This is a genomic window from Nitrosomonas ureae, assembly GCF_900108305.1.
Taxonomy (GTDB): domain Bacteria; phylum Pseudomonadota; class Gammaproteobacteria; order Burkholderiales; family Nitrosomonadaceae; genus Nitrosomonas; species Nitrosomonas ureae_B.
Genome location: NZ_FNUX01000001.1, coordinates 57672 through 173014 on the forward strand (window position 1 = coordinate 57672; position 115343 = coordinate 173014).

A 115343-nucleotide genomic window follows, 5' to 3' on the forward strand; every position below is an offset into this window, starting at 1 on the left:
CTCAGACTTCCGGGAGAGGTAATCTTCAATGAACACAACATCGTGCGCGTAGTGCCACGGGTCCCCGGCATGGTGAGTACGGTGCATGGTCATCATGGTCAGCATGTAAAAAAAAATGATGTGCTGGCTGTTATCGAAAGCCCGATGCTGGCAGACTTGCGCAGTCAATATTCTGTAGCCATAAAACGGCTGGCATTGGCAAAAGCGACTTACGAGCGAGAAAAACAATTGTGGGAAGAAAAAATCAGCGCCAAGCAGGAATTTCTTTTGGCGGAAGAGTTATGGAATGAAGCCCAAATTGCCTTGGAATTGGCCGCAACCAAATTACGTGCTTTAGGCGTGCAACCCGAGTCTGGATTCTTGAGAACAGATATTACTCAGTATGAAATACGTGCACCAATTTCCGGAATCATCATTGCCAAGGCTGTTGCTCTTGGTGAAGTGCTCAAGGAAGACAGGGAAATTTATACTGTCGCAGATGTATCGACAGTATGGACGGCTGTTACGGTTTATCCTAAAGATCTTAACGTAATTCGGGTGGATCAGAAAGTTTCCATAAAAGCAACGGCTTATGATGTAGAAAGCGAAGGAACCGTAACTTATATCTCCACTCTGATCGGCGGGCAAACACGCACGGCAACAGCCCGGGTTGAGTTGGACAACAGTGACGGCAAGTGGCGTCCCGGCATGTTTGTAAACGCTGAGCTGGTGGCGGAAGAAATTGCAGTGCCTGTCGCCGTTTCTGCCGATGCCATCCAAACATTCCACGACTGGTCGGTAGTATTCGGCCGCTATGATCCTTATTTCGAGATTCGTCCTTTGAAGCTGGGACGCAGTGATGGTGAAATGGTTGAAGTCCTCGAAGGACTTGTTCACGGTGAGCAATACGCCGGGGGAAACAGCTTTGCCCTTAAAGCAGAATTGGGTAAAGCAGGCGCCACTCACGACCATTAAAGCATAATCTGATCAAAGCGGGAACCACCATCATGTTTGAACGCATTTTACATATATCCATCTATCAACGCGGTATCGTGCTGATGGCGGTGCTGGCAATGGCTGCATTTGGCATCTACAACTACCTGAAACTACCCATTGACGCTGTGCCGGATATCACCAATGTGCAGGTACAAATCAATACTACAGCACCCGGTTATTCACCTCTGGAAGCTGAGCAACGTATCACTTTTCCGATTGAGATGGCGATGGCCGGTTTGCCCAATCTTGAATACACACGATCTCTCTCGCGTTACGGGTTATCGCAAGTTACGGTAATTTTTAAGGACGGCACTGACATTTATCTGGTACGGCAATTGGTCAGTCAACGGATTCAGGAAACCAGAAGCCGGTTACCGACCGGAATCGTACCTACGATGGGACCTATTTCCACAGGTCTGGGTGAAATCTTCATGTGGACTGTCGATGCGGAAAAAAATGCGCGCAAGCCGGATGGCACTCCGTATACAGCGACTGATTTGCGCGAGATTGAAGACTGGATTATCAAGCCGCGAATGCGTATGGTGGAAGGAATCACTGAAGTCAACTCCGTCGGTGGTTATGTCAAGCAATTTCATGTGACACCTTATCCTGAGAAATTGATTTCATTCGGGCTCACATTGCAAGACTTGGTACTTGCGCTGGAACGTAATAATCTCAATGTAGGTGCCGGCTATATCGAGAAAAGCGGCGAACAGTATCTGGTCAGAGTGCCCGGGCAGGTGGTGAATCTGGCCGAAATCGGCGAGATCATTCTGAGCAGTAATCAAGGCGTGCCGATACGAATCAAAAACGTAGCTGATGTACTGATCGGCAAGGAGTTACGCACTGGCGCCGCAACCCAGAACGGCACGGAAGTAGTGCTGGGCACGGCACATATGCTGATCGGGGAAAATAGCCGCATCGTTTCACAGGCAGCAGCGGAAAAACTGGCCGAAATCAACCGTAGCCTGCCTGCCGGTGTGGTTGCGACACCTGTTTATAACCGCACCACATTGGTCGACAAAACCATCAGCACAGTTTCAAATAATCTGCTGGAAGGTGCCGCATTGGTCATTGTCGTATTGTTCATAGCACTTGGTAACTTGCGTGCCGCCCTGATTACCGCCCTGATTATTCCTCTGTCAATGCTGTTCACTATCAGCGGCATGGTGGCCAACAATGTCAGCGCCAATCTGCTGAGCTTAGGCGCGCTTGATTTTGGCATTATCGTCGATGGTGCTGTCATTATTGTCGAGAACTGTATTCGCCGCCTTTCCCTTGAACAAGGGCGGCTGGGGCGAGAATTGACACCTGCTGAGCGCTTCGAAATTGTTTTTGATGCTTCCAAGGAAGTAAGGCGGGCGCTGCTGTTCGGACAAATTATTATCATGGTGGTTTATTTACCGGTATTCGCACTGTCCGGAGTGGAAGGAAAAATGTTCCATCCCATGGCCTTCACGGTTCTACTGGCATTGTTAGGAGCGGTATTTCTATCGGTGACATTTGTACCGGCGGCAGTGGCTATGTTCCTCTCTGGAAAAATGATGGAAAAAGAAGGATCCGCCGTGCTATGGGCTAAGAAAATCTATGCCCCTACACTGGATGCCGCCATGGATAACAAGGGATTGACGGTTACCATCGCCGCCGTCATTGTGGTGTTGTCGCTGTTGCTGACTACACGCATGGGCAGCGAATTCATTCCCAGTCTCGATGAAGAGGATATCGCACTGCATGCAATCCGGATACCCGGCACAAGTCTGAGTACAGCCATTGAAATGCAGAATGAGTTGGAAGAAACGATCAAAAAATTCTCCGAAGTCAGTCGGGTATTTTCTAAAATCGGTACTGCAGAGATTGCCACCGACCCGATGCCACCCAGCGTCGCGGATATTTTTATCATTCTAAAACCGCAATCCGAATGGTCCGGGAAGTATCGCAACAAAGAAGAATTAATCACTGCGATGGAACAAGCGGTACTGAAAGTGCCAGGCAATAACTATGAATTCACGCAACCGATACAGATGCGATTTAACGAACTATTATCCGGGGTGCGTGCGGATGTCGCGGTAAAAGTATTTGGCGATGATCTCGACGTCATGCTCAATGTCGCCGAACAGATTGAGAAAATCGTCAAAGCCGTTCCCGGCGCGGCAGATGTACGGATCGAACAAATCACGGGGCTGCCGGTATTGTCAATTCAGATGGACCGGACAAAAATGGCGCGTTATGGTCTCAATGGCAGCGATGTACAGGATGCCATCAATATTGCGATTGGTGGCAGAACTACCGGTTTGATTTTCGAGGGCGATCGCCGTTTCGAGCTGCAGGTGCGTTTACCGGAACAGATTCGCGGTGATATCGAAACACTTAAGCGCTTGCCAATCAAACTTCCGGTACTGAATATGTCCGGAGGCCAGAATGCGCCAGCTGCCGCTTTGCCCATCTACGTCGCGTTAGGCGAAGTAGCCGATCTGCAAATTGTCACAGGCCCCAATCAAATCAGCCGCGAGAACGGCAAGCGCCGGGTGGTAATCACTACGAATGTACGTGGACGCGACATCGGTTCTTTCGTCAATGAAGCAGAAAAACTCATCGAGAAGCAAATCAAAATTCCATCGGGCTACTGGCTTGCCTGGGGCGGGCAATTCGAGCAGCTGATCCAGGCGGCGGAACGCTTGCAGATTGTCATTCCATTGGCGCTTTGCCTAGTATTTTTTCTGCTTTACACCATGCTTGGCAGCTTTCGCGATAGCTTACTGGTCTTTAGTGCAGTTCCGCTGGCAATCACCGGTGGAATCGCGGCTTTATGGCTACGCGATATTCCCTTGTCGATTTCCGCCGGTGTAGGGTTCATCGCCATGTCCGGCGTAGCGGTATTGGATGGCTTGGTGTTGTTGTCGTTTATCCGCGATCTGCGACAGCAGGGGCTCACACTCGACGACGCCATTCGAACGGGTTCTCTCATGCGATTACGTCCGGTTCTGATCACGACTTGGGTGGAATCATTGGGGTTTCTGCCCATGGCGCTCAGCACCAGTACCGGCGCCGAAGTACAACGTACACTCGCAACGGTGATGATTGGCAGTACATTATCTCAATCCCTGTTATCTTTGCTGGTATTGCCGGTGTTGTATCGAATCGTGCATGGGAGGAATATAAGTAAGGAATAATCCAGACAAGCCTTGGACAAATCGCTTGATATGTGTTCCAAGGAAAACAATGAGCTTAAAAAGAGCAGGCTTTTCCGCAGAAGATCACTCTAAAAGATTATTGAACCGCATCACCATTCCAGCAAAGTATCCTGCACAGATTAAGTATGTTTGTAATTCTGATCAAACTTGCTAAAACAGCTTCTGTGCAATCAAGGAAGAAATTTTTAAAACTCGGCTTAATGTTCCATCGTTCTCAAGAAAATATACTTAAAATATTTTTTGCGTGAAATCGAATTCAGTCTATCGATCAAATAACTACAGTTTCTTCTTCAAATAGCAGTATTGCTTTGCCATCACTATCCATATCAATCGTCACTTTACCACCATTGACCAAGCGCCCGAACAATAATTCATCGGCAAGCACACTACGAATTGTATCTTGGATTAAGCGTTCCATAGGTCGCGCACCCATTAACGGATCAAACCCATGTTTCGCAAGATATTTACGCAAATTCTCCGTGAACGTTGCCTCGACCTTCTTCTCTTGCAACTGACTTTCAAGCTGAATCAGAAATTTATCAGAGACTCGCAAAATAATTTCTTGATCTAAGGGAGCAAAAGAAACAATCGCATCAAGCCTATTACGAAATTCGGGAGTAAATAATTTTTTAATATCAATTAATTCATCGCCAGCAGAATTTGATTTTGTGAATCCCATTGAAGATTTTGTAAGCGCTTCAGCCCCTGCATTTGTAGTCATGATAATGATGACATTACGCAAATCCGCTTTACGTCCATTATTATCAGTCAATGTTCCATAATCCATAACTTGCAGAAGGATATTAAAAATATCTGTATGCGCTTTCTCGATCTCATCCAATAATAAAACCGAATAGGGATGTTTAATCACCGCCTCAGTTAACAATCCACCCTGGTCATACCCTACATAACCAGGTGGCGCACCTATCAATCTTGATACTGCGTGACGTTCCATGTACTCGGACATATCGAAACGATGCAAATGAATACCCAAAGCATAAGCTAACTGCCTCGCCACTTCAGTTTTCCCAACACCTGTTGGACCTGTAAAAAGAAAAGAGCCAACTGGCTTTCTTGAATTACCCAGTCCGCTTCTTGCCATCTTAATAGCCGCTGTCAATGTATTAATTGCATTATCTTGACCAAAAACAACCGCTTTCATATCGCGCCCCAACGTTTTCAACTTACTACGATCATTTGTAGAGATATTCTGCGACGGGATTCTTGCGATCTTAGCGACCACACTTTCAATTTCTTCTTTACCAATAACCTTGCGTTTCTTCGATTTCGGCAATAGTCGCTGCGCAGCACCAGCTTCATCAAGCACATCTATGGCTTTGTCTGGCAAATGTCTATCATTAATGTATCGTTCTGATAATTCTGCAGCAGAAACCAATGCACTGCTGGTATATTTAACCTTATGGTGCTGCTCATAGCGTGACTTCAGACCTCGCAAAATGGCAACTGTCTCATCCACGCTCGGCTCGTTGACTTCTATCTGCTGAAAACGCCTTGATAGTGCGTGGTCTTTCTCAAAAATTCCACGATACTCACTAAAAGTTGTCGCACCGATACAACGCAATTGCCCAGTATTTAGAATCGGTTTCAATAAATTTGAAGCATCCATAACTCCACCAGAGGCAGCACCAGCACCAATAAGCGTATGAATTTCATCAATAAATAGAATGGCAGCGGGATTATCAGTTAATTGCTTCAGTAAAGTTTTTAAACGTTGCTCAAAATCTCCCCGGTATTTCGTACCCGCTAATAAAGCCCCCATATCGAGCGAGTAAATTTGATGCTTTAAAAGTAATTCAGGTACATTTTCCTCGACAATTCGTTTTGCCAAGCCTTCCGCAATAGCGGTTTTCCCAACACCAGCCTCTCCAACCAGCAATGGGTTATTTTTACGGCGCCTACATAGGATTTGTATCACGCGTTCGATTTCTCTTTCACGTCCCACCAAAGGATCAATTTTATTTATTAACGCCAAGTGATTTAGATTTACCGTATAATTCTCAAGCAGTCCGGCAGAATTTGACTCATGTTCGGTATCGCTCTCATTCGCAGTTTTAGTATCATTTTCATGCGATATTTTCTTAATACTGTGTGAAATGTAATTCACCACGTCCAAACGTGTCACGCCTCTTTGATGCAAGAAATAAACTGCATGCGAATCTTTTTCTCCAAATATCGATACCAATACGTTAGCACCAGTTACCTCCTTTTTCCCAGATGACTGAACATGCAATATGGCCCGTTGAATAACCCGCTGAAAACCCAGTGTAGGCTGCGTATCAACCTCTTCATTCCCTTTAATTACCGGGGTATGATGTGTTATGTGATCTAATAATGCTGCTCGCAAATCTTCTATATCTACCAAACAGGCATTTAATACTTCAGCAGCACTTGCATTGTCTATCATCGCCAACAACAAGTGTTCTACCGTAATGAATTCATAGCGCTTCTGCCTCGACTCTACGAATGCCATATGCAAGCTAACTTCTAAATCTGGTGCAATCATTTTAGTTTTCCTCCATTACACACCTAAGTGGATGCTGATTTCTTCTACTAAATTCAATAACCTGTTTGACTTTAGTACTTGCAATATCACCAGGGTATATACCACACACACCCACTCCTTCTGTATGTACCTTTAACATTATCAATGTCGCCTGTTCTTGATTCATGGAGAAAAACGACTTTAGTACCTCAACCACAAATTCCATTGGAGTGAAGTCATCATTTAATAGTAAAATTTTATAAAGAGGGGGGGGCTTATGCTTAACCTTCTCTTGTGAAAGCTTAACGGTTTCAGACTTACTCTCCGTCATGAATGTTTCCTATTCAAACTAATAAATTTCCAATCATAAAATATAGTACAAAAGACGTTACTACACTAAAGACATAACATATTTAACGATTACGACAAAATTTTCAAGTATCTTGAGACAATTACTTTTCCCTTAACCACAAAAACGGCATCACTGCGATATTTTCCAATACAGAGCAATACAAGAAATGAATTTCAGAGAAGATTAAAAAATTGGATATCAAACTTAATTCTATTTTGGCCCAGATTAAAGAATGTTCCGCTTGTATTTTACCATTGCATTATCAAACAATCTGCTTGGGTGCAGCAACAATGGATTAGAATAATTCCCATCATACTGACGATTGCATCATTATCTCTGATTTTTTAGGATGTTTGCATTCAGCTGTTCAAACGTTATTCCCGGCCTGAAATGCAAAGCTATATACGGTAATGATTTCAACTTTTCTAAGGTGTCATCGTGTGCTATAATAATATTTCTCGTACTTCATCTTATTGCCAATAATAACTCCTGAAAAAAGCAGGAACGATAGAAGTTGAGCGTGCAGGCAAAGAAAACCAGTACAGAATACAGTAATCTTCTTTTCAATAAACCGTTAAATGGACACAGTTGGGATATTTTTTATAGACAACAGAACCATTTTTCAATCTCATCAAGGCATTATCATTGGAATGCTTTGATCGTGAATTGGTAAACTCGGTGATACATAGCTTTTCCGCAAGCACATCAGCGGGGCTGAGTGTTCGGTGGTTTATACTGTCTTTATCTTGATATACCTGTCAACCCATAAAAAATTGCATACCTTAAGCATAAATATCATGCATCCTCTTGCAGAAATGCCTCGACCTGCACCAGGTCTATTGTTTGTAGCTTATATACCTTATTCAGATCGATTGTCATGTCTCGCATAGTGGACAACGCAGAATCTAATCGCTCAAACTCATTTGTTGGAAATGCGACAACCTCCTCAGATTCATTTCTACTGGAGGAGACTACCGCTTGACTTTAATCCAGGATTTGCGTAAAACAGCAAATGGCGTTTGGCTTCAAGTTCTTTATGGATCGATTTTGCTCATAAATAGTTTTGAATTTCAAATAGTATTAGGGTTTCCGGCCCAGTTTTTATATAGGAAGTAGAAATGGCAACAGGTACAGTAAAATGGTTCAATGATTCTAAAGGTTTTGGTTTTATTACTCCTGATGACGGTAGCGAGGATTTGTTTGCACACTTCTCGGCAATCAATATGTCTGGTTTTAAAACCCTTAAAGAAGGTCAGAAAGTGAGTTTTGATGTCACTCAGGGACCAAAGGGGAAACAAGCCTCAAATATCCAGGCCACCTAACTTTCATAACTACTGGCCTAGAAACTTAGTCTTATTAACTGGCCAAAGCAATAAAAAATTTTCTCTATATAAGAGCACCCCTTTGCTTTGTTGTATTACACGTAGCAAGGGGTATTACTCCACCTCGATAGTCAACTGAAATATTCCATGAGTATTTAGTTCATGGAATTGATCATTGCATTACCAAAATCCGAACAGGAAACTTTCTTAGCATTAGTCATCTGCCGGGCGAAATCATAAGTAACAATTCCGTTCTGAATAGTCTTTTCCATAGATTTAATAATCTTGTCAGCTGCTTCAATCCATCCAATATGTCGCAGCATCATTTCCGCTGACAGTATTATTGAACCAGGGTTTACTTGATTCTTTCCAGCATATTTAGGTGCTGTGCCATGTGTTGCTTCGAAAACTGCCACTACATCGCCGAGATTAGCACCAGGCGCTATCCCAATCCCACCCACCTGTGCAGCCAAAGCATCAGATATATAATCCCCATTCAAATTCAGTGTTGCAACAACATCATACTCTTCTGGGCGAAGCAAGATTTGTTGAAGAAAAGCATCGGCAATTACATCTTTGATAATAATTCCACCCATTGCCGAGGGTAATTTCATCCACGGTCCGCCATCCAGCAACTCCGCTCCGAATTCACTGGCAGCCAATGCATACCCCCACTTTTTGAATGCACCTTCAGTAAACTTCATAATATTACCTTTATGCACTAATGTAACCGACTCGCGCTTGTTGTCAATGGCGTACTGAATCGCTCTCCGAACAAAACGCTCTGTTCCCTCTTTTGAGACTGGCTTAATGCCGATACTAGAAGATCGAGGAAAACGTATACTGGTCACCCCCATATCTTTAATCAAAAAATCAATAACCTTTATTACAGACTCTGACCCCGCCTCCCACTCTATGCCCGCATAGATATCTTCAGAATTTTCACGAAAAATAACCATATCCGTTTTTTCTGGATTTTTTAATGGACTCGGAACACCATAAAAATAGCGCACAGGTCTCAAACAAATATATAAATCCAGTTTTTGTCGTAAAGCTACATTAATTGAACGAATTCCACCACCAACCGGTGTTGTTAACGGACCTTTGATTGAGACCACAAATTCTTTAGCAGCTTGCAATGTCTCTTCCGGCAACCATACATCTGGTCCATAAACATGAGTCGATTTCTCACCCGCATAAATTTCCATCCATGATATCTTTCGTTGCCCACCGTAAGCTTTCTCAATGGCTGAATCAACAACGCTACGCATCACTGGGGTAATATCAACACCAATTCCATCGCCTTCAATAAAAGGAATTATTGGATTGTCAGGCACTTCTAATGAATAATCATCATTAACTTTAATCCGCTCTCCCTTACTAGGCACCTTTATATGCTGATACATAACCTCTCCAAGTATTCAAAAATGCAATTTGCAAGAAAAATTTTACCAATTTACAATAAGCTTAATTCTCTATGCATTATACGTGTAAACACAATGCCTTTCCATGCTGACACGGCCTCATTCATGCATATAGCATTACCTCGAATTTGTATCAGCAGCAACCCGGTCACTGGCTCTACAAAACATTTCTGGAGTGTCTCGTTTCTTCATAATGAATATTAACCTTTTAATTCCAAATCTATTTTGGTCCGATACTTCACAGCCAGAAATCTATGATGGCTTATTAATTGATTCTTTAGAAACACTGCTATCCAAAGGCATTTCCAAGACAAATTCATCTCTCGAAATGGAAACCTGGTTGTGTAAACAATTTAACTTGGAACAACAACATGGAAACTGGCCTATTGCACCATTGATGTTACACATTGATGCTCCCGCGCTGGCAAAAACAAGTAAAGATTTCTGGATGTGTGCCGATCCTGTTCATCTCCGAATTGAACAAAACCATATCATGCTAGCAGATAGCCAATCTTTCAAAATTTCCCCAGAAGAAGCAGAGCAGTTCATGCAGGACTTGAATCGTTATCTCGGTAACTCGAATTTTATTTTTTCAGCCTTCCATCCGCATCGCTGGTACATTCGAATACCCAACGCGCCTGAAATGCAGACGCATACACTCAGTCAGGTCACGTGCAAGAACATTAATAATTTCTTGCCAACAGGCAAAGACAGCATCATCTGGCATAAAATCTTTAACGAAGTACAAATGCTGCTGCATGAGCACCCCATTAACCAATCTCGAGAATCTCGCGGCGAATTGGTCATTAATAGTATTTGGTTTGGAGGGGGGGGAAACATACTTCGGTCAATACACTCTCCTTACACACACATATGGAGCAATGATGACTTTTCTCGGTCACTAGCACTAGCTAGCAGTATTAATCACTTAAATCTACCTACTGATGTTAACAATTGGCTCCAAACTAAGACATCAGGGAATCATCTCGTAGTACTGGATTCGCTACGTAGTCCAGCAAAATACAGGAATGCATATGAATGGCGTGAAACCCTCAAAAATATGGAACATAATTGGTTTCTACCCTTATATAGAGCAATTAAGAATGGAAAAGTCAGCCGATTGACCATAACAACATCGAACGAGATTGCTTCAAATGACTTCGCCATAACACGCTCTGATCTATGGAAATTCTGGTTATTTAGTAAACCACTTTCCACTCACGGTTGAAAAACCAAATAAATAATACTTCATTTGTTATACATAGTAGCAACGCATCTTAACCTATGCCACCAGGAATAAGGAATTACCGTGCAAAAGAACTCATTATTAAATAACGTCAAGCCCTACTTGCCTATTTGCATTTCCCTGATTATATTGCTTATTATTACAGGCACATATATTACCAATGAACTCCCTTCCCATTGGTTACCTGCATTATGGTTTTCCTTACTCTTCGCAATATTAATAGTAGTCATTCAGTTAGCGCACGCTGAGAAAAATACCAGGAGCCTTGATAATCAGCTCAATATCGCTAAGGAAAGACTCGGAAATGAGATTAAGCATCGACTTTGGGCCGAAAAAACAGCCTCAGAAAACAAGATAAAATCACAATTTATTGATGAGAATTTTCCTGTTATGTTAGCCTATTTTAATACCGAACTCCGCTGTCGGTATCATAATCGAATTTTCCGCCGATGGTTTGGATTAAATTCTGATCAGATTGATGGCCGCTGTTTAAAAGAATTTTCAAATGAAGAATTCTTCTCTGACATTCAGAATAATATTGAAAAAATCTTAACTGGAAAAACAATACACAACGAACGAGTTCTTAAGTCTACCAAAGGCTTTCCCTATATTTTCACAGAACAATATCTTCCTCACATTGACAATAAAGGAAGAACTATTGGCTTCTATACGTTGCACACCCCGCGCGCGCAAGAAAAAAGCCGCGTCCTCTCAAAAAATAATAAAGATGAGGATAAAATAAAACTCGAGTTAAAAAAATCTATTGAGGCAACAGCTAACAATGATATAAAGCTTCAACAAAACAATCAACCACTCTCATCAAAATCAGGCATTACTGCGGCACGTATTGCTCAAGCAATTGATGGGGAAGAGTTTAATCTTTATTGCCAAAAAATAATTCCCATCAAACCTCCTAATTCATCTTCCTTACATTATGAGATTCTGATTCGGATGCATGAGGAAGAAAATAACCTGATGCCTCCAGGTTCATTCTTACCTCTCGTCGATCAATTCCAAATGATGCCTAAGCTGGATCGGTGGATCATTAATCATATCGTTCAATGGCTGTCGATTCACCCCGAAGCCAATTCGGTATTTCACCTGAATTTGGCCAGAGATACTTTAAAAGATTTAGCCTTTCCCAATTTTATTCAAGATCAATTACGAAAAACCAAAGTCGCTGGCTCCAGTCTTTGCTTCGAAATCGAAGTCTCAGATGCAAAAGATAATATGACAGATACACATATCTTCACACAAAAAATTCATGAATTAGGTTGCTTGGTTTCACTTTGTAGCTTTAGCGATAACCCTGATTCATTAAATATACAGAGCAAAATTAAAGTGGATTACTTGAAAATTGATGGTAGCATTGTTTGCAATATACTTCGTGACGAAGAAGATTTAGCCAAGATAAAAACCATTCATCAACTTGCTCAAGAAGCCAATATCAAAACGATTGCCGAATTAGTTGAAACTGACGATATCATTGCAAAATTACAAGAGATTGGCATTAATTATGCTCAAGGGTTCGGTATTGCAAAACCCCATCCTTTTAATGATCTTGAAACTTAAGCTCAAATCATAAGCCGCTATTCAATATATTAGAAAAAGAAGAACAACTCTTCATGTGGTTGTTCTCCTGATTCCAGGTCTCTACCATTAGTCAATACTTCTCATCATTCATCACAAAGCCTTGACCATATGCTCAACGACTTTTTTAGCATCCCCGAATATCATCATGGTTTTATCCATATAGAATAGGTCATTATCAAGACCAGCATAACCTACAGCCATGCTGCGTTTGACCACCATAACGGTACGCGCTTTATGCGCATCCAGTATCGGCATACCATAAATCGGGCTACCGGGAACGTTCGCTGCCGGATTCACCACATCATTCGCACCCAATACCAGCACAACATCTGTGTTTGAAAAATCGCTATTGATTTCATCCATTTCCAGAACTTGTTCATAAGGGATCTCGGCCTCTGCCAACAATACATTCATGTGCCCCGGCATACGCCCCGCTACCGGATGAATCGCAAAGCGTACGTTAACGCCTTTTTCGTGCAATATTTCAGCCAATTCCTTCACAGCATGTTGCGCTCTCGCAACGGCCAAGCCATATCCAGGAACAATAATGATGCTGTCGGCATTACCCATTAAGAAAGCGGCATCTTCCGCACTGCCACTGCGGTATGTCTTCTGTACACCATCATCCGCCGCCGCTACGCTTCCGCCATCACTGCCAAAACCACCCAATATAACTGATAGAAATGGCCGATTCATGGCTTTACACATGATATACGAGAGAATCGCACCCGAACTGCCTACCAGCGATCCTGCAATGATCAACATTGGATTGCCCAAAGAAAAACCAATACCTGCAGCAGCCCAACCCGAATAGGAGTTAAGCATGGATATCACTACCGGCATATCAGCACCGCCAATAGGAATAATAATCAGGAATCCCAAGATGAAAGCAATTGCGGTCATTGCAATAAATGCGGTCCAGTTGGTCGTTTCGCTAAAGAAAAACCACAGACCAAATCCGATCATGATGATTGCCAGCAACAAATTAAGCATATGCTGACCGCTGAAAACAATCGGAGTACCACTCATGCGTCCTGACAGCTTCAGGAACGCGATGACTGAACCGGACCATGTCATGGCGCCAATAAAGGTACCCAAAAACAATTCCAGCTTACTGCCCCCGGGAAGAATCTCTGGCAAACCGAATGAAACCGGATTATTGACCGCCGCAACCGCAATAAATACTGCTGCCAGACCAACCAGTGAATGCATAAAAGCAACCAATTCAGGCATTGCTGTCATCTGTACGCGTTGCGCCACAACCGCGCCAATGATGCCACCCACCGCAATACATCCCAGAATCAAAAGCCAGTTCTGCGTAAGCGTCAAAGTTGTGGCAACAGCAATCGCCATACCCACCATGCCGAACAAATTTCCACGACGCGCAGATTCCGGCGAGCTTAGGCCTTTTAGTGCAAGTATAAAAAATACTGAAGCAACTAAATATGCAAGTGCTACCATATTTGCTGACATTTACACGTTTCCTTTTTTATCTTTTTTCTTGAACATTTCCAGCATCCGTTGACTCACCAGAAACCCACCAAAAACATTGATTGCTGCCAGTGTAACTGCAGCAGCACCTAGCCAAACACCCCAGTCAGTCTCCGTCGGCCCTGCAGCCAACATTGCACCGACAAGAATAATACCGGAAATAGCGTTAGTCACTGACATCAGAGGGGTATGCAGAGCCGGTGTAACGTTCCACACAACATGATAGCCAACAAAAACTGCCAGTACAAAAACCGTTAGATTGATAATAACCGGATCAATTTCACCAATCATATTTACTCCTTTAAAATTCGTTAACTGTACTTTCTTGATGCAACAACTAAAAAGCGTTTTTAGTTTATCGCGGGTGATTATGACTTTCCGGCGACCTCTCCGCCTGCACATAGCAATGTTCCCGCGATAATTTCATCTGAGCGGTCTATTTTCAGCGCATCATTTTCTTGATCAAGCATCAAGTTAAGGAAATTCATCAGATTTCGTGCATATAAAGTACTAGCGTCGGCTGCCACCAAACCGGGAAGATTCGCAATACCAATCAGATGTACGCCATGTTTAATCACATTCTTATTTAGCTCGGATAATGGGCAGTTACCGCCTGCTTCAACCGCCATATCAACAATAACCGAACCTTGCTTCATCGCCTGAACGGTTTCCTCTTTGATCAAAACAGGTGCTGGACGTCCAGGAATTAATGCGGTGGTAATAATGATATCTGCCAAAATCGCACGCTCATGGACTAATTCTCCTTGCCGCCGCTTGTAATCATCCGACATTTCTGCCGCATATCCACCTGCTGTCTCAGCCTGAGCTTTTTCTTCCTCACTGAGCGGAACCTCTACAAACTTCGCCCCCAAACTCTCTACCTGCTCCTTAACCGCTGGTCGCACATCGAACGCTTCAACCACGGCACCCAATCTTTTTGCGGTTGCAATAGCCTGCAATCCAGCGACACCCGCACCCAAAATCAAAACTCGCGCTGCCTTCACAGTACCCGCTGCCGTCATCAGCATTGGAAAGAATCTTTGATAGACATTTGCCGCCACAATCACCGCCTTATAGCCCGCAATGTTTGCTTGTGATGACAAAACATCCATGTTTTGCGCACGCGAAATACGCGGTAATTTCTCCATTGCAAATGCGGTCAATCCATGCTGTGCAAGTGCATCCACGCCATCTTTCTGGTGCGGCGACAACAATCCCAACAATACCGCATCCTTACGCATCATCGCTAATTCACCGGATTCCGGACCACGCACTTTGAGCACAATTTGTGATTGCGCATACAATTCAGCCACATCAGTGACTATCATTGCGCCCGCCTCTTGATAGGCTGAATCCGGAATACTGGCACCCGCACCGGCACCTAGCTGGACTAAAACCTTATGAACACCCTTGGCAGTATATTTTTTCACGGTCTCCGGTGTAGCGGCTACACGCGTTTCTCCGCTGCGAATCTCTGCCGGTATGCCTATATGCATTGATAATCTCCCTTTTCTTACCTATCTGCTTGCAAATAAGAACTAATATTGAGTTTAAATCTTTTAACGAACTGCGAATTATAAATCAATTTGAGCGTAGTGCATTAAATGGATCAGAAAAACTTGATATCGCATGATATTCCGATAATTCACACAACTTTTCGCAGTAATTAACGCTGGATTAAATAATCCAGTCTGGATGGATAAATATCCAATTATTACGCTTCCATCAAATCTTCAATTAAGAATTCTTTTGGAATCGTCGAAATTAAATGATCAGCAAGATTATCTGTTAAGAATTTTATTCACTTAACTGATTCATCTCATTTCCTGGTTGCTCTAATCTACTTCAACAAGGATCAAATTTTTGTCAGCAATGATTTTTCATCTAACAATTTGTTATTTAATACAAAATCTTCGAACTAGCACAGAATTGTCATGAAACATCTGCCGCATTTTTGCTCTATCAACCGGTAATGACGTATCCGACAATGATTCTTTCTGCTTCAGAAATCATTGAAGTTCATACTCCATTCTTTAAACAACGATCGACCCATCGGTTCGTTAACTTTTCTTGGACAGTATTTTGGCGCAGGCGCGTATTTAATCCCGAAAAATCCACTTGATCCAAAGGTTGATCTTGATTGAAGCAAGAAAACACATATGTAATTTTTCCTGTTTCCGGATCTTGATGCGGCTGCAGGCATTGCGCACAAATCTCCTTCATCATGCACTGCATGGGCGAGTTAATCGAACCAATAGCAAAATGATCTGCTTTCAAGTAAGGTTTCAACTGGTTATGACGAGCTACACCAACGGCAGCCATCATTCTATCTGAACCAATTGCAATAATGTGATCAGCTTCAGCCAGCGCTACCGGTTGCGCACCTAATTCGCCGCTAGCATAAGCCACCATCGCTTGTACGATATTCCCCACATAACTTTTATCCTGAGAACGCGTAGCTGTAAAACCAGGCGACTCATCGCAACACCATACGACGATATCCGCCGCAGCCTCGATTTCAGCCATTTTATATCGATCAACCAATTTCTTGTAGCCAGCAAAATATAGCACTTTCGATCCGGCTGCGCGCGCAGCTGCACCAATAGAAAATAACACGGCATTGCCTAAACCGCCGCCCACCAACACCACAGTCTGATTCTCGGGGATTTCTGTCGGCGTTCCGGTAGGCCCCATCAGCACAACCGGCTCACCCGGTTTCAACATCGCACACAAATTAGAAGATCCGCCCATCTCCAAAACAATGAGCGAAACCAGCCCGAGTTCGATATCCACAGATGCACCCGTCAACGCCAAACCTTCCATTGCAAGCCGGGTATCTCCGGCAATTGTTGCCAGTGTTGCATAATTCTGGAAACGATAAAATTGGCCTGGCTGGAAATGCTCTGCTGCCATTGGCGCATGCACAACGATTTCGATGATATTGGGAGCAAGCCTTTCTACTTTATAAACCGTTGGGCGAAGCTGATTGTTAAGATCCGCAAAAAATTCCCGGGTCGACAGGCTCGACTTTGGTTTAACACGCTCCAGCACCCGGTGTACCGCCGGATAGCCCTGCTTGGCACTCGACATCGCTTTCACCACATTACCGGAATAGGATGGATGCAAATCACCAAAGAAACTTATAAAGCGGCCATCCTGATCATCCCGATAACGGCTGAGCAATACCATCGGTGTCTCGGGTTTGGGATTCGCATACTCCGGCTGCACTGGATTCCCTTCCTCATCGCAAGCAGCAAAATATCGGCCATTGAGTTTGAATAGTTTCTCATCTTCCCGTGCCAGCACTGTATTAGGTTGAGTGCCGGCAGCGACCAGCAATGCACGGGCTGGTAACTCGACGTTGCCTGCATCTTGCCATTGTCCGGTTTCATCCCGTTTTTGCACGCCAAATTGCACCGATTGCGTGTGTCCCCATTGATCCACATTAACGCGCTTTGGAGTCATCCCCTCAGCAAACCAGATGCCTTCTTCCAGCGCCTTTTCCACTTCCTCATGATTTAATGTATAGGAAGGACTATCGATCAGACGTTTACGGTAAGCTATTGTCGCACCGCCCCAGGCTTGCAGCAAATTGATAATATGCGGCCCACGCCCTGCTTTTTTTGCATCCTGACGCTCTGCTCGAATAGCTCGAGCATGATTAAGGAACTCGTCAGCAATTTTTTTCTCCTCATCATCCCACGCCTCACGGATCACATCTTCGCCTTGTACTACTGTCAGTATTTCATAGCGTTGCAGAAACTTCTCCACCTGAACCGGGTAATATGCCAATGCCTCGGTTGCTGTATCGATAGCAGTTAAACCGCCACCGATCACCACCACCGGCAAACGTAACTGCATATTCGCAATCGAATCGCTTTGCGCAGCTCCTGTAAGCTGCAAGGCCATCAAGAAATCTGATGCGGCACGCACCCCGCGCGCCAATCCATTTGGCAAATCCAGAACAGTGGGCCGTCCAGCGCCTGCGGCCAGAGCAACATGGTCAAATCCCATGGCAAAGGCATCATCGGCAGTCAATGTGCCACCAAAACGCACACCTCCAAGCAGCGCAAACTCTTCTCTACGCTCCAGCAGCAACCGAATCAGCTTAAGAAAATTTTTGTTCCAGCGCACGGTGATTCCGTATTCTGCCACCCCGCCAAAACCACCCGGCATACGTTGATCCAGGTTTTCTTCTAACGTGCTAGCCGACCGGATCGCCTGAAATGGCACTCGCTCACCCTGTAAATTTACCCCCGAGATCTCTTCCGGCAGAGATTCAATCTTAAGCCCGTCAATACCCACCACCGCGTGACCTTCATTCATTAAATGATGTGCCAGCGTATATCCGGCCGGTCCCATACCGACCACCAGAACCTTGCGGCCGGATGACTCCTTCGGCACCGGTCGATGCAAATTCAAAGGATTCCAGCGCGTTAATAAACTATAAATTTCAAATCCCCATGGCAATGCCAGCACATCTTTCAGCGTTCTCGTCTCGGCTTGAGGGATATCAACCGGTTCCTGCTTCTGATAAATACAAGATTTCATGCAATCGTTACAAATCCGATGACCGGTTCCGGCACACATCGGATTATCCAGCACGATCATAGCCAGACTTCCTACTGCGACTCCTTGTGTCTTGAGCTTATGAAATTCGGAAATGCGCTCTTCCAACGGACAGCCTGCGAGCAACGCACCCAGCTCACTACGCTTGAAAGCAGGCGGTTCATCCGGTGATTTGGATTTCTGTATCAGACCTTTAGAGCATGAATCTTTACCTTGCTCATGGCACCAGATGCAGTAATTAGCTTCATCGAGCGCGCCCATCAAATCAGTTCCAGTATCGGTCAGCGCAAAACCATTGCGTTCACGCAAGTGACTTAACCGATGCACCGGATATCCTGCCGACTCATCCGTTTCCAACGATAACAGATGCTGAAAATCTAATTTGGCAGGCGACTTAAACAAAATACCTTGCCGCGTATGTTGCTGTCCAGCCGGCGTTCGCAGCGCCCAGGCGGCATAGTGGAGTGCTTTGTTCAACCGGGACTCATTATCCGCTTCTGCATCCATCCACTGCGTCACTTTGGCAGCAAAAACCAATTCGGAGAAAGCCTCCCCAAATTCTGCAGCCAGCTCCTTCTCAAGAGCCAATCCATCAATGCCAGCCAATTCTTCATCGCTGACTTTTCCCTTTGCGCGCCGCTGAACAAACTGTCGTTTGCAAAAATATAACGGAGCCAGCTCATGATGTTGTGCCGCCAGCTGCTGCACTTCATTCTCAATGTTAAACAACCGGGCAACGAAATCTTCCAGCCAAGGTGCAATTTCAATCAACAATGCAGATTCGTCTTTAGGCAACAGACCGTCAGGATGCACACGCGCCTGCTCCAGTTTTTTATGTAGCGCCTCATCCCCGGTACGAAGAAAATCCAGAAATACTTGATCCAATCTAACCAAGCCGTCGCGACGATAGAAATCAGCAATCGTGAAACCAAAGTTAAAATTTGATAAAGTAGTTGTTGTTTCCTGTCGGGTATAAAACGTAGCATCCATCTTTGTCATAATTCCATATATTTTTAATGATTATTATTACTAATGGGAAAATAGGCCATCATGATGATAACTAGTTGCTCCGGGTCAATTGATTTGACTAAAAAATCATTCCATTCATACCGGCACTCCGGCACGAATCTCTATAATTCTGATCCGCATTGGCTGTTAATGCAATGATCGACATCCTCGACCACTCTTGTGCGGATTAGCCCGGATCATTTTTGTAGCCCCTAAGCCATCCAAAATGGGCATTTCAACATCCATCAGTACACAGTCAAAATTCCTTACTTAATTTATCCAATGCTTCTTTCTGGTTACTTGCAATAGATACAACAGCTCTATTATATTCTAGTAGTGCTTGGGCTACCTGTTGATTCAATTCATTATCTTCCACCATCAGAATAGTGCACCCATTTAGTTTCAGATCTGGGTTATTTATTATATTCATATCGTGTCAGCTTGATTTATTACTTCCCTTACAGTTTCTGATGCAACCGTAACTTATTGTATTAGAGATATAGTTTATTTTTATATGCGTAGATCAGGAATAGAGAGAAATTTACCAGTAATTTCCACAATACGAATAAATATCAAATAAAACATAATAAACACCCCCGTGACAAAAGATCACGGGGAATCGTGCAACGCATTACAACTTTGTGTCCCAGAATGCAGCGCCATCCTGCCTTTCTTAATCGAGCCCGCCATGCAGCGTACAATTGCCGCTCGCCCAGTTCTTTGACACGCTGATCCAAAAATGCACTAACCCCAGGAAAATTATGTGCCGTATCACGATAAGAATGGAAACCACCCAGGACGAAATGCTTTCTCAGCTAAGCGCGATTATTTTGACTGAACTACCTTTTCGGTATGTAATCCGCATTCCTTGGTTTCCGGCGTTTCCCACCACCAGCGCCCGGAACGTATATCTTCTCCCGGTGTAATAGCGCGCGTACAGGGAGCGCAGCCGATACTGGGATAAAATTTGTCATGCAGTTTGTTATAAGGCACTTCATAGTGTTTGAGATATTCCCAAACTTCCGCATGAGTCCATTCCAGCAATGGATTAATCTTTTGCATACGATTGCTCATATCATATTCAGAAACTCTCAGGTTTGCCCGAGTTGATGCCTGTTCACGCCTAATTCCGGTGACCCATCCTCGCTTACCCTGCAAGGCACGACGCAATGGCTCCACTTTGCGAATGTAGCAACAACTTTTACGCAAATCAACGCTTTGATAAAAACCATTGACACCGTGCTCAGCAACATATTCTTCAATCTGCTTTACATTGGGGAAATAGATGTGCAATGTCGTTTTGTAGCGCTCTCGCACAGTTTGCATCAGATCATAAGTTTCTTGCGGCAAACGCCCGGTATCCAGACTAAACATTTCGATTTCGATATGATGCCGGTCAATGATGTCTGTCAGCACCATATCTTCAGCACCCAGGCTATTAGCAAACGCTACTGGAGCATAATCACGCACAGCTTCAGTCAGAACCGCCACAACCTGATCAACTCTATGTTGCAAATTAATCATTGAGCGTGCCTGCAGCCGAATTTCCTTTGCGCTGCGTGCGTCGAAACAGGGGCAAAACCGGATCAAAGGAAGTCTGATAAACCTCAGAGAAATCACTGAGACCCTTTAGTGCATCTTCAATCTTGCGATCCGGACGCGGCACAAAAGCATCAAAACCAACCCGTTGCATGTAGAACAATTGATCGCGCAACACATCGCCGATCGCTCGCAATTCACCCTTATAGCCGAGTCGTGCACGCAGGTTATACGCAATGGAATACCCTCGACCATCCGAAAATTTCGGAAAATCAACCGCAATCACAGAGAATTTTTGTATATCACCCTTCAAATCTTCCGCACGCTCATCACTAGCCAACCAAACGCCGATGTCCTGACGCTGCTGTAACGTTTCGCGCTGGGCTCGCCACACTTTTAGCGGAACGATAATTTTTCCGGCTGAAACTATTGTTTCCTCAGCAGTATCTTGCTCCTGTAGCCGCAAGACCGTCCAATCGTCCGCAACGATAGTTTTATTTTTTATAATCATATCAATATCAGAACCTGGGGGAATAATAAGGAATCTCGTACTGCGCAGACTCCACGATGTATTTGCCCGCAACCTTTTCTTCCTGAGCCATAAAGCCAGTAGCGTATACATGCTCTTTGAATGGCGCATGACCAATACGACGCACCGTCTCAATGAAACGCTCGGTTTCCATACGCTCACGCAGATACACATGAATCAAGCGCTCGATAACTTCAGGCACTTGATTGAAAGTAAATGACGGACCAATAATTTTACTAATCGAGCTGTCGTTGCCTTCCGCGCCACCGATCGAAACTTGATACCATTCGTCGTGATCTTTCTTTTCCACGCCAGTGATGCCAATATTGCCAATATGATGTTGCCCGCAAGCATTCACGCAACCCGAGATGTTCAACGTAATTTCACCGATATCATGCTGATAGTCCAGATCTTCAAAGCATTCGGCAATTACCTTTGCCAGCGGTATCGAACGAGCATTAGCCAGCGTGCAAAATTCCGCTCCGGGACAACTAATAATATCGGTCAACATGCCAATATTGGGTGTGGTCAATTCATGCCCGGACGCCTCTTGCCATAAACGAATCAAGTCTTTCTGCCTGACGTCCGCCAATACCAGATTTTGCTTATGCGTGATGCGCAATTCACCAAAGCTGTATCGATCCGCCAAATCCGCGACCGCTTCCATTTGTTCAGCCGTAGCATCACCGGGCGCATCACCAGGTTTTTTCAGCGACAAAACAACGATCGCGTAACCCGGAATACGATGAGGTCTAACGTTGCGCGATAACCAGTTCGAGAATGAACGGCTGTCCGCCTTGAATTCATTTAATTTCGCGTCATGATCGGTTAGTGTTTCATAAGACGGATCAGAAAAAAAAGAGGCAACACGATCGACTTCCTCAATAGTCAATGTACCCGGACCATCTTTCAGATCAGCCCAATCCGCCTCCACCCGGCGCTTGAATTCATCAATACCGAGTGCTTTCACCAGTATTTTGATGCGCGCTTTAAATTTGTTATCGCGGCGGCCATATTCGTTATACACGCGTAAGATAGATTCAACATACGTCAAGATATGCTGCCATGGCACAAACTCACAAATTTCACTGCCAATAATCGGCGTCCGTCCCAATCCACCGCCAACCAATACCCGAAAGCCGATTTCACCTTGCGCATTCTTTGTCACCGCCAATCCGATGTCATGCGCATAGATAGCAGCACGATCTTCTTTTCCCCCGCTGATGGCGATTTTAAATTTTCGCGGCAGATATGCAAATTCCGGATGGAAAGTGCTCCACTGGCGCAAAATCTCCGCATAAGGACGCGGATCAACTACTTCATCCTGTGCCACGCCGGCAAATTCATCCGATGTAATATTACGCACACAATTCCCGGAAGTTTGAATAGCATGCATTTCAACTGATGCCAAATCCGCCAGGATATCCGGGGTATCCTCCAGTTTAAGCCAGTTAAATTGAATATTCTGACGCGTCGTGAAATGACCATAACCACGATCGTATTTTCGTGCAATATGAGCAAACATGCGCATCTGCTTAGAAGATATCAAACCATACGGCACTGCAATGCGCAGCATATAAGCATGGATCTGCATATATAAGCCATTCTGCAGCCGCAATGGAAGAAACTCCTCTTCAGTCAACTCTCCTGACAGGCGTCGGCGCACCTGATCACGGTATTGCATGACGCGCTCATTCACTATCTGTTGATCATATTCATCATAGCGATACATATTTAATTTCCTCGCTCATTTGTTCAAGATGTTTACCAGGCCTTCAGGATTCCTGCGTATAGTGCTTAGACACCGGCAGCAACAATGCCGCATCCAAGGGGAATTTGGCGCCATACTTCATGATATGATCCACATCATCATCTTCATCATGCCTTAACGCCACGCCGATATAAGCGTGCTCGCCGTTTTCACCCACCACTATACCAATCCGCCCGCCGCAACCATTAAACCAACTCACTTGTTTAGGCTTATTCTCTACATTCGTACTCATCAATCAATCCTTGTTTCATTAATGGAAATTGCCGGAATTTGTCAAAAAATAAGCAACTCGCCATTCCAGATGCCTATCCCTGCCATTCAATTAAGAACAATTTCACCCACCACCAATTATTTGAATTTTTTTCAACCCTGACCGAATCGGTCAGTGATCATTCAGCATTCCAGCATCGTTGATACATGCAACCGACACAGACAGAATAGCCAATTCGTTATTCTACCAAAAACTAACGACAATAGCCGCCGCGTGCCAATAACAACCAACTGAGCAGTGTGAAAAAAGTCGATCAGAGAACCACACAGAATAGATTTAATAATTGCCTTTCAATTTACTTTTTTAGCCATTTATTATGATAACAATACATTTTTATAAATCAAAATAATATTATATTAGATGTATATAACCATTTATTATTACCAGGTGCGCCCATGAAACTTCAACAACTCCGCTATTTGTGTGAAACTGCTCGTCAGGATATGAATCTATCCAGGGCAGCCAAGAATCTGCACACTTCTCAACCGGCCATCAGCAAACAGATCCAGATGCTTGAAAACGAGCTAGGCGTCGATATTTTTTTGCGCAATGGTAAACGTATCGTACAAATAACCCCGCCCGGGCAGCTGATCATAAAAACAGCCACCAGAATGCTCCGCGATGCCGATAATCTGAAGAAAATCGCGCAGGAATTTACCAATGAAGCAGGCGGAACACTAACAATCGCAACCACGCACACTCAGGCTCGCTACGCTCTACCGGCCGTAATCAAGCGCTTTACCGCGCGATATCCAAAAGTTAGACTTATCCTGCGTCAAGGCAGTCCGATGCAAATCTCAGCCTTAGTAACTTCCGGCGAAGCGGATGTCGCAATTGCCACAGAAGCCATTGAACACTTTCAGGAGCTGGTCATGCTGCCATGTTATGAATGGAATCGATGTGTCATTGTACCCCCCAAGCATCCACTCCTGAAGATAAAAAAACTTACATTGGAAGCGATCAATCAATATCCCATCATTACTTATGACTTCGCTTTCACTGGCCGCTCAAAAATTAATCAGGCTTTTGCAAACTGTGGGCTGGAGCCTAATGTGGTATTGACGGCAATCGACTCAGACATCATTAAAACTTACGTAGAATTGGGACTGGGCGTTGGCATACTGGCCAATATGGCTTTTGATGCCAAACGTGACAAGAATCTAAGGTCTATTGATGCCAGTCACTTGTTTGAATCCAGCACAACGCGTATCGGCATAAGCCGCCATAGTTATTTGCGTGGTTATATTTTCGATTTTATCGAAATGTTTGCACCTCATTTAAATTATGCAAGCATTCAGGCCAGATTGGAAAACAGTAAAAAAACATAGCGGATTCAGAAAATTCAAATTTTGATTCGCTATCAGGCCTACTGTCATTCTAATGGATCATCATCCCTGGCAATGGAGAACATTCACGATGTTTACGATATGCGCTACGCTCTTTTAGCACGATTAGGAATCTTCATTCGGTGCAGCATACCTTCTATCGTCAGGCGCGAATTGCGCCTGTTATACACAGTACAAATATACTACTGGGAATATGTATTAATGTACTAATAGAAAAGGAGTAATTTCCTATGGATAGGTAATATTAGCTCGCCTAAAATGCACATATCGGTAGTTAAAAAAACAAGTAACTACCGTTTGTCGCAAGCAAGCTTAAATATGTACTAAAGATTCAACGAAGCTTGCCGAAACCAATGAAGTCTATTTCAACAAGTAGGCGATTGTTAACTTTAATCACAAAGGAAAAAATCATGGAAAAATTAGTACAAGGTATTAAAAATTTTTGGTATGACGAAGCAGGCGCTACTGCGGTTGAATATGGTTTGATGGTTGCGCTAATTGCGGTGGCTATTATCGGCACAGTACGGGCTCTTGGCGTAGGCTTAGATGGATTATTTGCACAGGTAACGGCTGCATTATAATCACCGTCCAATTCTATTTAGTTGTTCTTTGTTTTAAGAGACCATCCATCGCTTGCTGGGTGGTCTTTTTTAATCGTATAGATGAAAAATAGGGCTGGCTATGCATCTTCTAACGATAAATGTTTTGTTACTGTTGCTTTCTGTCGCAGCTTGGCAGGATTTTCGTAGTTACCGCATCAGCAACACGCTTGTTTTCTCAGGTGCATTACTGGGTGTCCTATTAAACACTTTCTTGCCTGTAGGGATAGGATTCACTGAATCACTAATGGGATGGGGCATCGGATTGCTACTGTTGCTGCCACTCTATCTGCTGCGCATGATGGGTGCCGGAGATGTCAAGCTCATGGCCATGGTCGGGGCATTTGTCGGGACGAATGACATCATTAGCGTATTCCTGTACACCCTGATTGCTGGCGGCATCATTGCATTGGTTGTCGCATTGCAGCGAGGAGTATTACGTAGATTGATGGATAATTTCATCTTCATGTTCTTGTCGGTATTGTCAGTCAATAAATCCAAGCCTTCAAAAGATAATCTTTCCGTGCTTGAAGAAGCTCCGGACTCTGTCGGAAAACTGCCTTACGGCATAGCAATAGCAGTGGGAACCATAACTTCCTTGGCGATTAATCACTCAACGCTAATGATTGATTAACAGAAAGACTGAAGAAATAGCAACAGAACCATTGATTAGCTTCACAAATAATCTCTTTATAGGATACTACCAATGAGTACACTCCCTATCATTCTGCAATCCAGTCGATTCAATTTATATAGCGGTGCATTACTGGCAGCATTCTTTGGTATTTTCGCTTATGCGCATTTCTTAGTGTTTCTGGATACAGGTAAATTATCACTGCTGCTGATCATTATTTCTGAAGCATTAACAACAGTTTTTTTTATTTTCCGCAGTAACCCAAAAACTGTTTCAGTGATTCCATCCGACTGGGTCGTAGCAATTATCGGTTCATTTGCACCGCTTTTTTTACGGCCAGCCGATTACGGGGTTTTGCCGCAAGCAGAAATATTGATCGCACTGGGTACAATACTGCAAATTGCCGGTCTTATCTCTCTCAATCGAAGTTTCGCCATTGTGGCCGCCAAACGTGAAATCAAAACGGGATGGATGTACCGTATGGTTCGCCATCCCCTCTATGCCAGTTATTTTTTGATATTTGGCGGTTATGTTTTAGTGCATACCACTACCATGAATCTGATTCTTTACTTAGTAACGATGAGTTTTCTTTGTTTGCGTATTTTCAGGGAAGAAAGACACCTGTCTCTTGATCCGGCATATCGCCACTATATGTTGAAGGTGCGGTACCGGATTATTCCGTATATCTTCTAAAATAAGTCTCGCCAATAAAAACCTGCCAAACGGAATTAGCCGTAAATTACCGCTCTCTTCCTGAAATAGTCCCACCGAAATACTCACTACAATCAAACCATCAAATGTAGATGGTTTGATTGAAAGTGGAAATCAAAATATTCCATAAAGTTTAGCCACGCTATTCCGTAGCTTTAAAAAGACTAAAGCTACCAATAATGTACTGAACTAATGACTAAAAGATTTTAGGAATGCAAATATGAAAAATACCCGAGCGCTTTTGATGATTCTGGTTTCACTGTTACTTGGATTGGTGGCTGTAGCGGTTGCAGGTAAATGGATCCATGAGAAGACACGTGTTGATGCATCAACGGTATTTGTCGCGATGCGCGATATTGATGCCGGCACACGACTGGCCCACGATATGCTGAAGAAAACAGATTGGCCAAGTGGCAGCATTCCCATCGGTGCATTTCAAGAAATTGAACTGCTGGAAAACCGTGTACTTAAAACGCATCTGGTGGCCGGAGAACCCGTTCTGGAATCCAAATTGGCCCCAATTGGCACCTCAGGCGGCCTATCGGGGGTGATTGCAGAAGGCAAGCGGGCTATTACAGTGCGAGTGAATGATGTCATTGGCGTAGCCGGTTTCGCATTACCTGGCAACCTGGTGGATATTCTGGTCAGCGCCAAGGATGAAAACCAGAAACCATTCTCGAAGCTGGTGCTGGAACAGATTCTAGTACTTGCCATCGCACAAGATGTCGGTCGTGATGATACCAAGCCTAAGGTAGTCACAGCCGTGACGTTAGAGGTATCTCCTGAGCAAGCCGAAACCCTGGATCTTGCCCGCAGTATCGGCACACTTTCTTTGGCACTGCGCAATCAGGTCGATGGCCATCCTACCGATACACAGGGAAGACGCATTTCTGATCTACTCAAGCAACCCGCGCCAACCACGACAGCACCGGCCGAGCAGAAAACTGTTTATCGTTCCAGAGAACCGCAGTATGAATCTATTGCGATTATCCGTGGATTGAATAAAACCGAAACCAAATTGACAGAAGGAAAAGGCAAATGAAGCGACTGTTCATCAACAACTTTCTGATAGCGACCATCAAGAGTTATTCTCGTATTCTTCTGCCTGTTGGCTTGGCTTCATTAATGATTCTGCAATCACCTGCACATGCTCAGACAACGATACTCGCTAAATCCATTCCGTCTCTCGCGGAACAAAAAATGTTGCCCGAGCATTATCTATCGCAAACGGGTGCTGCCAAAATGAATGTCACATTGGGCAAATCAACATTGCTGAAATTACCCAACGCCATTAAACGGATATCGGTGGGTAGTCCCAGCGTGGCTGATGTCATGTTAATCAATCCGCAGGAAGTTTATATCCTGGGCAAGATTGTCGGCATGACTAATATTACGCTATGGACAAGAGACGGCAAGACAACCGTTATTGACGTCACCGTGCTCATGGATGTAACGGCATTAAAGCATCAATTGCAGGCAATTATGCCCGACGAGAAAGATATTCAAATCACTGCAGCAGGTGATTCACTTATTGTGTCAGGCATGGTATCGAATACATTAAAAGCTGACCGGATTATCGCGCTGGCTGATGCCTTTGTTCGTACTTCGGTACTTAATATGATGATGAATCTTCAAAGTAACCAACCCGATGCTGACGGACAAGCAGGCGGTGGTGGTGGGCAAGGGGGAATGCAGGCGATGCAAATGCTGCGGCAAGGTTCGCAAAATGAAGCAAATTCTCCGGGTGCAGGTTCTGGTCTCGGTAATTTTAAAGTGATTAATTTACTAGGGGTTCGTGATCACCAGCAAGTCATGCTGGAGGTAAAAGTTGCTGAAGTGAACCGAACCGAAGCCGAGAAACTGGGTTTTGATTTTCAAGGTGCGATGAGAAAAACCGGAAGCGCCTGGACTCAGGTGATGGCAGGTTTAATCGGAGGCAGCCCGGCAAGCTTACTGCTAGGGAAGAATCTACCTACTTCAACCCTTTTAGGCGGTGCAAGCGAGGGAGGCTCTTTCTTAATTGATGCTGAGAAAACGGATAACGTCATAAAAGTCCTTGCTGAGCCGAATATTGTTGCGATTAGCGGTCAGGAAGCCAGTTTTCTGGTGGGGGGCGAAATCATGATTCCTGTCACTTCAGGCGTGGGGGGTGCTGTCAGGCTGCAATCCAAGCAGTTTGGCGTCGGATTAATTTTCCTGCCTACAGTTTTGGAAGAAGGCCGGATCAATTTAAGAGTCAACCCGGAAGTCTCTGAGTTGGTATCATTTCAGCAAGTTGCTTCGACGGGCTTGGGTGCCATTGTGGCAGTGCCGACTTTCAAGACGCGCCGTATTTCAACGACTGTTCAACTGCGCGATGGCCAATCACTGGCGATCGGTGGATTATTACAGGACAACTTCAAAGAACAAATCAAACGCTTCCCGATGCTGGGAGAAGTGCCGGTGCTGGGTGCCCTATTCAGCAGCAGTAATTATCTGATGGATAAAACCGAGTTGATGATTATCGTCACGCCACGTCTGGTACAACCATTGCAGCCGGATCATGCCATACCAACCGATGCATTTATACGGCCAGGACGCGGAGAGCTCCTAATTCAAGGAAGACTGGAACGGGAAACTGATCCGTCAGACAACAGGGATGCACCACAGTATATGATTGAGCAACCTAAAGGTCCGTCAGGTGCTGCTGAGCCCAGTGGATTTCAAATGAAATAAGGAGGAGATTATTATGAACAAATTTTCTATCAAAGTAACTTTATGTTTGCCAATCATGATGCTGGTATTAACTGCTTGTGTCGCATCTCCCCCGAAGCGGATGGATGCCAGATTCGGTAATGCTTTTGGCATGGCAAAGGCGCAGCAAACCGTGAATCCTGATGCATCGCTGAACACAGCACCGGTTAGAGGAATTGATGGTCAAGCCGGCGATGCCATATTCGATAATTACCGGGAATCCTATGCTACTCCCAAACCACCGGCTCGTGGTGCGCTGGATGTAGGAACCAGTGGCGGTAGCAGCGGCAGCGGCATGCAGTAATAATTTACAAGTTATCTATCGGCATTGAAATTGGCAGTCACCATCAGAAGGATTGGTTATGCGCAGCATGAATACTCCTAGCTTAGGAAAAAGATATCAAGGTAATCTAAACATCGAAAAAGAGCGCGGTGTCGTCGCTATTATGGTGGCGTTATCTATGGCGGTGTTGATTGGTTTTGTCGGGCTTGCACTGGATCTGGGTAAACTTTTCGTGACCAAATCAGAATTGCAGAACAGTGCGGATGCCTGTGCATTGGCGGCTGCACGGGAATTGACAGGTGCCAGCACGAATCAATTGACGCTTGCCGAAGCAGCGGGCATAACGGCAGGAATCAGCAACAATGTTCAATTTCAGAATGATCCCGTTACTGTCAATGCCGATGATGTCACTTTCAGTGAAACGCTCAACGGCACTTATCTGACCAAAGACGCAGTGGCGAATGTGCTGACAATGAGATTTGCACGCTGCACTGTCCAGCGCACAGGTATTGCCAATTGGTTTGTACAGGTGCTGGGTATTGGTGACCAGCAGGTCAGTGCAACGGCCGTGGCCAGCCTTGTTCCCGGCCAGACAACTTGTGCGGTTCCTGCCGGGGTTTGTCAAGCGGATATAGCAGCAGCGGTACCGGGCACTTGGATACAAGGCGTGCTCGGACCCAGTGGTGATCTGACGGGTGGATTCAAATGGATCGACTACTCTCCACCCGGTGGGGGGGCATCTGAACTAAGCGATTTATTGACAGGAACAGGATCCTGCAATCTTCCAGCAGTTGGAAGTATTGTGGGACAAGGTGGCGTGATTTCTTCCTTGTCAAGAGCCTGGAATAGCCGTTTTGGTATTTACCGGAATCCTGTTGAAGATACGCCAGGGCAGCCGGGATTTGCAGTGCCCGATAAAACAGGTTTTGCTTATACGGAAGTCACATGGCCCAGTCAATTCAATGCATTTAGTGACTTTGCAACACATAGAGGAAATCCTCCGGCTGCCTATCAAGGTGATGGCGCTACTGGTTTAAATGCTCAAGGTGGTGGAGCTGTAACTGTGGATCCAACATTTCTCCAGCAGCATGGAGCGGATCGCAGACTGGCTACTGTGGCTGTAGTAGATTGTGACGTACTGAACGCTGGTGGACCCACTGCGCCCGTATTATCCTGGGCATGTATATTGATGCTGCACCCTATCAATTTTAATTCGGGTGGCAGTGGCACTGGAGCAGACCGAATGTATGTTGAATATCTAGGGCAATCGAATGATCCACTGAGTCCTTGCGCATCATCGGGCGCTGTTGGTGGCCCAGGCAGTGTAGGGCCATTGGTGCCGGCCTTAGTGCAGTGAGTTTACGAACGTTATGGCTATCCTTATGAATAAAAGAAATATTCAATTAAACCCAAGAACCATGCGTGGTTCCGTAGCGGTTGAGCTGGCATTGCTTTTAATTCCATTGATTGTATTAGCTCTGGGTGTTGCGGAATTTGGCCGTGCGATGTATCAATATAATACTGTGGTTAAAACAGTCCGTGATGCTGCCCGCCTACTATCCCAGCATAGCCCAAGCGATACTGCCAACTATCCAGAAACAGAAGCGCGATGCCTGGTTGTGCATGGTTCAGCGGACTGTTCGGGGTCGGCGCTTTTGCCCGGATTAACTATAGGCATGGTGGGAATTGCATCATCCACGACGACCACTGGAGCAGGCGCCAGCATCAATCTGGTGACGGTCACTGTGACAGGCTACACTTTTAACTTTGTCTTCAATCCATTGGTTTTCTTCGGCAGCAGCATGACTACCCTACCGTTTGATCCTATCCAAACTACCATGAGGCAGCTATGAGACGAATCCATTTAGCGGCTAGTCAATTTTCACAGCGGGGTGTTGCGGCTGTAGAGTTTGCCATCATTGCCGTAATACTGTTCACATTGTTATTCGGCATCATGGAATTTGGCCGCGTACTGTTCATGATGAATGCTACGACAGAAGCAACTCGTTTGGGCGCTCGTTTGGCAGTAGTTTGTGATCAGAATGATACCGTCATCACCACGAAAATGGTGAATTTAGCAGGCTTCTTAAATCCGGGTAATATTAATGTTACATACAGCCCGGGTGGGTGTGATCCAATTTCGTGCCGCTATGTAACAGTTAGCGTGACTGGGTTAACTGTGCAGTCACTTGTTCCGTTAATACCTATCAATTTTCAGATGCCTGGTTTCTCAACGACGTTGCCGCGCGAGAGTATGTCGAGTCTTAACAATCCGGTATGCACTTAGAACCTATTGAAAATTAGAGGAAAATAAAAGTGATTATTGCTGCTATCTCACAGAAACAACAAATTCTGGAAAGTATTCGTCAATTTTTGTCTGAATTTGATATATCACATCCATCCTTCCACGGTTCGGATCAGGAAAATACACATAAGATATTAACTATCAATGGTGGGATACAACAAGTAACCGCGGTTGCTGAACAAGAACATCCTGACCTGTTGTTATTGGAAAGTTCAGATGCTATGGAGAGTGAACTACAGGTACTGGGAAATGTAACCGCGCGATTCCCGAGTTTGGGCGTCATCTTGTTATGTCCGATCCAGTCTCCTGAACGATTGTTGGAAGTCATGCGCGTAGGCGTTCGAGAAGCGCTTCCAACGCCACTGACCCGCGAATCACTACTGGGTGCAATTAATCGTTTTCAGCACAGAATCAAACAGGCAGGTATGCCTGTCAGGAGTGGAAAGGTTTTGGCGTTTATTCCCTGTAAAGGAGGAAGCGGGGCTACATTCTTAGCCACTAATCTGGCTTATACGCTGGCAGCACAGAACAACCAACGAGTCGCCTTAATTGACTTTAATCTTCAGTTGGGAGATGCCTCACTTTTTCTGAGCGATAGCAAATCTCCCGCATCGATTGCTGATGTCACTCGACAAATTCACCGGCTGGATGGGTCATTCCTGGCTTCCAGCATGATTCAGATTTTACCTAATTTGGGTATTTTAGCAGCACCGGATGAACCGGAAAAAGCAACGGAAATAAAACCCGAACATGTTAATCCCCTGCTTCAGGTTGCGATCAAGAATTATGATTTTGTCATTCTTGATATCGGTCGACGTATGGATGCCATATCAATCCAGGCACTCGACAAAGCCGAGATGATTTTCCCAGTGTTGCAGCAGACTTTGCCATTTATCCGCGATGCCAAGCGCCTGATCGATGCATTCCATTCATTAGGCTACCACAAGGAAAAGTTGCGGCTTATTGTCAACCGTTATGACAAAAAAAGCGAGATTACGCTGGATGATATTCAGAATACACTTAAGAATCAGGTTTTTAAATCTATTCCCAACAACTTCTCCGTAGTCGATGAATCGGTGAACCACGGCGTGCCAGTCTTCAAACTTGCTCAGCGCAGTCCAATCTCCAGAGCAATTGAAGAGATCAGCAATGAATTGAGTCTGAATACTGAACAACAAGAACGCTGGTTTAAAAGACTATTCTCTTAACAATTATTTTATGGATTATTAATCATGTCTATACGGGATCGCTTACAACGCTGGGGAGAGAATAATACAAATGTGCCTGAACAGGTACTGATTATGGAAGATAGCATTACGCAGCTCGAGAAAAGTTCGTATCATGAGCTTAAATCCAAGATACATCAAAAACTACTCGACCGCGTTGATCTATCCGTGATGGAGAGGTTACCTTCAGATCGTTTGATGAACGAGATCAAGGATCTTGTAGAACAATTACTGAATGAAGAGAAAATACCGATTAATCTGGCAGAAAGAGGCGGTTTGGTCTCCGATATTCAGCATGAAATTCTTGGTTTGGGGCCATTAGAGCCTTTACTGGCTGATCCAACAATTTCCGATATTCTGGTTAATACTTATAATCAGGTTTATGTCGAACGCCGCGGTAGACTGGAACTAACAGATGCCCACTTTGCCGATAACCGTCATTTGATGAGAATTATAGACCGCATCGTATCCAGAATTGGGCGCCGCGTCGATGAATCCAGTCCGATGGTTGATGCCCGCTTATCAGACGGTTCCCGTGTCAATGCCATTATTCCGCCATTGGCTTTGGACGGGCCGTTATTATCTATCCGGCGCTTTCCGGCAGCTCCTCTTAAGATGGACGATCTGGTTCGCTATAAATCACTGACACCGTCAATGGCCGAAGTAATCGCAGGGCTTGTTAAAAGTAAGTGCAATATTCTCATTTCCGGTGGAACTGGTAGTGGCAAAACGACGTTGCTTAATATTATGTCCGGTTTTATTCCAGCATCTGAGAGGGTTGTGACTATCGAAGATGCGGCGGAACTGCAGCTACAACAACCCCATGTTGTGCGGCTTGAAACACGCCCTCCAAATGTTGAAGGTAAGGGTGAAGTAGCACAACGCGCATTAGTCCGCAATAGCCTGCGCATGCGGCCGGATCGAGTCATAATCGGTGAAGTGCGCGGCCCTGAAGCCATGGATATGTTGCAAGCCATGAATACAGGTCACGAAGGCTCTATGGCCACAGTGCACGCGAATACACCCAGAGATGCATTGAGTCGGATTGAAAATATGGTCAGCATGGCTGAAATGAATCTTCCTGCTAAAGCTGTACGACAGCAGATCAGCTCTGCAATCTGGGTCGTTGTTCAAGTTTCCCGTATGACAGATGGAAAACGCAAGCTAATCAGCATTCAGGAAATTACCGGTATGGAAGGCGACATTATTACCATGCAGGAGATTTTTACTTATAGCCAGACAGGTGTAGATGAAAATGGAGTTATCCAGGGACACTTTCATGCGACCGGGATTCGACCCAAATTTGCTGAACGCTTGAAGGTATTCGGCATTCCTCTACGAGACGAATTGTTTGATCCGGGTAAAATCTTTCAATAACGAGGTTGTTTGCAGAAAATGGACTATTCTTATTATTTGTTTATAGCCTTGGTATTTGTGGCGATTGTGCTATTTCTGGAAGGACTGTACTTAACATGGAATGCCTATAAAGGGCCAGAAGCAGTTCGTATCGAGAAACGGCTACAAACTATCTCTGCGGGTTGGCAGGACGCTACCGAGCGAAACCTGATTAAACAGCGGTTATTAAGTGATTCTCCAGCCTTAGAGCGCCTGTTGTTACAAATCCCGCGAATTCATAGTCTAGACCGGCTATTGATTCAGTCAGGCATGGAACTCAGTGTAACAGGCTTTCTGGGCTATACCTGCATAGCCGCACTGGGTGGCATGGCCATTGCGTTACTGTTGAATTTGCATTTCTTAATACTATTGCTGTGTGCCATAGTAGCCGGGTTATTTCCTGTTTTATTGGTACTGAGTGCACGACATAAACGTTTGCTAAAAATTGAAGAACAATTGCCGGATGCCATGGATTTAATGGCGCGTGCATTGAAGGCTGGCCATGCCTTCTCCGGGGCGCTGCAAATGGTTTCCAGTGAAGGCGCGGAACCCATTGCAGGTGAATTCAGTACAACATTTGAAGAAGTCAATTATGGTATTTCGATGCAGGAAGCACTCATGAATCTCAGTACACGTGTACCCAGCACTGACCTGCGCTATCTTGTCATTGCAGTGCTTATTCAACGTGAAAGCGGTGGCAATCTGGCAGAGTTACTTGAAAGTATCAGCAGCCTGATCCGGGCGCGCCTCAAATTATTAGGGACTATTCGTGTTCTGTCAGCAGAAGGACGTTTGTCAGCCTGGATTCTAGGCTGTTTGCCATTTGCAATAGCATTTTTAGTCCATCTGATTAATCCAGGATACTTGAATTTATTGTTTACAGATCCGTTAGGACACTTACTTCTCGGTGGTTCCTTAACGATGATGGTGATCGGAATTTTTGCCATGTGGCGGATTATTAAAATCCGGGTATGAGCCGATAGAAAACCTGATAGTGAATTCAGCCTGCATTAATCGCAGTACCTTGTAATATAATTTGGAGTAAATAAATCATGACCATGATTCAAATAGCTTATCTAGTCATCGTTTTTATTGCCGTAGCTGGCGGGGTATTTGGATTGATGCGATTGCTGACATCTAATCCGACACAATCGCGACTGGATCAAATTGCATCCGAACATGCTGAAACATTTTTAAATGAATCCAGTCAATGGGAGCAGGCTACCAATAAGCTCACAAGCCCATTTGCCACACTTTCCCTGCCAAGTGAAGGCTGGGAAAACTCTGTATTACGCATTCGTTTTATGCATGCAGGTTACCGCACACAGTCAATACCCTTCTTTTATTTTGGAGGAAAAACATTATTGGCCTTAATCCTGCCAGGTATTTTCTTTCTTTATGTGGGTGTCAGCCGTTTGGAGATAAATACTGATGTCTCTTTATTTTTTTTCCTTATATTAGCTGCGGCGGGTTACTACCTGCCTAATTTAGCCTTGGCACATATCATTAAGCTACGTCAGCGCGACTTGTTTGAGAACTTTCCTGATGCTATTGATCTCATGACGGTTTGTGTTGAGGCAGGATTAGGACTAGATGCAGCAATGAAAAAGGTCGGGGAAGAGATGCATGTGAAGTGCAAACCATTGGCGGAAGAGCTTCATTTGGTCAATCTGGAAATGCGCGCAGGCAGAAGCCGCGAACAAGCATTGCGAAATCTGGCACTGCGCACCGGGGTTGAAGAAATAGAAGGGCTGGTTGCCATGTTGATACAAGCGGATCGTTTTGGCACCAGTATTGCATCTTCTCTACGTATTCACTCCGATATGCTGCGTACCAAACGCCGCCTGCGTGCGGAAGAGGCAGCAGCCAAAATAGCGCTCAAGCTTCTTTTTCCACTCATTTTCTTTATTTTCCCGTCATTATTTGTGGTCATAATTGGTCCAGCAGCTATCATTATTCATCGAGTTCTGTTACCGACGATGGCTGGAGGTTAATTAAAGGAGCTATGAAATTATGTACAAACTAAAACAATCACTGCTGATCATTGGCTGCCTGCTGATATTGGGAGGGTGCGCCACTTCGCAGCAAAAGAATAATAATGAAACTGATTCATTATCCAAGTCGGAAGATTCACGTTTGGTGGAAGCCAAGCAGTTATATCAATTGGGTCGCGAATACTATCAGAAAAAGGAATACGCTGAAGCAATCAATGTCTATGAAAAATCTATTGAGCTAATGCCTGAGAATTACGACGCTTACAATAATTTGGGAGTAATCTATTCGATCCTGGGAGAAGATGAGCTTGCGCTCCACTTTATCAAAGAAGCCATTCGACTGGCGCCTACATTATCCTATTTACACAACAATCTTGGTTATTCGTTGTTAAAACAAGGATACAACAGTGAAGCAGCCGGTGCATTCGAACGTGCGTTGCAACTCGATCCTGAAAATTCACATGCACGCAATAACCTGCGATCAGCATATAAGCGAATGGGATGCACCCCAAATGAACCTTGTGGACAATGGCAAGAACCCAAACAACCCTAGTTTTAGATTTAGAACAGTCCAGGTTTGATGAGCATCAGGCAGCTATTCTAGAAACATAATCACAGAAAGTACAGGAGAACATACTATGTTCAAGATAAAACGACTTAGTTGGATAGTAGGCTGTGCACTTGCTTTAAATGGATGTGCTTTTATGCAAAAAGATACATCAATGGCAGATATTGAAATCAAACCTGTGATGAATATAAAGCATGCAAATGGCAGTCCAAAAATCATGTATTTATTAGGACGATACTATCAGGGCAAGATAGATTACCAAAAAGCAATTGCTGCCTATGAAAGAGCGCTGGAAGAAAAGCCTGATTATGTTGAAGTGCATAATGGTTTGGGCGTTATTTATTCCATACAAGGCCGACATGAACTATCACTGCAACACTTCCGCACGGCGATTGAATACGCGCCGGTGGAAACCTATTTGTATAACAACCTTGGTTATGCCTATCTGATTCAGGGCAATACAGCTGAAGCCGTTAAATCACTCGAGAAAGCAGTATTGTTGGACCCTGACAATAAAAGGGCACAACTTAATTTGGCAGTTGCGCAAGAAAGAATCAATCTGGGTGATAAAGCAGCTGCATTGCAGACAGACTCGATTGACCCGTTGCCTCTTGTCATGCAAGAAGTTTCCAACACTAACGTCAATGAGGTAAATGATAAGGCTGAGTCCCTGGCCACATCCGTGCCATATCGCGCAGATGATCAGGTTTCTCATCATAATGACTCTAAATCAGTGGATAGCACATACCTCCGATTAGAAATTTCGAATGGTAATGGCATTACAGGCATGGCAAAGCAGGTATCAGTTTTTTTTCAACAACACGGCGTTGCAAAAGCAAGGTTAACAAATCACCAGACATACAAACATTATCAAACCGAAATTTATTATCGCTCAGGAAATTATGATCAAGCTTATCAGATCAATAAAATGTTACCCATACAAGTCAAGTTGGTTGAAAGTAACGAATTGCGAAGCGATATACAAATAAAAATTCTATTAGGGCAGGATTTCTCCCGTGAAGCTGCTTATTTTAATAAAAAAGAACTAATGCAAGTCAGCCAAAATGCTAAAAAATCCTTAAAAATCCTTAACCAGTCGATAAATTAGTAAATTGACCTTCAATTACTGCATGGGGGTTCGCATGCGCAGGCAAATCCCCATGCAGTGGGGTACCAATTCACAATTCTATAAAATAGTTGGTTGCTGCCATATCGATGGTTACAGCAGTAAATGTCGGCAACTGCTTTAAGTACCTTGAGAAATCAACAATTTGATCGATAATATCGCGCGGATGACTACCCGTCAGCGCTCGTCCAGTTTTTCGATAATATGTATCTATAAGGTAATCTGCCGCATCTTCCTTAAATTCGATACCTTGTATCACACAAACACGTCGCAAAATCTCCTTATACTCACCTTCAGTTGAATGAGGCATCTTTATTTTATGACGGATACGGCGTAAAAAAGCTTCATCAACCAAATCCGCAGGATGCAGATTGGTACAAAAGATGTTAACTTGATCAAAAGGTATCTCAAATTTCATACCAGTATGCAATGATAGAAAATCTGTACCCCGCTCCAGAGGAACAATCCAGCGATTGAGCATCTCACGCGGAGTCACTCTCTGGCGGCCAAAATCATCCAGAATGAACACGCCATTCGCGGCCTTCATCTGTACTGGCGCTTCATAAAACTTGCTATGAATATCCAAATGCAAATCGAGCATTTCGGTAGTAAATTCCGCACCGACCATTACAACGGGACGGCGGCATTTTTTCCAACGCGGATCGTGTTTCAGATTGACGTTTATATCCAGTTGCATTTCTTCTCTGGTTTTTTCTGTAATTTCAAAATGTATTGCAGGATCAAATACGCGAATTATTTGACCGCCCACCTCGATAGCTTGCGGTATAAAAACATGGTCAGGTAATGCGCGCCCTAATGCTTCTGCAATACTTGATTTTCCTGTTCCCGGCGGACCATATAGAAAAATTGCGCGTCCTGAGCTGAAAGCAGGACCTAACTGGTTAAGTAATTTTTCACTAATAACCATATGACTCAGTGACTCTTGTATCCATTTACTATCTATCCGAATCTGCTGAACATGTTGCTGAGCAAGGATGCGCGTATAATCTTTCAGAGGAACCGGAGCAGCGCTGGCATAAAGACTAATATTCAAAGCCGCCTCTGCTCTTTCGCGGCCTCGCTGCGTTAATTCAAAAACTTGAGTTTCTCGCCCATAACCGGCTGCTGAACGAATAGCAATCAAATGATCTGCCTGAAGTAATTCAATGATCTCATTTATAACACTAAATGGAAGGCATAATTTATTATTGATTTGACACAAGGTAAAAGTGCCTGCTTCTTGATATGCGATTTTCAATAATAGATCACTAAGAAAAGCTTCGCTCAGTCCAGTATTACTTATTTTCAATGGTATTGGTGGAATAGGATGCAATATTTTCTTTACTTGCTCAGAAGTAAGAAAACCTAATGAAACGAGACTATCTTCTAGTTTCCCACTACTCTGCTTTTGGTTGATTCTTGCTTGAACCAATTGCGCATCAGAAATAAGACCTTCTTTAATCAATAATCTGCCAATAGAATTCGCCATAACGTACCTTCTTTCTTAAAATTAAAAGTAATTAACCAGATCTACCCTAACTAATTGAGTTCTTTATCTTGTTCCAGAACCTAAGTTCAGGTTAACGACTAATTATTATTTTTCTTCATACAAAGTAAGAGTCCACTTTTGCAAACAACGCTTAGCCCACGTGGCTACGCATACCACCATCCTTGCGCTACCATGCATTTTAGGAAACTTCAGACTCCTTGAAAATCAGCGTACATCAAACAGGCAGTTTATTGATTACCTACCTCTCTGAAAACATAAATTGATTCGCATGGTAATTAAAAGTACTATGAGATAGTTGATAACTAAAGCTGTTTAATATTATTGAAATCGGTACCAGATCATTTAATGAGGTGAAACAATGAAAACAATCCTGAGTCTGTTATTGGTATCATTTGTCATAGGCATCATCGCTCTTGGATCAGGGGCTTACAATATGGCCGCGACAGAAAAACACTGGCAAATCACCGAAAAAATCATTGAATGGGTACGTGACAGCTCCATTAAAGCACGCGCCGAAGACTTGACAGTACCCTCACTGGAAGACACAGAATTACTCGCGCAAGGCGCGGAACACTATCATGCCATGTGCACCATCTGCCATCTGACACCCGGCATGAAACCGACAGAACTCTCGGCAGGTCTATACCCTCAGGCCCCCATATTCCATCAACGCGAAATCATCACTGATGAAACAAAGCGAATGGAGCACGCCAAAGCGTATTTTTGGGTGATAAAGAATGGCCTGAAAATGACTGCTATGCCAGCATGGGGGCTGAGTCATGATGATCAGGCGATTTGGGGAATGGTTGCTTTTATCTTCAAATTAAGCCATATGACACCGGAGCAATATGAAAATCTCATCAGCTCAACCCAAGGTCATGCACATGGCGGCGAAGACAACGGCCATGGACACAGTCATTGACTTGACAAGCCCGCCAAGCAGAAAAGCCCAGCTTATCATTGCCGGGTAACTGTGGTTTTATCGGTTATCACAAGCAACCTCATCGCAAGTTACCGTCGCACTCATTATCGAGTGGGTGCCGGTTGCAATTCAATCTTCTTATGCATTGATCAATATTCGGAATCACTGGCAAAATTTTTAGCGGCATCAAAGCAATCATGCGCGGCAATTGTCAGCGCATACAACCCTTACAGTCAGCTTGCCAGTAATGAAGAAAATCTAGAGGCGCACGAACAACTCAGAAATTTGTTGCAGCATCGCCCCTATCCAATCATTGAAAGCCTGAATATAGATCCAACCGGCCAATGGCCGCCTGAAGAAAGCCTCTTTGTTCCCGGATTGGATCTTAATACCGGCCGGTCGATCGGGCAGCAATTTAATCAAAATGCCATTGCATGGATTGATAATGAAGCAATTCCCCGTCTGATATTGTTACGCTAGAAAGTATGGCTCAGCGCTTTTTGCAACAGAAGAAACGCATTCAAAATCCGTATCGCTAAAAATTCAATGTAGCTGGCAGCATAAACCCGATGCTATACTCGGAGCTTTAAAACACAGTTTGGAAGATCATTATGAAAAAAACACTTACCTTTCTAACTCTGGCTATCTTCAGTTTTGGCTTACTTGCTTTTGATGCAGAAGCAAGACGCATGGGCGGCGGTAAGAATCTAGGCACTCAACGTCAATCGGTCAATCAGCAGCAAGCTGCACCCAAGCCACAGCAAGCACCAGCTGCGGCACCCGCTGCCGCAGCTGGTGGCAGTAAATGGGGTGGCGCATTAGCCGGCCTGGCTGCCGGTGGCTTACTGGCTGCACTTTTTATGGGAGGCGCGTTTGAAAACATCAATATGATGGATATCGTAACCATGCTGTTACTCATAGGCGCTGTATTTTTCATCATCCGCATGCTGCGTAAACCCAAGGTTGAACAATCGCCCTCCATGCAATATTCGGGCATAAATACAAATACACGCGAAAACTTCAATACCCCTGCATTCACGCCGCCCGCTGGAACCGCAATCGCGGACAGTCAAACCGCTTATCGGCAACCCAATATTCCCGCAGACTTTAAAGTGGAGCCCTTTTTACGCCATGCAAAAGCTTCGTTTATGCGCCTGCAGGCCGCTCACGATCATGGCGACATTAATGAAATTCGTGACTACACAACATCGGAGATGCTGGCAGAGATTAGCGCACAAATTAATGCACGGGGTGATGCGCAACAAACAACCGAAATCATGTTCATTGATGCTAATTTACTGGAAGTTGAAACAACCGGTGACCTGGCTATCGCAAGTGTCCGCTTTACCGGTCAATTAAAAGATTTACCTGATGGAGAACCGGAAGCATTTGATGAGATCTGGCATGTGCAGAAAGATCTGAAGGATCCCAATGCAACCTGGTTATTGGCCGGTATTCAACAAGCCTCTTAGTTTTCCACATCATATCCTGGCTGACTGTCTGCAGTTTGAATAGCACCAGCCGGGATTAACAAATCCCCTCAAGTTCTCAAACTGCGCCATTGCTTTAAAATTACCATGTATACGCGATTATCAAAGAGTATGATGGTTCTGGCTTTCGCGTTGTATGCGTCGCTGGTTGCATTCAATAATCTCACCGATTACAACTCAAATTTCTTCATCGCCGCGCATGTCCTCTTGATGGATACGACTTTTCCTGACAACCAGGGCCTCTGGCGGGCAATTGAGTCTCCTTTTTTACATCATGCAGCTTATGCCATGATCATCGTTACTGAAATCCTGATTGCTGGGCTATGTTGGCTGGGTGGCTTGCGTTTATGCCAAAATATCAAGAACCCCTCATCTTTTAATCAAGCCAAAAGCCTGGCCATACTCGGACTCTCTCTCGGTTTCTTCCTATGGTTTGTTGGGTTTATGACGATTGGCGGAGAATGGTTTTTAATGTGGCAATCGGAAGTTGCCAATGGCCAGCAAGCTGCATTTCGTCTGGTTATGATTACCGCCGTTACTCTTATTTACCTGGTTCAGGTGGACGAAGACAAGCATAGTTAAAGACTACTGCAAAGCTGCATGTGCTCTGTGGAAATGATACAACTTTATATCTGTCTCAACACGAGCAAGATCTTTTGCAAATTTCCGGCAAGAAAATCAAGATAACAATGCATCGATACCAGCCTGAGCGATTTGCGCATCCTGGAAAGATCTTACGCCGCTGACTCCGATTGCACCCACGAATTGATTATTAACAATAATGGGCAATCCACCTTCAATCGGCAAGGTACCAGGCAAATTCAGATAGCGTAATTGCCCTTCCGCAATATTGTCTTCCCATACCTTGGTTGGGCGGCGAAAAGCTATCGCAGCACGCGCTTTCTCAATTGCCACACCGATGCTGCCATATTGCGTATGATCCAAACGTTGCAAGTAAAGCAAATGGCCACCATCATCAGCAATTGCAATGACAACTGGCCATTTATTGCGTATTGCTTCGGATTCTGCACCTGCCGCCATTTTCTTGGCGTCGTCCAACGTAAGGATTACTTTGTCAGCAGTCATATGATTCCTAAAGATTCCATCATTGATTAAATCCCGGCGCCCCCCTCAAATACCTCCTGGCGCATTTGCGCCTGCGAGATATTACTACCCGGTGGCACGCTTCGCGTCAGCCATACATTGCCGCCAATCGTCGAACCTCGCCCTATGGTTATTCGTCCCAAAATTGTAGCGCCGGCATAAATCACCACGTCATCTTCCACAATAGGGTGACGCAAATTGCCTTTCACCAGGGTTCCATTCTCATCTACCGGGAAACGCTTGGCACCCAGCGTAACCGCTTGATACAGACGAACATTCTGTCCAATAATGGCAGTCTCCCCAATCACCACACCAGTACCATGATCGATAAAGAAACTACCGCCAATCTGTGCACCTGGATGAATTTCAATACCGGTGACAGAGTGCGCAATTTCTGAAATCATGCGCGCAATCAGGGGTACCCCCAAACCATGCAAAACATGCGCCAACCGATAATGCGTAATTGCCATGATGCCAGGATAGCAAACCAGCACTTCATCCACATTGCGTGCCGCAGGGTCACCCTCATACGCTGCTTTAATATCGGTTTCCAGCAAACTTCGAACCTCCGGCAAGCGTTTTGCAAACGCCTGTGTAATCGCCACCGATTGTGCACGATCCTGATCGCCAAGAACCTCCAAACCAGAGTTATAGTGCAATTCATGCTGAATCTGCACCATCAGCTCACGCAACGTCACATTCAGAATATGTCCAACATAATGATCGATGCCCTCATCAGCCAACTCAGATGAACCCAGGCGATTAGGGAATATAGCCGCACTCAGGCCCTCTGCAACACTCGCCAGAATCCTGCGTGACGGTAACCTGGGCGGACGATCATGCCGGTTACGGCTTTCCAATGAAGCCAGACGTAACGCGCGCAGCTCAGACACGATACTATCCACATTCAAATAGGTGCTGCGCAACAAAAGATCGCGCGTTCTCTTGCTAGTGTTCACTATGTGTCAGGCCCTGTTCGTCAAACATACGCTCAAACAAAACGCTGCTTAGGTAGCGCTCAGCGGAATCCGGCAAAATCACTACAATAGTTTTTCCCTTATTCTGAGGAAGCTTAGCATGACGCACTGCCGCCGCTACAGCCGCACCGCAGGAAATTCCGGCCAGAATACCCTCCTCGCGCGCCAGGCGCCGTGCATAAAGTATCGCCTCTTCATTGCTCACTTGCTCGATTTCGTCCACTAGTGAAAGATCCAAGTTATCAGGCACGAAACCAGCCCCAATACCTTGAATTTTATGAGGGCCGGGCGTCAATGAAAATCCAGCGCGCTTTTGCGACAATACCGGGCTCGCCGCAGGCTCAACCGCCACTGAAGTAATGGCTTTGCCCTTGGTTTGTTTGATATAACGAGAAACCCCGGTAATCGTGCCACCCGTGCCCACGCCTGCTACAAAAATATCGACGGCACCATCCGTATCGCTCCATATTTCCGGTCCGGTGGTTTTTTCATGAATTTCGGGATTGGCGGGATTCTTGAACTGTTGCAACAACACATAGCGATGCGGATCAGTGTCAATAATTTCTTCCGCCCTCGCCAAAGCTCCGTTCATACCACGCACACCTTCGGTTAATTCCAGCTTGGCACCCAATGCAACTAACAACTTACGCCGCTCCACACTCATCGTTTCCGGCATCGTCAAAGTCAACGGAATTCCTCGCGCAGCTGCCACGAATGCCAGCGCAATTCCAGTATTACCGCTCGTAGGCTCAACAATTTCCTTCCCCGGCCCCAGTAATCCTCTACGTTCAGCATCGTCAATCATTGCTACGCCAATGCGGCACTTAACCGAATATGCCGGATTACGCCCTTCAATTTTTCCCAACACTACAGCCGGCGCATTGTCAATCACCCGATTAAGCCGCACCAATGGCGTTTGCCCAATGGATAATGAATTGTCTTTAAACCAATTTGCCATAATTTCTCTTTATGCGCCAGATACGGATTTCAGGTCAGATTTATATTACTACCTCTTTAAACCAGATATCCAGCTAAAATATTGATGCACTACATTCATTTAAAGTCTCAAAGTACATAGCTAGAAAGTGGGCTATTGAGCATAATATTCATGCAATCTTGATATCGTAAGAAGCCGTACCGATTGGGCAAGAACAGAAGAAGAAGCGGCTTTGCAGATAGCAACGTACGAAAAGCTATCCTCTTCGTAACAGCTCTAAATAGATTAGTCACTAAAACCAATCCCTTTGCCCATAAGAATGGTGGCGAATCAGGGATTTGAACCCCGGACCAACGGATTATGATTCCGCTGCTCTAACCACTGAGCTAATTCGCCACGTGTTTAACACAAGGGCCGCATTTTGCCTTTCAGGGGGTGGCTTGTCAAGATCAAAAATGTGACATGACAAGGGTTTATGCGTGTTTTCAGGGCATTGTATTACGCTTGCCGATTCTTTCCAAGCGTATCAGTGGCTTAGATTTATCCACTAAAAATACACGATTTCCCGTTGATTTGGGCGGCAAAAAATTCACATCCAATGATGATTAACTTTGTGTTACCTGTCTATGCTAAAGCAGCTGTATAATCAATCTCATGAAATTCGATATTATAGTAATAGGTGGCGGACTTGTGGGCGCAAGCTTGGCAGCTGCGCTTAAAGATAGCGGGCTAAAAATAGCGTTGATAGAACCGCATGAATCCGCACCGGTACCGCAAGATAATAGTTGGGATAACCGAGTGTATGCAATTAGCCCGGGCAGCGCCGCTTTCCTGCAAAAACTGGACGCATGGCAATTGATGGAAACTGAACGGGTAGCACCCGTTTATGAGATGACGGTGTTTGGCGACGACAATACTGCGCATATCAACTTCAGTGCGTACGAGATTGGCTTACCCGAATTGGCGTTTATTGCTGAAAACCGCCAATTGCAATCCGCTGTCTGGCATACGCTTGAATCTTCAAAGGAAAATACACGAATATTCTGCCCGGCAAAATGTACCGCTATCACTTGGCACGATACGCATGTTGATGTGCAGTTGACAGACGGCACCGAACTTGAAGCTGCATTAATAATAGGCGCGGATGGGGTAAATTCCTGGGTACGTAAACAAGCTGAGATTGAGGTGTCGCAGCATGCCTACAATCAGGTTGGCGTAGTCGCCAATTTCAGTACGGAACTATCGCATCGTCAGATTGCCTATCAATGGTTCAGGCGGGATGGCGTACTGGCATTACTCCCGCTACCGGGAAAGCGTGTATCCATGGTCTGGTCTACTACTGAAGACCATGCGGATTTTTTGCGCAACTTGTCTGCGGAAAAACTTTGCCAGCAAGTGGAAGAAGCTTCTGCACATACTGTGGGTGCACTACAACTGATTTCACCGCCAGCAGGTTTTCCATTGAATTATGTGCATGTAAAAAAACTGGTTAAGGCCCGCCTGGCACTCGTCGGTGATGCTGCGCACGGCATTCATCCGTTGGCTGGCCAGGGGGTTAACCTTGGATTACGTGACGCGCGGGAACTTGCGGCAATATTGAACTCGCAAGGCAAACTGACAGATTGCGGTGATTATTTATTATTACGGCGTTACGAGCTGGCACGCAAGGAAGATATTCTGGTTCTGGAACAAGTAACAGACGGATTACAGAAATTATTCAACAATCCTAATCCGACATTAGCCCGCATACGCAATTTAGGGCTTGAAATAACCAATCATCTGCCATCGATTAAAAACCGATTGATACAGCACGCTTTGAATTAAATTTCTTTTTAAACTGGAGTTGTCATGGCTACACACTTAAAATTTTTCATTTTAATCTTATCATTAAGTTTTTCCCCCGGAATGCTTTGGGCCGATGAAGAAGCTGTTAAAAAAGCCGTCCAACCACATTTCGAAAGTCAAAAAATTGACAGTGTGAAGAAAACGCCTTTTTCAGATCTGTACGAAGTCGTGGTAGGCGATGAACTGTTTTATACTGATGATAAAGCAGATTTTTTCTTTTTTGGCCATGTCATCAATACCAAAAGCCGGGTTAGCATGACCAACGAACGCATTCAAGAAATCAAGGCCGCACGGCGCGTGCCATTCGACTCCCTGCCTCTGCAGCATGCTATCAAAGCGGTTAAAGGTGATGGCAAACGCAAAATTGCGGTGTATACAGACCCCAATTGCCCTTACTGCAAACAATTGGAAAAGGAATTGATCAACATCACGAATGTTACCGTTTATAACCTGCTCTACCCGGTGTTGAATGGCTCGATGGAATTATCAAAAAAAATCTGGTGCTCTGAAAATCAAATCAAGGCCTGGGAGGATTTTATGCTGAAAGGCACCGCGCCAGCAGAAAAAGACTGCGAAGCCCCCTTGGAAACTTTGGTAGAGTCAGGTCGTGAAAATAAAGTCTCAGGTACACCAACGCTAATTTTTTCTGACGGCTCAGTTGTTGGGGGAATGATCCCTGCCGCAGCCATAGAGGAAAAGCTGGAAAACGCAAGCAAAGACAAATAAAACCCAAGAAACTTAAAAAGCTTGCTATGGCTTATCAGCAAGCTTTTTATTGTTGGGTAAGCGCAACGGGCTGATATTCCTTCGGCATCAATACCCACATTTTTCCCGCCTGCTTCATTTTACCTGCCTGATTCCCGGCTTCATGGCCAAATCCCCAAAAGAAATCCGCGCGTACCCCGCCTTTAATCGCACCACCCACATCTTGCGCTACCATGAGCCGATTCAGAGGCTTATTCGTATTGGGCCAGGTCGTTGTCAGAAATACCGGCACCCCCTGCGGAATTGACAATGGATCAATGGCGATACTTCTACCGGCAGTCAATGGCACACCCAAAGCACCGATGGGACCTGATAGATCGGATGGTAATTCGCGAAAAAACACGTAACGTGCATTTTGCTGCAACAACTCCGCCAGCTTACTGGAGTTTTGTCGTCCCCATTGCTTGATGCCCTGCATGGATGCTTGTTCGAGGAGCAACTCACCACGTTGCACCAGAAGCTTGCCAATCGAGTTATATGGAAACCCATTCTGATCTGCAAAACCTATTTTCATCATTTCGCCATTGTCAAACACAATGCGTCCGGAACCCTGCACATGGAGAAAAAATAACTCAACTTCGTCTTCTACCCATAAGAGTTCATATCCCTTCAATAATCCCGGATCATTCATAATCTCTGACCGGCTATAGTAAGGTACCACTTTGCGCCCGTTCAGACGTCCACGCAAGCGTAAATCTTTAAGTTCCGGGTAGGCTTCGCCTAATTCGATGGTTAACAACTCATCAGGAGCAGCATAAACCGGAAAACGATATCGTTCCGAAAATGTCCGGCTTCCTTTTAGTAAGGGCTCATAGTAGCCGGTAATCAATCCTTCCTCGGTATTATCGACATTAACAACTTGGTACGGAATGAAATAAGTTTCAAAGAAATTTCTTATCTTGGTGCTGCTGGGGTGCTGCAATGATGCGGCGATTTTGCAATTTTCCTGCCAAACGGGTTGCTTGCTTAAAACTCTGCAGCTTTGCAGAAAAGCCTGCCATGCAGGCAGTAAATCATCGTTGTTCCAGCCAGTCAATGCAGACCATTGATCACGTTTATGGATAGACTTTGCTAGCGGCTTATCGGACAAAGGCGGTGCAGCTTCATCAGACTGCACCGGTGGCGGCGTTGGACTGATACTTCCAGTGGTGCATGCAGCAAGCCATAGAAAAGAAATAATAACGACAAAACTTAATTGGTTTTTCATCTGATTTTGGTTAAAGTAACAGTTCAATTCAATTATGAGACAGCAAGCAATTTAAATTATGTGGTTACTAATCGTCGAAGCGGCAGTGGCATTGGGTTTATTTCTATTCATTATCTGGTGGACTATGTTTTCAGGCAAAAAAAAGCAAGGTGACAAAAACAAAGAGGAATAAAACCGGTATTAGAATTATACCGATATTTCTTCGATGTCAACTTTACCCATTACACAGGATTTTCAATATCAATAAATTGATGTTGTATTCCAAATTCCTGTTCAATGTAATTTCCCAGCGCTTGCACACCATAGCGTTCCGTTGCATGATGTCCCGCGGCAATAAATGCGACACCTGATTCACGCGCGGTATGTACATTGTGTTCTGAAATTTCACCCGTCAAATAAGCATCAACTCCTTGCAGAATAGCTGCGTCAAAATAATTTTGCGCGGAGCCGGTACACCAGGCGATCCGTTGTATGATTTTATCAGGGTCACCAATTATCATCGGCTTACGCAACAGGGTTTGCGCTATTCGATCACCCAACGCGGCCAAGCTCATGGTTTCTTTCAGCTCTCCCTGCATCATGATATCCTGCCCGCCAAAACGGCCATACTCAACAAACCCCAATTTTTGCCCCAATTGCGCATTATTGCCGAAATCCGGGTGCGCATCTAACGGTAAGTGATAGGCAAACATATTGATCTGATGATTCATTAACAAAGCGATACGACGATTTTTTATTCCAGTGATGCGCATATCTTCACCACGCCAGAAATAGCCATGGTGAACCAAAACTGCATCCGCTTTTGCTGCCAGCGCCGCCTGCAGCAGATCGAGCGAAGCCGTTACACCGCTGACAACGATATGAATATCGCTGCGCCCTTCCACTTGCAACCCATTTGGGCAATAATCCTGAAAGCGGGGTATATCCAGTAATTGATTCAGATGATTTTCCAGCTCATCTCGATCCATTGATTTCCTCCTTGGTTTCTTATACTGCATCGCAATATATTAATATTACGATTATTTATTGTGGGGGAACACATTTTGATGTACAGACTCTGGTTAATTTTTGCACAAACTGCAACAGTATTGCTGGCTATTTTTTTTGTCGTATCAACATTGCGACCGGATTTGCTCTCCTGGAAACCACGAGGAGAAATTGTAACCGTAAGGGAAGTTGCGCCTGCGGTTACATCAGAAAGACCGGATAGCTATGCCAAAGCCGCTGAAATTGCCATGCCGTCTGTTGTTAATATTTTCACCAGCAAGGAAGTCAAAGAACCTGCTCATCCTTTGCTGAATGATCCTACGTTTCGCAGGTTCTTTGGTGACCAGTCAGAATCCAAACCAAAGCGGACTTCAAGTCTGGGATCCGGGGTCATTGTCAGCTCTAATGGCTATATACTGACCAATCACCACGTCGTTGAAACCGCTGACGAAGTTGAAGTTGCGCTGATTGATGGCAGAAAAACCAAAGCCCGTCTGATTGGCTCCGACCCTGAAACGGACCTGGCAGTACTCAAAATAAATTTGAAAGACTTGCCAGCCATAACGTTTGGCCAATCACAGCAGGTTAGAGTAGGCGATGTCGTGCTTGCTGTGGGCAATCCCTTTGCGGTTGGTCAAAGTGTTACTATGGGAATTGTTGGCGCACTGAGCAGGAGCCGGGTAGGAATTAATACCTTTGAAGATTTCATTCAAACCGATGCAGCGATCAATCCGGGCAACTCTGGTGGAGCATTGACTGATACCTCAGGCAATCTAATTGGAATCAACACTGCAATCTATTCCAGCAGCGGCGGCTCACTCGGCATCGGCTTTGCAATTCCAATTCATACTGCCAAACAAATTATGGAACAGATCGTTCAGTCTGGCGGTGTAATCCGTGGCTGGCTGGGAGTCAGCATGCAAGATATGACGGAAGCGCTGGCAGAGTCATTCAATCTGGATCATCCATCGGGGGCCTTGATAGCCAGTATTCTTAAAGACGGTCCGGCCGATAAAGCGGGAATAAAACCAGGCGATATACTGATTGCAATCGAGAGCAAACCACTTAAAAATTCATCGGAAATGCTCAATTACGTAGCTGCATTGCCGCCGGGTAAAGTGGTAACTGTTACAGTCATTCGCAATAAGCAAGAAAAATCTTTTCCGGTACAAGTAGGTGTCAGACCAAAACAAAACTGACTGCATTTAAAAATGAAAATGATATCAAATTTATGAAAAATCCATTACCGGCAAACCGCTTTCTATCTGTAATCGCACAATGGTTTAGCGTCAATATTCTTGCCTTGGGCCGTGAAATGCGGTTGTCTTATTTACCACCCTTGATGGTATACGTCGCTGCCGGTATATCAGGTCTGACAAGTATCGTTGGTACGTTTTATGTCAAAGAAAAACTTGGGCTTTCCGCCGAATTTCTAGCCATGCTGGGATTCTGGATGATGTTGCCATGGGCGCTTAAAATGCCGATGGGACATCTGGTTGATTTGATCTGGAACTGGAAGGGCTTGCTGGTATATCTGGGCGCCAGTTTGATCATGCTAAGCCTGTTAATCATGATTGGATTGCTCGGCCATACTGAAGCCATGACCGCTATGGCTTCAGTTGAAGCTTGGTATGTAGCCTCGGCGTTACTGGCTCCGATCGGCTATGTTTTACAGGATGTGGTGGCCGATGCCATGACCGTTGAAGCAGTACCGCGCGTAGACGAAAATGGTAATAAGCTGGGTTTAGAAAAACGCAAACTGATGCATGTCACGATGCAAACCCTGGGACGTGTCGCCATTATCGGCGGCGGTGTGCTGGTATCCGTAGTCAATGTTTTTGTACTCCGCGATGCCGGGTCATTACCGGAAGTGGAAAAAGAAGCGGTGTATTTATTGGTGTATGAACTTGCTTTGATTATTCCGTTAATTTCAATCTTTGGCGTTGTCTTTGCATCCTGGTTACGTCGTCGCGAATACAAGCATTTTCTCGCACTGGGACATAGCCGTCAGGAAGCTGATAGGCTACTCAACATACATTCAGAATCGCCCGCAATAAACTGGTGGATTCTAGGCGGCGGATTAGCCTTCACAATCATATCCCTGAGTGTCGGCCTGAGCCGCATGCCCGGCAGCGAAGAGATCATTTTTGTCATTTCCATGATCATTGTCATATTTCTGATGTGGCGATTAACCGGCGAGCTTGAGCCCGAGGCTCGCAACGTATTAGTAGGCACGGCCGTACTGATATTCATATTTCGCGCCATTCCGGGACCCGGCGCCGGTTCTACCTGGTGGATGATTGACGAATTGGGTTTTGATCAGCAGTTTCTTGCCGTTTTATCATTAGTCGGCGCTACATTAACGCTATTCGGCATGTTCATTTTCCGCCGCTTTATGGCCGAGCGCTCGATCGCTTATATCATCGGCTTTCTCACGATCGTAGGAACATTTCTTTCATTACCGATCATTGGCATGTATTTTGAACTGCATCATTGGACAGCAGCAATGACCGGCGGAGTGGTCGATGCCCGTTTCATTGCACTGATTGATACCGCGCTGGAATCGCCGCTCGGTCAGATTGCCATGATCCCAATGTTAGCCTGGATCGCCAACTCCGCACCGGAAAAACTTAAGGCCACTTTCTTTGCTGTGATGGCATCATTCACCAATCTGGCACTTTCGGCTTCGCAACTCGGAACAAAATATCTCAATCAGATTTACGAAGTAAAACGCGAAGTAAAAGATGTCGTTTCCGGTCAAGTGACTATTCCGGCAGATTATAGTGAATTGGGACATTTACTGATTACCGTCACGGTCATCGGTTTTGTTTTGCCGCTGGTCACGATTTTGATTGTCAAACATTCGCGTTTTCGCAATGCTTGATTTTATTATCAACAATCCAATAATATTTTGATTTATATAAACTAATTTACTTCTAAATTAATTTCTGCAAATTCCGATATCACTTTGACCTGCATGCATGGCGGTTTATGTATTCAGGTATTTTTTAATCCATAAAAACTGAAGCACTGCTTTTGTTGCATGCATCAGTATTTGTTTTGTAAAGGAGATATTCATGCAGAAATGGTTTTTACTGATAGCTCTGGTATTCTTATTTAATGGCACCGCATTCGCAGCAGTCAATATCAATACGGCGTCGCAAGCTGAGCTCGAATCTTTACAAGGGATTGGTCCTGCTAAAGCAAAAGCGATTATCGAACATCGCGAAAAAAGCGGCACCTTTGCTTCCGTTGATGATTTAGCGAAAGTAAGCGGTATTGGTCAAGGAACTATCAAACAACTTCGCGATGCAATTACCGTCGAAGGTGAAAAAGCCACAGAAGCTCCGGTCAAACAGGAGTAGTATTTGCAGTGGATTAATTAACCCTCTCTGAATTATCTTCAGGGAGGGTTTTTATTTGCATGATTACTTTCTTTCAATGCTGGCAGCTTATGCGATAATTGAACTTATCTATGGTAAAGTTTGCATCATGCACAAAACGATTGAAAATTTTGTTGGTAATACACCCTTAGTAAGACTCAAGTATTTACCCGGATCAACTTCCAACACGATTCTTGTCAAGCTCGAAGGTAATAATCCTGCGGGATCAGTGAAAGATCGCCCGGCACTATCGATGATTTCACATGCGCAACAACGCGGAGAAATTAAGCCAGGCGATACGCTGATCGAAGCCACCAGTGGCAATACCGGGATTGCTTTGGCCATGGCTTCCGCCATGATGGGGTATCGCATGATACTGATCATGCCGGAGAATTTGAGCATTGAACGACGGCAATCCATGAGCGCCTACGGCGCGGAAATTATTCTGACGTCGAAATCCGGTGGCATGGAACAAGCACGGGATCTGGCAGAAAAAATGCGTAACGAAGGTCAAGGTATCATTCTGGATCAATTTGCAAATCCGGATAATCCACGAGCGCATTATGAAGGTACGGCACCGGAAATATGGCGCGACACGCAAGGAAAAATCACCCATTTTGTCAGCAGCATGGGAACCACAGGTACGATTATGGGTTGTTCAAAATTCTTTAAGGAGCAACAAACTCCCATTAAAATAATCGGCGTACAGCCGGAAGAGGGAGCGCAAATACCCGGCATCCGCAAATGGTCTCCAGCGTATTTACCAAAAATTTTCGATGCGAAACAAGTTGATGAAATGATCTACGTTTCTCAGTATGAAGCCGAAGATATGACACGCCGGTTAGCGCGTGAAGAAGGAATTTTTGCAGGCATTTCATCGGGCGGCGCTTTAGCGGCGGCACTTAAAGTATCCGTCCGGGTTGAAAACGCAATCATAGCTTTTATCGCGTGTGACCGGGGCGATCGCTATTTATCGACAGGCGTTTTTCCTGCTAATGTACGATCAGAATGAAGCCTAGCGTCACTCGCTTACCATGCTGACACACCACCACTTCTCATTACCGCTCCGGGTCTATTATCAGGATACGGATGCAGGTGGTGTGGTCTATCATTCAATCTACTTGAATTTCATGGAACGAGCACGCTATGAATGGCTTAGAGAACTTGGATTTAATGCCAACACATTGATTGCAGAATCTAAAGTATTGTTCATGATACGTTCAATTGACATCGAATATTTAAAGCCAGCGGTATTGGATGATTTACTGAATATAACGGTGTCAGTTCTGGAAGTTGGCAGAAGTCGCATCACGCTATTTCAAGAAGTTTTATGCAATCGTATCAAGTTAGCAAATGCCACAATTCATGTGGTATGTGTCGATGCGGAAAAACTCAGACCTGTGAGTATTCCTGCATCTCTTCGTGAAAAAATTGGGAAGCCCGCATGAGCACAACAGTAACACAAGATATGTCATTTCTTTATCTGATCAGCAGCGCCAGTGTATTGGTACAACTGGTAATGCTGATTCTGGTATTGATTTCATTTTTTTCCTGGTGGTTTATTTTTCGTAAATTATTTGTTATCCGCAATGAGAAAAGGAAAACTGATGATTTCGAGGATATTTTCTGGCGCGGAGTAGATTTGAATGCGCTGCATCAGCGAATAACGAGCGCACGCTATGACTCCGGGAGTCTGGAACGAATTTTTGCTGCCGGTTTTGGTGAATTTAACAAGCACCCTGCCGGATCTGATCTTGACGCGGTAATGGAAAGCACTCGCAGAGCCATGCGCGCTACTTATCAGCGGGAAATGGATTATCTGGAATCACATTTGTCATTCCTGGCTACCGTTGGCTCAGTCAGTCCATACATCGGCTTGTTAGGCACTGTGTGGGGTATTATGAATTCCTTCCGCAGCCTCTCCAGCGTTACCCAAGCAACCATTGCGCATGTCGCTCCTGGAATCGCAGAAGCCTTAATTGCAACAGCAATGGGATTATTTGCGGCCATTCCAGCAGTGGTCGCCTATAACCGCTATGCCAGCAGCACCGATCAACTGGCAACCCGTTTTGAGAGTTTCATGGAAGAATTGTCCAATGTATTGCAACGGCGGGCAGCCGGATAAACTGATATAAGAGGATTCTATGGCGCGGCGTGCAAAACATCGGCTAATGAATGAAATCAATGTGGTACCCTACATTGATGTAATGCTGGTATTGCTGATTATTTTTATGGTCACAGCACCCATGATCAATCATGGGCAGATTGAATTACCTCAGATCGGCAAATCGCTGGCAACACCGGCCTTACCCTTGGAAGTGATCATACAGGCGGATGGTCGCCTTGCTTTGCGCGATCGTGCCGTATCATCGGCAGAGCAGAGTGTTGATCAGAATCAATTGATTGAAGCTATCAAACAAAAGCAGGCGCAAAATGCGGCACAGCCCGTAGTGATTGCCGCTGACAAAAACGTCCGCTATGAAGAAGTCATCAAGGTAATGGATGTGCTGCAGCAGAATCAGGTGCAGAAAGTGGGTTTACTGGCACAACAAAAATGAACTATTTGTAATGAGTGTAAGTGCCTTACGCAATTCATCCTATTCTGAACCGAGAATACTATTGGCTGGCGCACTGGCTGTGCTGGTACATCTTGTATTTATCGCAGTATTGATTTTTGGCTTAAATTGGAAGGATCAGCAACCCGAAGGCATGATGGTCGAAATCTGGACGGAGTTGCCCACGCCCATTCAGGAGTCAGTGAAAACTCAATCACCACCCAAACAAATCAAACCAGCGCCTGAACCCGTTAAACCAAAGCCCGAGCCAGAGCGACCAAAACCTGAGCCCGTAAAACCCGAACCTGCAAAACCAGCGCCACAGCAAGCAGCGGTAACGCCGCCTGTCAAAAAACCTGATATCACGATACAACAGAAGCCAGATCCCATTAAAGAAATCAAACCGGATCTGGAACGGCAAAAAAAACAGGAACAGGAAAGATTAAAAGAACTGGAGAAACAAAAAGAGCTTGAAAAAAAGAAAGAATTAGAAAAACAAAAGGAATTGGAAAAGCAAAAAGAATTAGCCAGGCAGAAGGAATTAGAGAAACAAAAAGAACTACAAAAACAAAAAGAGTTGGCCGCGCAACAACAGCGAGAACAAGCAGCAAAAGCGCAACGGGAAGCTGAAGCGCAACGCGCTGCGCAACAAGCAGCAGCAAGGAATCAGATAACCAATGAAATTTCGAAATATAAGGCCCTGATCCAGGCCAAGATCAGGAGCAGAATCGTAATGCCGCCTGATTTACCGGGCAATCCTATCGCTGAATTCAGTATTACACTGCTCCCCGGCGGTGACATTCTCGAAGTTAGATTGAGCAGGAGTAGCGGACATGCTGTTTTTGACAATGCCGTGGAACGCGCGATCCATTTGTCAAAACCACTGCCCTTACCTCCGGATCCCGCGCTGTTTAATGAATTTCGCAATCTTAATATTACAGTGCATTATCGTGAATGATTGCTATAATCAGCAAAAATTAACGCTTCTTGAAAATTTAATGCTTATGTCAATTTACTGTTCTAAATCAATGCGTGGTTTACTGTTTCTGCTTCTATGGCTGATCAATTCATCACTCCATGCACAACTGAATATCGAAATTTTTGGCGGTGGCGCATCCCGTATTCCGATTACCATCGTTCCTTTTGCCGAGGAAAATAGACTTCAGCAAAATATCACCCCGGTTATCAGTGCCGATTTGCAACGTACTGGATTGTTCAGATTGATAGATCCCGCCGGTTCGTCGCCACATTCGCCTGCGGAGGTGGCTTACGCGGATTGGGCCAATCGTGGCGTCAATGCGCTGGTTATTGGCCGCGTTACGCATTTATCCGGCGATCATGTGGAAATTCAGTTTCGTGTTATGGATATTGCCAAGAAATCGCAATTAACCGGTTTGGCTATTACCGTTCCAACCACACAATTACGCGCTGCAGCACATCGCATTGCGGATGTTATCTACGAAGCACTGACCGGTGATGTGGGCGTATTTAGCACCCGTATCGCCTATGTATTAAAACGAGGTAATAAATACGCACTCCAGGTTGCCGATGCCGATGGTTATAATGCGCAATCCATCATTGAATATACGGAACCCATAATATCTCCCGCATGGTCTCCGGACGGAAATCAATTGGCTTATGTGTCTTTTGAGAACAAAAAACCGGTGGTATACGTGCAGACACTATCAACCCGGGAACGCAGAGCGGTTGCCAACTTTAAAGGCAGCAATAGCGCACCGGCCTGGTCTCCGGATGGAAAAAAGCTGGCGGTTGTGCTGACTGGTCAGGGCGGATCGCAAATATTTCTGGTCAATACCGATGGTAGCGGTTTACAAAGATTGAGCAGAAGCTCCGGTATCGATACAGAACCTAGCTTCTCTCCGGATGGACGATATATCATATTTACTTCCGATCGTGGCGGTAGCCCGCAAATTTACCGCATGCCGGTAACTGCTGCAGAATCAGGCAATGCCGAACGCCTTACTTTTGAGGGTGGTTATAATGTCAGTCCCGATTATAGTCATGACAGCAAAAGCTTTACTTTTATTCATCGCAACAACAATCAGTTTAATGTAGCGGTTCAAGAAATCGGCTCACGCCAAATAGAGATTCTAACCAACTCCAAATTTGACGAATCACCCAGCTTCGCACCTAACGGCAAAATGATCTTGTATGCAACTGAAATAAATGGGCATGGTATATTATCCGCTGTTTCCAGAGATGGGCAGACACGGCAGCAACTGTCAGTACAAACAGGCGATATTCGGGAACCGGCCTGGGGTCCTTTACCAAAATGGAAGTAATGTCTTAGTTTTTTAATTTTAAAGGAGTAACAAATGAGAAAGTTATTATGCATTGCATTGATCGTTCTGTTATCCGCGTGCGCCAGTCAAACGACACAGCCTGATATTGATGATCTCTCATCCGGCGCAGGTAACGAAAGTGGCCTAAGCGGAAGTGATTTGATGGGATCCGATTCAGGAAGACCCAGTTATTTCAGCCAATTGAATGATCCCAACAGCATTTTATCTCAACGTAGCATTTTTTATGACTTTGATAGTTACACAGTCAAAAGCGAATATAGGGAATTGGTGCTGTCTCACGCCAGATTCCTGCGCGACAACCCCGCTGCCAGCGTTATCCTGCAAGGAAATACGGACGATCGTGGCAGCCGTGAATACAATCTGGCCCTAGGTCAACGCCGCGCAGACAGCGTTAAGAACATGATGATTTTGTCAGGCGCACAAGACGTACAGATTGAGTCGGTTAGCTTGGGAGAAGAAAAACCACGCGCGATGGGATATGATGAATCAACCTGGAGTCAGAATCGCCGTACCGATATTCTTTATCGGGGCGAATAATCATGCTGATACGCGCTTTCTTTCTATTGTTGCTGCTGAATTGCAATGTCAGCTACGCATCATTGTTTGGTGATAGTGAAGCACGTGAACAAATCGATGCGTTGCGCAAACAGTTTAAGGAAATGGAAGCGCGTATTGCCAAGATGGATCAAGCGCTGAATAGCGAAGCGTTATTGCAACTTTATACTCAGGTTGAAACGCTTGGGCTTGAACTGAGCAAGCTGAACGGACAAATAGAAATGCTCAGCAACGATAACGCGTTGTTACAAAAGCGGCAACGGGATTTTTATATCGATCTTGATAATCGACTACGCCAGATCGAGCAACCGGGTAGCCCGGCGCCTTCGCCTCATTCCACCCCACAGAGCTCTCCTCGCAGCATGACAGCACCATCACCCGACGAGCATGCCGCCGCGTCACCGATCAGTAATGATATAACACCTGAATCTTCGTCAGTTGAGAGTGTCGACTCCTCTAGGGCCATGGATTCCGGGCCTTTGTCAGCGAATGAATTAGCGCCACCCGGTCCGGCGGAAAATGCGGCTTATAAGGAGGCGTATGATTCGTTCAAGAATGGCGAATATGCCAACACTATTGAGCAGTTCGACAGCTTCCTGGAAAATTATCCGCAATCCAGCCTGGCACCCGGCGCGGCTTACTGGATTGGCAATGCGCGTTACGCATTGCGTGATTATCAATTAGCAATCGATGCGCAAAAAAGGCTGATCGGCAAATACCCTGATAGCAATAAAGTACCTGATGCCCTACTCAATATTGCTACCAGTCAGTTCGAAATGGGTGACCGCAATGCGGGCAAGAAAACCTTGGAGAATTTGCTGCTAAGCCATCCGCAAAGTGAAGCCGCAGGAAAGGCCAAGCAACGCCTGACTAACATCAGGTAAATCCAGAACTTAAACATCTATTCCTCAATTGCTGTTTGCTGCATTCGCTGCAAAGTAGTAGAGTCCGTTTTTTTCCTTCAGGTAATTAGTAATGATGCAAGCGTTAGAAACAACAACCTTGCGTGTCAATGAAATTTTCTTCTCGTTACAAGGTGAAACAAGTCGTGTTGGATTACCGACTGTTTTCGTACGCCTGACGGGTTGCCCCTTGCGTTGCGGATATTGCGACACTGCTTACGCATTCACTGGCGGCGAAAATATTTCGATTGCAGAAATCTTGAACCGGGTCGCGCATTATAAAACAAACTACATCACCGTTACCGGTGGAGAACCACTCGCTCAGAAAGCTTGCTTAGTTTTGCTCACCGCACTTTGTGATGCAAAGTATTCGGTGTCACTCGAAACCAGCGGCGCATTGGATTTATCGCAAGTCGATCCACGTGTCTGCAAAGTAATGGACATTAAAACGCCAGGTTCCGGGGAAGTCACGAAGAATAACTGGGAGAATCTTATCTGTCTGACACCAAAAGATGAAATCAAGTTTGTACTGTGTGATGAAGCGGACTATCAATGGGCCGGTGAAATTATCCAGCGGAAGCAGCTTTCCCGGTTATGCCCAATCTTGTTTTCACCGGTTTATGATAGCCTGAATCCTGCGACATTGGCCTCTTGGATATTGCGCGATGAATTACCTGTAAGAATGCAGCTTCAAATGCATAAACTACTTTGGGGCGAGGGACCGGGACGATAAAACCAATGCGAACTATAAAATGAAAAAAGCAATTGTATTGCTCTCCGGTGGATTGGATTCCGCAACCACATTGGCCATTGCACGCAGCCAAGGTTTTAGGTGCTATGCGTTGAGTATCGATTATGGTCAACGACACTTCGCAGAGTTAAATGCCGCGCAAAAGATAGCGCAATCATTAGACTCCCATATGCACAAGATAATCAAGATTGACCTGGCCACATTCGGTGGATCTGCATTAACGGATCAATCCATTAAAGTACCTACATCGGGAGAAAATCCTGGCATTCCGGTCACCTATGTTCCAGCCAGAAACACCATCATGTTGTCGCTGGCATTGGCTTGGGCGGAAACATTGGATTGCCAGGATATTTTTACTGGTGTCAACGCGGTTGATTATTCCGGCTATCCGGATTGCCGCGCGGAATATATTCAGGCTTTTGGAATAATGGCCAATCTGGCAACTAAAGCAAGTGTTGAAGGTAAGCAGCTAACCATTCATACGCCGCTCATGCTTTTATCAAAACAAGAGATTATTCACGCTGGAATTGCTTTAGGTGTTGACTACAGCTTAACCGTTTCTTGCTATCAGGCAGACGCAGCAGGACGGGCTTGTGGTGTTTGTGATTCCTGCCGTATTCGCAAAGCGGGATTCGAAGCGGCGAATATACTCGATCCGACCGCTTACAAAGCTAACTGATACTATTTTTTCTGAGTATTATTCTTACTATCTGCCTGCCGCATTTTATTTTCAAGTTTCTCCATTTGCTCGGGGGTTAACACCGCTTGCAAGTTTGATCGAGTTTCTTCTTGAATTAATTGTAATTTCTTTCTTTCCTCACTGAAAACAGCCTCAACTTTCTTTTGCTCCGTATTAAGAATGGCTTCAACCTTACTACGTTGAGTTTCATTAAGTCCCAGTTCTTTAGTCATCCGATCGATGGCATTCTGATTGTCAGCTGGAGAATTTTTATTTTGAGCATGTATGATGGAAGCAGTAAACAATAAAACCATCATCGATACTACGAGAAGTATTTTTATTTTCATCACAGTCCCCTTAAGTTTCTAAGAATATTGCGTTTTGTAGATTTAGAACTTTGCAGAACAAGCAATCATGCTATTTCTTCCCCCAGTATCATCCAGTTTCTGGGGGAAGCCGGCAATTCTGCTACTGTATTTAGAACAACCCTGAAATGGAGCGAGCCAAACCATTGGTCAATTCAACCGCAGCTTCTTCGTACTGCAAATTTGCTTTGTTCGCCGTGCTGACTACACGAGTACGATATTTATTCATTTCACTGACTTTTGTCGAAGATTGCCTTCTCGCACCACCCACACCCTGCTTCGCATCTTGTTGCCTGTCTTCACGAACAATGACACCTTCCTCAGCTCGCTCTGCTATTTCAACATCTGTAATGGCCATATAAGTAACATCTTTTACCGTAGCATCTGCGATCGTGCTGGCGAGACCAAAAGCAGCTGCACCAGCCAATCCTCCTATGCCTGCTCCACTCCAGCCATCAATGGCAGCGCCCGTAGCCGTTCCCACGGCGGCACCCAGCGCTGCGCTCCCCATACCTCCATAACCAGCTCTCAAAGCAGCTTCAGCAGCAGTAGGGCTGGCTTTGTCAACGCTTAGGATATTAACCTGCAACCAGTAATGCGCTTCTCTGGGATTATTAGTAATGAGGTAACCTCTGCCTTCCAACGCCCTGGCAACCGTAGCCGTAATATCAAAATTGATTTTGTCGGAGGTATTGCGAATATTCAGGTAAACCGTTCTCTGACTCGGTTCAATAGGATCAAGGAAAATGGTATCACTCATCTTGGTTTGAACATCCAGATCCTTCTTGGCGATGGATGTATGAACTGCCGCACATCCACTTAGAATTAAAGAAAAAATCATGATTCCTATGAATATCCATGTACTCTTGCTGCCATACCCTCCCATTTCATCTCCCCTTCTCTAATAATTAAATGAAAAACCCTTATAAGTAATCACAGCAGATTATCCATCAACTCAATGTCTCCCATAAATTGAATTAATGGATAATTATATGGCTTATCCTCGAAGCAGCACTGTCACGGGCATCACCAGCCGGAATAAAAAGGCAGATAACTGTTCACTCCATATAAACCACCATAATATGGACGCGCATAGCCTCCAAAATAACTACCGTAGCCAAAGTTACCTAAACCCATAGCGCCACCACCACACCCTAGACCAACGCAGCCTGGTGCAAATCTTTGTGTCCTTGTTGGCATGCTTCTCTGTGTCGCTTCTTTGAGTGCAGATGTTAAAGCGGCATCGTTTGGAACGCTAAAGCGTTTATTAATGGTTTCTGCATTAAACTGTCTTTGAATTTCACTGAGATCCTGCCTGGCCGAAACTGCGCTGCTCACGAATGCCATTAACAGGGCGGTATAAAAAATCATACTGAATTGTATTGTACGCATTGCACACCTCCTGGTTCTCGATGAGTCAAATAATATTATCTATCAAATTATAGTGCTCACCGTAAATTTTTAAAAAATTACAATCTGTAACAATTTATTTCCAATAAAACACCCCCGCAAGGCGGTGAGGAATCAAACCCGGTAGAGCTGAATCAGAGAAATTCGCATACATTCTCCCTGCTGCCTAAGCAGACAATTTCCCGTTCAACAATTCCAGCACTGCGCCTGATCCTGTGTGACGAATACGCGTAACTCCGCCATTGCTGATTTTTATGCGATATAAACCGGTTGCAGGCGCCTGGATTGTTTTTGCAATCAATGCGCGCATCACACCCGCATGCGCAACGATCAGAATATGGTGACCGGAATAGCGTTCGATAGCTGCTTCATAGGCTGAATTAACCCGTTGAACAAAATCATCGAGAGGTTCAGCGCCTTTCGGTCGAGCATTTACAGGGTTGTTCAAGAAAGCCTGATATTCGGATGCCCGCCCAATTTTAACTTCATCATGGCTCAATCCTTCCCATTCACCAAATCCCACCTCCTTAAAGCGCGACTCAACGAAGACATCAATGCCATAACGCTCCCCTAAAGCACAAGCAAATGCCTGACAACGTTGTAGCGGAGAAGTAATAATATGCTGCCACTGATTGTACTCACCCACCGCGTGCCACATTTGCGACCATCCTTTCTCACTCAGAAGATCATCCACGCCATGCCCGCGATAGCGGCTCCCGCCGATAGGTTCACCGTGACGGATCAAATCAATTAGAGTTTCAGTCATAAAGAATTGTTGGCAGGAAAAATAGATTGCGGTAGTTTAACCATTTTATTCTGTATGAAAAGCAAGATTGGGCAATAGACTCTATTGCTTTTAATTTACTGAAAATGTTAATACTCACAGCCCTATCTATAATTTCTCGTCGATCCGTAATTTTCTTTTTTTCAATGTGGTATCTAATAGCCTCCCACCTTAATATTCGATCCACCGGTTTTCTTAACCACTTCCAACGCGATATTGACATATTCGGTAAATTCCAGCGCATCTTCTTCCGCAACCGGAGTTGTCAGAACAAAATCTGCATGTTTGCGCGCTTCATTCCTTCTACCGATGTCATACAATAATTCAGCATAAAAGGCCCGCGTAATGATGTCCTGCGGAAATAGCTCATGAGCTCGTTTGAGATGTGCGAGCGCTTTTTGGTTACTGCCAAAGCTGATCGGAAACCTTGGCAGTTTATGGTAAATACGGCCCAATGCACGATGAGCGCCGGCATTCTCATATCTTTCATCAAGTTCGACTACCTTCAAAAGCAAATCCTGCATCGGCTGAAGCATTCTCAGTGCATTCAGCATGCCGCTATCTTCAGCGATTTTTCCCATCGCAGCAGCCTTCCAGAACAGCCCGCGCACATCATTGTCATTCAGCATCAGCGCCTGATCAGCCATTGCAATACTGTGCTCAAACAACTGTATTCGGTGATACTTGTCGAGCTCGAGCTGAGCGCGCATAAATTTCAATCGGGCAAGCTCCGCCAGCGCAGCCGATTCCTGGGAATTTCTCGCCAAATCATGGAACCAGTCTATGGTTTCCAGCAACAGCGGCGTATCAATGGCATACTTCCATGCCGCCAGTTCAATTTTCTGCTGATTCTCCGGAGTTAATACGGTGGGTGCAATACGGTATGCCAGAACCGACGATGTCAAACAAATAAGTGCGGCCACTCCGCATGTAAAAAGGATAAATCGTTTTTCCAGTTGCCTTAAGTTTGATTTTATGAAAACACGCATGTTAAATCCTTTTTATAAGCTGTTTCTTTGATCAGTTTGATAAAATAAATCGTTATTCAGGATGCGCACCAGATATAAGCATAGCTCTATTTGGAATAAATTCAAATCGTAAATAATAAGGGAATGTACGCCTTTTTAAACAATCCGCAGCAACTGAAATAAAAATGAAAATGAATTATAACTACCATTCCATTCTGGAAATCGTAGCCAGCTACTAAGACAGCTAATCAATGCCATGATTCCAATAGTCTGTATCAAACTTAATCATTTCACCCACCCGATGAGTTTGTCACGAAACAAATGGTAATATTTCTGAATCCCTCATTTCATTGCACCAAGTTGCAATGAAATGACATTTTTTGTCGATTGGTTCCGTCTTGCAACGGATAAACTTACACTCCATTTCGCTCTACCACGCTTTCTAGGATAATATACAAATTTTGATCACGATCCATCTTTCCGGTCTTCATTTTCCAGCGCTGCAAGGCGGGCATGTAAATAATGCAACACCCACACTCCTTACCTAAACCCGGCATCATATCCCGTTATGCTGCTCTGAATGGTTCCAGCGATGCATTATTCCTGGCGCAAGTGGCGCAACAGGCTAAGCCAGTCACGATCATTACCGCTCATGCACTGGATGCGCAAAGATTATTGGAAGAAATTCCATTTTTTGCTCCTGAGTTAAGAACGCACTTACTACCCGATTGGGAAACGCTGCCTTACGATGTTTTCTCACCCCATCACGATCTCGTCTCAGAACGGCTGGCAACGCTGTATCAAGTGATGAACGGCGCATGCGATGTATTGATTGCGCCGCTGACCACGGTACTCTATCGCATGCTGCCACGCGAATATCTGGCTGCGCATACTTTTTTCCTCAAGCAAGGCGAAACACTGGATGTATCGGGATTACGCGGTCAATTGACATTGGCGGGTTACTCGCACGTTACACAGGTCTTCTCACCCGGCGAATACAGCGTGCGCGGCGGTTTGATCGATTTGTTCCCGATGGGCAGCCCACTGCCCTACCGTATCGATTTAATGGATAAAGAAATCGACACCATCCGCACATTCGATGTTGATACGCAGCGCAGCATTTATCCAGTCAAGGAAATACGCCTGCTACCGGCACGCGAATTTCCGCTGGACGAAGCCGGACGCACCTGCTTCCGGGGTAATTTCCGCGATAAATTCGAGGGTGATCCGTCAAAAAAACAGATTTACAAGGACATCAGCAAAGGCCTGACACCCGCAGGCATCGAGTATTATTTACCTTTATTTTTCGATCGGACAGCTACGCTATTTGATTATTTGCCCGAAAATACCCTGCTTTGCCTGCATCACGATGTACGTCCGGTGATCGAAGAATTCTGGCGCGATACGCAATCCCGTTTTCAATTACTGCGTGGCGACCTGGATCGGCCGTTGCTACCGCCGCTGGAATTATTTCTATCCGGCGATAGCTTCTTCGGCACGTTAAAACCTTATGCGCGCATTGAAATTTTGTCCGCTGCGCAAGACTCGAAACTGACCGCCCCCAAGAACACTCTCCCGCTGCCTTCGGTTCAAGTCAATCGGCACGCCGAGAATCCGTTGGAAAAACTGGCTATATTTCTTGCTCATTTTTCCCAATCCGGTGGGCGCGTTCTGCTGCTTGCGGAAAGCATGGGACGGCGCGAGCTCATTACCGAGTATCTGCACCAATACGGTCTGCATCCGCACAATTGTGAAGATTATGCCCAGTTTCTGAACAGCTCGCAGTCTTTTATGATCAGTGTATCGCCGCTACACGGCGGTTTTATATACGACTCCGCACAATTGGCTTTCATCACCGAAAGCGAGCTGTACGCAACGCATGTTCACGGACGGGGCGAACGCGAATCGCGCAAGACCACATCCACCGACAATATCCTGCGCGATTTATCGGAAATCAAGCCGGGCGATCCAGTCGTCCATGAGCAGCATGGAATTGGCCGTTATCTCGGCTTGATCAGCATGGATGTCGGCGAAGGCGAGCCTGGCGAACTCAGTGAATTTTTGTCGCTGGAATACGAAGGCGGCGACAAACTTTATGTACCGGTCTCACAACTGTATCTGATCGGGCGCTACAGTGGTGCTGCCCCCGAATCCGCGCCGCTGCATAAATTGGGCAGCGGCCAATGGGACAAAGCCAAGCGCAAGGCGATGCAACAGGTGCGCGATACCGCAGCGGAATTATTGAACTTATACGCGCAACGTGCCGCGCGCGAAGGTCATACCTTCACACTCAAGCAACACGACTACGACGCTTTCGCGGAAGGATTCGGTTTTGAGGAAACAGCGGATCAAGCGGCCGCGATTAAAGCAGTGATCGAAGATTTAACATCGGGAAAGCCGATGGACCGGCTGATCTGCGGCGATGTGGGTTTCGGCAAAACCGAGGTAGCGTTGCGTGCTGCGTTCATTGCCGTCGCCGATGGCAAACAAGTAGCGGTTCTGGTTCCCACCACGCTACTTGCGGAACAGCATTTCCAGAATTTCTCCGACCGCTTCGGTCTGATCGCCGATCAATGGCCGGTCAAAATTGCTGAGTTGTCGCGCTTCCGCTCCGCCAAGGAACAAACTCAAGCGATCTCCGGGCTGGCCAAGGGTGAAATCGACATCATCATCGGCACGCATAAATTGATTCAGAAAGATGTACATTTCAAGAATCTGGGCTTGGTCATTATCGATGAGGAACACCGTTTTGGCGTGCGGCAAAAGGAACAACTGAAAAAACTGCGCGCCGAAGTCGACGTATTGACGCTGACCGCGACACCGATCCCGCGCACGTTGGCGATGTCGCTGGAAGGGTTGCGCGATTTCTCCATCATCGCCACTGCGCCGCAGCGCCGCTTGGCCATCCGCACCTTTGTCAGCGGATTCTCAATGGGCATCATTCGCGAAGCCTGTTTGCGCGAACTCAAACGGGGCGGACAAATTTATTTCCTGCACAACGAAGTCAGCACGATTCAATTGATGCTGGAGAAACTGACTGGCCTGCTGCCCGAAGCACGCATCAACATCGCCCACGGACAAATGCCGGAACGCGAACTGGAACACGTCATGCGCGATTTCTACCAGCAGCGCTTCAACATCCTGCTGTGCACCACGATTATTGAAACCGGTATCGACATCCCGAGCGCCAACACCATCCTCATCAACAACGCACATAAATTCGGCCTGGCGCAATTGCATCAACTGCGCGGCCGAGTCGGGCGCTCGCACCATCAAGCCTATGCTTACTTGCTGACGCCCCCGGAAGAAGCGCTCGGCGCACAAGCCAAGAAACGCCTGGAAGCGATACAAGCGATGGAAGAACTCGGCTCCGGGTTTTATCTCGCCATGCACGACCTGGAAATCCGCGGCGCCGGTGCAGTCTTGAGCGAATCGCAAAGCGGAGAAATGCAGGAAATCGGCTTCAGCCTGTACAGCTCGATGCTGGATTCCGCCATCCAATCCTTAAAACAAGGCAAAGAGCCCGATATGCAGCACCCATTGGGCGTCGCCACCGAAATCAACCTGCACGTACCCGCACTGCTGCCGGACGACTACTGCCACGACATCCATGAACGGCTGGTATTGTACAAACGCATGGCCAACTGCACCGACAACGAGCAACTCGACGACATGCAACGCGAACTGATCGACCGCTTCGGCCTGCTGCCCAATCCGGCCCGCGCCCTGCTCGACTGCCACCGCCTGCGCATCATCGCCAAACCGCTCGGCATCACACGCATCGACGCCAGCGCAGAAAGCATCCAGGTGCAATTCATCCCCAACCCGCCGATCGACCCGGTAAAAATTATCCAACTGATACAGAGCAGCCGAGAATATTCACTCTCCGGCCCTGATCGCTTGAAAATTCAGGTGCAGATTGAGGATGTGAATAAGCGGGTGATGCGGGTTAGGGAGTTAATGCAGAAGTTGGGGTGAATAACTTCTGATGCAAAATAATGAGTTATTTTCAGAGATCCTGGCTCACGTCAAGGCGCGATTCTCTGGTGAGAATGATCACGCGGTCGCCGTACAACATTACCTTGTGAATATCTTCACTGGGTTCGTTAAGAGTGGATTTGCAGACCCCAAGTTTGTCACCGAACTTACTTCCGGTTGCGACCAAAAGTTCTGGGGTTGCTTGTCGGAAGCTCTCGTAGCCGATTGCCTTCGCTGCAAGTACTTTCCTCCTCGGCGGAGATTGGGGCAAGGGCCGGATTTTTTGGTTATGGATGGTACTCGCAAGATTTGGATTGAAGTGGTTTGCCCAGAGCCTATTGATATTCCCGAGAATTGGTTAAACCCACAACAGGGCCGAGTAGTAAGTTTTCCTCATGAACAGATACTTCTCCGATGGACGAGTGCTATAAAAAATAAAGCCGAGATACTCATTGGCAGCGTTGACAAGAAAGGATATCTGGAATCTGGCGAGGTAGGGCCAAATGATGCCTATGTCATCGCAGTAAATGGATGTAGGTTACGCAGTGGACCATTCTCTGCACTGATTGGAATTAGTCAGCTTCCATTTGCTGCGGAGGCTGTATTCCCGATAGGGCCTTATGAACTGAAAATCGACAAAACTACTCATCAAGTGGTTGATCGTGGTCACCAACATCGACCTCATATACGAAACAAAAACAAAGCTGAAGTACCCACATTCACGTTCCTTGATTCAAGATTTAATGCCATTAGTGCAATTTGGGCAATTGATTTAAATGGAAGCTCGATTATCGACACTATAGAGCCGAGTGCTGTCATTCATAATCCAAACGCCCTTAATCCAATCCCGCTCGACTTCCTGCCTGCAGATAACGAATACGTTGCAATCCAGGAAGAAAATGGATACTTGCTTGAGAAGGTTCGTGCAAAGCACGGTAGGTTAGAATGACAGCAGGAATCCGAACCTACTCTGCCAGAAAAGTGAGAAAATTTTCTATGAAACAATACATTCTATTTCTAATACTTCTATTTCCACTTACTTCAGTTGCAGGAGAAAGTACATACCTCTGCACAATTAAACAAATTCTGGAGTTATCGGATAATGGCACGATGGAGAAAAACGTTGGCATATATGAACAATTTTTTGATAAGCAATTTTCAATTAATCGAGACACAGGCGAAATGGTGGGTCTGCCATTTGACACTCAATCATACAAGCAAGTAACAGTGCTCGATAAAGGAAGTGATGAAAATTCCTATAAAGCCATCGTTACCTCGCATCCGCCGAACATATGGATCAAATATATCTATGTTGCCGAACATAATTTGGGAAAGAAGAAACCATTTTGGGGCACAGACAGCGGCGACAAGATATTCAGTGGATTCTGTGAATAAATCATTGATCAAGTTTTCCCGTCCGGTAGGATGTGCCGACCGCAAGGAGGCGCATCAATCAAAAAAGATGCCATATCCTGCGGTTATTGCACCCTACGTGAGACGGCGGCGCAAGCGATCATATCCGCGGGACTGCCGGACAATGATGGGACAATTTTCATCTAAACAATTGCTTGCAGCACTAACATTTTTATAGCGTACAATCATTGCCATGAAAAATATTTCAATTACCGACATTCTTCAATTACCGGTGCAGGAGCGGATCCGCCTCGTTGAGCTTATTTGGGATAGCATCGCGGCCGTGCCGGAAGTCGTTGACATATCACCCGAGCTAAAAGCCGAACTGGAGGCCCGATTGGCGGAATTTGAGGAAAATCCGGATGCCGGATTTTCATGGGAGCAAGTCAAGTCTCGTCTGAATGATGGTTCATGGCGTTCCGTTTGAAATTTTCCGCACGGGCACTGCGTGAAATTGGAGAAGCTCGCACATGGTATGAAACGCAATACCCCGGACTAGGTGAAGAGTTTGTCGCTGCTATTGAACTACAACTAAAACGTCTGGAACAAGCACCCCTGCTTTATGCAGAAATCATTCCCAAAGTGCATCGCGCACTTCTACCTCGCTTTCCATATGGCTTGTTTTATGTCGTACGCCATGACTTGGTCTATGTTTTAGCTGTTTTACACGATACCCGCAATCCTACGCGATGGCCGAAGGTTCGATAAGCCCGGCAGGTTGGGGTAAGCCTGCGAACCCCAACACAAACCAATAAATGTCGACATCAAAAATGAAGGAATAATCAGTCATGCAATACCGGCGCGCTGATGTAAAAGGCGGAACCTATTTTTTCACGGTCAATCTTGCCCAACGTCACCTGCGCTTGTTATTGAATCATGTGGAAATTTTGCGCGCCGCTGTCAAAACGGTAAAGCAACGGCATCCCTTTCATATCGATGCGTTCGTCGTGTTGCCGGATCATTTGCATGCAATATGGACTTTACCGCCTGACGATGCGGATTTTTCCACCCGGTGGATGCTGATCAAATCGGGTTTCTCGCGTCATATCACCATGAACGAACGCCGCAACGCCAGCCGGATTTCCAAAGGCGAACGTGGAATTTGGCAACGCCGGTATTGGGAGCATTTAATTCGTAACGAAAATGATTTTGAACGGCATGTCGATTACATTCATTACAATCCGGTAAAGCATGGATACATCCACCAGGCAAGCGAATGGCCTTATTCGAGCATTCACCGGTATATCAAGGCTGGCGTAATCACAAATGATTGGGGCTGTGGCGTTGATAGCAACGATAAAAGCGATTATGGCGAGCGGTGAAAAGTTGGGGTTCGCAAGCTCACCCCAACCTGTAAACTATTATTCGAACGGCAACGTTACATAACGCCAAAATCATATTACAAAAAGCAAAAGTTCATATATCATGACATTCAATGCATCTCATCGACATTATAACAATGGGGTAAAAATTCGAAATGAGTCAAATTTCTGCAAGACTACCAGATGAATTAGTAGCAGCGCTGGATGAAGCAGCTACAAAATTGCATCGAACACGCGCCGACGTAATCAGACAAGCTGTTGAATATTATCTCGACGATTTTGAAGACATTTCCCACGCTGTGGAAGTCTTGCGCGATCCAGCGGATCCAATTCTGGATTGGGAAACTGTAAAGCATGACCTACTCCGTCAGCATTAAGCAGAGTGCACTCAAATCGTTAAAAAACATTGCGCATGAAGATCGATTGCGTATCATTGCCGCCATTGATCAACTCAAGGTTAACCCTGCGGCTGGCGGAGTACTAAAAGGTGAATATTCCGGGCTGCGTCGTATTCGAATTGGCTCGTATCGTGTCGTGTACGAGGTACATGACACGAAATTGACGGTACTCGTTATCCGCATCGGCCATCGGCGAGAGATTTACCGACGAATCTGATCATAACGGATTCACAAGACAAGCGTTTTTTTATACCTTGGCTCCAACACTCTTGATTTAAAACTGGTGATATCTTTTCAACAGGTTGACTGGCAGTCATCGATTTGTAGATCTATTAGCACGGTAGGATGTGCCGACCGCAAGGAGGCGCATCAATCAATCTTGAGACAGTGACGATGATAATGGCAGCACGATCTGGTAGATACTCTCTCTTTTCGTACATGATTTTTTGAGAAACATGCCATTTCCTGACGAAACGACATCCGGCCATCAAACATGAAATGGATTCTCAATCAGCAGTCCATCGATTTTCTGGCCGTGCTGTAAATCTTCCGTGTATAAACGGATGCAGCCAGATTCGAGCGCTGCGGCTACGATCAACGCATCGTAAAAACTAAAACCGTAGCGCTGCTGAAGCACAAGACTCCGTTGATAAAGCGGCGGAGCGGGCATGACTTGCCACAACGGAATCAGCACTTGTTCCAGAAAGCGCTGCGCATTCCCGGCGCTCATCGGGGATGGCAGTTTGCACGTCACGACATTGAGTGTTTCCTGGATAACTTGATAACTGATACAAGCACCGCGCGTTTCCAATGCTTGCTGAATCAGTTGGTTCGCGATCGCACGTTTGCGATCATCGGTTTCGTCGAACAAGTAGATGAAAATATTAGTATCGATAAACTCACCGTTCATTCATTTCATTCCGTGTGAATTTACGGCCGCCGGTTCGCACTTGTCCCCGCAGCTCTTCGATCAATGCAATTGCGGATTCGGCTGTTTGCTCCTGCTGTACATAATCGGCCAGCCAGCGGCGGAATTGCTCATTGAGCGTGGTCTGTTCGGCGCGGGCTCGGGCTCGTGCGGCTTCTATTAATTTATCGTCTGCGCTCAAGGTAATATTCTTCATCTGTGGTATCCTCTCCAATACTGTGTACACGACAATAGTGTACACTCCTATCGATGTATGAATCAGCAATTTGGCATTTGAATTCCAAAAGCATTCCGCAACGCAGATCAGAGTCAGACGTAACCGTTACCTAGTTGCACAAAGCATATGCTGATTAAACATCAATTCGAAACACAAGAAAAAACTAACCCGCCAATTCATTCTCCACCAGCTTAACCCAATACGCCGCACCAAGCAGCATGGCGCTATGCCCATCATGACCGCAGGCATGCATTTTGCCGTGGTGGCGGGATACATACTCGAACCGGTTTTGCTCCTGGATAAACAGCGCATCCATATCGGCGCGCAGCGCAATGCTGTTACTACCGTTACCACGGCGCAGAATCCCGATAACACCGGTTTTAGCCATGCCCTGATGCACTTCGATGCCAACTCTTCGCAGTTGCCCGGCAATCAACCGGGCGGTTGCAGTTTCTTTAAATGCGACTTCCGGATATTGATGCAACTGCCTGCGCCAACGGCGCATGTCGGCATGCAACGCCAGAATTTCCGGAACAATGTTCATCGCCGATCAATGCCCGTGATCCCATCATGAAATCGCGCATACCATGATACCGATGACTCAAACACCGGGAATGATTCAGAATGCGCTGCTTTTGATAAGAAACACCAAAACATGCCTTGAGTATCAACGCACTGATTCATGAATAGAACCCGCAGTCGAACCAATGCGCAAAAAGTTATACCGGTCTTCCGTTTCACGGTGAAATCGGGCAAGCCGCTTTTCTGATTGCTCATCGCGTTGTTTTTCCAGCTGTAGCTTGGCAGAATTAATTTCCATCTTTTTCGGGACGGGTATCTTCAGATATTGAAGTATTCTTGCAATGACGAACTCAGGTTTCGTTAGTAAATCTTCATAATGAATCCGGCAGGGACTCAACTTAAGCATCTCAAAATAAAGTTCAAATTTTGACTGCGCAAACAGTATCTCGGAAATCGCCATGATGATTTGTTCGTTGCTTATGTCTGCCAGTTCTATTTTTCCATTCAAACCACTATTCCAATTACTTTTCCATTGCCCTGTTTGTTGGGCTACCAGGAGTGAAAGCGCTTGCGCAGCCACATCATCCCGCACGATATAAATGAATTGAGGGTTGGGGATGATCCAGGGTATCACTTTTACACGGGATAAAAAATACAGTTGATCCCAAGAAAGTTTGGTAGCGAAAATTTTATTTAACGTGCTGTGATTACCGGGCAAATGGCGCACGAAATCATCCAATGAACTTAATCCGCACTCAGCACAGTCTGCCTGAATGCGCTCTGTATTGAAAAACTCATCAGCCAATCCCATCAATTCCGTGGCATAGAGCAATTCAGCCAGCCAGTTGGAACCGCAACGGTTTGTAAAACAGAGTATGACTTGTTTCTTGGTGCTTATTTTTATTGATAAGTCTCTAAAAAGAACTTTATCTGATTGATTAAAGTACTCTAAAGTCTCAATTTCGTGGTGCCATGGAGCATATTCGATCGGAAATGGCTGATCGAGCGTCGAACGAATAGCGTGATAAAGGGATTGTAAAAATGGCAACATCTTGCACCGACCTTATAGCACAGTATTACTGATATTGCCAAACCAGATATTTCACACGCGACGCAAAACAATTCATACTGACAAATTAATCAACAAATTATGGAAAGAAACGCAAAGCTCGTTTCAACTATTACTTCACGACCAGATAGAATAGTGAATCTCCGAGTAAGTTTAAACAATCTTTCTATCTGTATCAGTGACTTGATTAAAAGATTTATGCTGAAAAAAATTTCTGATATTGTCCGCCAATAGTTCCAGCAAACGCTGCCTGGACTCCCGGCTGGCCCAGGCGATGTGGGGCGTGACAATCAGATTGGCAGGCCGTTGCCGCAATATCGGATTATCCTGGCCCGGGGGCTCTTCCTGAATCACATCGATCGCGGCACCGGCAATCCGGCCCAAAGATAAGCTCTCCAGCAAATCGATTTCATTAATCAAACCACCGCGCGCGGTATTGATCAGATACGCGGAAGGTTGCATCAGCTCAAATTCCTTGCGGCTGATCAGGTGCTGCGTTTCCCGCGATAAGGGGCAATGCAGCGTAATAAAATCCGCCTGCTGTAATACCGCATCAAATAAAGTTCTGCCAGGACGCGGCAATTTATTTTTGTGCTCCGCAATTTGTACTTGCATGCCAAATGCTCGCGCCACATCGGCCACCGCATGACCCAATTCGCCATAACCAATGATTCCCAGTGTTTTCCCGCATAACTCCCGGATACCGAAATCCAATGGACAAAAAAACTGACTGGTCTGCCAACCGCCACGTTTTACCAACGCCTGATAGTCGACAAAATGGCACGCCAGATTCAGCATCAGCATGAACACATGCTGCACCACCGAAGGCGTAGCGTAGCCGCGCACATTGCACACCGGAATACTGCGTTCGCTGGCGGCTGCGAGATCAACATTGTTATACCCCGTCGCCGCTACGCATATGAGTTTCAGATTCCTCGCCGCAGTGATCGCCGCACGGCCGATAAACACCTTGTTGCTGACAATCACCTCAGCGTCGCGAATTCTTTCCGGCACCTCTGATTCGGAAGAATCATGATAATACTGCCACGGCGATACCGCCCGCTCCAGCGCCGCACAATCCATATCGCCGCGGGTTACAGAGCCAAAATCCAGAAAAACAGCGCGCATTTCAATACTCCGCTATGATCGAAAATCATACTACAAGCAATTCTAGCAGCTTCAGGAACAAAACCTCACCACACACTTCACAAAATATTTGACGATCCAATTGAACCCGTGGAGTGCAACGAGATCGCGTTGCAATGCTCCGGCAAAGAGATATTCATCTGTCGTAATTGTTTCATTGATTTGCATTGGCGACAGTGAATCGCTGCCCCATACGGGACGGTTTTTCGAGCTCGTCGACAACTGCAACCGCAAAATCTTCAGCGCTGATAGCATTTTCGGCTGGACTGCCGGATCCTGTCAGATAAACGCCAGTACGTTGTCTAGGTGCGATCATCGGCGCGGAGGAAAGCATAGCCCAGGAAAATCCGCTGGATGACCGATACGCATCCAGCACGCCCGAAAGCGTAGCCGCTTCTGCAACAACAGCGAGTCAGCTGGTTTATTGTGTATAGCAGACTCAGAGCGTTTCACGCCCATGCGGCTGATCCAGATTCAGCAGCGGACCTGCCGGCACTATCCCGGTGGGATTGATGGTGACGTGGCTGCGGTAGTAATGGCCCTTGATGTGCTGCATGTTCACAGTTGCAGCCACACCGGGCCACTGATACAGCTCACGCACATAGGCCGACAGGTTGGGATAATCCGCAATTTGCCTGAGATTGCATTTGAAGTGGCCGTGGTACACCAGATCAAAGCGGATCAGTGTGGTGAACAGCCGCCAGTCGGCCTCGGTCAGGGTGTTGCCCAGCAGATAGCGTCGACCGGCCAATCGCTGCTCCAGCTCATCAAGCATGTCAAACAGTGGCCAGAACGCCTGCTCATAGGCTTCGGTCGTAGTGGCGAAGCCGGCCTTGTAGACGCCGTTGTTGATGCGGTCATAGATGCGCGCATTGAGTTCGTCGATCTGCATGCGCAGCGCTTCTGGATAGTAATCACCCGGCTTGGCGCCGATGCCGTCGAAGGCGCTGTTGAACATGCGGATGATCTCCGCCGATTCGTTGTTGACGATTCGCTGCTGTTGTTTGTCCCACAATACCGGCACCGTGACCCGGCCGCTGTAGTCGGGATCATCGGCGGTATAAACCTGATGCAGATAGTCGGCGCCATTCAGCGGGTCGGCAATGACTCCATCGTCCGGGCCAAAGGTCCAGCCATGTTCGCGCATCAGCGGGTTGACCACGGATACGCTGATCATGTCTTCCAGCCCCTTGAGCGCACGGAAGATAAGGGTGCGGTGGGCCCAGGGACAGGCCAGCGAGACATACAGATGGTAGCGGCCCGCTTCGGCCTGAAAGCCACCGCCACCGCTCGGGCCGACGCTGCCATCGGCAGTGATCCAGTGGCGGTATTGTGCTTCGGTACGGACGAAACGGCCTTGGGTGGAATCCGTGTCATACCATTTATTGACCCATTGTCCATCGATAAGCAGACCCATGTGTTGTTCTCCTGTAAACGAGAGTGAATGGCTGGCCGATTGCAATAACGCAGTCGGCGCATGGCGTGCACATCTTCCAGCATGGCACGTTGCGTGGCCGGCACGTAGTCGATCAGCTCGGCCTTGATGAAACCGGGGTCCACTGCGTTGGCGCGAATGCCCCGGGTGGCGCAATCCATATCGCCGCGGGTTACAGAGCCAAAATCCAGAAAAACAGCGCGCATCTCAATACTCCTCCTATGATCGAAAATCATACCACAAGCGATGCTTGGACGTTTCCTGCGGATCACGTAGAATCGTGCGATCCAAATAGATACGCATATCCGGAGAACGCATGGCACTGGCCTGGAACGAAATCAAAGATCGCGCACTGGCGTTTTCCAGAGAATGGATCAAAACGGAATCGGAAAATTCTGATGCAAAGCCTTTCTGGATTGAATTCTTCCATGTCTTTGGCATTACTTCCCGGCGCATCGGCAGTTTTGAGCAAAAGGTCAAAAAGCTCGGTGGCCGCGATGGCTATATCGACTGGTTATGGAAAGGCAACCTGCTGATCGAGCACAAATCGCGCGGCAAAGACTTGGATCGCGCTTACCAGCAGGCCATCGATTATTTCCCCGGTTTGAAAGAACACGAGTTGCCCCGTTTTATTTTGGTCAGCGATTTTGCGCGCTTCCGTCTGTACGACACGGTCGAAGGTACGCATACCGAGTTCCCGCTCAAGGAACTGTACAAAAACGTCAAGCTGTTCTGGTTCATTGCCGGTTACCAGCCGCAAAAAATTTCCCCGCAAAGCCCGGTCAACGCCAAGGCAGTGCAACGCATGGCCAAACTGCACGACCGCCTGAAACAAATCGGCTACACCGGTCACGCGCTGGAAGTGTATCTGGTGCGCCTGCTGTTTTGTTTGTTTGCCGAAGACACCGGCATTTTCGAGCGCACGCAGTTCACCGAATTCATCGAACAGCAAACGCGCGAAGACGGCAGCGACCTGGCACCGCAACTGGCACAACTGTTCGACGTGCTCAACACGCCGGAAGCCGCGCGGCTGAAAAACCTCGACGACACGCTGACGCGCTTTCCGTACATCAACGGAAAACTGTTTGAAGAACGTCTGCCACTCGCCAGCTTCGACAGCCACATGCGCGCCGCGCTGTTGTATTGCTGCGCACTGGATTGGAGCGGTATTTCACCGGCGATTTTCGGCTCGTTGTTCCAGAACATCATGGACGAAACGCCGAACGCGCGGCGTAACCTCGGTGCGCACTACACCACCGAAGAAAACATCCTGAAACTGATCCGCCCGTTATTTCTCGATGAACTGCACGCGGAATTCGCCAAAATCAAGCACAACACCAAACGCCTGCAAATCTTCCATAACAAACTGGCCAGCCTGAAATTTCTCGATCCGGCATGCGGCTGCGGCAATTTCCTGGTAATCGCCTACCGCGAACTGCGCCGGCTCGAACTGGAAGTGTTGCGCGCATTGCACGACAGCGGCCAGCAAACGCTGGACATCACCAGTATCATTCAGATCAATTCCACGGTATCGAAATCGAAGAATTTCCAGCGCAAATCGCACAAGTCGCATTATGGCTGACCGACCATCAGATGAATGCGCTGGTGTCGGAAGAATTCGGCCAGTACTTCATCCGCCTGCCGCTCAACAAATCCGCGCACATCGTGCACGGCAATGCGTTGCAACTGGACTGGAACAGCGTCATTCCGGCAACGCAATGTCATTATGTAATGGGAAATCCACCGTTTATAGGAAAAACTTACTTGAACGATACGCAACGGATCGATGTCGCTGCGATTTTCCACGATACCAAAAATGCCGGATTGCTCGATTACGTCGCCTGCTGGTACCGCAAAGCCACCGACTACATCACCGCCCATCCGGCAATCCGGGCCGCGTTTGTTTCCACCAATTCGATCACGCAAGGCGAGCAGGTCGGCGTGTTATGGCCGGATTTGCTACGGCGCGGCGTACATATTCATTATGCTCACCGCACCTTTCAGTGGATGAGCGAAGCCAAAGGCAAAGCCGCGGTGCATTGCGTCATCATCGGATTTGGCTTGCAGGAAGCTACGCATAAAACCATTTTCGAGTATGCCGACATTCAAGGTGAATCGCATGCCATCACGGCAAAAAATATCAATCCCTATTTGGTGGATGCTTCAGATGTAGTTTTGGACAATCGGACAAATCCGATTTGTGATGTTCCTGAAATGCTCTATGGTAACAAGCCAGTTGATGGCGGGAATCTTCTACTCTCATCAGAAGAAAAAACCGAATTACTTAGTAAAGAACCGAAAGCTGAAAAATGGCTACGGCCACTTCTTGGTGCTGAAGAGTTTATTAATGGCAAAAAGCGCTGGTGTTTATGGCTTGTTGGTATATCTCCGAATGAGCTACGTGCCATGCCTGAGGTGATGAAACGTGTTGAAGCTGTGCGAGTATTCCGGCTCAAAAGCACTAAAGCACAAACCCGGCAACACGCAGTAACTGCTACTTTATTTGTCGAAAATCGTCAGCCAGAAAACAATTATATTCTTGTACCACGCGTATCTTCTGAACGTAGATTATTTGTACCAATAGGATTTCTCGATTGCCATACTATTAGTACCGATTTAAATAACATGCTCCCGAACGCCACCCTCTATCACTTCGGCATCCTCACTTCGACGATGCACAACGCCTGGATGCGCACGGTGTGCGGTCGTTTGAAAAGTGATTACCGCTATTCCGTCGGCATTGTCTACAACAACTTCCCGTGGCCTGAAATCCTCCCTAACCCCCCTTTGGCAAAGGGGGGAAGCGTGCAGCGCGGAGGGATTTCCGCCATCGAAACCGCCGCGCAGGCCGTGCTCGATGCCCGCGCGCAGTTTCCCGATGCTACACTGGCCGACTTGTACGACCCGCTGGCCATGCCGCCGGAATTGGTACGCGCGCACCAGGCTTTGGATCGCGCCGTCGATGCAGCGTATGGCAAGAAATCCTTTGCGTCCGAAGCGGAGCGGGTGGCGTTTTTGTTTGAACGCTACCAAGCCATTACCAGCCTGCTGCCCGCCAACGCAACGAAGAAATCCAGGAATAGCCGCCACTGAAGCAACTGCAGGCACCGGTGAAATGCAATTGATCAGCGGTTTCAGAAAAACCCTCTCGCCGCACACTTCACAAAATATTTGACCGTGTACTATTAATATTGGACTTGATACATTGTTCTTCTTCCCTCACATGTCGATGTGATTGCTAGCGAGGAAATAAAACTATGACTGAATCAAAATCCAGTACCTCGAGCGTGATTGATGTCAAGGCTGATTCACAGGAAGCGCTTGCCATCAGCCAATTCGTTCAACGGAAAATCCTGCTGCGTTTGTTTCTAGGGTGGTTGTTTCTCAGCGTCACGATCGGTGGCGTCGTTCTATGGCTGGAAATTTCGCGCTTTCAGCAATTCGTGCATGCGCTTGCGCTGAAGGAATCCGCCGTACTCAGCGGTGAATCCTCTTATGATCTGGAACAACTGGATAGCCCGGCTCATCAACATTTGACCCATCTGGCACAGCAATTGGTCGAGCGCAATTTCCTCGTGGTCGAGCTCTATGATGTCAACAAGCAACTCAAGATCGAAGCAATCCGTCAAGGACAAAAAACTACCGGGCAATGGATCAACAGCCATCGCCACCAATTTCCCAAACGCGGTGATTTTTTCCAGGAATTTCATTTAATTCAAGATAAACTGCTGCTGGTCATACTGGTTCCGATCAAAGGACCTCAGCATACCTTGATGGGTTATTTCGAAGGCATTTACCAGGTTGACCAGGAGACTCAGAGTTCGATCAAGGATGAACTGTTTCACACACTGTTACTGATTACCATCAGCATCACTTTTACCACCCTGCTGATGTATCCGATTCTGCTTATGCTCAATCGGGAGCTCACCAAGCTCTCCACCGACCTTTTAACCGGCAATCTGGAATTGATGAATGTGATGGGTTGCGCCATTGCGGAGCGCGACTCCGATACCAACAGCCATAATTACCGTGTTACCTTCTATGCGCTCCGGCTGGGAGAAAAAATCGGGCTGCGTCATGAAAGCATTCTTAATCTGATCACCGGCGCTTTCCTGCACGATGTCGGCAAGATCGGGATCCGCGATCCCATTTTGCTAAAACCGGGCAAGCTGACCCCGCAGGAATTTGAGATCATGAAAACGCATGTCACACTGGGCGTGGATATATTAAAACAATCCAGCTGGCTCAGCGGAGCGTGCGATGTTGCTCATTTTCACCACGAGAAATATGACGGCAGCGGTTATCCGGAGGGGCTCAAGGGTGAAGAAATTCCGTTGAATGCGCGGATATTCGCCATTGCCGACGTGTTCGATGCACTGACCTCCAAACGTCCGTATAAGGAATCGTGGACGGTGCACGACGCCATCGCCGAACTTGAACGCGATAGCGGCACTCATTTCGATCCGCGGTTATTAAGTATTTTTGTGTCGATCGCGCCCGCGCTCTATCAGCAGGTGACTGACATGGAGGAAAGCCAGATGATTACCATGGTAAAACGCTGCATTTCCCGCTATTTCCTGACAACCGTAATGAGCACCAAATCTCACAACCACACACTTTGAATCAAAGCGCATTAATTTCTGATAGGAATCAGTAAGAGTTACTGTTGGCCAAAATGGGTTATCTGGAAAAATTATTTGGCAATCGTAATACTCGGCACACCGATGCGCGGCAAATCGGTGACGGTCATTTGAAATAGCAGAAACAGCAACTGAAATGCATCCCGATTCCAGCGCGCATGCGATCCTATCGTATTGATCGCATAGTATCGGTTATTCCAGCGGATAGAAAAATCGGCATCGGCAGGAGGCACATTGGAAACCACAAATTCCATGGTTTGATCAGGATTCTCGTTGTTGAGGATAGGCGGCGTTCGAGTATCTTTCCCGACCTGATATCCCTTCTCATTGCCGAGTGCTTTGCCCAGAGAACCAAGAATCGAGTGAAAGCTTCGCAACCGGAACATACCATTCATTGGCCATTCACCGCCATAATGACCGGCACGGATATCAAACGCAATATCGCTGACATCCCAGTCTCTAGCACGCTCATTCAGCGCTTCGCGCTCTTCCTCGGGAAGCATATCGGGATCATAATTGGTAATCAGAATGGGCCCCGAGGTATGTTTGCGCAAAGTAAAGGTATCATCCCCGGAATCATAGTGTACGATAAATTCTTTTTGCAACGACTGGAAGCTATCCGGCGCGATCGAGCTGGATGGAATCTTCCAGGCATGTTTCAGCAACAGCGGTTCCGCATACAACTGGTTGTGATCCTGGATCGCGGATAAATGCAGCGCCACGCGGCGAAACATTTCATAACCCGCTTTATCCGAAGGATTATTGCGATGCACACTATGTTGTTCCGACTGCATTATGCGCACTTCCTGCGCCATCATGCGCAGCAGCATATCGACATCAAAATGCTGACGCAGCAACAACGTCAACTTGTTTTGCGGGAATGGCGTCAGCAAGCGCTGAGTGAACTCTTCCCCTTCGATCGGAACGATGCTGATAGTCGGGCTTTCGGCCAGACTACCACCGAAAATCGGCATCAGCGTTGCACCGGCGAGACCTCCAGCGGCTGGCATAGCGCCAGCGTTGGCAACAAAAGTAAAAGTAGCTGCGATATTGGATACGCCGGTAAAATGCACCGGTTGACGGTAATGCGCGCGTACGATATTTACCAATAGCTGCTGTGATATGGAATCGGTAACCGCTTCATCATACGCAGTCACAGCGCGATTCAACGCCAGCGGCGATATACAGCCGATCAGGGTGATCAAAACAAAAAAGCACAGCAATCGCCGCAAGAATAACCACTGATAACTTGATTGCCATCTTTTATGCTTCACCACTCATCCTCCATCCCGAAATAGGTTCTCCGATACAAAGCCGCACAAACCCATTATCTGTTCCATGCGCTGAAAGTTAAGCGCCGGATGAACTACAAGAAATCAGTCATTGCGGCAAAAATTCCATTAATAATATTCCGGCCTGGCGTGGCTCTCAAAGCGTGTATATTCGCCCAGGAATGTCAGATCGACTTTTCCGATCGGGCCGTTGCGCTGCTTGCCGATAATAATTTCGGCAATGCCTTTGTCTGGAGAATCGGGGTTATAGACTTCATCGCGGTAGATAAACAGAATCACATCGGCGTCTTGTTCAATCGCGCCGGATTCGCGCAAATCCGACATCACCGGGCGTTTGTTGGGCCGTTGCTCCAAACTGCGATTAAGTTGCGATAATGCAATCACCGGCACTTTCAGTTCTTTCGCCAGCCCTTTCAACGCACGCGATATTTCCGAAATTTCCGTGGCGCGATTCTCTCCCTGACTACTGGAAGACATCAGTTGCAAATAATCAACCACAATCAAACCCAGTTCACCGTACTGACGGTACAGCCGCCTGGAGCGTGCTCTGAGTTCGAGCGCATTCAACGCCGCCGTTTCATCAATAAAAATGGGTGCTTCATTAAGTTTACCCAAGGCATGCGTCAGCTTGGGCCAATCTTCATCGTCCAAACGGCCGGTACGCACTTTATGCTGATCCAGCTTTCCCACTGATCCCAGCATCCGCATGGCCAGCTGCGCACCGCCCATTTCCATACTGAATACTGCAACCGGTTTGTTTAACTCCAATGCCACATGTTCCGCAATATTCAGGGAGAATGCGGTTTTACCCATGGACGGCCGACCCGCAACAATAATCAGATCGCCCGGCTGGAATCCGGATGTCTTCTGATCAAGATCGTGAAAACCTGATGCAATTCCGGTTACATTGCTCGGATTATCCTGGCTATATAACAGCTCTATCCGCTCGACCACTTGCCGCAACAGAGGCTGAATTCCCATGAACCCTTCCTTACCGCGCGCACCTTCTTCTGCAATCTCAAATACTTTCGCTTCCGCCTCATCCAATAAGTCTGCGGCAGAGCGGCCCACCGGGTTATAGGCAGAGTCCGTAATGTGCACGCCGACTTGGGCCAGATTACGCATAATCGAGCGTTCACGAACAATTTCCGCATAGCGCTTGATATTTGCCGCCGACGGTGTGTTCTGCACAATGGCACCAATATACGCAAGCCCGCCGATAGTCTGCAGCTCTGCGGATGTTTCCATCGATTCCGCGACGGTAATGACGTCAGCAGGTCTGTTCTGTTCAATCAGCTTACAGATATGGTGATAAATCAGCTGGTGATCCTGCCGGTAAAAATCGGCGTCGGTAATGATATCGGCGACTTTCTCCCACGCGTTATTGTCCAGCATGAGCCCCCCCAGTACCGATTGTTCGCTCTCAATCGAATGGGGTGGTGTTTTATAGGGATCTATTAACTGATCCTGATGGAGACTGATCGGTGATTGCGCCATAGGTATCGGAAGCCCGGTTGAAGATGTCTGATTCTACCACTTGCTGAATCACAAATGAAAAAGGACTACGAATAGTCCTTTTTCAAATGAATCCATAAAATTGCTCTATCAGAGCGCTGAATCACCCAGTACCGAAACGGTAATGCTTGCTTTTACATCACTATGCAGCAAAATGGCCAGGGGATAATCACCCACTTGCTTTAATTGACCATTCGGCATATGAATCATGGTGCGTTCAACTGCGAAACCCAGCCCGGCAAGCGCCTCGGCAATATTCGCATTGGTAACGGAACCAAATAGTTTTCCATCACTGCCGGCTTTCTGAGTAATTTGCACCAGCAAACCATCCAGTTTTGCAGCAACAGCTTGAGCAGCGGTAAGAATTTCTGTCTGTTTTTTCTCCAGTTCCGCCCGCCTGGATTGAAATTCCGCAATGGCCTGCTCCGTTGCACGTTTTGCCTTACCTTGCGGAATCAGATAATTACGTGCAAACCCGCTTTTAACATTGACTACGTCACCCAATTGACCCAAGTTGCTAATTTTTTCCATCAAAATGATCTGCATATCATTGCTCCTTAGTGACGATCCGTGTAAGGCAATAACGCCAGAAAACGAGCCCTTTCTATCGCCGTGCCCAACTGACGCTGATAAAAAGAGGTTGTACCGGTAATCCGCGCCGGAATTACCTTGCCGTTTTCACTAATGAAATCTTTCAAAATTTCAATATCTTTATAATCCACCTGCTTAATGCCCTCCGCGGTAAAACGGCAAAACTTTTTGCGCTTGAATAAAGGGCGGTTGGCTTTCTTTTCTCTTTCTTTATCTTTACTGTCTTTACGTCTAGTAAAACGTGTCATATTTATTCCTATTAACTAATTAAATGAGTTCAATCTGATCTGAATGCAGCACCAGTTGCTGACTCATATGGTTCTTTTTATTGAGAAACCCGGTGAGCCTAACCCTGCTGTCAATCTCGAATCCGGCCACGGTCAAAGCCTGCTCTCCCATCACAACCACAGGAACATCAAAGACTATTTGCCTCATAACACCCGCTTCTTTCTGCCGGGATCCGTGACTTACCGTAAACTCAATCACCGCCATGCCGGCAGGGGTGTAGCGTAAAATGCCTAATTTGACAATTTTCCCGCAAATAGTGGTCCGATTACATTCCAATGGCTAGAAAACTATGCAGTCGCAGTCGCAGCAGCACCGGATTCTTCCGGAGTTTCATCAGAATCCGTTTCATCCGCAATTTCCTCTGAATCTTGCGGGCTCGCAGAACCGGCTCTCTCTACCTGGCGCATCATGGGTGATGGTTCAGTGACAGGACCCTTAGTTTTAATGGTTAAATGGCGCAAAATCGCATCACTGAATTTGAAAGCGTGATCCAGGTCATCCAGAATTTCCTGATCACATTCAATATTCATCAATACATAATGTGCCTTATGAACCTTCTGAATCAGATAAGCAAGCTGACGGCGTCCCCAATCTTCCACACGATGAACTTTGCCGTTTTTAGAAGTTACAATGCCACGATAGCGCTCGATCATTGCAGGCACTTGTTCACTCTGATCAGGATGAACAATAAAAACTATTTCGTAATGTCGCATAAATTCCTTTCGGGTTATAAGCCTCCCACCAATCACGATGGTGAGGCAAGGTTGAAAAACGTGCTATTCTACTGAATTAATACGGCAATATCAAATGGCGCTCAAATAACTGCAATAATGTTATTCGCATACCGGTCGAACTGGTAAAATTTATCCGCCAGGATTCAAGAATTTTGTCACTGGGTTTGATTTTTTTCAGAAGCTTCAGAAATAACTATTACCAACAACGCACATAATAATCATGTTGCTAATGATTGATAACTACGATTCTTTTACTTATAACCTGGTGCAGTATTTTTCGGAATTGGGAGAAAAGGTTGTCGTATACCGGAACGATGAAATTACTCTGGATAAAATTTCGCAATTAAGCCCCCGGCGAATTGTGATTTCCCCCGGCCCATGCACGCCCAATGAAGCGGGCGTATCACTGTCTGCCATTCATCAGTTCAGTCAGAATATCCCCATTCTAGGCGTCTGCCTGGGACATCAAAGCATCGGTCAGGCATTCGGCGGGCGAGTTATTCATGCAAAACAATTGATGCATGGAAAAACATCTCCGATTTATCATCATAACACCGGTGTTTTCCGGAACTTACCTAATCCTTTCACCGCCACGCGCTATCACTCTCTTGTCGTTGAGCGCTCAACACTGCCCGATTGCCTGGAAATTACGGCATGGACCGAAGATGATGAAATTATGGGCATCCGTCATAAAACCCTTGCCATCGAAGGCATTCAGTTTCATCCTGAATCCATTTTGAGTGAACATGGACATCAAATGCTCGAGAATTTCCTTAATCGTTAAGCGATCAGACTGCACAGAGGCAATTTCATGAATCCACAGGAAGCGCTGCACCGGATCATCGCGCATCAAGAAATATTGCACGATGACATGATCGCTCTAATGCGAAAAATCATGCAAGGTGAAATTTCCCCCATGCTCATCGCTGCAATCGTCACCGGTCTTCGGGTAAAAAAAGAAACCATAGGAGAAATAGCTGCCGCAGCGCAAGTCATGCGCGAATTTGCGACCAAGGTCGATATTCCCAATGACACGCATCTGGTAGACACTTGCGGTACGGGCGGGGATTCCTTACACACCTTTAATATTTCAACGGCATCGGCTTTCGTGGCCGCCGCCGCAGGTGCCCAGGTCGCCAAACATGGCGGCAGATCCGTTTCGAGCAAATCCGGCAGTGCTGATGTACTGGAAGCACTGGGCGTCAATCTCAACCAAACACCACAGCAAGTTGCTCAAAGTCTCAATGAAATCGGTGTCGGCTTTATGTTCGCTCCCAATTACCATGCTGCAATGAGACATGCCGCCCCGGTACGACGCGAATTAGGCATCAAAACCTTATTCAATATCCTGGGGCCATTAACAAACCCCGCCAATGCCAAAAGGCAAGTATTGGGGGTTTTCAGTGAAGACCTGGTAAAAACCTTGGTCCATGTGCTGCAACGATTGGGCAGTCAACATGTATTGATCGTGCATGGCAAGGATGGATTGGATGAAATCACGATCACAGGTGAAACGATTATGGGTGAATTAAGAAATGGCCAAGTAGCCATTTATAGCATTAAACCGGAAGATTTCAGTCTTAAATCCACTGGCATCGATGCTATTCAGGTTAGCAATAATGAAGAGGCAAGAACCATGCTGCTTTCAGTTCTTAGAAACAACCCGGGACCCGCGCGGGATATCGTTGTAATGAATGCCGGCGCTGCGATATATGCTGCCGGACTCGCAGACACCCTGGGATTGGGAATCAGAGCGGCGCAAAGAGCCATCGAAAGTGGCGGTGCATTGAAGAAACTTCATGATCTGGTGGAATTTACCAATAAAAATCCGAATTAAAAAATATGCCTGATATTCTAAGCAAAATACTCACCGTAAAAAAACAAGAAATAGAAGCCGCCAAGGCATTAAAATCTTACCCAATCTTACTTCAAGAAGCGCAATCCGCGGCACCACCACGGGATTTTGTCGCCGCCATTCAAAATAAAATTGCTGCAGGAAAATCAGCGGTCATTGCTGAAATTAAACAGGCCAGCCCGAGCAAAGGTGTTTTACGTGGACGCTCCTCGGGAAGCGCGCATTCTTTTGAGTTTATTCCCGCCGAAATAGCTCAGACCTATGCTCAGCATGGCGCAGCCTGCCTTTCCGTATTGACCGACCAGCAATTTTTTATGGGCAACCCCCAGTATTTGCAAGCGGCAAGGAACGCCTGCTCACTTCCAGTCTTACGCAAGGATTTCATTCTGGAAGAGTATCAGATCGCTGAAGCACGTGCGATGAACGCAGATTGCATTTTATTGATTGCAAGCGCTTTCTTGCTGGAATGCGGCAATCCATCAGGGAGTCCAAAAAATGAATCTCTGGAGCGTATGTTAAAGCTTGAGCAACTGGCTCACTCGCTGGGAATGGCTGTTCTGGTAGAAGTCCATGACGCCGCTGAGCTGGAAATGGCTTTGCGGCTATCAACACCCTTAATTGGAGTCAATAATCGTAACCTGCGTACTTTTGCAACATCGCTCGATACAACGTTGGAATTACTGCACTTAATTCCATCTCAAAAAATTGTCGTCACCGAAAGCGGAATTCATACGCCTGCAGACGTTGCGCGCATGCGTGCTCACCAAGTTAACACATTTCTTGTCGGGGAAGCTTTCATGCGCGCGGAAGATCCGGGCATTGAATTGGCGCGCTTGTTTTCTTAATGGATAGTTTATGCTTCAGGCAGGACTGGCACTTTCGCGCGGCTTGTTAGCGCCGACGATCGTCATGACGTCACACGCTTGCAAGTGCAGGAGTTTGGAAATCTCTTCATAGTCGTCAGGTAATGCCGCATCGTCCCAGCCATTAGCGGAGTGCCTGGCCAGATTCACTGCAAGTATGACATTGCGAACCCGTTGTGATCTTGCATGCTCATCATCCATCAGCGTAATGAGCAGCTCAGGCAATTTCCATCTGACGGCAAGCTCGTGCTGCAATTGATTTAAAGTAAACCCCAAAAATTTTTCTTGTACTGCCGCACTCCTTAACGCTTTATTTTGCTTTTGCAATTGCTTGATCTTCAACATTTCAACGGGTGCGAAGCACCACATCAATATTTCTGCGATATCGTGCAACAAGGCAGCCAGACGGATATCAGCAAAATGCAGATCGTGCAAACGAATCGCCCAGTCATACGCATAAGATGCTGCCACATTGGAACGATGAGCCGTTTTTAATAAATGGACGAGCGCGCTCATGTTACTGTGCCCAAGAACTTCTTCGGCCAATGGTTTAGGAGGAATTTTCTTAAGCATGGTTTCAAGTCCGAGCATCATTGCAATCTGTTCGGCTTCCATCACATCATGTTCTTGGCAGCGGTGCTTGTGATCTTGCATGTAACGCATAAGTTTTACTGTCATCAAAGGATCATTTTTCACAACACTCGCATAACTTCGTGCATTCAGGTTTTGTTCATCTTTTGTGAGAATCTCAAGATTCCGTGCAGTTTGTTTGAGGACAGGAATTTCTGCTTTTGTGAGGAAATTGATCCAATCTGATAGTTTTCTTAAGATTGGTTGAGACATTCTGAACCCCCGGATAAGATTACGTGAAATTCCTTACGACATTTCTTTATAAACCTTGAGGAAACAATAATCTAGCCATTGAAAATGACCCATGACAATCACGAGCTCTGCTTACATCTTTCTGAGAGAAAGAGATGAAAAATACAGCAAAGTGTATAAATACTCATAAGGGCAAAGTAAGGTATTCCAGACAGGCTGTACATAACAGACCCGGGCAGTTTATTTATTGTTGACATTCTCCACTATTTCATTGTTATAAAATGCAATTCCCTTTATTATCACTCATATAAGCAAACAATCCACCACCCAAATTTTCATACTTTCAATATCAGGAGAAACAGGATGTTTAAGCGCTCTCTTTCTGCTCAAGGAATCTGGCATCTCAAGTATCTTTTACCCGCCATCCTGTTCTTGTTTCTTTTTCTTCACGGAAGTAACTTTCCAGCGGCGGCAGCGGGATCACAAGCTCACCTGAAGGGCAGATTCGGCCCTCTGCACGATTGGCCCGTTGTACCTATCGCAATGATGCTGATGCCGGATGGACGAGTCATTGCTTATGGAACCGATACCGTGGGTACGCAGATTGGCAATCTGCTCTATGTTATTTGGGATCCATCGCTCGGCATCGGATCCAATGCGTTTGAGACATTACCCAACACCACCCTTACCGACATTTACTGCGCTGGTCAGGCGCATCTCCCCGATGGCCGCGGCCTGTTTTTTGGTGGCGACGCTTTCTTGAACACGAAGAGGCAATATGCGCACGCTAATGTGAATATTTATGACTCTTCTACCGATACATTAACGCACCATCCTAAAAATATGACGTTTAAGCGTTGGTATGCAACAGCTGTAACACTGCCCAATGGTGAGCATGTCGTAATGGGAGGCCGCAACAGCAGGGATTTTCCCGGAACACCCACCATACCCGCCACTGTAGCGACTTATTCACCGACGCCGGAAGTGCGCACAACCAGCGGGCAATGGCGTGTGCTTAGCTCAGCGACCAGTAACGCCGCTTACGGCGCACTGGGCGGCACCGGGGTTGCCTGGTTTTATCCCAGGGCCTGGGTAAACCCGCAAGGCAAATTGTTCATTCTTGGCCACGACGGAGCAATGTACAAGCTCGATCCCTCAGGCACCGGTACGCTCTCGAAGTATAAATCAACCATACCGCCGGGCCTTAACAGCCTGCCGAGCATCATGTATGCCCCTGGCCGCCTATTATCCATTCGCGACAATCGCACAGCGCTCGTTGTCAACATCAATGGTAGCGGCGAACCGGTTGTGACTTCGGGCGGCACACTGGCAAAAAAACGTCAATATAGCAATGCGACCGTACTCGCCAATGGCTCCGTCTGGATCAATGGAGGGTCATCGACGGGTAACGACCTAGCAGGTGCAGCTTTGGATTCCGAGCTTTGGAATCCCAGTACAAAAATATGGAAATCAACAGCAAGAGCGGCCACTCCCCGTCTGTATCACTCAACTTCACTGCTTCTTCCCGATGGGAGCGTCATTACTGGAGGCGGTGGCACGCCAGGTCCTTTGACTCAGCTTAATGGCGAAATTTACTACCCGCCTTATTTATTTAAAAAAGACGGCAGCGGGCGGTTTTCTCTTCGACCGGTTATTGTCGACGCTCCAACAACCATGATGAGCTGGAATGAGCAATTTTCTATCGAAGCAAGCGAAAATATTTCCAGGGTCACGCTGGTGCGTATTGGCGCTACGACACATGCATTCAATAATGAAACACGTTTTTTTAATCTGCCGACCCCACAAAAAGGTAACCGTATCGTAACAGTAAAAACACCAGCTTCAGCTAATGCAGCCCCTCCGGGGTTCTATATGCTTTTCGTATGGAATCTTGACGGAACACCATCAGTGGCCAGGATCGTACAAATTGGCTGAGTTATTACTCATCAACAGGAAAATAACGATTTATTTAACTTTATTAAGTAGTTAGAAACTATAAATATATGGATGGCTATCAATTAATAGAATTCGATGGTACCTTATGAAGCTTAAGAATAAATCCGCGAGCATCTTTTAATACAAATCAATTAATCAAAAGGTCTTCCCATGAAATCAAAAATTTATTTCTTCACAATTCTGATACCGTTAGTTCTCGGCTTTACTTCCCAAGCACAAGCCGGACTGATCGGCAGCAGTGTGAACACCCAATATTATGCTTACGGCGCCATTTACAACGGCTCTGGATCGCCGGCTAGCTTTGTAGCCAACGGTACTGTGCAAAATTCTTTTTTTAATTATTACGCTCTGACAATAACCGACACTACCGTGGAATATGACTTTCTGAGCGATTTAACATGGGCTCCATCTGCAGTATCTCTGGACCGGGACGGCTTATTTATCACTAACGGAAATCTGCTCAGCTTTACAAATGCTCCTTTCATCACTAACGTGACCTTCAATGATGCAAGTAGTGTAGTGCCTGGCTTTAACCTGACGAATGTAACCTTTAACAGTCACGAAATTGCGGTTGATTGGCAAAACGTAACCTTTCATCGCGGTGACAAAGTCATCCTGGATGTCAATGTGATGACACCTGTTCCAGAACCAGGAACTTACGCCATGCTGTTGATTGGATTATGTTTAATTAGCCTGATAATGTATCGCAAGAAAGAAACCAGCGCATAAATTTAAGTTCAAATTTGTGATTTTCCGTAACAAAACCACGGGAAATCACAAGTTCAAATCACATAATTTCATCGATACAATCGAAGCACTCATTCATCAAGCACCCGCCCAGATCGAATTTCCCGCAGCTTAGGATCGTCAGGCAAAATGGATTCCGCTCTTTGCAAATAAAGTCTGGCTGCATCAAGCTTACCTTCAGCCCTTGATTTCTCAATAAACTGAATATAACGATCCACCATCTTCTGCAGACCTTCGAGCGCCTCTGCATTATTGGATTCCATCGCCAACACCATCTGGTAATATTTGTGCGCATTGTCTCTTGCAGGTGTGGTGAAGCGTTCCACTTTCATGGCCTTCTCAGCAGCCGCCAAATGTTTCTTAATTAAGCCTGCATCAATTGGATTTACCGGAGAATCCTGCCCCGCGGATTGCGGCAAAGATGCATCAACTGCTGCATTACGTTCCGCTTCAACAACCGCCAGTCCCTCTGGGAAAAAGATACTTGCACCGGATTGATTCTCAGGCTCATACGACATTGCTCGTACGGTTTCGGATATTTTATCGGGGACGGATTCTTGATTTGATTCGGTTGCAGCGGATGCAACGGATGAATCTTCTTCTTTTATCTCCGATGTATCAGCGACTTTCCCGGGATCGCGTTGAAATAAAGGCTCAGTAACCACAGTACCTGCCTCCCCATCCAATAGCTTCGCAGGATTCTCGCCAAACCATAATCCAACAGTCACCAGGACAACGATTCCGATCATGATGCCCATCAATAGTGCATTATTAGCGACCGGGCGGCTACGGGAAACGGTCTCTGCAGTGGTCTGTTTTACAGTTGCAGTTTTGGTTTCACTGGCATGTTCGGATTTCAGCAACGCCAGAATCTCACCCGCCGATTGCGGCCTATCCTGATATTCCGGCTGTAGCATCCACTGCACCGCTTGCAATAATTCAGCGCTATAGGCGATGTCCGGAGATCCGGAGAGATCACCCATTGGATCGGACTCCCCCTGGCTTAAGGCCGTTTTCCTGATCTGCGCCGCAACAGGCGAGCGATGCGTCATACCTGCATACAGGACTGCACCCAACGCATAAAAATCGGTTGCAGGCCCAGGTTCATTGCCGGATTCATATTGCTCCGCAGGCGCATAACCAACGGCTAATTCCTCAGTGAGGCGCGAGGTACGCGCAGCGATCGCTAATCGTGCGGCAGAAAAATTGATCAGTAGCGGTTCACCATCCTTACCGATAAGAATCGCCGCAGGTTGAATGCCACCATGCACGATTTTGTGTTCGTGTATTTTCTGCAACGCGCTCAAGACCGACGTCAGTATGAATTTTAACTCTGCTTCCGCCAGAGAGGCTTGTGCCTCTAATAACTTGGAAAACGGCATTCCCTCCTGGCTACCCATAATCAGATACGCCGTTCCGTTCGATAAGAGAATATTCTCTGTCACAGCAATATTAGGATGCTCGATCTGGATAAGAACCTCGGCCTGATGCACAAATGCCTTTAATCCATAGTCAAAATTTTCTTTTTCTGCTGGAAATTTAGGTTCAATACCAACACCATCCGTTGCACGCAGGGCAAAATCGTGAGGAAAGTATTCACGTATTTTTATCCGTTCCTTAAGATGATGATTCCAGCCACGATAAGTGATATCAAATGAACTCACTTTTGCAACGCCTTTAATTTCATAGACGCCGATTTGCGTGCCTTCGGGCAGATTTTGATCGTGTATTTGTGTCATGATAGGTATTATTCCTGTTACTAATATCGATAAGGTGTCTGATTTTTATTATAAGCACCTTAGAGCTGCAAGGTTAACCATGATAACCTGTCCTGCAAGGCAACCAGTCGATACAGCGGTCCGTCACAATAAAAATAAAACGGTCAGTAATGGGATAGTGTAATGCAACTGAGTTAAAAAGTGGGCGCCATGGCATTCTTGGAATAGAATCATTTTAGCATTTGCATAAAGATGGCTTGCCAAGCTTAATGACGTATTAGTAAACTTTGAGTTAATTCAAGAAAACCGGAAGAATGTTAAAAAACAGTCGGGTGATTTGCCCGCAAGGCAAGCTATGACGATTCATCGAATATTATTAATACTGCCAGTCTCGAGTCACAATAATCATGAACCAGAATAAAAAAATAAAAGTATTATTCGTCTGCATGGGCAATATTTGCCGATCTCCAACCGCGGATGCGGTATTCCGGCATATCGTCAAGACCGCCGGAGCGGATCACATGATTGAAGTGGATTCCGCGGGTACGCATGCTTATCACATTGGCAACCCGCCGGATCACCGTGCGCAGCATACGGCATTGCAACGCGGGTACAAAATGCACGAATTACGTGCCCGCGCAGTGCAATCGAGTGATTTTGAGGAATTCGACTATATTCTTGCCATGGACAACGAAAATCTCGCCTTATTGCGGCAGCGCAGTCCTCAGCAGCATCTCGGCAAGATCCAGTTATTCATGCAATATGGCGAAAACAATCCTGCAAGTATCGAGGTGCCTGATCCTTACTTCGGCGGGCAACAAGGATTTGAGCAGGTGCTGGATATGGTCGAGGAAGCCAGCCGCGGTCTGCTGGCGCATCTGCGCACTCATAAAATATAACGAGGACAAATTTCAATGAAAACAAAAGCTGCAATAGCCTGGAAGGCCGGTCAGCCATTAACGATCGAACAGGTCGATCTGGCAGGCCCGAAATCCGGTGAAGTGCTGGTCGAGATCAAAGCCACCGGCATTTGCCATACCGATTATTACACGCTATCAGGCGCTGATCCCGAAGGCCTTTTTCCGGCCATCCTGGGTCATGAAGGCGCCGGGGTGGTGGTGGATATCGGCCCCAACGTCAAGTCGCTGCGCAAAGGCGATCATGTCATTCCGCTATACACGCCGGAATGCCGCGAATGCAAATTCTGCCTTTCCCAAAAAACCAATCTATGCCAGGCGATTCGCAGCACCCAGGGCAAAGGCCTGATGCCGGACAGTACATCGCGCTTCTCTCTGGATGGAAAACCGCTGTTCCATTACATGGGCACATCGACATTCTCCAATTACACCGTGGTACCGGAAATCGCGCTGGCGAAAATCCGCGAAGACGCCCCTTTTGACAAGGTGTGCTACATCGGTTGCGGCGTCACCACCGGGCTCGGTGCGGTGATCTACACCGCCAAAGTCGAACCCGGCGCAAACATAGCGGTGTTCGGTCTGGGCGGAATCGGCTTGAACGTGATTCAAGGCGCGCGCATGGTCGGCGCCGGCAAAATCATCGGCATCGATATCAATCCGGGGCGCGAAGCGATGGCGCGCAAATTCGGCATGACGCATTTCATCAATCCGAACGATGTGCCCAATATCGTCGATGCGGTGGTGCAATTGACCGATGGCGGCGCGGATTACAGTTTTGAGTGCATCGGCAACACCAAAATCATGCGCCAGGCGCTGGAATGCACGCACAAAGGCTGGGGACGCAGCATCATCATCGGCGTCGCCGAGGCTGGTGCGGAAATCAGCACGCGGCCATTCCAACTCGTTACCGGCCGCAAATGGGAAGGTTCCGCCTTCGGCGGCGCGCGAGGCCGCACCGATGTACCCAAAATCGTCGATTGGTACATGGAAGGAAAAATCGACATCGATTCGTTGATCACCCACATCCTGCCATTGGACAAGATCAATGACGGCTTTGACTTGATGAAAAGCGGTGAATCCATCCGCTCGGTGGTGATTTATTAATCATGACGACACTCGAAACCCGCAACCAGCACAGCTGCTTCGGCGGCATTCAGGGCTTTTATCAGCACTCATCCGGGATCATCGGTTTGCCGATGCGCTTTTCCGTGTACCAACCGCCCCAGGCGCAATATCAGCGCGTGCCGGTGGTGTTTTTCCTGGCCGGACTCACCTGCACCGAAGAAACCTTCATGATCAAAGCCGGCGCGCAGCGTTACGCGGCGGAATACGGCCTGATGCTGGTATCGATGGACACCAGCCCGCGCCAAACCGGAATTGCCGGTGAAACGGATGATTGGGATTTTGGCGCCGGTGCGGGGTTTTATCTGGATGCTTCGCTCGCACCGTGGTCAAAGCATTACCGTATGGAAAGCTACATCACGCAAGAACTGCATTCCATCATCACCGGCCAATTCCCCGCAGAACCGGATCGCATCGGCATTTCCGGCCATTCGATGGGCGGTCACGGCGCGTTGACACTGGCGCTGCGCCATCCCGATCTGTTTCGTTCGGTATCCGCGTTCGCGCCGGTTTGCGCACCAATGCAATGCCCGTGGGGACAGAAAGCATTCCGCAACTATCTGGGTGAAGATCAACAAAACTGGCGCCAGTACGACGCTACCGCGCTGATCAGAGATGGCCGTCACGTGCCTGATTTATTGATCGATCAGGGTATGGACGATCAGTTCCTGGCTCAGCAACTGTACCCGGAAGCTTTAGAGAAAGCGTGCCGTGAAGCGGATCAGAATCTCACGCTGCGATTTCACAGCGGGTATGACCATAGTTATTATTTCATCAGCACGTTTATCGGCGAGCATTTGAAGTATCATCGAGAGCAGCTTGGTTAATTTAATGTTTTCCACGATCGCATAACCCATTTGATCTCAGTGTAATGATTGTGCTACTGTTGCATTCCTTAATTAAGTGTACGGTCATACCGTACGCCAATCAAAATGGATAACATCAGCGTCAATAAATTTCGCGATAACCTGAAAAACATCGTTGAGAAGGTTATCAGCGAACATCAGCCGGTTAAAATTACCCGTCGAAGCGGTGAGGATTTTGTGATCATCAGTGCCGAAGATTGGGCGCGTGATCAAGAAACACTTTTTGTGCTCCAAAATACGAGCCTAATACAACAAATTCTGGCTTCGACACAGACCCACACCACAAAATCGGGATATATCCCACCGGATGAAGAAATCCAAAAGATCCTTGGTGTTTGAAGGCAATACGTGGGAAATTTACGAAGCACTGAAAACACGTGACCCGCGCCTGCATAAATCACTATGCAACATTCTGAAAGAAATGCTTCGCGATGATCCATCAATGGGCACCGGTAAACCGGAAATGTTGCGGCATAACTTAACAGGTTTCTGGTCGCGCAGGCTTAGCCAAAAAGACCGGGTGATCTACAAATTTGACGATAAGTATGTTTATATTTTCGCCATTGGCGGACATTACGAACAACTGTAAATAGATCATCGAACGCGCATCATCGTAAATAAGCATAAGGCTGCCATTCATATTGGCAACCAGGGCCATGAAGTATCGCTAGAAATTCGCAAGCTGTACGAAGTGCTCTCCAGATCAGATGAGGATGCGGAAAAACATGGGCAGATTCGCGTCATTGACGAATCGGGAGAAGATTATTTATACCCGGCCACTACATTTACTTACGTATCATTACCGGAAAATGTCATTGAACGCGTCATTTCAGCGTTCGTTTAGCATATTCGATAGATGTGAGAAACAATGAAAATTCATCCTCATGCGAATCTTATGATGCAATGCTTTTTAGTTATTTCATTACGTGCTTGAGTGAAAGAATTCTTGATTATGGACCTGACACCATATGCGCTTCAGATGAGATTTAGATTTATGAAAAATAAATATTTTAAATTTTATGATGGATTTTGTAACAAAAAACGTAGAGAGAAGGCATTAGACCATGCATTGGATATAAGAAAGTTTGAAATCGAACTTTATTGGAAAAGAGCTACTTATTTTTGGGCATTCATAGCTGTAACGTTTGCAGGATACTTTTCCGTATCAGTTTCAGAGTCGATACCGCCGGGAATGTCGGAAAAAAAAATAATGAATAAGCAAGATATACTGCTACTAATCTCTTGTATCGGATTTGTTTTTTCGATTGCTTGGTACTTTGTAAACAGAGCTAGCAAGTTTTGGCAGAACAACTGGGAGAGGCATGTTGACTTACTAGAAGATGAAATAATAGGGCCACTCTATAAAACTAGACTTGAAGAATGCTGCACATCTTTTTGGAAGCTAAACAACTCATACAAATTCTCCGTATCCAAAATAAATCAGCTTTTGAGTCTATTTGTTGTTTTAATCTTTTTTCTTCTGCTAATAAACGTATTGATAACTTACTATAGGATTACACTCCCCTTCGAATTATTCCCAACTATCTGCCTTTTTCTAACAGTCATTTTCATTTGTGCGCTTTACGTTTTTGGCAAACAAGATGACAAAGACGATAATGCAATGATTGCAAAATACCGATCAACTACACTTAAGGATTAAATCTATAGCCAAGAAATTAAAAACAAATATAAGATATAAGTAAATGTAGTGAATTCTGCATTGTTATAAAATAAATCTGTTTTTTAGATTTAAGAAAGCCAGAAAACCAATAGGATCCATATAAGAATTCCTGTTTTTGCGAAGAGTCACTCTGCGGAATCGAGAAAGTTTTGCAGAATGGCAGTTTTCAAAATTCCCCAGCACGTAAAATTTCTACCAACTTTGCCAGCGCCTGACCGCGATGGCTGATTCTATTTTTCTGTTCAGAAGTCATTTCTGCGGAAGTTTTACCAAATTCCGGCAGATAAAAATACGGGTCGTAACCGAATCCGCCTTCGCCGCGCGGCTGGTCGATGATTTCGCCGTGCCACGATCCGTCGACGATGACCGGCTGCGGATCGGCAGCATGGCGCAGCAGTACGATGACGCAATAATAATAAGCGCGGCGATCGGTCTGTTGTTTCAGCGCTTCGATGAGTTTCTGATTGTTACGCGCATCCGATTTGGGTTCACCGGCGTAACGTGCGGAATTGACGCCGGGCGCGCCGTTCAGCGCCCGCACGCAGATGCCGGAATCATCCGCCAATGCGGGTAATCCCGAGCAGCGGCTGGCATGGCGCGCTTTGGTCAATGCATTCTCGACAAAAGTGCCGTGAGGTTCATCGGCTTCACCGCAATTGAAATCAGACTGCGGTACTGCGGCAATTGCCAAAGGCGCCAGAATAGCATTGATTTCCCTTAATTTTCCTGGATTATGGCTGGCGATGACCAGTTTGTGCAGTGCATTCATGGCTGAGACAGGACTGTGCGCTGAATCCCAATCAATTCCTGAATGCCCTGTTGCGCCAAATCCAGCATCTTATCCAGTTCTTTGCGGTTGAAAGCGTTGCCTTCCGCAGTGCCCTGCACCTCGATGATGCCCAGACTGCCGGTCATCACCACATTCATATCCGTATCGCATGAAGAATCTTCAACATAATCCAGATCCAGTACCGGAACGCCTTGATGAATGCCGACCGAGATCGCCGCCACATGGTCCGTGATCGGCGAGGTTTCAATGAGTTGCTGATAAATCAATTTCTCGACCGCGTCATGCAGCGCAACAAACGCACCGGTGATACTGGCCGTGCGCGTGCCGCCATCGGCCTGAATTACGTCACAATCAATCTGGATGGTGCGTTCGCCGAGTTTTTTAAGGTCGACCGCAGCGCGCAGCGCACGTCCGATCAGGCGTTGGATTTCCATCGTGCGCCCCGATTGCTTGCCTTTTGCCGCTTCACGCTGCATACGGGTATTCGTCGAACCGGGCAGCATGCCGTATTCGGCCGTCAGCCAGCCTTGACCCTGGCCTCTGAGGAAAGGGGGAACTTGCTCACTGATACTGGCGGTACAGATCACCTTAGTATCACCGCATTCGATCAGCACCGACCCATCGGCGTGCTTGGTGTAACGGCGAATAATGTTGACCGGGCGGATTTGCGCCGGTGTACGCTGATGGCTTCGTGTCATGACTGAAATTTTATCCCGAATGAGAACCTAGTTGGAAAAACGATAAGTCGGTTTACCCGGAGTGCCCGCTGATACGGTCAGAACTTCATAACCGTCTGCAGTAACCAGAATGGTATGTTCCCACTGCGCTGACAAGCTGCCATCTTTGGTGGTAACGGTCCAGCCGTCCGGCAGATGACGAATGGCCGCTTTACCCGCATTGATCATCGGCTCTACGGTAAAGATCATCCCTGGTTGCAATTCCAATCCGGTTCCGGTCCGGCCATAATGCAGCACTTGGGGGTTTTCATGAAATTTTGCGCCGATGCCATGGCCGCAGAATTCCCTGACCACACTATACCCCACCCCTTCGGCCAGTTTCTGAATGGCGTGTCCGATATCCCCTAAACGCTTACCTGGCTTGATTTCATCGATGCCCCGCCACATCGCTTCAAACGTAACCTCGCATAAACGTTTCGCCTGGATAGAAGGTTCCCCCACGTAAAACATCCGGCTGGTATCCCCGTGATACCCTTCATAAATCACGGTAATATCGATATTGATAATGTCTCCGTTTTTTAATTTTTTTTGACCCGGAACACCATGACAAATCTGATTATTCACCGAAGTACAAATGGATTTGGGATAAGGAGTATGCCCTGAAGGCGCATAATTCAAGGGCGCAGGAATTGTCTTTTGCACATCGACCATATAGTGATGGCACAACGAATCCAGTTCCTCAGTAGCGATGCCTGCCACGACATAAGGGTTGATGTAGTCAAGCACTTCCGCCGCCAGCCGTCCTGCAATGCGCATTTTTTCTATTTCCTGCGCTGTTTTTATCATTACCGTCATTATTAGTTTATTCGATGATTGAATGAAAAATTTTGAAATATCATTAATTCTTAATAAATTGCAACAAACTTTGATAACCCGATGTTCTTACGAGGGTATATTATAAACGCTCACACTTGCCTTGAACTAATTGCGTGTCATCAAATTGCTCAACCAATTTTTGCATCTGCTCCTTAATCATTCGCGTCGGATTATGGATAACTATATTTTTTAGCAAAACACTGCGGTCTTCTATTCTGGCATTGGCGATACCCTTTTTCTCCGTCTCCCTTAATTGTTTCAGCGCATCGTTCTGATCATAAAACATACCCAGAGAAATTGCATTCTTCCATTGCGTTTCATCTTTGACGCGGAAACTGACAATGCCCAGATTTCTTAATTTATTGATTTCACGATTGGCAGCTTCTTTATTCGAAAAAGGCGGAATATACAACCAGAACATAATGGTATCACCCGATTCTTCCAGGCTATACAACAGTTCAGGAAATAATTCCGACAAAACTGTCTGAGCATATTGGATTTGTTCTTCATAAAACTTACCCCAGATCAAACAACTTTCATGCGCTGAGACCAATACTATTTTTTCAGGATTCTGTTGCGCCGACAGAAATTCATTTTTCTCTTCCGGCAAGAACTGATTGCCCATTACATAGGCTATATTAACTAACAGTAAAATAATAAAGATTATTTTCATTGAAAAATAAAATATTATAATTAACGAAGATCAGCTTAATTTTGTTGTTAACGTTGTTATGCCTTGTTAAAATACGCCGTTATTTCTCGAACATGTCTAGCAATTTTTGAAAGCCTTTTAAAAACGGAATAAGAAATATGAAAATAATTAAGATGATGGTAATGCTTGCAGCATTTGCAATAGCTGCACCGATTTCGGCTGAAGCCCCCGAAGATGATGCGGCACCTGCTGATACCACCCTCGCTGCACCTGCCACAGTGGAGGAAATTGCATCGGGCGTATGTGCGGGCTGCCACAATGCGGATGGTAATAGCGTTATTCCGATGAACCCTATCCTGGCGGGTCAGCATGCTGAGTATATCACTAAGCAGCTCATGGATTTTAAAGCAATCGGCGATGCGCCGCCTAAACGCAATAGTCCTGTCATGTCCGCGATGGTAGCAACGCTATCCCAGGAAGATATGGAAGCGCTAGGCGCGTACTATGCCAAACAAGCAGCCGTTCCAAGCCAGATAGCGGCCAAAGAGAAATTAGTTGAGACAGGCAAAATTCTTTATCACGGCGGAAACCTCGGCAACGAAGTTCCTGCCTGCGCCAGCTGTCATGGCCCCACTGGTGCCGGTATCCCGCCTCATTACCCTGCAATAGCCGGACAGCATGCAGAATATACGATGATGCAACTGGAGCTATTCAACAAAGCCGAGCGAGGCGATAATAATAATAATGTCATGCAGAAGGTGCTTACCCGCATGAATCCGCTGGAGAAACACGCCGTTTCAGCTTATATTTCCACTATGCGCTGAGTAGCGCTCCGATTAAGAAATAAAAAAGGTGGCGAATGCCACCTTTTTTATTTCTGCTTCGCTCCGCCATTAACAACAGACGAAACTACCAGTTTCCGAAGATTTTCTCTGCCGCAGACAATGTTTTATCCAACTCATTATCTCCATGCGCCGACGATACAAAACCCGCTTCAAAGGCCGAAGGTGCAAAATAAACACCCTCCTCCAGCATGGCATGAAAGAATCGGTTAAAAGCCGATTTATCGCATTGCATCACCTCGGCAAAGCTGCCGGGAATATTTTTACTAAAATACAGCCCAAACATACCACCAATAGATTGCGCGCAAAAATCGATCCCATGATTTTTAGCTTTGGTAGCAATGCCATCGACCAATTGCTGCGTTCTGCCCGACAATTTATCGTAAAAACCGGGCGCTTGAATCAATTTCAACGTTGCCAGTCCCGCTGCGACAGCCACCGGATTACCGGACAGCGTGCCTGCCTGATAAACCGGGCCCAACGGCGCCAAGCATTGCATGATATCGCGGCGCCCGCCGAATGCCGCCATCGGCATACCGCCCCCGATGACTTTACCCAATGCGGTCAGATCGGGTTTGATCTGATACAACCCTTGCGCGCATCCCAGACCGACACGAAACCCGGTCATCACTTCATCAAATATCAGTACACTACCGCTTTGCGTGCACAATTCCCGCAGCTTGGCAAGAAAGCCAGGTTGCGGAGCAATCAGATTCATATTGCCGGCAACCGGTTCAACAATCACCGCGGCGATTTCTTGTCCCCATTGATTGAATGCAGCTTCGATGCCTGCGATATCGTTATAATCCAGAACGATCGTATGACCGGCTGTCTCCGCCGGAACCCCTGCGGAACTGGGATTGCCGAAGGTTAATGCACCCGAGCCCGCCTTGACCAGCAAGGAATCATCATGACCGTGGTAGCACCCTTCAAATTTAACGATCTTACTCCTGCCGGTAAACCCCCGCGCCAGACGAATTACGCTCATGCCCGCTTCGGTCCCGGAACTCACTAATCGCACCTGCTCAATTGACGGAATCAATTGACAAATCAGCTGCGCGATTTCCAGTTCCGCTTCAGTCGGCGCGCCAAAAGTCAAACCATTCTGTGCGGCATTCTGAACCGCCTTCACGACCTCCGGATGCGCATGACCCAAAATCAAAGGACCCCATGAACCCACATAGTCGATATACGATTTACCGTCCGCATCCCAAAAATATGCACCTTCGCCACGTTGAAAAAAAACCGGCTCACCACCAACCGATTTAAACGCACGGACCGGGGAATTTACGCCGCCGGGAATATATTGCTGGGATTGTTCGAACAATAGATGATTACGTGAAGTCATTTAGTTACTCATAAAAAGAATTGATAAAGATAAAAAATAATCCGGATTAAAATGCATTACAGATTTTCTGCAAATAATTGCGTGTACTGCGCTGCTCTTATCCTGACATTTCCGGCCTGAAACAAATCGCTGCAAACGGCTATGGCATCACAACCGTTATGAACAAACATTGCGGCATTGATCAGCCGGATTCCGCCAATCCCGACAACTGACGCCGTTAATATTTGCCTGGCTTGCTTGATCAGGCTAATCGAAACCGGCGTTGCTTCCGGTTTGGTCACCGAAGAAAAAAAAGCACCAAAAGCGACATAATCAGCGCCTTGCTTCTCAGCCTCAATCGCCAGATCCAGATTGTTATAACACGATGCTCCAATAATTCTGCCTCGCTTCAGAAATTTTCTCGCATCGGATACTGAGATATCGTCCCGTCCCACATGCACCCCATCCGCATCAATCTCTATTGCAAGATCAATATCATCGTTGACAATCAATGGAATGGCATACTTTCTGCACAACTGCAACAGCAATCCGGCTTGTTTTTTGCGTAACGCATTATCCACTGATTTATTACGATATTGAATACACTGCGCCCCGCCTGCCAGTACTTGCTGCGTCTTATCCAGCAGCTCGCCGGTATTTCCGGAATCCGGCGTGATCGCATATAACCCTCTAATTTTATGGCTTATCAACGGCCGCACCGCCATTCTCGTCTTCGCTTTCCTCAATATCTCTGGCCCAGAAAAGCCTGTTGGGAATATATTGCCCCATGCCGGGACGGAATCCGGCTTGCAATGTGTGCCAGGTGTAATCCTGAGCTTCCAAGACACTCTCGCTAATCGATAAGCCATTGGCTAATGATGCAGCGATTGCCGATGCCAGTGTACAACCCGAACCATGATACGTATGCTCAAGCCGCTCCCATTCATCTGCACGCACAATACCTTCAGCATTAAACAAGGTATTCTTCACTTGCGTTGTATTTTCGTGCGTGCCCGTTATCAATACATATTCGCATCCCATATCCAATAATCGATGGGCACAAACACTCAAATCCAGCCTGCTTTCACTACTGTCCACATCCAGTTGGGCAAGATACCTTGCTTCCAAGCTATTGGGCGTTAATATCGTAACCTGCGGCAACAACAATTCACGCATCGCATCGATCATTTCCTCGTTCGCAAGTTCATCTCCGCGCCCGGAAGTCAGTATAGGATCCATCACTAAAGGGATATGAGGATAATCGGAAATTACCTCCGCGATAGCAGCAATAATTTCAACGCTACCCAGCAAACCAATCTTAAACACATGAACCGGCATGTCTTCCAGAACGGCGCGCGCTTGATCCGCAACCCATTCGGAATCCAGTGGCATTACCTCATCCACACCTGTTGTATCCTGGACAGTTATGGCCGTCATGACAGATAGCGGATGACAGCTCAAACTGGCGATAGTCAACATATCCGCCTGCAGGCCTGCTCCACCACTGGGGTCATTGGCAGCAAAAGAAAGTACGATTGGGGGTGGCTGTAACATGCATTAATACCGTAAAATGTTATTTTAACCTAAAAGGACACTGCTATCTATCATGTCTACCGAAGAGAATCATCAATATAACCGTTATATGTGTTTGATTTGCGGCTACATCTATGATGAAGCCTTAGGATCTCCAGATGAAGGTATTGCACCCGGTACGCGCTGGGAAGATGTACCAATCAATTGGACTTGCCCGGAATGTGGCGCACGTAAAGAAGATTTTGAAATGGTAAAAATTTAAATGCGTATTCTGCATACTATGCTTCGGGTTGGAAGTCTCGAAAAATCACTTGCGTTTTATACGCAAGTTCTAGGGATGAAGTTATTACGCCGCAAAGACTACCCGGATGGCAAATTTACCCTCGCTTTTGTAGGTTATCAGGATGAGGCTAGCGGTACCGTATTGGAACTGACGCATAATTGGGATACCTCTTCGTACAATTTAGGAGAAGGTTTTGGCCACATCGCCATTGAAGTCGATGATGCTTATCAAGCCTGTGAAAGCACCAGGAAAATGGGGGGAAAAGTAACGCGTGAAGCGGGTCCGATGAAACATGGCACGACAATCATCGCATTTATCGAAGATCCCGATGGCTACAAAATAGAATTTATTCAGAAAAAGCATCCTGATCAATAATCACTCGGATTAGCGGATAACGCTCATATTAAAATCAGTTATCCCAGCAATAAAAAAATCGCCGGTATTTTATTGACGTCTGGTAAAGAACGCCGCCACTCTCTGATTGATTTGGTTGCAATCATCTCACGGGAAAATGTCAGATCGGTTGCAACGCACAAGTCGGTATTGTCCTTACACACTTTAACGAGTTGCTCGAGCAGTTTCTGGTTACGGTACGGAGTCTCAATGAAAATCTGCGTTTGCTTCAGATGGATCGATATTCTTTCCAGCTCGGCTATTTTACTTGCTCTTGCTGCGCCCTCAACCGGCAAATAGCCGTGAAAGGCAAATCGCTGTCCGTTTAATCCTGAAGCCATCAACGCCAGCAAAATGGATGATGGCCCAACCAAAGGCACGACAGGAATATTATTTTTATGCGCCAGCCTGACCAGTTCGGCTCCAGGATCCGCCACGGCCGGACAGCCTGCTTCGGATAGCAAACCCACATCATGTCCAGCCAATAATGGATCCAGCAAAGCCAAAAAATCGTTTGCGCGCGTGTGTTCATTCAGGATCTGGATATTTAACTCCTGTAAGGGGCAAGTGCAATCCAGCCGTTTCAGAAATTGTCTCGCCGTTTTAGGGTGCTCAACGATAAAATGAGAAATTTCAGCAACGCATTGCTGCACCGCCGCAGGCAGCACCCAAGCGATATCGGTTTGACTGATCGGCGCCGGAATCAGATAGAGCTTACCGGTCATTAAAATGATGGCGGCTTAAAACATCACACATACGCCAGGATCTTAAAATCAGACACACTAATGCAGCGTTCTGGGAACACTCAGTATAAATTCCGGTATGGCCACATCAAAATGGAAGCCATCTTCAGCTGCCATTTGATAACTGCCTTTCATCGATCCAACCGACGTAGAAATCACCGTTCCACTGGTATATTCAAAACTATCTCCCGGCTTGAGCAACGGCTGTTCGCCCACAACGCCCAGCCCGCGCACTTCCTGAATCGTGCCATCGCCGTTATTGATAATCCAATGCCTGCTGATGAGTTGGGTGGCAACTGTCCCGTTATTTGCAATCGTAATGGTATATGCAAATACGTGCCGTTCCGATTCCTCATCTGATTGATCGGGCAGATATACGATACGAACGCTGACTTCAATTTCATACTTGTTTTCTTCGGCCATCTTTTCGTTCCAAACTGTTTTACGCTCTTAGCGGTAGTTTACCAAGAAATAGCATCAATATTGACAATCAATTGCTGTCCGGTTAATGGTAAAAAAGAAAAACATACCCGTCACAAATTTAAAATTCAATTCCAGGCCACATTTTCAACTTCGCTCATTCTATTTTGATCAGCTTGAGACGCGGCCGCCGAGTTGAAGCCCGCTTTCACCTCCAGGAATAGGGATTGAACCCGCAGAGATTGAATGATTCCTGGATACGTCGCGCACTGGAAATTCCTCTCCGTTATGCAGCCAATTAATCAGAGCTTCCTTAGGCAACTGAATTAAAAAGCATTACACCGGATTTGCCACTTCCTCTCATGCAATATGCGGGGCTACCTGTCATTTATCTTTTGTTTGACGCATACCCGCAATAAACACGTAATAAATTTCCTTTAGCATCCACAAAGGCAACGAATTTGGATTTAATCAATACAAATTCATTACCTGACAATAATTAACGTTCAGACACTCAGATCACTAAGGGTATTTTATTATGAAATTTTCCAGAAAAGCATTTCGTTTTACAACAAGTGCATTAAGTCTTGCAATAATCGCGGCATTTCCAGGCTTGGTTTTTGCTGAAAGCAAAAAATCGGACACCCCTCACTTCCAGCGCATAGCCACTTATCTGGTATGCGAAAATACAAGCTGTGACAGAAACATAGTCAACGAAACGGTCGCTGAGATTGTGGCTGCGAGTAAAGATGGCAATACCCTCATTTACACGGATAGCCCAACCGGACGAATTGGATTCGTAGATATTCATGATGCAGAAAATCCAGTCAGCCTGGGCACGCTGCATACGGGCGGAGAACCAACATCCGTTGCGATTTCGGGCGATTATGCCCTGGTTGGCATCAATACTTCAGCTAATTTTCTGGAACCTTCAGGCATTCTGGCTGCATATCATATCCCTTCATGCCTGCCGGACATTTCCAACTGCTCAGCGATTCGTGAAATCGACATGGGAGGGCAGCCGGATTCTGTCGCTACCAGTCCGGATGGCCGATATGCTGCTGTTGTGATTGAAAACGAACGCGATGAGGACATCACCGTATCTGGCGTGGAAGGTGGCTTGCCTCAACTGCCAGCAGGTTATCTCAATATCATCGATCTGGTCGGCACACCCGCAAATTGGAGTGTACGCCAAGTTGACCTGACTGGTTTAGCGGCTTATGGCAGCGATGATCCGGAACCAGAGTTTGTCAGCATCAATCAGCGCAATATTGCCGCTGTCACTATGCAGGAAAACAATCATATTGTGTTTGTAAACCTCGTCAACGGCAAGGTGTTGCAGCATTTCAACGCCGGAACCGTAACGCTGGATGGTATTGATATTACTGACAATAAATTAATCGACTTTGCCGATACTTTAACAGATGTTGTACGTGAGCCGGATGGTATTGCCTGGTTGGACAATAACAAAATAGTTACTGCTAATGAGGGAGACCTTTTTGGCGGCAGCCGTGGTTTCAGCATGTTCAATCGTAATGGCAAGGTACTCTATGATTCCGGTACAGAATTTGAATATCTGGCCGCAGCAGCCGGCCATTATCCAGAAAAGCGCTCTGATAACAAAGGCACTGAGCCAGAAGGAATCACAACCGGCCGCTATAAAAATGAAACTTTCGTTTTTGTCGGATCCGAACGAGGAAACTTTGTCGGTGTATACCAAGCTAATGGCAACAAACTGAAATACAAGCAGATGTTACCCACTGGCGCTGGCCCGGAAGGCTTGCTTGCCATTCCCGGCCGTAAGCTTTTCGTTGCATCGACCGAAGTTGATTCTCCCGTGCGTTCTCAAATCAATATCTTCCGCCTCGAACATAAGCCAGCGGCTTATCCTCAAATCAAATCCACACGGCAAGCGGATGGCAAACCGATCCCCTGGGGCGCATTATCAGCGCTATCTTCCGATAGATATGATGCAAAACGGCTTTATGCGGTCCATGATAGTTTTTACGATAAAAGCCGGATTTATAGTATAGATATCAGCAAGCATCCTGCAAAAATTACTAGCGCGACACCTTTGTTAAAAGATGGCGCAAGTGTCAATTATGATCTCGAAGGAATAGCACAGCGCAGTAATGGCAGTTTCTGGCTTGTATCCGAAGGCGCAGGTACGTCTACGACACCCAATCTACTCATTGAAGCGCGCAGCGATGGCACAGTAATACGCGAGATCCGCTTACCTGCCGCAGTTGAAGCGTTGCAGCAAAGTAATGGTTTTGAGGGTGTGGCCGTAACAGGAAAAGTGGACGCTACCGAGCAAGTTTACGTAGCCTTTCAGCGGGAATGGAAAAATGACCCGGCCGATATGGTACGCATCGGACAATACACACCGGCCTTGGATTTGGATCCCGCCGTCGATGAAGGTGAATGGAAGTTCTTTTACTATCCTCTTGATCCAGTGGAATCCCCTGCGGGTGGTTTTGTAGGGTTATCGGAAATTACCGCATTGGACAATAATAAATTTGCGATCATCGAACGGGATAATCAGGCCGGACCGAATGCACGCATCAAACGTGTTTATCGCATAGATATTAGCGGCGTTATACCCAAAACACAGGCAGAAGGTAATTTTCCAATACTCAACAAAACACTGGCTATCGATGTGCTACCCGCGATGCAGGCCAATAATGGCTGGGTTCATGACAAATTGGAAGGACTGGCAAGAACAGCGAACGGAACAGTTTATGTTGTTACCGACAATGATGGGGTTGACAATTCAACTGGCGAAACGCAATTTCTGAATCTGGGTAAAGCGTTAAATTAATCTTCAGCGATATCAATGGAGTGCTGCTTCGGTGAGTCTGTAAGCAGCACTTTGAATCCCCCGCTTTACCGGAGATTCTATTTCTTGAATTGAGAAGAGTTATGAAGAAATACATAGAATACACACCAGAGGTTCGGGCGCAAGCGGTCTGGCTGGTGTATGAACATCAAGGGAATTATGTGTCTCAGTGGGCAGCTATAGAATCGATAGCATCCAGGATAGGCTGCACACCGGAGATACTGCATGCATGGATACGCCAATCAGAGACTGACCAGGGTGCTCAGTCAACATCGGACCGGCAGAGGCTCAAGGAGCTGGAACGTGAGAATTATGCGCTAAAACAGGCATACAAGATATTACACAAAGCCACCGATTATTTTGCGCAGACGGAGCTCGAACGCCAACCAAAGAAATAATGTGTGCTAGCTCAGACTTAATCTGACAGTCACCCGTTTTTTAAGTACCTGTCAAATCAGTATTAATCATGCATCGTTTTCACCGCAACAAATCCACATATCAGTTAAAAAAACAAAGCATCCTGGCATTCGACAAAAACGATAATGAAAAAATTTACGTATAAATCCCTACCTCTTTTACGCGCAACCTGACATTTACGGTTAGAATGACGGATTTGAATATTGAGAGGTTTTTTCCATGTACCGTCTAGCACCCAGCATTCTTTCCGCTAACTTCGCCAAATTGGGTCAGGAAGTCACCGATGTGATTGATTCAGGCGCGGATATCATACATTTTGATGTAATGGACAACCATTATGTCCCCAATCTCACCATTGGCCCCTTGGTTTGCGAAGCCCTTCGCCCGGTCACCGATGCAATTATCGACGTGCATCTGATGGTGCAACCTGTGGATCGCATCATTCCTGATTTTGCCAAGGCTGGCGCCAATATCATTTCATTTCATCCGGAAGCCTCGAATCACATCGATCGCACCATCGGCTTGATTAAAGAGCAAGGCTGCAAAGCAGGGTTGGTGTTTAATCCGGCCACGCCGCTGCACTATCTGGACCATGTGCTCGACAAACTGGATCTGATTCTGATCATGTCGGTCAATCCAGGGTTTGGCGGACAGAAATTCATTCCCGAAGCGCTGAACAAACTGCGCGCCGTCAGAAAACGTATCGACGCCAGCGGCAAAGACATTCTGCTGGAAATCGACGGTGGCGTTAAAGTGGATAACATTGCCGAAATCGCTCGCGCTGGCGCCGACACTTTCGTCGCTGGTTCTGCGGTGTATCAGGCTGGCAATGATGCCGATCCGCATCGATATGACAGCATCGTCGCCGCATTCCGGGCTGAGCTGGCAAAAGCCTAACCGATCACCACTTTCAAATCTATTGTTTTTCCACTATTCCAATGAATCATAGTTCATCAAGTAACATGGCTTCAGCTCATAAAACAGCATCCCCGATAGCGATCAAGGTCATCATGATCGATCTGGACGGCACATTGCTCGACACCGCTGAAGACCTCGCTTTAGCCGCAAACCTGATGTTGAAGGATCTGGGCATGCCAGAACAATCGACAGCAACGATTCGCTCCTATATCGGCAAAGGCATACAAAAACTGGTCAAACGCACCCTAACCGGGCAGCTGGATGCAGAACCCGATGCCGCTTTGTTTGCCAAAGCATTGCCGATTTACGAGCAGCATTACGCCAATAATTTAAGCGTCAATACGCGTCCCTATGCTGGCGTTGTTGATGGCATACAGGCCATGCAGCAAGCGGGCTACAAATTGGCCTGCATCACCAACAAAGCTGAAGCATTTACCCTGCCGCTGCTGCATGCCACAGGGCTATTCAACAAATTTGAGATCGTACTGTCGGGCGATAGCTTACCCAGGAAAAAACCGGATCCCATGCCGCTCATACATATTTGCAGACATTTTGATGCGCAACCGCATGAAGCATTGCTGATCGGTGATTCACTGAATGACGCCATCGCCGCCAGAGCAGCCGGTTGCCATGTATTTTGCGTACCTTATGGTTACAACGAAGGGCGTGATGTGTATGAACTGGATTGCGATGCCATCGTCGATACCTTGCTGGATGCAACAAAATTGATTAAAAGCATCGCTTAGAATCCCCCATGACCGAGGCCGAATTCAATCTGCTCGCGCAGCAGGGATACAATCGCATTCCAATCGTTCTGGAAACTTACGCGGATCTTGATACGCCTTTATCGATTTATCTGAAACTGGCCAACCAGCCTTATTCCTATTTATTGGAATCGGTGCAAGGCGGCGAACGTTTTGGCCGGTTTTCGATCATCGGACTGCCGGCGGCAACGCGCATGGTTGTACATGAAGACACCATCACCATGATCAATCAAGGCAGATCGGAAACAGTCACGGTTAATGACACCCTAGCTTACATCGAATCCTATCTGGCACAATTCAAAGCAGCGCCCTGTCCAGCTGGAAAATCCCGTTTTTGTGGCGGCCTGGCGGGTTATTTCTCATACGATACGGTGCGCTACATCGAGCACAAACTGAAAGGCCACACCAAGCCGGATGCCCTGAATACACCAGACATTTTGCTGTTACTATCGGAAGAACTGGCCGTGGTGGACAATCTCTCCGGCAAACTCTATCTGATCGTTTATGCCAATCCAGAACAAGAAAATGCCTATCAAACCGGGCGTCAGCGGCTTAAAACCCTGCTGAAAAAATTACGTCAACCGGTAACGATTCCAAGCGAGCAAGCTGTCGCTTCCGGCACAGCAGTTGCGGAATTTCCTGAAGCCGCATTCAAAGCCGCTGTCGAACGGGCCAAACGCTATATTTTTGATGGCGATATCATGCAAGTGGTGTTATCGCAACGCACCAGCAAACCCTATACCGCATCGCCACTCGCGCTCTATCGCGCGCTGCGCAGCCTCAATCCCTCCCCTTACATGTTCTTCTATCACTTTGAGGATTTTCATGTAGTCGGCGCGTCGCCGGAAATACTCGTGCGTCTGGAAGGCGACACGGTCACCGTGCGCCCGATTGCAGGCACGCGCCCTCGCGGCAAAACCGCGCAGGAAGACGCCGCACTGGCGGCCGACCTGCTGGCCGATCCGAAAGAAATTGCCGAGCACGTCATGCTGATGGATCTGGGCCGCAATGACATCGGCCGCGTGGCGCAAACCGGAACCGTCAAAGTCACGGAAAAAATGCAAATTGAAAATTACTCCCATGTCATGCACATCGTATCCAATGTCGAGGCCAAGCTAAAGCCGGAACTGAGCGCGATTGACGTGCTGCGCGCCACCTTCCCGGCCGGCACAGTAAGCGGCGCGCCGAAAGTGCGCGCGATGGAAATCATTGACGAACTGGAAGTCTCCAAACGCGGCGTGTACGCCGGAGCGGTCGGTTACCTGGGGTTTAACGGCGATATGGACCTGGCGATTGCGATTCGCACCGGCGTGATCAAGGATGGTCAACTGCACGTGCAAGCAGGCGCGGGCATCGTGGCCGACTCCATCCCGCAAAACGAATGGATAGAAACACAGAATAAAGCCAAAGCCATTCTTCGCGCTGCGGAACTGGCCGAGAATGGGCTGGATAGTAAAATCTGATAAACTCCTCGCGAATAGATTGATGAAACAATATTTCTCAAATAACTTGATTGCAGTTATTACTTGAATCCGTATGTCAATGTATTAACAGGAGATTGATTTAACCCGCCTGCGGAGGACTTGTTCATGCTCAAGAAAAAAATATTTTTGGCGTCCTCATCCGAGTTGAAAGGAGATAGAGAGCATTTTGAAATTTTCATCAACCGTAAGAACAAGGATTGGATCGGCAAAGATATTTTTCTTGAACTTATCATCTGGGAAGATTTTCTCGACGCAGTTTCACAAACCCGGCTGCAAGATGAATATAACAAAGCGATCGAAGAATGTGACATTTTTGTTATGCTATTTGCAACCAAGGTTGGCCAATACACCGAAGAAGAGTTCGAAACAGCTTTTAAGAAATTCAAGGCTAGCAATAAACCTTTCATTTTCACCTACTTCAAAGATACTCAAATCAGCACAGAAAATGCCAGCCAAAAAGATCTGCTAAGTTTAGAGCGCTTTCAAAAGAAATTGATTGTGCTGGAGCATTTTTACACGACCTATAAAAACATTGACGAACTCAAATACAAATTCAATCAGCAGCTGGATAAGTTAGCAGCAAACGGTTTCATCGAATTCAAGCCAAATGAAATTTTCGAATCAACGCAGAACCCTACTATAGACATTAGCGATAGCAAAAATATCGTAGCTGGCAGCACGATCAGTGCGGGCGGCGATTTTATCGTTGGTGATAATGCCTCTCGGAAATAACTCCATGAACGAAATACGAATCGATAATTCTGAAGGTGTTATAGCGGGTTCCACCGTCACTGCTACAGGCGATGTGTTAGTCAATGGTCAGAAGATTACTAATATCTATTATTCCGCTCAATACGAGGAATTAAAAAACCAATTGAATGAATTGGAAGCCCGCTTCGCTACAGCTCGGCAGAGAATTGAGCAATATCCCGATGACAAAAGTTTTCAAGCAGATTTGCTGACAGTTGACCAGAAACGTAGTGAAATTCAGAGCAAAATTAATGAGTTGAAAAGCGAAGTCATTCGTCTCGCTGAGATATTTACCAGAATTTCCATCAACACTGAACGGTTAAAGTTCGTCTTGAAACATTTCGAGAATGGTGATTATACGTCAGCAAAGGCTATTCTTGATGTCGAGCAGATGAATAATGAACAAGGTATGTTGCTTCAGCAGAAAACACAACAGCAGCAACAACTCGCTGAAACTGAAAAACTTCTCATTAACA

General features: G+C 46.2%; 121 protein-coding genes and 1 tRNA gene (2 of these 122 cut by a window edge). 74 read left to right on the forward strand and 48 right to left on the reverse strand.

Features of this window, described 5'->3' with window-relative positions; genetic code table 11:
* Both C4S39_RS00270 and C4S39_RS00275 read left to right on the forward strand, forming a co-directional pair.
* Nucleotides 1–954, forward strand: the 3' portion of a protein-coding gene (locus tag C4S39_RS00270) for an efflux RND transporter periplasmic adaptor subunit (protein WP_103965062.1). Its footprint begins 546 nt before the window's first position; the window shows 954 of its 1500 coding nt (coding positions 547–1500); its start codon lies beyond the left edge, outside the window; the stop codon is at nucleotides 952–954.
* A 32-nt stretch (nucleotides 955–986) separates the two neighbouring features.
* Complete coding sequence (locus C4S39_RS00275; RefSeq protein WP_103965063.1) at nucleotides 987–4145, forward strand: efflux RND transporter permease subunit; 3159 nt, start codon at nucleotides 987–989, stop codon at nucleotides 4143–4145.
* Nucleotides 4146–4434: 289 nt separating this feature from the next.
* Here C4S39_RS00275 and clpA read toward each other — a convergent pair whose 3' ends face one another.
* Together clpA and clpS are read right to left on the reverse strand one after the other, a co-directional pair.
* Nucleotides 4435–6690: an ATP-dependent Clp protease ATP-binding subunit ClpA gene (gene clpA, locus C4S39_RS00280; RefSeq protein WP_103965064.1), complete on the reverse strand. Its 2256-nt coding sequence runs from the start codon at nucleotides 6688–6690 to the stop codon at nucleotides 4435–4437.
* A 1-nt stretch (nucleotide 6691) separates the two neighbouring features.
* The gene (gene clpS / locus C4S39_RS00285; protein ID WP_103965065.1) at nucleotides 6692–7000 is read right to left on the reverse strand and encodes an ATP-dependent Clp protease adapter ClpS; all 309 of its coding nucleotides are present in this window, start codon (nucleotides 6998–7000) and stop codon (nucleotides 6692–6694) included.
* Nucleotides 7001–8139: 1139 nt separating this feature from the next.
* On the opposite strand from clpS, the gene C4S39_RS00290 reads away from it, so the two are divergent.
* Nucleotides 8140–8343: a cold-shock protein gene (locus tag C4S39_RS00290; protein ID WP_013646657.1), complete on the forward strand. Its 204-nt coding sequence runs from the start codon at nucleotides 8140–8142 to the stop codon at nucleotides 8341–8343.
* A 155-nt stretch (nucleotides 8344–8498) separates the two neighbouring features.
* Here the strand turns inward: C4S39_RS00290 and icd are convergent, their stop codons facing one another.
* A complete protein-coding gene (gene icd, locus C4S39_RS00295) occupies nucleotides 8499–9749 on the reverse strand; it encodes an NADP-dependent isocitrate dehydrogenase (protein ID WP_103965066.1) in 1251 nt (416 codons plus the stop codon).
* Between the two features lie 211 nt (nucleotides 9750–9960).
* On the opposite strand from icd, the gene C4S39_RS00300 reads away from it, so the two are divergent.
* Together C4S39_RS00300 and C4S39_RS00305 are read left to right on the forward strand one after the other, a co-directional pair.
* A complete protein-coding gene (locus C4S39_RS00300) occupies nucleotides 9961–10995 on the forward strand; it encodes a phosphoglycerate mutase (protein ID WP_103965067.1) in 1035 nt (344 codons plus the stop codon).
* Nucleotides 10996–11076: 81 nt separating this feature from the next.
* Nucleotides 11077–12585, forward strand: a complete 1509-nt coding sequence (locus C4S39_RS00305) for a sensor domain-containing phosphodiesterase (protein WP_103965068.1) — start codon at nucleotides 11077–11079, stop codon at nucleotides 12583–12585.
* 111 nt (nucleotides 12586–12696) lie between these two features.
* Here the strand turns inward: C4S39_RS00305 and C4S39_RS00310 are convergent, their stop codons facing one another.
* The 9 genes from C4S39_RS00310 to C4S39_RS00355 all read right to left on the reverse strand — a co-directional run bounded on the left by C4S39_RS00310 (nucleotide 12697) and on the right by C4S39_RS00355 (nucleotide 23745).
* Entirely contained in the window at nucleotides 12697–14079 is a 1383-nt protein-coding gene (locus tag C4S39_RS00310; protein ID WP_103965069.1) for an NAD(P)(+) transhydrogenase (Re/Si-specific) subunit beta, read from the reverse strand.
* Complete coding sequence (locus C4S39_RS00315; protein ID WP_103965070.1) at nucleotides 14080–14388, reverse strand: NAD(P) transhydrogenase subunit alpha; 309 nt, start codon at nucleotides 14386–14388, stop codon at nucleotides 14080–14082.
* A gap of 77 nt (nucleotides 14389–14465) precedes the next feature.
* Nucleotides 14466–15593 carry a Re/Si-specific NAD(P)(+) transhydrogenase subunit alpha gene (locus C4S39_RS00320; RefSeq protein ID WP_103965071.1) on the reverse strand — a complete coding sequence of 376 codons (1128 nt, stop codon included), beginning with the start codon at nucleotides 15591–15593 and terminating at the stop codon, nucleotides 14466–14468.
* 523 nt (nucleotides 15594–16116) lie between these two features.
* Nucleotides 16117–19656 carry an FAD-dependent oxidoreductase gene (locus tag C4S39_RS00330; protein ID WP_103965072.1) on the reverse strand — a complete coding sequence of 1180 codons (3540 nt, stop codon included), beginning with the start codon at nucleotides 19654–19656 and terminating at the stop codon, nucleotides 16117–16119.
* A 274-nt stretch (nucleotides 19657–19930) separates the two neighbouring features.
* Nucleotides 19931–20104 (reverse strand): hypothetical protein, encoded by a 174-nt coding sequence (locus C4S39_RS15625; protein WP_258039216.1) that lies wholly within the window; start codon nucleotides 20102–20104, stop codon nucleotides 19931–19933.
* A gap of 395 nt (nucleotides 20105–20499) precedes the next feature.
* Nucleotides 20500–21198: a phosphoadenylyl-sulfate reductase gene (locus C4S39_RS00340; protein WP_103965073.1), complete on the reverse strand. Its 699-nt coding sequence runs from the start codon at nucleotides 21196–21198 to the stop codon at nucleotides 20500–20502.
* Nucleotides 21191–21724, reverse strand: coding sequence for a DUF934 domain-containing protein (locus C4S39_RS00345; RefSeq protein ID WP_181023708.1), 534 nt, complete (start codon nucleotides 21722–21724; stop codon nucleotides 21191–21193). The genes C4S39_RS00340 and C4S39_RS00345 overlap by 8 nt, the downstream gene beginning before the upstream one ends.
* Before the next feature lie 7 nt (nucleotides 21725–21731).
* On the reverse strand, nucleotides 21732–23474 hold the full coding sequence (locus C4S39_RS00350; protein WP_103965074.1) for a nitrite/sulfite reductase: 1743 nt from the start codon (nucleotides 23472–23474) through the stop codon (nucleotides 21732–21734).
* A gap of 43 nt (nucleotides 23475–23517) precedes the next feature.
* On the reverse strand, nucleotides 23518–23745 hold the full coding sequence (locus tag C4S39_RS00355) for a hypothetical protein (protein ID WP_103965075.1): 228 nt from the start codon (nucleotides 23743–23745) through the stop codon (nucleotides 23518–23520).
* A gap of 434 nt (nucleotides 23746–24179) precedes the next feature.
* Between C4S39_RS00355 and cysB the strand changes: the two genes are divergently transcribed.
* The 16 genes from cysB (at nucleotide 24180) to C4S39_RS00435 (ending at nucleotide 38686) form a co-directional block, all read left to right on the forward strand.
* Nucleotides 24180–25112: an HTH-type transcriptional regulator CysB gene (gene cysB, locus C4S39_RS00360; RefSeq protein WP_103965076.1), complete on the forward strand. Its 933-nt coding sequence runs from the start codon at nucleotides 24180–24182 to the stop codon at nucleotides 25110–25112.
* Between the two features lie 428 nt (nucleotides 25113–25540).
* The gene (locus C4S39_RS00365; RefSeq protein ID WP_103965077.1) at nucleotides 25541–25711 is read left to right on the forward strand and encodes a Flp family type IVb pilin; all 171 of its coding nucleotides are present in this window, start codon (nucleotides 25541–25543) and stop codon (nucleotides 25709–25711) included.
* Between the two features lie 124 nt (nucleotides 25712–25835).
* On the forward strand, nucleotides 25836–26363 hold the full coding sequence (locus C4S39_RS00370; protein ID WP_258039217.1) for an A24 family peptidase: 528 nt from the start codon (nucleotides 25836–25838) through the stop codon (nucleotides 26361–26363).
* Between the two features lie 72 nt (nucleotides 26364–26435).
* Complete coding sequence (locus C4S39_RS00375; protein ID WP_103965079.1) at nucleotides 26436–27056, forward strand: methyltransferase family protein; 621 nt, start codon at nucleotides 26436–26438, stop codon at nucleotides 27054–27056.
* Between the two features lie 238 nt (nucleotides 27057–27294).
* Nucleotides 27295–28116 carry a Flp pilus assembly protein CpaB gene (gene cpaB / locus C4S39_RS00380; RefSeq protein WP_103965080.1) on the forward strand — a complete coding sequence of 274 codons (822 nt, stop codon included), beginning with the start codon at nucleotides 27295–27297 and terminating at the stop codon, nucleotides 28114–28116.
* Nucleotides 28113–29789 (forward strand): type II and III secretion system protein family protein, encoded by a 1677-nt coding sequence (locus tag C4S39_RS00385; protein ID WP_103965081.1) that lies wholly within the window; start codon nucleotides 28113–28115, stop codon nucleotides 29787–29789. Before cpaB ends, C4S39_RS00385 begins: the two co-directional genes overlap by 4 nt.
* 13 nt (nucleotides 29790–29802) lie before the next feature.
* Complete coding sequence (locus tag C4S39_RS00390; RefSeq protein ID WP_103965082.1) at nucleotides 29803–30111, forward strand: tRNA dimethylallyltransferase; 309 nt, start codon at nucleotides 29803–29805, stop codon at nucleotides 30109–30111.
* A gap of 67 nt (nucleotides 30112–30178) precedes the next feature.
* Nucleotides 30179–31447 carry a pilus assembly protein TadG-related protein gene (locus C4S39_RS00395; RefSeq protein WP_103965275.1) on the forward strand — a complete coding sequence of 423 codons (1269 nt, stop codon included), beginning with the start codon at nucleotides 30179–30181 and terminating at the stop codon, nucleotides 31445–31447.
* Between the two features lie 25 nt (nucleotides 31448–31472).
* Nucleotides 31473–31943 (forward strand): TadE/TadG family type IV pilus assembly protein, encoded by a 471-nt coding sequence (locus tag C4S39_RS00400; RefSeq protein WP_103965083.1) that lies wholly within the window; start codon nucleotides 31473–31475, stop codon nucleotides 31941–31943.
* Nucleotides 31940–32377 (forward strand): TadE/TadG family type IV pilus assembly protein, encoded by a 438-nt coding sequence (locus tag C4S39_RS00405; RefSeq protein WP_103965084.1) that lies wholly within the window; start codon nucleotides 31940–31942, stop codon nucleotides 32375–32377. Before C4S39_RS00400 ends, C4S39_RS00405 begins: the two co-directional genes overlap by 4 nt.
* A 29-nt stretch (nucleotides 32378–32406) precedes the next feature.
* Entirely contained in the window at nucleotides 32407–33603 is a 1197-nt protein-coding gene (locus C4S39_RS00410) for an AAA family ATPase (RefSeq protein WP_103965085.1), read from the forward strand.
* A 24-nt stretch (nucleotides 33604–33627) separates the two neighbouring features.
* Nucleotides 33628–34998, forward strand: coding sequence for a CpaF family protein (locus tag C4S39_RS00415; RefSeq protein ID WP_103965086.1), 1371 nt, complete (start codon nucleotides 33628–33630; stop codon nucleotides 34996–34998).
* An 18-nt stretch (nucleotides 34999–35016) separates the two neighbouring features.
* Nucleotides 35017–35991 carry a type II secretion system F family protein gene (locus tag C4S39_RS00420; protein ID WP_103965087.1) on the forward strand — a complete coding sequence of 325 codons (975 nt, stop codon included), beginning with the start codon at nucleotides 35017–35019 and terminating at the stop codon, nucleotides 35989–35991.
* Between the two features lie 77 nt (nucleotides 35992–36068).
* Entirely contained in the window at nucleotides 36069–37010 is a 942-nt protein-coding gene (locus C4S39_RS00425; protein ID WP_103965088.1) for a type II secretion system F family protein, read from the forward strand.
* A 19-nt stretch (nucleotides 37011–37029) separates the two neighbouring features.
* Complete coding sequence (locus C4S39_RS00430; RefSeq protein ID WP_103965089.1) at nucleotides 37030–37563, forward strand: tetratricopeptide repeat protein; 534 nt, start codon at nucleotides 37030–37032, stop codon at nucleotides 37561–37563.
* Between the two features lie 85 nt (nucleotides 37564–37648).
* Complete coding sequence (locus C4S39_RS00435) at nucleotides 37649–38686, forward strand: LytR C-terminal domain-containing protein (protein WP_103965090.1); 1038 nt, start codon at nucleotides 37649–37651, stop codon at nucleotides 38684–38686.
* Nucleotides 38687–38756: 70 nt separating this feature from the next.
* Here the strand turns inward: C4S39_RS00435 and C4S39_RS00440 are convergent, their stop codons facing one another.
* Nucleotides 38757–40169: an ATPase gene (locus C4S39_RS00440; RefSeq protein ID WP_258039218.1), complete on the reverse strand. Its 1413-nt coding sequence runs from the start codon at nucleotides 40167–40169 to the stop codon at nucleotides 38757–38759.
* Between the two features lie 403 nt (nucleotides 40170–40572).
* Here C4S39_RS00440 and C4S39_RS00445 point away from each other — a divergent pair, with 403 nt between their 5' ends.
* From C4S39_RS00445 to C4S39_RS00460, 4 genes are all read left to right on the forward strand, one after another.
* Nucleotides 40573–41136, forward strand: a complete 564-nt coding sequence (locus C4S39_RS00445) for a c-type cytochrome (RefSeq protein WP_103965092.1) — start codon at nucleotides 40573–40575, stop codon at nucleotides 41134–41136.
* A 51-nt stretch (nucleotides 41137–41187) separates the two neighbouring features.
* The gene (locus C4S39_RS00450) at nucleotides 41188–41616 is read left to right on the forward strand and encodes a DUF3293 domain-containing protein (RefSeq protein ID WP_103965093.1); all 429 of its coding nucleotides are present in this window, start codon (nucleotides 41188–41190) and stop codon (nucleotides 41614–41616) included.
* A 131-nt stretch (nucleotides 41617–41747) separates the two neighbouring features.
* The gene (locus C4S39_RS00455) at nucleotides 41748–42608 is read left to right on the forward strand and encodes a Tim44 domain-containing protein (RefSeq protein WP_103965094.1); all 861 of its coding nucleotides are present in this window, start codon (nucleotides 41748–41750) and stop codon (nucleotides 42606–42608) included.
* A gap of 105 nt (nucleotides 42609–42713) precedes the next feature.
* Nucleotides 42714–43208 carry a DUF2165 family protein gene (locus tag C4S39_RS00460; protein WP_103965095.1) on the forward strand — a complete coding sequence of 165 codons (495 nt, stop codon included), beginning with the start codon at nucleotides 42714–42716 and terminating at the stop codon, nucleotides 43206–43208.
* Nucleotides 43209–43304: 96 nt separating this feature from the next.
* Here C4S39_RS00460 and C4S39_RS00465 read toward each other — a convergent pair whose 3' ends face one another.
* The 4 genes from C4S39_RS00465 to C4S39_RS00480 all read right to left on the reverse strand — a co-directional run bounded on the left by C4S39_RS00465 (nucleotide 43305) and on the right by C4S39_RS00480 (nucleotide 46040).
* Entirely contained in the window at nucleotides 43305–43712 is a 408-nt protein-coding gene (locus C4S39_RS00465) for a GlcG/HbpS family heme-binding protein (RefSeq protein WP_103965096.1), read from the reverse strand.
* A gap of 26 nt (nucleotides 43713–43738) precedes the next feature.
* Complete coding sequence (gene epsC, locus C4S39_RS00470) at nucleotides 43739–44641, reverse strand: serine O-acetyltransferase EpsC (protein ID WP_181023720.1); 903 nt, start codon at nucleotides 44639–44641, stop codon at nucleotides 43739–43741.
* 37 nt (nucleotides 44642–44678) lie between these two features.
* A complete protein-coding gene (gene cysK, locus C4S39_RS00475) occupies nucleotides 44679–45665 on the reverse strand; it encodes a cysteine synthase A (protein ID WP_103965098.1) in 987 nt (328 codons plus the stop codon).
* 299 nt (nucleotides 45666–45964) lie between these two features.
* Nucleotides 45965–46040, reverse strand: a tRNA-Met gene (locus tag C4S39_RS00480).
* Nucleotides 46041–46106: 66 nt separating this feature from the next.
* Between C4S39_RS00480 and C4S39_RS15420 the strand changes: the two genes are divergently transcribed.
* Genes C4S39_RS15420 through C4S39_RS00490 form a run of 3 tightly spaced genes read left to right on the forward strand, consistent with a single transcriptional unit; the run spans nucleotide 46107 to nucleotide 48215 of the window.
* Nucleotides 46107–46253 carry a hypothetical protein gene (locus C4S39_RS15420; protein WP_219817895.1) on the forward strand — a complete coding sequence of 49 codons (147 nt, stop codon included), beginning with the start codon at nucleotides 46107–46109 and terminating at the stop codon, nucleotides 46251–46253.
* Nucleotides 46254–46298: 45 nt separating this feature from the next.
* Entirely contained in the window at nucleotides 46299–47468 is a 1170-nt protein-coding gene (locus C4S39_RS00485; RefSeq protein ID WP_103965099.1) for a UbiH/UbiF family hydroxylase, read from the forward strand.
* Between the two features lie 24 nt (nucleotides 47469–47492).
* Nucleotides 47493–48215 carry a DsbC family protein gene (locus tag C4S39_RS00490; protein ID WP_103965100.1) on the forward strand — a complete coding sequence of 241 codons (723 nt, stop codon included), beginning with the start codon at nucleotides 47493–47495 and terminating at the stop codon, nucleotides 48213–48215.
* Nucleotides 48216–48261: 46 nt separating this feature from the next.
* Here C4S39_RS00490 and mltA read toward each other — a convergent pair whose 3' ends face one another.
* Entirely contained in the window at nucleotides 48262–49461 is a 1200-nt protein-coding gene (mltA, locus tag C4S39_RS00495) for a murein transglycosylase A (RefSeq protein WP_103965101.1), read from the reverse strand.
* A gap of 221 nt (nucleotides 49462–49682) precedes the next feature.
* The gene (locus C4S39_RS00500) at nucleotides 49683–50429 is read right to left on the reverse strand and encodes a Nif3-like dinuclear metal center hexameric protein (RefSeq protein WP_103965102.1); all 747 of its coding nucleotides are present in this window, start codon (nucleotides 50427–50429) and stop codon (nucleotides 49683–49685) included.
* 78 nt (nucleotides 50430–50507) lie between these two features.
* Between C4S39_RS00500 and C4S39_RS00505 the strand changes: the two genes are divergently transcribed.
* From C4S39_RS00505 to queC, 13 genes are all read left to right on the forward strand, one after another.
* Complete coding sequence (locus tag C4S39_RS00505) at nucleotides 50508–51647, forward strand: Do family serine endopeptidase (RefSeq protein WP_103965103.1); 1140 nt, start codon at nucleotides 50508–50510, stop codon at nucleotides 51645–51647.
* 32 nt (nucleotides 51648–51679) lie between these two features.
* Complete coding sequence (locus C4S39_RS00510; protein WP_103965104.1) at nucleotides 51680–53332, forward strand: hypothetical protein; 1653 nt, start codon at nucleotides 51680–51682, stop codon at nucleotides 53330–53332.
* 193 nt (nucleotides 53333–53525) lie between these two features.
* Nucleotides 53526–53813 (forward strand): ComEA family DNA-binding protein, encoded by a 288-nt coding sequence (locus tag C4S39_RS00515; protein WP_103965105.1) that lies wholly within the window; start codon nucleotides 53526–53528, stop codon nucleotides 53811–53813.
* Nucleotides 53814–53940: 127 nt separating this feature from the next.
* Nucleotides 53941–54843 (forward strand): cysteine synthase CysM, encoded by a 903-nt coding sequence (gene cysM / locus C4S39_RS00520; protein WP_103965276.1) that lies wholly within the window; start codon nucleotides 53941–53943, stop codon nucleotides 54841–54843.
* A gap of 22 nt (nucleotides 54844–54865) precedes the next feature.
* Nucleotides 54866–55279, forward strand: a complete 414-nt coding sequence (ybgC, locus tag C4S39_RS00525; protein ID WP_103965106.1) for a tol-pal system-associated acyl-CoA thioesterase — start codon at nucleotides 54866–54868, stop codon at nucleotides 55277–55279.
* Nucleotides 55276–55956, forward strand: coding sequence for a protein TolQ (gene tolQ, locus C4S39_RS00530; protein WP_062557952.1), 681 nt, complete (start codon nucleotides 55276–55278; stop codon nucleotides 55954–55956). The genes ybgC and tolQ overlap by 4 nt, the downstream gene beginning before the upstream one ends.
* A 19-nt stretch (nucleotides 55957–55975) precedes the next feature.
* Complete coding sequence (gene tolR, locus C4S39_RS00535) at nucleotides 55976–56389, forward strand: protein TolR (RefSeq protein WP_103965107.1); 414 nt, start codon at nucleotides 55976–55978, stop codon at nucleotides 56387–56389.
* Nucleotides 56390–56399: 10 nt separating this feature from the next.
* Nucleotides 56400–57344 carry a cell envelope integrity protein TolA gene (gene tolA, locus C4S39_RS00540; RefSeq protein WP_103965108.1) on the forward strand — a complete coding sequence of 315 codons (945 nt, stop codon included), beginning with the start codon at nucleotides 56400–56402 and terminating at the stop codon, nucleotides 57342–57344.
* 46 nt (nucleotides 57345–57390) lie between these two features.
* The gene (gene tolB, locus C4S39_RS00545; RefSeq protein ID WP_103965277.1) at nucleotides 57391–58689 is read left to right on the forward strand and encodes a Tol-Pal system beta propeller repeat protein TolB; all 1299 of its coding nucleotides are present in this window, start codon (nucleotides 57391–57393) and stop codon (nucleotides 58687–58689) included.
* A gap of 33 nt (nucleotides 58690–58722) precedes the next feature.
* Nucleotides 58723–59247 (forward strand): peptidoglycan-associated lipoprotein Pal, encoded by a 525-nt coding sequence (gene pal / locus C4S39_RS00550; protein WP_103965109.1) that lies wholly within the window; start codon nucleotides 58723–58725, stop codon nucleotides 59245–59247.
* Nucleotides 59248–59249: 2 nt separating this feature from the next.
* Nucleotides 59250–60149 (forward strand): tol-pal system protein YbgF, encoded by a 900-nt coding sequence (gene ybgF / locus C4S39_RS00555; RefSeq protein WP_103965110.1) that lies wholly within the window; start codon nucleotides 59250–59252, stop codon nucleotides 60147–60149.
* 94 nt (nucleotides 60150–60243) lie between these two features.
* Nucleotides 60244–60900, forward strand: a complete 657-nt coding sequence (gene queE, locus C4S39_RS00560) for a 7-carboxy-7-deazaguanine synthase QueE (RefSeq protein ID WP_181023721.1) — start codon at nucleotides 60244–60246, stop codon at nucleotides 60898–60900.
* Between the two features lie 19 nt (nucleotides 60901–60919).
* Entirely contained in the window at nucleotides 60920–61597 is a 678-nt protein-coding gene (gene queC / locus C4S39_RS00565) for a 7-cyano-7-deazaguanine synthase QueC (protein ID WP_103965112.1), read from the forward strand.
* 2 nt (nucleotides 61598–61599) lie between these two features.
* Here the strand turns inward: queC and C4S39_RS00570 are convergent, their stop codons facing one another.
* The 5 genes from C4S39_RS00570 to C4S39_RS00590 form a co-directional block, all read right to left on the reverse strand.
* Nucleotides 61600–61944 carry a Spy/CpxP family protein refolding chaperone gene (locus tag C4S39_RS00570; RefSeq protein WP_103965113.1) on the reverse strand — a complete coding sequence of 115 codons (345 nt, stop codon included), beginning with the start codon at nucleotides 61942–61944 and terminating at the stop codon, nucleotides 61600–61602.
* A 130-nt stretch (nucleotides 61945–62074) separates the two neighbouring features.
* Nucleotides 62075–62848, reverse strand: a complete 774-nt coding sequence (locus C4S39_RS00575; RefSeq protein ID WP_103965114.1) for a complement resistance protein TraT — start codon at nucleotides 62846–62848, stop codon at nucleotides 62075–62077.
* A gap of 140 nt (nucleotides 62849–62988) precedes the next feature.
* Entirely contained in the window at nucleotides 62989–63354 is a 366-nt protein-coding gene (locus C4S39_RS00580) for a hypothetical protein (RefSeq protein WP_103965115.1), read from the reverse strand.
* A 184-nt stretch (nucleotides 63355–63538) separates the two neighbouring features.
* Nucleotides 63539–64138 carry a histidine phosphatase family protein gene (locus tag C4S39_RS00585; RefSeq protein WP_103965116.1) on the reverse strand — a complete coding sequence of 200 codons (600 nt, stop codon included), beginning with the start codon at nucleotides 64136–64138 and terminating at the stop codon, nucleotides 63539–63541.
* A gap of 173 nt (nucleotides 64139–64311) precedes the next feature.
* Entirely contained in the window at nucleotides 64312–65145 is an 834-nt protein-coding gene (locus C4S39_RS00590) for a TRAP transporter TatT component family protein (RefSeq protein ID WP_103965117.1), read from the reverse strand.
* 501 nt (nucleotides 65146–65646) lie between these two features.
* On the opposite strand from C4S39_RS00590, the gene mfd reads away from it, so the two are divergent.
* The 8 genes from mfd to C4S39_RS00630 all read left to right on the forward strand — a co-directional run bounded on the left by mfd (nucleotide 65647) and on the right by C4S39_RS00630 (nucleotide 72452).
* Nucleotides 65647–69102, forward strand: a complete 3456-nt coding sequence (gene mfd, locus C4S39_RS00595; RefSeq protein ID WP_103965118.1) for a transcription-repair coupling factor — start codon at nucleotides 65647–65649, stop codon at nucleotides 69100–69102.
* 10 nt (nucleotides 69103–69112) lie between these two features.
* On the forward strand, nucleotides 69113–70051 hold the full coding sequence (locus C4S39_RS00600; RefSeq protein WP_103965119.1) for a hypothetical protein: 939 nt from the start codon (nucleotides 69113–69115) through the stop codon (nucleotides 70049–70051).
* Entirely contained in the window at nucleotides 70048–70497 is a 450-nt protein-coding gene (locus C4S39_RS00605) for a hypothetical protein (RefSeq protein WP_103965120.1), read from the forward strand. Before C4S39_RS00600 ends, C4S39_RS00605 begins: the two co-directional genes overlap by 4 nt.
* 211 nt (nucleotides 70498–70708) lie before the next feature.
* The gene (locus C4S39_RS00610) at nucleotides 70709–70942 is read left to right on the forward strand and encodes an addiction module protein (protein ID WP_103965121.1); all 234 of its coding nucleotides are present in this window, start codon (nucleotides 70709–70711) and stop codon (nucleotides 70940–70942) included.
* A complete protein-coding gene (locus C4S39_RS00615; RefSeq protein WP_181023709.1) occupies nucleotides 70939–71223 on the forward strand; it encodes a type II toxin-antitoxin system RelE/ParE family toxin in 285 nt (94 codons plus the stop codon). The genes C4S39_RS00610 and C4S39_RS00615 overlap by 4 nt, the downstream gene beginning before the upstream one ends.
* Nucleotides 71224–71303: 80 nt before the next feature.
* On the forward strand, nucleotides 71304–71837 hold the full coding sequence (locus C4S39_RS00620) for an REP-associated tyrosine transposase (RefSeq protein ID WP_103965123.1): 534 nt from the start codon (nucleotides 71304–71306) through the stop codon (nucleotides 71835–71837).
* 155 nt (nucleotides 71838–71992) lie between these two features.
* Nucleotides 71993–72214 (forward strand): ribbon-helix-helix protein, CopG family, encoded by a 222-nt coding sequence (locus C4S39_RS00625; protein WP_096292805.1) that lies wholly within the window; start codon nucleotides 71993–71995, stop codon nucleotides 72212–72214.
* The gene (locus C4S39_RS00630; RefSeq protein WP_103965124.1) at nucleotides 72192–72452 is read left to right on the forward strand and encodes a type II toxin-antitoxin system RelE family toxin; all 261 of its coding nucleotides are present in this window, start codon (nucleotides 72192–72194) and stop codon (nucleotides 72450–72452) included. Before C4S39_RS00625 ends, C4S39_RS00630 begins: the two co-directional genes overlap by 23 nt.
* 270 nt (nucleotides 72453–72722) lie before the next feature.
* Here C4S39_RS00630 and C4S39_RS00635 read toward each other — a convergent pair whose 3' ends face one another.
* From C4S39_RS00635 to C4S39_RS00665, 7 genes are all read right to left on the reverse strand, one after another.
* Nucleotides 72723–73145 carry a PIN domain-containing protein gene (locus C4S39_RS00635; RefSeq protein ID WP_103965125.1) on the reverse strand — a complete coding sequence of 141 codons (423 nt, stop codon included), beginning with the start codon at nucleotides 73143–73145 and terminating at the stop codon, nucleotides 72723–72725.
* Nucleotides 73135–73359 (reverse strand): hypothetical protein, encoded by a 225-nt coding sequence (locus tag C4S39_RS00640; protein ID WP_103965126.1) that lies wholly within the window; start codon nucleotides 73357–73359, stop codon nucleotides 73135–73137. Before C4S39_RS00640 ends, C4S39_RS00635 begins: the two co-directional genes overlap by 11 nt.
* A gap of 184 nt (nucleotides 73360–73543) precedes the next feature.
* Nucleotides 73544–73924, reverse strand: coding sequence for a M20/M25/M40 family metallo-hydrolase (locus tag C4S39_RS00645; RefSeq protein WP_258039219.1), 381 nt, complete (start codon nucleotides 73922–73924; stop codon nucleotides 73544–73546).
* 123 nt (nucleotides 73925–74047) lie between these two features.
* Entirely contained in the window at nucleotides 74048–74953 is a 906-nt protein-coding gene (locus tag C4S39_RS00650) for a Stf0 family sulfotransferase (RefSeq protein WP_103965127.1), read from the reverse strand.
* A gap of 171 nt (nucleotides 74954–75124) precedes the next feature.
* The gene (locus C4S39_RS00655) at nucleotides 75125–76099 is read right to left on the reverse strand and encodes a 2-hydroxyacid dehydrogenase (protein ID WP_103965128.1); all 975 of its coding nucleotides are present in this window, start codon (nucleotides 76097–76099) and stop codon (nucleotides 75125–75127) included.
* Between the two features lie 172 nt (nucleotides 76100–76271).
* Nucleotides 76272–76493 (reverse strand): hypothetical protein, encoded by a 222-nt coding sequence (locus C4S39_RS00660; RefSeq protein ID WP_146059730.1) that lies wholly within the window; start codon nucleotides 76491–76493, stop codon nucleotides 76272–76274.
* A 63-nt stretch (nucleotides 76494–76556) separates the two neighbouring features.
* Complete coding sequence (locus tag C4S39_RS00665) at nucleotides 76557–77534, reverse strand: glutathione S-transferase family protein (protein WP_103965130.1); 978 nt, start codon at nucleotides 77532–77534, stop codon at nucleotides 76557–76559.
* Nucleotides 77535–77868: 334 nt separating this feature from the next.
* On the opposite strand from C4S39_RS00665, the gene C4S39_RS15960 reads away from it, so the two are divergent.
* The 3 genes from C4S39_RS15960 (at nucleotide 77869) to C4S39_RS00675 (ending at nucleotide 82174) form a co-directional block, all read left to right on the forward strand.
* Nucleotides 77869–79134: a type IIL restriction-modification enzyme MmeI gene (locus tag C4S39_RS15960; RefSeq protein WP_308457295.1), complete on the forward strand. Its 1266-nt coding sequence runs from the start codon at nucleotides 77869–77871 to the stop codon at nucleotides 79132–79134.
* Nucleotides 79089–80645, forward strand: coding sequence for a class I SAM-dependent DNA methyltransferase (locus tag C4S39_RS15630; protein ID WP_374953008.1), 1557 nt, complete (start codon nucleotides 79089–79091; stop codon nucleotides 80643–80645). Before C4S39_RS15960 ends, C4S39_RS15630 begins: the two co-directional genes overlap by 46 nt.
* Before the next feature lie 164 nt (nucleotides 80646–80809).
* The gene (locus C4S39_RS00675; protein WP_103965131.1) at nucleotides 80810–82174 is read left to right on the forward strand and encodes an HD-GYP domain-containing protein; all 1365 of its coding nucleotides are present in this window, start codon (nucleotides 80810–80812) and stop codon (nucleotides 82172–82174) included.
* A 71-nt stretch (nucleotides 82175–82245) separates the two neighbouring features.
* Here the strand turns inward: C4S39_RS00675 and C4S39_RS00680 are convergent, their stop codons facing one another.
* From C4S39_RS00680 to rpsF, 6 genes are all read right to left on the reverse strand, one after another.
* On the reverse strand, nucleotides 82246–83466 hold the full coding sequence (locus C4S39_RS00680) for a hypothetical protein (protein ID WP_103965278.1): 1221 nt from the start codon (nucleotides 83464–83466) through the stop codon (nucleotides 82246–82248).
* 126 nt (nucleotides 83467–83592) lie between these two features.
* Nucleotides 83593–84981 carry a replicative DNA helicase gene (gene dnaB, locus C4S39_RS00685; RefSeq protein ID WP_103965132.1) on the reverse strand — a complete coding sequence of 463 codons (1389 nt, stop codon included), beginning with the start codon at nucleotides 84979–84981 and terminating at the stop codon, nucleotides 83593–83595.
* Between the two features lie 108 nt (nucleotides 84982–85089).
* On the reverse strand, nucleotides 85090–85545 hold the full coding sequence (gene rplI, locus C4S39_RS00690; RefSeq protein ID WP_103965133.1) for a 50S ribosomal protein L9: 456 nt from the start codon (nucleotides 85543–85545) through the stop codon (nucleotides 85090–85092).
* A gap of 11 nt (nucleotides 85546–85556) precedes the next feature.
* Nucleotides 85557–85838: a 30S ribosomal protein S18 gene (gene rpsR / locus C4S39_RS00695; RefSeq protein ID WP_103965134.1), complete on the reverse strand. Its 282-nt coding sequence runs from the start codon at nucleotides 85836–85838 to the stop codon at nucleotides 85557–85559.
* Nucleotides 85839–85857: 19 nt separating this feature from the next.
* A complete protein-coding gene (gene priB, locus C4S39_RS00700; RefSeq protein ID WP_103965135.1) occupies nucleotides 85858–86154 on the reverse strand; it encodes a primosomal replication protein N in 297 nt (98 codons plus the stop codon).
* 11 nt (nucleotides 86155–86165) lie between these two features.
* The gene (gene rpsF / locus C4S39_RS00705; RefSeq protein ID WP_103965136.1) at nucleotides 86166–86591 is read right to left on the reverse strand and encodes a 30S ribosomal protein S6; all 426 of its coding nucleotides are present in this window, start codon (nucleotides 86589–86591) and stop codon (nucleotides 86166–86168) included.
* A gap of 241 nt (nucleotides 86592–86832) precedes the next feature.
* On the opposite strand from rpsF, the gene C4S39_RS00710 reads away from it, so the two are divergent.
* The 3 genes from C4S39_RS00710 to trpC are packed head-to-tail and all read left to right on the forward strand — an operon-like array spanning nucleotide 86833 to nucleotide 89312.
* Entirely contained in the window at nucleotides 86833–87396 is a 564-nt protein-coding gene (locus tag C4S39_RS00710) for an anthranilate synthase component II (protein ID WP_103965137.1), read from the forward strand.
* Nucleotides 87397–87423: 27 nt separating this feature from the next.
* Complete coding sequence (gene trpD / locus C4S39_RS00715; protein WP_103965138.1) at nucleotides 87424–88449, forward strand: anthranilate phosphoribosyltransferase; 1026 nt, start codon at nucleotides 87424–87426, stop codon at nucleotides 88447–88449.
* A 5-nt stretch (nucleotides 88450–88454) separates the two neighbouring features.
* Nucleotides 88455–89312 (forward strand): indole-3-glycerol phosphate synthase TrpC, encoded by an 858-nt coding sequence (gene trpC, locus C4S39_RS00720; protein WP_103965139.1) that lies wholly within the window; start codon nucleotides 88455–88457, stop codon nucleotides 89310–89312.
* 15 nt (nucleotides 89313–89327) lie between these two features.
* On the opposite strand, the gene C4S39_RS00725 is transcribed toward trpC, so the two are convergent.
* Nucleotides 89328–90173, reverse strand: coding sequence for an HDOD domain-containing protein (locus C4S39_RS00725; RefSeq protein ID WP_103965140.1), 846 nt, complete (start codon nucleotides 90171–90173; stop codon nucleotides 89328–89330).
* Nucleotides 90174–90515: 342 nt separating this feature from the next.
* On the opposite strand from C4S39_RS00725, the gene C4S39_RS00730 reads away from it, so the two are divergent.
* A complete protein-coding gene (locus C4S39_RS00730) occupies nucleotides 90516–92087 on the forward strand; it encodes a glyoxal oxidase (protein WP_103965141.1) in 1572 nt (523 codons plus the stop codon).
* A gap of 171 nt (nucleotides 92088–92258) precedes the next feature.
* Nucleotides 92259–92837 (forward strand): PEP-CTERM sorting domain-containing protein, encoded by a 579-nt coding sequence (locus C4S39_RS00735; protein WP_103965142.1) that lies wholly within the window; start codon nucleotides 92259–92261, stop codon nucleotides 92835–92837.
* A gap of 89 nt (nucleotides 92838–92926) precedes the next feature.
* Here C4S39_RS00735 and C4S39_RS00740 read toward each other — a convergent pair whose 3' ends face one another.
* Nucleotides 92927–94594, reverse strand: coding sequence for a serine/threonine protein kinase (locus tag C4S39_RS00740; RefSeq protein ID WP_103965143.1), 1668 nt, complete (start codon nucleotides 94592–94594; stop codon nucleotides 92927–92929).
* Between the two features lie 386 nt (nucleotides 94595–94980).
* Here C4S39_RS00740 and C4S39_RS00745 point away from each other — a divergent pair, with 386 nt between their 5' ends.
* The 7 genes from C4S39_RS00745 (at nucleotide 94981) to C4S39_RS00775 (ending at nucleotide 99138) form a co-directional block, all read left to right on the forward strand.
* Nucleotides 94981–95472 carry a low molecular weight protein-tyrosine-phosphatase gene (locus C4S39_RS00745; protein WP_103965144.1) on the forward strand — a complete coding sequence of 164 codons (492 nt, stop codon included), beginning with the start codon at nucleotides 94981–94983 and terminating at the stop codon, nucleotides 95470–95472.
* A 15-nt stretch (nucleotides 95473–95487) separates the two neighbouring features.
* Entirely contained in the window at nucleotides 95488–96594 is a 1107-nt protein-coding gene (locus tag C4S39_RS00750) for an S-(hydroxymethyl)glutathione dehydrogenase/class III alcohol dehydrogenase (protein ID WP_103965145.1), read from the forward strand.
* A 2-nt stretch (nucleotides 96595–96596) separates the two neighbouring features.
* On the forward strand, nucleotides 96597–97439 hold the full coding sequence (gene fghA, locus C4S39_RS00755) for an S-formylglutathione hydrolase (RefSeq protein WP_103965146.1): 843 nt from the start codon (nucleotides 96597–96599) through the stop codon (nucleotides 97437–97439).
* 105 nt (nucleotides 97440–97544) lie between these two features.
* A complete protein-coding gene (locus tag C4S39_RS00760) occupies nucleotides 97545–97817 on the forward strand; it encodes a type II toxin-antitoxin system Phd/YefM family antitoxin (protein WP_103965147.1) in 273 nt (90 codons plus the stop codon).
* Entirely contained in the window at nucleotides 97786–98067 is a 282-nt protein-coding gene (locus tag C4S39_RS00765; RefSeq protein ID WP_096292827.1) for a Txe/YoeB family addiction module toxin, read from the forward strand. The genes C4S39_RS00760 and C4S39_RS00765 overlap by 32 nt, the downstream gene beginning before the upstream one ends.
* A gap of 102 nt (nucleotides 98068–98169) precedes the next feature.
* Complete coding sequence (locus tag C4S39_RS00770; protein ID WP_258039221.1) at nucleotides 98170–98322, forward strand: hypothetical protein; 153 nt, start codon at nucleotides 98170–98172, stop codon at nucleotides 98320–98322.
* 108 nt (nucleotides 98323–98430) lie between these two features.
* A complete protein-coding gene (locus tag C4S39_RS00775; protein WP_103965149.1) occupies nucleotides 98431–99138 on the forward strand; it encodes a RipA family octameric membrane protein in 708 nt (235 codons plus the stop codon).
* Between the two features lie 187 nt (nucleotides 99139–99325).
* On the opposite strand, the gene rdgB is transcribed toward C4S39_RS00775, so the two are convergent.
* From rdgB to C4S39_RS00795, 4 genes are all read right to left on the reverse strand, one after another.
* Nucleotides 99326–99928: an RdgB/HAM1 family non-canonical purine NTP pyrophosphatase gene (rdgB, locus tag C4S39_RS00780; protein WP_146059731.1), complete on the reverse strand. Its 603-nt coding sequence runs from the start codon at nucleotides 99926–99928 to the stop codon at nucleotides 99326–99328.
* Nucleotides 99925–100647 (reverse strand): ribonuclease PH, encoded by a 723-nt coding sequence (gene rph, locus C4S39_RS00785; protein WP_103965150.1) that lies wholly within the window; start codon nucleotides 100645–100647, stop codon nucleotides 99925–99927. Before rph ends, rdgB begins: the two co-directional genes overlap by 4 nt.
* A 27-nt stretch (nucleotides 100648–100674) precedes the next feature.
* The gene (gene map / locus C4S39_RS00790) at nucleotides 100675–101481 is read right to left on the reverse strand and encodes a type I methionyl aminopeptidase (protein WP_103965151.1); all 807 of its coding nucleotides are present in this window, start codon (nucleotides 101479–101481) and stop codon (nucleotides 100675–100677) included.
* 100 nt (nucleotides 101482–101581) lie between these two features.
* Nucleotides 101582–102175 carry an SPOR domain-containing protein gene (locus C4S39_RS00795; protein ID WP_103965152.1) on the reverse strand — a complete coding sequence of 198 codons (594 nt, stop codon included), beginning with the start codon at nucleotides 102173–102175 and terminating at the stop codon, nucleotides 101582–101584.
* A 137-nt stretch (nucleotides 102176–102312) separates the two neighbouring features.
* Here C4S39_RS00795 and C4S39_RS00800 point away from each other — a divergent pair, with 137 nt between their 5' ends.
* A complete protein-coding gene (locus C4S39_RS00800) occupies nucleotides 102313–102978 on the forward strand; it encodes a c-type cytochrome (protein WP_103965153.1) in 666 nt (221 codons plus the stop codon).
* Nucleotides 102979–103063: 85 nt separating this feature from the next.
* Here the strand turns inward: C4S39_RS00800 and hemL are convergent, their stop codons facing one another.
* The 3 genes from hemL to thiD are packed head-to-tail and all read right to left on the reverse strand — an operon-like array spanning nucleotide 103064 to nucleotide 105877.
* Nucleotides 103064–104344: a glutamate-1-semialdehyde 2,1-aminomutase gene (gene hemL / locus C4S39_RS00805; RefSeq protein ID WP_103965154.1), complete on the reverse strand. Its 1281-nt coding sequence runs from the start codon at nucleotides 104342–104344 to the stop codon at nucleotides 103064–103066.
* Nucleotides 104345–104400: 56 nt separating this feature from the next.
* Nucleotides 104401–105048: a thiamine phosphate synthase gene (thiE, locus tag C4S39_RS00810; RefSeq protein WP_181023710.1), complete on the reverse strand. Its 648-nt coding sequence runs from the start codon at nucleotides 105046–105048 to the stop codon at nucleotides 104401–104403.
* Entirely contained in the window at nucleotides 105020–105877 is an 858-nt protein-coding gene (thiD, locus tag C4S39_RS00815; RefSeq protein WP_103965155.1) for a bifunctional hydroxymethylpyrimidine kinase/phosphomethylpyrimidine kinase, read from the reverse strand. Before thiD ends, thiE begins: the two co-directional genes overlap by 29 nt.
* A gap of 52 nt (nucleotides 105878–105929) precedes the next feature.
* Here thiD and C4S39_RS00820 point away from each other — a divergent pair, with 52 nt between their 5' ends.
* Together C4S39_RS00820 and gloA are read left to right on the forward strand one after the other, a co-directional pair.
* The gene (locus C4S39_RS00820; RefSeq protein WP_103965156.1) at nucleotides 105930–106118 is read left to right on the forward strand and encodes a rubredoxin; all 189 of its coding nucleotides are present in this window, start codon (nucleotides 105930–105932) and stop codon (nucleotides 106116–106118) included.
* A complete protein-coding gene (gene gloA, locus C4S39_RS00825) occupies nucleotides 106119–106514 on the forward strand; it encodes a lactoylglutathione lyase (RefSeq protein ID WP_103965157.1) in 396 nt (131 codons plus the stop codon).
* A 38-nt stretch (nucleotides 106515–106552) separates the two neighbouring features.
* On the opposite strand, the gene C4S39_RS00830 is transcribed toward gloA, so the two are convergent.
* On the reverse strand, nucleotides 106553–107257 hold the full coding sequence (locus C4S39_RS00830) for an SAM-dependent methyltransferase (protein ID WP_103965158.1): 705 nt from the start codon (nucleotides 107255–107257) through the stop codon (nucleotides 106553–106555).
* Between the two features lie 57 nt (nucleotides 107258–107314).
* Nucleotides 107315–107698: a Co2+/Mg2+ efflux protein ApaG gene (gene apaG / locus C4S39_RS00835; protein ID WP_103965159.1), complete on the reverse strand. Its 384-nt coding sequence runs from the start codon at nucleotides 107696–107698 to the stop codon at nucleotides 107315–107317.
* A 535-nt stretch (nucleotides 107699–108233) separates the two neighbouring features.
* Between apaG and C4S39_RS00840 the strand changes: the two genes are divergently transcribed.
* The 7 genes from C4S39_RS00840 to C4S39_RS00870 form a co-directional block, all read left to right on the forward strand.
* Nucleotides 108234–110516 carry an esterase-like activity of phytase family protein gene (locus C4S39_RS00840; RefSeq protein ID WP_103965160.1) on the forward strand — a complete coding sequence of 761 codons (2283 nt, stop codon included), beginning with the start codon at nucleotides 108234–108236 and terminating at the stop codon, nucleotides 110514–110516.
* A 101-nt stretch (nucleotides 110517–110617) separates the two neighbouring features.
* On the forward strand, nucleotides 110618–110932 hold the full coding sequence (locus tag C4S39_RS00845; RefSeq protein WP_103965161.1) for a transposase: 315 nt from the start codon (nucleotides 110618–110620) through the stop codon (nucleotides 110930–110932).
* A 238-nt stretch (nucleotides 110933–111170) separates the two neighbouring features.
* Nucleotides 111171–111848, forward strand: a complete 678-nt coding sequence (gene rpe, locus C4S39_RS00850; protein WP_103965162.1) for a ribulose-phosphate 3-epimerase — start codon at nucleotides 111171–111173, stop codon at nucleotides 111846–111848.
* A 41-nt stretch (nucleotides 111849–111889) separates the two neighbouring features.
* Complete coding sequence (locus tag C4S39_RS00855; RefSeq protein WP_103965163.1) at nucleotides 111890–112615, forward strand: phosphoglycolate phosphatase; 726 nt, start codon at nucleotides 111890–111892, stop codon at nucleotides 112613–112615.
* Between the two features lie 8 nt (nucleotides 112616–112623).
* Nucleotides 112624–114096: an anthranilate synthase component I gene (gene trpE / locus C4S39_RS00860; RefSeq protein ID WP_103965164.1), complete on the forward strand. Its 1473-nt coding sequence runs from the start codon at nucleotides 112624–112626 to the stop codon at nucleotides 114094–114096.
* A 126-nt stretch (nucleotides 114097–114222) separates the two neighbouring features.
* The gene (locus C4S39_RS00865) at nucleotides 114223–114849 is read left to right on the forward strand and encodes a toll/interleukin-1 receptor domain-containing protein (protein ID WP_103965165.1); all 627 of its coding nucleotides are present in this window, start codon (nucleotides 114223–114225) and stop codon (nucleotides 114847–114849) included.
* A gap of 4 nt (nucleotides 114850–114853) precedes the next feature.
* Nucleotides 114854–115343, forward strand: partial view of a tetratricopeptide repeat protein gene (locus C4S39_RS00870; RefSeq protein ID WP_181023711.1) — the 5' portion only. 1025 nt of this gene lie beyond the right edge of the window; the window shows 490 of its 1515 coding nt (coding positions 1–490); the start codon lies at nucleotides 114854–114856; the stop codon falls past the right edge of the window.

Bases quoted from the DNA above. Each gene is read 5' to 3' on its own strand.
- C4S39_RS00275 (WP_103965063.1), top strand. From the start codon at position 987: ATGTTTGAACGCATTTTACATATATCCATCTATCAACGCGGTATCGTG.
- clpA (WP_103965064.1), bottom strand. From the start codon at position 6,690: ATGATTGCACCAGATTTAGAAGTTAGCTTGCATATGGCATTCGTAGAG.
- clpS (WP_103965065.1), bottom strand. From the start codon at position 7,000: ATGACGGAGAGTAAGTCTGAAACCGTTAAGCTTTCACAAGAGAAGGTT.
- C4S39_RS00290 (WP_013646657.1), top strand. From the start codon at position 8,140: ATGGCAACAGGTACAGTAAAATGGTTCAATGATTCTAAAGGTTTTGGT.
- icd (WP_103965066.1), bottom strand. From the start codon at position 9,749: ATGTATCAGCATATAAAGGTGCCTAGTAAGGGAGAGCGGATTAAAGTT.
- C4S39_RS00300 (WP_103965067.1), top strand. From the start codon at position 9,961: ATGAATATTAACCTTTTAATTCCAAATCTATTTTGGTCCGATACTTCA.
- C4S39_RS00310 (WP_103965069.1), bottom strand. From the start codon at position 14,079: ATGTCAGCAAATATGGTAGCACTTGCATATTTAGTTGCTTCAGTATTT.
- C4S39_RS00315 (WP_103965070.1), bottom strand. From the start codon at position 14,388: ATGATTGGTGAAATTGATCCGGTTATTATCAATCTAACGGTTTTTGTA.
- C4S39_RS00320 (WP_103965071.1), bottom strand. From the start codon at position 15,593: ATGCATATAGGCATACCGGCAGAGATTCGCAGCGGAGAAACGCGTGTA.
- C4S39_RS00330 (WP_103965072.1), bottom strand. From the start codon at position 19,656: ATGGATGCTACGTTTTATACCCGACAGGAAACAACAACTACTTTATCA.
- C4S39_RS15625 (WP_258039216.1), bottom strand. From the start codon at position 20,104: ATGAATATAATAAATAACCCAGATCTGAAACTAAATGGGTGCACTATT.
- C4S39_RS00340 (WP_103965073.1), bottom strand. From the start codon at position 21,198: ATGATTAATTTGCAACATAGAGTTGATCAGGTTGTGGCGGTTCTGACT.
- C4S39_RS00345 (WP_181023708.1), bottom strand. From the start codon at position 21,724: ATGATTATAAAAAATAAAACTATCGTTGCGGACGATTGGACGGTCTTG.
- C4S39_RS00350 (WP_103965074.1), bottom strand. From the start codon at position 23,474: ATGTATCGCTATGATGAATATGATCAACAGATAGTGAATGAGCGCGTC.
- C4S39_RS00355 (WP_103965075.1), bottom strand. From the start codon at position 23,745: ATGAGTACGAATGTAGAGAATAAGCCTAAACAAGTGAGTTGGTTTAAT.
- cysB (WP_103965076.1), top strand. From the start codon at position 24,180: ATGAAACTTCAACAACTCCGCTATTTGTGTGAAACTGCTCGTCAGGAT.
- C4S39_RS00365 (WP_103965077.1), top strand. From the start codon at position 25,541: ATGGAAAAATTAGTACAAGGTATTAAAAATTTTTGGTATGACGAAGCA.
- C4S39_RS00375 (WP_103965079.1), top strand. From the start codon at position 26,436: ATGAGTACACTCCCTATCATTCTGCAATCCAGTCGATTCAATTTATAT.
- cpaB (WP_103965080.1), top strand. From the start codon at position 27,295: ATGAAAAATACCCGAGCGCTTTTGATGATTCTGGTTTCACTGTTACTT.
- C4S39_RS00385 (WP_103965081.1), top strand. From the start codon at position 28,113: ATGAAGCGACTGTTCATCAACAACTTTCTGATAGCGACCATCAAGAGT.
- C4S39_RS00390 (WP_103965082.1), top strand. From the start codon at position 29,803: ATGAACAAATTTTCTATCAAAGTAACTTTATGTTTGCCAATCATGATG.
- C4S39_RS00395 (WP_103965275.1), top strand. From the start codon at position 30,179: ATGAATACTCCTAGCTTAGGAAAAAGATATCAAGGTAATCTAAACATC.
- C4S39_RS00400 (WP_103965083.1), top strand. From the start codon at position 31,473: ATGAATAAAAGAAATATTCAATTAAACCCAAGAACCATGCGTGGTTCC.
- C4S39_RS00405 (WP_103965084.1), top strand. From the start codon at position 31,940: ATGAGACGAATCCATTTAGCGGCTAGTCAATTTTCACAGCGGGGTGTT.
- C4S39_RS00415 (WP_103965086.1), top strand. From the start codon at position 33,628: ATGTCTATACGGGATCGCTTACAACGCTGGGGAGAGAATAATACAAAT.
- C4S39_RS00420 (WP_103965087.1), top strand. From the start codon at position 35,017: ATGGACTATTCTTATTATTTGTTTATAGCCTTGGTATTTGTGGCGATT.
- C4S39_RS00425 (WP_103965088.1), top strand. From the start codon at position 36,069: ATGACCATGATTCAAATAGCTTATCTAGTCATCGTTTTTATTGCCGTA.
- C4S39_RS00430 (WP_103965089.1), top strand. From the start codon at position 37,030: ATGTACAAACTAAAACAATCACTGCTGATCATTGGCTGCCTGCTGATA.
- C4S39_RS00435 (WP_103965090.1), top strand. From the start codon at position 37,649: ATGTTCAAGATAAAACGACTTAGTTGGATAGTAGGCTGTGCACTTGCT.
- C4S39_RS00445 (WP_103965092.1), top strand. From the start codon at position 40,573: ATGAAAACAATCCTGAGTCTGTTATTGGTATCATTTGTCATAGGCATC.
- C4S39_RS00455 (WP_103965094.1), top strand. From the start codon at position 41,748: ATGAAAAAAACACTTACCTTTCTAACTCTGGCTATCTTCAGTTTTGGC.
- C4S39_RS00460 (WP_103965095.1), top strand. From the start codon at position 42,714: ATGTATACGCGATTATCAAAGAGTATGATGGTTCTGGCTTTCGCGTTG.
- C4S39_RS00465 (WP_103965096.1), bottom strand. From the start codon at position 43,712: ATGACTGCTGACAAAGTAATCCTTACGTTGGACGACGCCAAGAAAATG.
- cysK (WP_103965098.1), bottom strand. From the start codon at position 45,665: ATGGCAAATTGGTTTAAAGACAATTCATTATCCATTGGGCAAACGCCA.
- C4S39_RS15420 (WP_219817895.1), top strand. From the start codon at position 46,107: ATGACAAGGGTTTATGCGTGTTTTCAGGGCATTGTATTACGCTTGCCG.
- C4S39_RS00485 (WP_103965099.1), top strand. From the start codon at position 46,299: ATGAAATTCGATATTATAGTAATAGGTGGCGGACTTGTGGGCGCAAGC.
- C4S39_RS00490 (WP_103965100.1), top strand. From the start codon at position 47,493: ATGGCTACACACTTAAAATTTTTCATTTTAATCTTATCATTAAGTTTT.
- mltA (WP_103965101.1), bottom strand. From the start codon at position 49,461: ATGAAAAACCAATTAAGTTTTGTCGTTATTATTTCTTTTCTATGGCTT.
- C4S39_RS00500 (WP_103965102.1), bottom strand. From the start codon at position 50,429: ATGGATCGAGATGAGCTGGAAAATCATCTGAATCAATTACTGGATATA.
- C4S39_RS00505 (WP_103965103.1), top strand. From the start codon at position 50,508: ATGTACAGACTCTGGTTAATTTTTGCACAAACTGCAACAGTATTGCTG.
- C4S39_RS00510 (WP_103965104.1), top strand. From the start codon at position 51,680: ATGAAAAATCCATTACCGGCAAACCGCTTTCTATCTGTAATCGCACAA.
- C4S39_RS00515 (WP_103965105.1), top strand. From the start codon at position 53,526: ATGCAGAAATGGTTTTTACTGATAGCTCTGGTATTCTTATTTAATGGC.
- cysM (WP_103965276.1), top strand. From the start codon at position 53,941: ATGCACAAAACGATTGAAAATTTTGTTGGTAATACACCCTTAGTAAGA.
- ybgC (WP_103965106.1), top strand. From the start codon at position 54,866: ATGCTGACACACCACCACTTCTCATTACCGCTCCGGGTCTATTATCAG.
- tolQ (WP_062557952.1), top strand. From the start codon at position 55,276: ATGAGCACAACAGTAACACAAGATATGTCATTTCTTTATCTGATCAGC.
- tolR (WP_103965107.1), top strand. From the start codon at position 55,976: ATGGCGCGGCGTGCAAAACATCGGCTAATGAATGAAATCAATGTGGTA.
- tolA (WP_103965108.1), top strand. From the start codon at position 56,400: ATGAGTGTAAGTGCCTTACGCAATTCATCCTATTCTGAACCGAGAATA.
- tolB (WP_103965277.1), top strand. From the start codon at position 57,391: ATGTCAATTTACTGTTCTAAATCAATGCGTGGTTTACTGTTTCTGCTT.
- pal (WP_103965109.1), top strand. From the start codon at position 58,723: ATGAGAAAGTTATTATGCATTGCATTGATCGTTCTGTTATCCGCGTGC.
- ybgF (WP_103965110.1), top strand. From the start codon at position 59,250: ATGCTGATACGCGCTTTCTTTCTATTGTTGCTGCTGAATTGCAATGTC.
- queE (WP_181023721.1), top strand. From the start codon at position 60,244: ATGCAAGCGTTAGAAACAACAACCTTGCGTGTCAATGAAATTTTCTTC.
- queC (WP_103965112.1), top strand. From the start codon at position 60,920: ATGAAAAAAGCAATTGTATTGCTCTCCGGTGGATTGGATTCCGCAACC.
- C4S39_RS00570 (WP_103965113.1), bottom strand. From the start codon at position 61,944: ATGAAAATAAAAATACTTCTCGTAGTATCGATGATGGTTTTATTGTTT.
- C4S39_RS00575 (WP_103965114.1), bottom strand. From the start codon at position 62,848: ATGGGAGGGTATGGCAGCAAGAGTACATGGATATTCATAGGAATCATG.
- C4S39_RS00580 (WP_103965115.1), bottom strand. From the start codon at position 63,354: ATGCGTACAATACAATTCAGTATGATTTTTTATACCGCCCTGTTAATG.
- C4S39_RS00585 (WP_103965116.1), bottom strand. From the start codon at position 64,138: ATGACTGAAACTCTAATTGATTTGATCCGTCACGGTGAACCTATCGGC.
- C4S39_RS00590 (WP_103965117.1), bottom strand. From the start codon at position 65,145: ATGCGTGTTTTCATAAAATCAAACTTAAGGCAACTGGAAAAACGATTT.
- mfd (WP_103965118.1), top strand. From the start codon at position 65,647: ATGCAACACCCACACTCCTTACCTAAACCCGGCATCATATCCCGTTAT.
- C4S39_RS00600 (WP_103965119.1), top strand. From the start codon at position 69,113: ATGCAAAATAATGAGTTATTTTCAGAGATCCTGGCTCACGTCAAGGCG.
- C4S39_RS00605 (WP_103965120.1), top strand. From the start codon at position 70,048: ATGACAGCAGGAATCCGAACCTACTCTGCCAGAAAAGTGAGAAAATTT.
- C4S39_RS00610 (WP_103965121.1), top strand. From the start codon at position 70,709: ATGAAAAATATTTCAATTACCGACATTCTTCAATTACCGGTGCAGGAG.
- C4S39_RS00620 (WP_103965123.1), top strand. From the start codon at position 71,304: ATGCAATACCGGCGCGCTGATGTAAAAGGCGGAACCTATTTTTTCACG.
- C4S39_RS00625 (WP_096292805.1), top strand. From the start codon at position 71,993: ATGAGTCAAATTTCTGCAAGACTACCAGATGAATTAGTAGCAGCGCTG.
- C4S39_RS00630 (WP_103965124.1), top strand. From the start codon at position 72,192: ATGACCTACTCCGTCAGCATTAAGCAGAGTGCACTCAAATCGTTAAAA.
- C4S39_RS00635 (WP_103965125.1), bottom strand. From the start codon at position 73,145: ATGAACGGTGAGTTTATCGATACTAATATTTTCATCTACTTGTTCGAC.
- C4S39_RS00640 (WP_103965126.1), bottom strand. From the start codon at position 73,359: ATGAAGAATATTACCTTGAGCGCAGACGATAAATTAATAGAAGCCGCA.
- C4S39_RS00645 (WP_258039219.1), bottom strand. From the start codon at position 73,924: ATGAACATTGTTCCGGAAATTCTGGCGTTGCATGCCGACATGCGCCGT.
- C4S39_RS00650 (WP_103965127.1), bottom strand. From the start codon at position 74,953: ATGTTGCCATTTTTACAATCCCTTTATCACGCTATTCGTTCGACGCTC.
- C4S39_RS00655 (WP_103965128.1), bottom strand. From the start codon at position 76,099: ATGCGCGCTGTTTTTCTGGATTTTGGCTCTGTAACCCGCGGCGATATG.
- C4S39_RS00665 (WP_103965130.1), bottom strand. From the start codon at position 77,534: ATGGGTCTGCTTATCGATGGACAATGGGTCAATAAATGGTATGACACG.
- C4S39_RS15960 (WP_308457295.1), top strand. From the start codon at position 77,869: ATGGCACTGGCCTGGAACGAAATCAAAGATCGCGCACTGGCGTTTTCC.
- C4S39_RS00675 (WP_103965131.1), top strand. From the start codon at position 80,810: ATGACTGAATCAAAATCCAGTACCTCGAGCGTGATTGATGTCAAGGCT.
- dnaB (WP_103965132.1), bottom strand. From the start codon at position 84,981: ATGGCGCAATCACCGATCAGTCTCCATCAGGATCAGTTAATAGATCCC.
- rplI (WP_103965133.1), bottom strand. From the start codon at position 85,545: ATGCAGATCATTTTGATGGAAAAAATTAGCAACTTGGGTCAATTGGGT.
- rpsR (WP_103965134.1), bottom strand. From the start codon at position 85,838: ATGACACGTTTTACTAGACGTAAAGACAGTAAAGATAAAGAAAGAGAA.
- rpsF (WP_103965136.1), bottom strand. From the start codon at position 86,591: ATGCGACATTACGAAATAGTTTTTATTGTTCATCCTGATCAGAGTGAA.
- C4S39_RS00710 (WP_103965137.1), top strand. From the start codon at position 86,833: ATGTTGCTAATGATTGATAACTACGATTCTTTTACTTATAACCTGGTG.
- trpD (WP_103965138.1), top strand. From the start codon at position 87,424: ATGAATCCACAGGAAGCGCTGCACCGGATCATCGCGCATCAAGAAATA.
- trpC (WP_103965139.1), top strand. From the start codon at position 88,455: ATGCCTGATATTCTAAGCAAAATACTCACCGTAAAAAAACAAGAAATA.
- C4S39_RS00725 (WP_103965140.1), bottom strand. From the start codon at position 90,173: ATGTCTCAACCAATCTTAAGAAAACTATCAGATTGGATCAATTTCCTC.
- C4S39_RS00730 (WP_103965141.1), top strand. From the start codon at position 90,516: ATGTTTAAGCGCTCTCTTTCTGCTCAAGGAATCTGGCATCTCAAGTAT.
- C4S39_RS00735 (WP_103965142.1), top strand. From the start codon at position 92,259: ATGAAATCAAAAATTTATTTCTTCACAATTCTGATACCGTTAGTTCTC.
- C4S39_RS00740 (WP_103965143.1), bottom strand. From the start codon at position 94,594: ATGACACAAATACACGATCAAAATCTGCCCGAAGGCACGCAAATCGGC.
- C4S39_RS00745 (WP_103965144.1), top strand. From the start codon at position 94,981: ATGAACCAGAATAAAAAAATAAAAGTATTATTCGTCTGCATGGGCAAT.
- C4S39_RS00750 (WP_103965145.1), top strand. From the start codon at position 95,488: ATGAAAACAAAAGCTGCAATAGCCTGGAAGGCCGGTCAGCCATTAACG.
- fghA (WP_103965146.1), top strand. From the start codon at position 96,597: ATGACGACACTCGAAACCCGCAACCAGCACAGCTGCTTCGGCGGCATT.
- C4S39_RS00760 (WP_103965147.1), top strand. From the start codon at position 97,545: ATGGATAACATCAGCGTCAATAAATTTCGCGATAACCTGAAAAACATC.
- C4S39_RS00765 (WP_096292827.1), top strand. From the start codon at position 97,786: ATGAAGAAATCCAAAAGATCCTTGGTGTTTGAAGGCAATACGTGGGAA.
- C4S39_RS00775 (WP_103965149.1), top strand. From the start codon at position 98,431: ATGGACCTGACACCATATGCGCTTCAGATGAGATTTAGATTTATGAAA.
- rdgB (WP_146059731.1), bottom strand. From the start codon at position 99,928: ATGAATGCACTGCACAAACTGGTCATCGCCAGCCATAATCCAGGAAAA.
- rph (WP_103965150.1), bottom strand. From the start codon at position 100,647: ATGACACGAAGCCATCAGCGTACACCGGCGCAAATCCGCCCGGTCAAC.
- map (WP_103965151.1), bottom strand. From the start codon at position 101,481: ATGACGGTAATGATAAAAACAGCGCAGGAAATAGAAAAAATGCGCATT.
- C4S39_RS00795 (WP_103965152.1), bottom strand. From the start codon at position 102,175: ATGAAAATAATCTTTATTATTTTACTGTTAGTTAATATAGCCTATGTA.
- C4S39_RS00800 (WP_103965153.1), top strand. From the start codon at position 102,313: ATGAAAATAATTAAGATGATGGTAATGCTTGCAGCATTTGCAATAGCT.
- hemL (WP_103965154.1), bottom strand. From the start codon at position 104,344: ATGACTTCACGTAATCATCTATTGTTCGAACAATCCCAGCAATATATT.
- thiE (WP_181023710.1), bottom strand. From the start codon at position 105,048: ATGGCGGTGCGGCCGTTGATAAGCCATAAAATTAGAGGGTTATATGCG.
- thiD (WP_103965155.1), bottom strand. From the start codon at position 105,877: ATGTTACAGCCACCCCCAATCGTACTTTCTTTTGCTGCCAATGACCCC.
- C4S39_RS00820 (WP_103965156.1), top strand. From the start codon at position 105,930: ATGTCTACCGAAGAGAATCATCAATATAACCGTTATATGTGTTTGATT.
- gloA (WP_103965157.1), top strand. From the start codon at position 106,119: ATGCGTATTCTGCATACTATGCTTCGGGTTGGAAGTCTCGAAAAATCA.
- C4S39_RS00830 (WP_103965158.1), bottom strand. From the start codon at position 107,257: ATGACCGGTAAGCTCTATCTGATTCCGGCGCCGATCAGTCAAACCGAT.
- apaG (WP_103965159.1), bottom strand. From the start codon at position 107,698: ATGGCCGAAGAAAACAAGTATGAAATTGAAGTCAGCGTTCGTATCGTA.
- C4S39_RS00840 (WP_103965160.1), top strand. From the start codon at position 108,234: ATGAAATTTTCCAGAAAAGCATTTCGTTTTACAACAAGTGCATTAAGT.
- C4S39_RS00845 (WP_103965161.1), top strand. From the start codon at position 110,618: ATGAAGAAATACATAGAATACACACCAGAGGTTCGGGCGCAAGCGGTC.
- rpe (WP_103965162.1), top strand. From the start codon at position 111,171: ATGTACCGTCTAGCACCCAGCATTCTTTCCGCTAACTTCGCCAAATTG.
- C4S39_RS00855 (WP_103965163.1), top strand. From the start codon at position 111,890: ATGAATCATAGTTCATCAAGTAACATGGCTTCAGCTCATAAAACAGCA.
- trpE (WP_103965164.1), top strand. From the start codon at position 112,624: ATGACCGAGGCCGAATTCAATCTGCTCGCGCAGCAGGGATACAATCGC.
- C4S39_RS00865 (WP_103965165.1), top strand. From the start codon at position 114,223: ATGCTCAAGAAAAAAATATTTTTGGCGTCCTCATCCGAGTTGAAAGGA.